At 64.3% G+C, this 115,343-nt stretch carries 99 protein-coding genes (1 of these 99 running past the window's edge); 39 read left to right on the top strand and 60 right to left on the bottom strand.

Features of this window, described 5'->3' with window-relative positions; translation table 11 throughout:
- Positions 1 to 25: 25 nt before the first annotated feature.
- From hpnI to CJU94_RS14325, 3 genes are all read right to left on the bottom strand, one after another.
- Entirely contained in the window at positions 26 to 1,186 is a 1,161-nt protein-coding gene (gene hpnI / locus CJU94_RS14335) for a bacteriohopanetetrol glucosamine biosynthesis glycosyltransferase HpnI (protein ID WP_095419242.1), read from the bottom strand.
- The gene (gene hpnJ / locus CJU94_RS14330; RefSeq protein WP_095419241.1) at positions 1,183 to 2,604 is read right to left on the bottom strand and encodes a hopanoid biosynthesis associated radical SAM protein HpnJ; all 1,422 of its coding nucleotides are present in this window, start codon (positions 2,602 to 2,604) and stop codon (positions 1,183 to 1,185) included. Before hpnJ ends, hpnI begins: the two co-directional genes overlap by 4 nt.
- Positions 2,605 to 2,778: 174 nt before the next feature.
- Complete coding sequence (locus CJU94_RS14325) at positions 2,779 to 2,982, bottom strand: cold-shock protein (RefSeq protein ID WP_007181784.1); 204 nt, start codon at positions 2,980 to 2,982, stop codon at positions 2,779 to 2,781.
- Between the two features lie 429 nt (positions 2,983 to 3,411).
- Between CJU94_RS14325 and CJU94_RS14320 the strand changes: the two genes are divergently transcribed.
- Positions 3,412 to 4,857, top strand: coding sequence for an NAD-dependent succinate-semialdehyde dehydrogenase (locus CJU94_RS14320; protein ID WP_095419240.1), 1,446 nt, complete (start codon positions 3,412 to 3,414; stop codon positions 4,855 to 4,857).
- Between the two features lie 93 nt (positions 4,858 to 4,950).
- Positions 4,951 to 5,550 carry a GNAT family N-acetyltransferase gene (locus tag CJU94_RS14315; protein ID WP_095420363.1) on the top strand — a complete coding sequence of 200 codons (600 nt, stop codon included), beginning with the start codon at positions 4,951 to 4,953 and terminating at the stop codon, positions 5,548 to 5,550.
- 121 nt (positions 5,551 to 5,671) lie between these two features.
- On the opposite strand, the gene kdgT is transcribed toward CJU94_RS14315, so the two are convergent.
- Complete coding sequence (gene kdgT, locus CJU94_RS14310; protein ID WP_095419239.1) at positions 5,672 to 6,688, bottom strand: 2-keto-3-deoxygluconate transporter; 1,017 nt, start codon at positions 6,686 to 6,688, stop codon at positions 5,672 to 5,674.
- Between the two features lie 302 nt (positions 6,689 to 6,990).
- Between kdgT and kduI the strand changes: the two genes are divergently transcribed.
- From kduI to kdgR, 3 genes are all read left to right on the top strand, one after another.
- On the top strand, positions 6,991 to 7,827 hold the full coding sequence (gene kduI / locus CJU94_RS14305) for a 5-dehydro-4-deoxy-D-glucuronate isomerase (protein ID WP_095419238.1): 837 nt from the start codon (positions 6,991 to 6,993) through the stop codon (positions 7,825 to 7,827).
- A 76-nt stretch (positions 7,828 to 7,903) separates the two neighbouring features.
- Positions 7,904 to 8,674: a 2-dehydro-3-deoxy-D-gluconate 5-dehydrogenase KduD gene (gene kduD / locus CJU94_RS14300; RefSeq protein ID WP_095419237.1), complete on the top strand. Its 771-nt coding sequence runs from the start codon at positions 7,904 to 7,906 to the stop codon at positions 8,672 to 8,674.
- 91 nt (positions 8,675 to 8,765) lie between these two features.
- Positions 8,766 to 9,653 (top strand): DNA-binding transcriptional regulator KdgR, encoded by an 888-nt coding sequence (gene kdgR / locus CJU94_RS14295; RefSeq protein WP_095419236.1) that lies wholly within the window; start codon positions 8,766 to 8,768, stop codon positions 9,651 to 9,653.
- 56 nt (positions 9,654 to 9,709) lie between these two features.
- On the opposite strand, the gene CJU94_RS14290 is transcribed toward kdgR, so the two are convergent.
- Positions 9,710 to 10,642 carry a TauD/TfdA dioxygenase family protein gene (locus tag CJU94_RS14290; protein ID WP_095419235.1) on the bottom strand — a complete coding sequence of 311 codons (933 nt, stop codon included), beginning with the start codon at positions 10,640 to 10,642 and terminating at the stop codon, positions 9,710 to 9,712.
- A 129-nt stretch (positions 10,643 to 10,771) separates the two neighbouring features.
- A complete protein-coding gene (locus CJU94_RS14285) occupies positions 10,772 to 11,584 on the bottom strand; it encodes a Crp/Fnr family transcriptional regulator (protein ID WP_095419234.1) in 813 nt (270 codons plus the stop codon).
- Positions 11,585 to 12,264: 680 nt separating this feature from the next.
- Here CJU94_RS14285 and CJU94_RS14280 point away from each other — a divergent pair.
- Positions 12,265 to 12,648, top strand: coding sequence for a hypothetical protein (locus CJU94_RS14280; RefSeq protein ID WP_095419233.1), 384 nt, complete (start codon positions 12,265 to 12,267; stop codon positions 12,646 to 12,648).
- A 78-nt stretch (positions 12,649 to 12,726) separates the two neighbouring features.
- Entirely contained in the window at positions 12,727 to 12,987 is a 261-nt protein-coding gene (locus tag CJU94_RS14275; RefSeq protein ID WP_095419232.1) for a hypothetical protein, read from the top strand.
- A gap of 41 nt (positions 12,988 to 13,028) precedes the next feature.
- Here the strand turns inward: CJU94_RS14275 and CJU94_RS14270 are convergent, their stop codons facing one another.
- Positions 13,029 to 13,280, bottom strand: a complete 252-nt coding sequence (locus CJU94_RS14270; RefSeq protein ID WP_095419231.1) for a hypothetical protein — start codon at positions 13,278 to 13,280, stop codon at positions 13,029 to 13,031.
- Positions 13,281 to 13,746: 466 nt separating this feature from the next.
- Here CJU94_RS14270 and CJU94_RS14265 point away from each other — a divergent pair, with 466 nt between their 5' ends.
- Positions 13,747 to 14,649, top strand: coding sequence for an aspartyl/asparaginyl beta-hydroxylase domain-containing protein (locus tag CJU94_RS14265; protein WP_095420362.1), 903 nt, complete (start codon positions 13,747 to 13,749; stop codon positions 14,647 to 14,649).
- Positions 14,650 to 14,686: 37 nt separating this feature from the next.
- Here CJU94_RS14265 and CJU94_RS14260 read toward each other — a convergent pair whose 3' ends face one another.
- From CJU94_RS14260 to mprF, 9 genes are all read right to left on the bottom strand, one after another.
- The gene (locus tag CJU94_RS14260; protein ID WP_095419230.1) at positions 14,687 to 15,328 is read right to left on the bottom strand and encodes a glutathione S-transferase family protein; all 642 of its coding nucleotides are present in this window, start codon (positions 15,326 to 15,328) and stop codon (positions 14,687 to 14,689) included.
- An 82-nt stretch (positions 15,329 to 15,410) separates the two neighbouring features.
- Entirely contained in the window at positions 15,411 to 16,175 is a 765-nt protein-coding gene (locus tag CJU94_RS14255) for a ParA family protein (protein WP_095419229.1), read from the bottom strand.
- A gap of 281 nt (positions 16,176 to 16,456) precedes the next feature.
- On the bottom strand, positions 16,457 to 17,635 hold the full coding sequence (locus CJU94_RS14250; protein WP_095419228.1) for a 4-hydroxybenzoate 3-monooxygenase: 1,179 nt from the start codon (positions 17,633 to 17,635) through the stop codon (positions 16,457 to 16,459).
- Between the two features lie 241 nt (positions 17,636 to 17,876).
- Positions 17,877 to 19,451: a threonine ammonia-lyase, biosynthetic gene (gene ilvA, locus CJU94_RS14245; protein ID WP_095419227.1), complete on the bottom strand. Its 1,575-nt coding sequence runs from the start codon at positions 19,449 to 19,451 to the stop codon at positions 17,877 to 17,879.
- Positions 19,452 to 19,809: 358 nt separating this feature from the next.
- Complete coding sequence (locus tag CJU94_RS14240; RefSeq protein WP_095420361.1) at positions 19,810 to 21,600, bottom strand: serine aminopeptidase domain-containing protein; 1,791 nt, start codon at positions 21,598 to 21,600, stop codon at positions 19,810 to 19,812.
- 40 nt (positions 21,601 to 21,640) lie between these two features.
- Positions 21,641 to 21,901, bottom strand: coding sequence for an acyl carrier protein (locus CJU94_RS14235; RefSeq protein WP_095419226.1), 261 nt, complete (start codon positions 21,899 to 21,901; stop codon positions 21,641 to 21,643).
- Positions 21,902 to 21,981: 80 nt separating this feature from the next.
- Positions 21,982 to 23,607 carry an amino acid adenylation domain-containing protein gene (locus CJU94_RS14230; RefSeq protein WP_095419225.1) on the bottom strand — a complete coding sequence of 542 codons (1,626 nt, stop codon included), beginning with the start codon at positions 23,605 to 23,607 and terminating at the stop codon, positions 21,982 to 21,984.
- A 335-nt stretch (positions 23,608 to 23,942) separates the two neighbouring features.
- Complete coding sequence (locus CJU94_RS14225) at positions 23,943 to 25,208, bottom strand: virulence factor family protein (protein WP_095419224.1); 1,266 nt, start codon at positions 25,206 to 25,208, stop codon at positions 23,943 to 23,945.
- Positions 25,205 to 27,757, bottom strand: coding sequence for a bifunctional lysylphosphatidylglycerol flippase/synthetase MprF (gene mprF, locus CJU94_RS14220; protein ID WP_244220964.1), 2,553 nt, complete (start codon positions 27,755 to 27,757; stop codon positions 25,205 to 25,207). The genes CJU94_RS14225 and mprF overlap by 4 nt, the downstream gene beginning before the upstream one ends.
- A gap of 321 nt (positions 27,758 to 28,078) precedes the next feature.
- Here mprF and CJU94_RS14215 point away from each other — a divergent pair, with 321 nt between their 5' ends.
- Positions 28,079 to 28,273: a hypothetical protein gene (locus CJU94_RS14215; protein ID WP_095419222.1), complete on the top strand. Its 195-nt coding sequence runs from the start codon at positions 28,079 to 28,081 to the stop codon at positions 28,271 to 28,273.
- 234 nt (positions 28,274 to 28,507) lie between these two features.
- Here CJU94_RS14215 and CJU94_RS41410 read toward each other — a convergent pair whose 3' ends face one another.
- Positions 28,508 to 28,657 carry a hypothetical protein gene (locus CJU94_RS41410; RefSeq protein ID WP_167397535.1) on the bottom strand — a complete coding sequence of 50 codons (150 nt, stop codon included), beginning with the start codon at positions 28,655 to 28,657 and terminating at the stop codon, positions 28,508 to 28,510.
- A gap of 228 nt (positions 28,658 to 28,885) precedes the next feature.
- Here CJU94_RS41410 and CJU94_RS14210 point away from each other — a divergent pair, with 228 nt between their 5' ends.
- A complete protein-coding gene (locus CJU94_RS14210; protein ID WP_095419221.1) occupies positions 28,886 to 30,283 on the top strand; it encodes an MFS transporter in 1,398 nt (465 codons plus the stop codon).
- A gap of 73 nt (positions 30,284 to 30,356) precedes the next feature.
- On the opposite strand, the gene CJU94_RS14205 is transcribed toward CJU94_RS14210, so the two are convergent.
- The 5 genes from CJU94_RS14205 to CJU94_RS14185 form a co-directional block, all read right to left on the bottom strand.
- The gene (locus CJU94_RS14205; RefSeq protein WP_095419220.1) at positions 30,357 to 30,851 is read right to left on the bottom strand and encodes a DUF421 domain-containing protein; all 495 of its coding nucleotides are present in this window, start codon (positions 30,849 to 30,851) and stop codon (positions 30,357 to 30,359) included.
- Between the two features lie 155 nt (positions 30,852 to 31,006).
- Positions 31,007 to 31,660 carry a glycosyltransferase family 2 protein gene (locus CJU94_RS14200; RefSeq protein WP_095419219.1) on the bottom strand — a complete coding sequence of 218 codons (654 nt, stop codon included), beginning with the start codon at positions 31,658 to 31,660 and terminating at the stop codon, positions 31,007 to 31,009.
- Positions 31,657 to 32,262: an SAM-dependent methyltransferase gene (locus CJU94_RS14195; protein ID WP_095419218.1), complete on the bottom strand. Its 606-nt coding sequence runs from the start codon at positions 32,260 to 32,262 to the stop codon at positions 31,657 to 31,659. The genes CJU94_RS14200 and CJU94_RS14195 overlap by 4 nt, the downstream gene beginning before the upstream one ends.
- 24 nt (positions 32,263 to 32,286) lie before the next feature.
- A complete protein-coding gene (locus tag CJU94_RS14190; protein WP_095419217.1) occupies positions 32,287 to 33,465 on the bottom strand; it encodes an acyl-CoA dehydrogenase in 1,179 nt (392 codons plus the stop codon).
- 189 nt (positions 33,466 to 33,654) lie between these two features.
- Complete coding sequence (locus tag CJU94_RS14185; protein ID WP_095419216.1) at positions 33,655 to 35,628, bottom strand: PAS domain-containing hybrid sensor histidine kinase/response regulator; 1,974 nt, start codon at positions 35,626 to 35,628, stop codon at positions 33,655 to 33,657.
- A gap of 191 nt (positions 35,629 to 35,819) precedes the next feature.
- On the opposite strand from CJU94_RS14185, the gene CJU94_RS14180 reads away from it, so the two are divergent.
- Positions 35,820 to 36,056 carry a hypothetical protein gene (locus CJU94_RS14180; RefSeq protein WP_095419215.1) on the top strand — a complete coding sequence of 79 codons (237 nt, stop codon included), beginning with the start codon at positions 35,820 to 35,822 and terminating at the stop codon, positions 36,054 to 36,056.
- 80 nt (positions 36,057 to 36,136) lie between these two features.
- On the opposite strand, the gene CJU94_RS14175 is transcribed toward CJU94_RS14180, so the two are convergent.
- Both CJU94_RS14175 and CJU94_RS14170 read right to left on the bottom strand, forming a co-directional pair.
- Positions 36,137 to 37,186: an NAD(P)/FAD-dependent oxidoreductase gene (locus CJU94_RS14175; protein ID WP_095419214.1), complete on the bottom strand. Its 1,050-nt coding sequence runs from the start codon at positions 37,184 to 37,186 to the stop codon at positions 36,137 to 36,139.
- 234 nt (positions 37,187 to 37,420) lie between these two features.
- A complete protein-coding gene (locus tag CJU94_RS14170; protein WP_095419213.1) occupies positions 37,421 to 38,995 on the bottom strand; it encodes a methyl-accepting chemotaxis protein in 1,575 nt (524 codons plus the stop codon).
- Between the two features lie 343 nt (positions 38,996 to 39,338).
- Between CJU94_RS14170 and CJU94_RS14165 the strand changes: the two genes are divergently transcribed.
- Both CJU94_RS14165 and CJU94_RS14160 read left to right on the top strand, forming a co-directional pair.
- On the top strand, positions 39,339 to 40,448 hold the full coding sequence (locus CJU94_RS14165; RefSeq protein WP_095419212.1) for a porin: 1,110 nt from the start codon (positions 39,339 to 39,341) through the stop codon (positions 40,446 to 40,448).
- Between the two features lie 2 nt (positions 40,449 to 40,450).
- Positions 40,451 to 41,575: a nucleoside hydrolase gene (locus CJU94_RS14160; RefSeq protein WP_244220834.1), complete on the top strand. Its 1,125-nt coding sequence runs from the start codon at positions 40,451 to 40,453 to the stop codon at positions 41,573 to 41,575.
- 56 nt (positions 41,576 to 41,631) lie between these two features.
- On the opposite strand, the gene CJU94_RS14155 is transcribed toward CJU94_RS14160, so the two are convergent.
- Positions 41,632 to 42,555: a LysR family transcriptional regulator gene (locus tag CJU94_RS14155; RefSeq protein WP_095419211.1), complete on the bottom strand. Its 924-nt coding sequence runs from the start codon at positions 42,553 to 42,555 to the stop codon at positions 41,632 to 41,634.
- A 53-nt stretch (positions 42,556 to 42,608) separates the two neighbouring features.
- On the opposite strand from CJU94_RS14155, the gene CJU94_RS14150 reads away from it, so the two are divergent.
- Positions 42,609 to 43,985 carry an NCS2 family permease gene (locus tag CJU94_RS14150; RefSeq protein WP_095420359.1) on the top strand — a complete coding sequence of 459 codons (1,377 nt, stop codon included), beginning with the start codon at positions 42,609 to 42,611 and terminating at the stop codon, positions 43,983 to 43,985.
- A gap of 79 nt (positions 43,986 to 44,064) precedes the next feature.
- Entirely contained in the window at positions 44,065 to 45,162 is a 1,098-nt protein-coding gene (gene add, locus CJU94_RS14145; protein WP_095420358.1) for an adenosine deaminase, read from the top strand.
- A 64-nt stretch (positions 45,163 to 45,226) separates the two neighbouring features.
- On the opposite strand, the gene CJU94_RS14140 is transcribed toward add, so the two are convergent.
- A complete protein-coding gene (locus CJU94_RS14140; RefSeq protein ID WP_095419210.1) occupies positions 45,227 to 46,087 on the bottom strand; it encodes a LysR family transcriptional regulator in 861 nt (286 codons plus the stop codon).
- 160 nt (positions 46,088 to 46,247) lie between these two features.
- On the opposite strand from CJU94_RS14140, the gene CJU94_RS14135 reads away from it, so the two are divergent.
- Positions 46,248 to 47,648 carry a DHA2 family efflux MFS transporter permease subunit gene (locus CJU94_RS14135; RefSeq protein WP_095420357.1) on the top strand — a complete coding sequence of 467 codons (1,401 nt, stop codon included), beginning with the start codon at positions 46,248 to 46,250 and terminating at the stop codon, positions 47,646 to 47,648.
- Between the two features lie 293 nt (positions 47,649 to 47,941).
- Positions 47,942 to 48,871 (top strand): LysR family transcriptional regulator, encoded by a 930-nt coding sequence (locus CJU94_RS14130; protein ID WP_091793789.1) that lies wholly within the window; start codon positions 47,942 to 47,944, stop codon positions 48,869 to 48,871.
- 40 nt (positions 48,872 to 48,911) lie between these two features.
- On the opposite strand, the gene CJU94_RS14125 is transcribed toward CJU94_RS14130, so the two are convergent.
- Positions 48,912 to 49,163 carry a DUF1488 family protein gene (locus tag CJU94_RS14125; RefSeq protein WP_091800441.1) on the bottom strand — a complete coding sequence of 84 codons (252 nt, stop codon included), beginning with the start codon at positions 49,161 to 49,163 and terminating at the stop codon, positions 48,912 to 48,914.
- A 587-nt stretch (positions 49,164 to 49,750) separates the two neighbouring features.
- Between CJU94_RS14125 and CJU94_RS14120 the strand changes: the two genes are divergently transcribed.
- Complete coding sequence (locus CJU94_RS14120; protein WP_244220833.1) at positions 49,751 to 51,748, top strand: GumC domain-containing protein; 1,998 nt, start codon at positions 49,751 to 49,753, stop codon at positions 51,746 to 51,748.
- Positions 51,749 to 51,834: 86 nt separating this feature from the next.
- Here the strand turns inward: CJU94_RS14120 and CJU94_RS14115 are convergent, their stop codons facing one another.
- From CJU94_RS14115 to CJU94_RS14095, 5 genes are all read right to left on the bottom strand, one after another.
- Positions 51,835 to 53,292 (bottom strand): isoxanthopterin deaminase, encoded by a 1,458-nt coding sequence (locus CJU94_RS14115; protein WP_095419208.1) that lies wholly within the window; start codon positions 53,290 to 53,292, stop codon positions 51,835 to 51,837.
- 43 nt (positions 53,293 to 53,335) lie between these two features.
- Positions 53,336 to 54,094: an ABC transporter permease gene (locus CJU94_RS14110; protein ID WP_095420356.1), complete on the bottom strand. Its 759-nt coding sequence runs from the start codon at positions 54,092 to 54,094 to the stop codon at positions 53,336 to 53,338.
- Between the two features lie 164 nt (positions 54,095 to 54,258).
- A complete protein-coding gene (locus CJU94_RS14105; protein ID WP_095419207.1) occupies positions 54,259 to 55,092 on the bottom strand; it encodes an ABC transporter ATP-binding protein in 834 nt (277 codons plus the stop codon).
- A 2-nt stretch (positions 55,093 to 55,094) separates the two neighbouring features.
- Positions 55,095 to 56,141, bottom strand: coding sequence for an aromatic ring-hydroxylating oxygenase subunit alpha (locus tag CJU94_RS14100; RefSeq protein ID WP_095419206.1), 1,047 nt, complete (start codon positions 56,139 to 56,141; stop codon positions 55,095 to 55,097).
- 67 nt (positions 56,142 to 56,208) lie between these two features.
- Positions 56,209 to 57,240 carry an ABC transporter substrate-binding protein gene (locus CJU94_RS14095; protein WP_095419205.1) on the bottom strand — a complete coding sequence of 344 codons (1,032 nt, stop codon included), beginning with the start codon at positions 57,238 to 57,240 and terminating at the stop codon, positions 56,209 to 56,211.
- A 604-nt stretch (positions 57,241 to 57,844) separates the two neighbouring features.
- On the opposite strand from CJU94_RS14095, the gene CJU94_RS14090 reads away from it, so the two are divergent.
- The 3 genes from CJU94_RS14090 (at position 57,845) to CJU94_RS14080 (ending at position 59,697) form a co-directional block, all read left to right on the top strand.
- Positions 57,845 to 58,024 carry a hypothetical protein gene (locus tag CJU94_RS14090; protein WP_177204973.1) on the top strand — a complete coding sequence of 60 codons (180 nt, stop codon included), beginning with the start codon at positions 57,845 to 57,847 and terminating at the stop codon, positions 58,022 to 58,024.
- 212 nt (positions 58,025 to 58,236) lie between these two features.
- Positions 58,237 to 59,319 (top strand): glycosyltransferase family 2 protein, encoded by a 1,083-nt coding sequence (locus CJU94_RS14085; RefSeq protein ID WP_095419204.1) that lies wholly within the window; start codon positions 58,237 to 58,239, stop codon positions 59,317 to 59,319.
- Positions 59,320 to 59,475: 156 nt separating this feature from the next.
- A complete protein-coding gene (locus CJU94_RS14080) occupies positions 59,476 to 59,697 on the top strand; it encodes a hypothetical protein (protein WP_095419203.1) in 222 nt (73 codons plus the stop codon).
- Between the two features lie 124 nt (positions 59,698 to 59,821).
- On the opposite strand, the gene CJU94_RS14075 is transcribed toward CJU94_RS14080, so the two are convergent.
- The 7 genes from CJU94_RS14075 to CJU94_RS14040 form a co-directional block, all read right to left on the bottom strand.
- On the bottom strand, positions 59,822 to 61,126 hold the full coding sequence (locus tag CJU94_RS14075) for an MFS family transporter (RefSeq protein WP_095419202.1): 1,305 nt from the start codon (positions 61,124 to 61,126) through the stop codon (positions 59,822 to 59,824).
- Positions 61,127 to 61,361: 235 nt separating this feature from the next.
- Positions 61,362 to 63,092, bottom strand: coding sequence for a SpoVR family protein (locus tag CJU94_RS14070; RefSeq protein WP_095419201.1), 1,731 nt, complete (start codon positions 63,090 to 63,092; stop codon positions 61,362 to 61,364).
- Complete coding sequence (locus tag CJU94_RS14065; protein ID WP_091793773.1) at positions 63,089 to 64,360, bottom strand: YeaH/YhbH family protein; 1,272 nt, start codon at positions 64,358 to 64,360, stop codon at positions 63,089 to 63,091. Before CJU94_RS14065 ends, CJU94_RS14070 begins: the two co-directional genes overlap by 4 nt.
- A 140-nt stretch (positions 64,361 to 64,500) precedes the next feature.
- On the bottom strand, positions 64,501 to 66,423 hold the full coding sequence (locus CJU94_RS14060; RefSeq protein ID WP_007181736.1) for a PrkA family serine protein kinase: 1,923 nt from the start codon (positions 66,421 to 66,423) through the stop codon (positions 64,501 to 64,503).
- Between the two features lie 856 nt (positions 66,424 to 67,279).
- Entirely contained in the window at positions 67,280 to 68,041 is a 762-nt protein-coding gene (locus CJU94_RS41405; protein ID WP_095419199.1) for a 2-keto-4-pentenoate hydratase, read from the bottom strand.
- Between the two features lie 421 nt (positions 68,042 to 68,462).
- Complete coding sequence (locus tag CJU94_RS14045; protein ID WP_095419198.1) at positions 68,463 to 70,238, bottom strand: methyl-accepting chemotaxis protein; 1,776 nt, start codon at positions 70,236 to 70,238, stop codon at positions 68,463 to 68,465.
- A 454-nt stretch (positions 70,239 to 70,692) separates the two neighbouring features.
- Positions 70,693 to 71,733, bottom strand: a complete 1,041-nt coding sequence (locus CJU94_RS14040) for a LacI family DNA-binding transcriptional regulator (protein WP_095419197.1) — start codon at positions 71,731 to 71,733, stop codon at positions 70,693 to 70,695.
- Between the two features lie 87 nt (positions 71,734 to 71,820).
- Between CJU94_RS14040 and CJU94_RS40870 the strand changes: the two genes are divergently transcribed.
- Positions 71,821 to 71,973 (top strand): hypothetical protein, encoded by a 153-nt coding sequence (locus CJU94_RS40870; protein WP_157763750.1) that lies wholly within the window; start codon positions 71,821 to 71,823, stop codon positions 71,971 to 71,973.
- 95 nt (positions 71,974 to 72,068) lie between these two features.
- Here the strand turns inward: CJU94_RS40870 and CJU94_RS14035 are convergent, their stop codons facing one another.
- The 5 genes from CJU94_RS14035 to CJU94_RS14015 all read right to left on the bottom strand — a co-directional run bounded on the left by CJU94_RS14035 (position 72,069) and on the right by CJU94_RS14015 (position 77,969).
- Positions 72,069 to 73,157, bottom strand: a complete 1,089-nt coding sequence (locus tag CJU94_RS14035; RefSeq protein ID WP_095419196.1) for an ABC transporter permease — start codon at positions 73,155 to 73,157, stop codon at positions 72,069 to 72,071.
- Entirely contained in the window at positions 73,154 to 74,752 is a 1,599-nt protein-coding gene (locus CJU94_RS14030; protein ID WP_095419195.1) for a sugar ABC transporter ATP-binding protein, read from the bottom strand. Before CJU94_RS14030 ends, CJU94_RS14035 begins: the two co-directional genes overlap by 4 nt.
- A gap of 298 nt (positions 74,753 to 75,050) precedes the next feature.
- Complete coding sequence (locus CJU94_RS14025; RefSeq protein ID WP_095419194.1) at positions 75,051 to 76,013, bottom strand: sugar ABC transporter substrate-binding protein; 963 nt, start codon at positions 76,011 to 76,013, stop codon at positions 75,051 to 75,053.
- 329 nt (positions 76,014 to 76,342) lie between these two features.
- On the bottom strand, positions 76,343 to 77,320 hold the full coding sequence (corA, locus tag CJU94_RS14020) for a magnesium/cobalt transporter CorA (RefSeq protein ID WP_095420355.1): 978 nt from the start codon (positions 77,318 to 77,320) through the stop codon (positions 76,343 to 76,345).
- A 181-nt stretch (positions 77,321 to 77,501) separates the two neighbouring features.
- Positions 77,502 to 77,969 (bottom strand): hypothetical protein, encoded by a 468-nt coding sequence (locus CJU94_RS14015; RefSeq protein WP_095419193.1) that lies wholly within the window; start codon positions 77,967 to 77,969, stop codon positions 77,502 to 77,504.
- Positions 77,970 to 78,301: 332 nt separating this feature from the next.
- Between CJU94_RS14015 and cydX the strand changes: the two genes are divergently transcribed.
- Complete coding sequence (gene cydX / locus CJU94_RS14010) at positions 78,302 to 78,451, top strand: cytochrome bd-I oxidase subunit CydX (RefSeq protein WP_095419192.1); 150 nt, start codon at positions 78,302 to 78,304, stop codon at positions 78,449 to 78,451.
- The gene (locus tag CJU94_RS14005; protein ID WP_095419191.1) at positions 78,448 to 79,065 is read left to right on the top strand and encodes a P-loop nucleotide/nucleoside kinase family protein; all 618 of its coding nucleotides are present in this window, start codon (positions 78,448 to 78,450) and stop codon (positions 79,063 to 79,065) included. The genes cydX and CJU94_RS14005 overlap by 4 nt, the downstream gene beginning before the upstream one ends.
- Positions 79,066 to 79,199: 134 nt before the next feature.
- Here CJU94_RS14005 and CJU94_RS14000 read toward each other — a convergent pair whose 3' ends face one another.
- The 3 genes from CJU94_RS14000 to CJU94_RS13990 all read right to left on the bottom strand — a co-directional run bounded on the left by CJU94_RS14000 (position 79,200) and on the right by CJU94_RS13990 (position 82,215).
- Positions 79,200 to 80,297 carry a saccharopine dehydrogenase family protein gene (locus CJU94_RS14000; protein WP_095419190.1) on the bottom strand — a complete coding sequence of 366 codons (1,098 nt, stop codon included), beginning with the start codon at positions 80,295 to 80,297 and terminating at the stop codon, positions 79,200 to 79,202.
- Positions 80,298 to 80,713: 416 nt separating this feature from the next.
- Positions 80,714 to 81,172: an Lrp/AsnC family transcriptional regulator gene (locus CJU94_RS13995; protein WP_095419189.1), complete on the bottom strand. Its 459-nt coding sequence runs from the start codon at positions 81,170 to 81,172 to the stop codon at positions 80,714 to 80,716.
- A 158-nt stretch (positions 81,173 to 81,330) separates the two neighbouring features.
- Positions 81,331 to 82,215: a LysR family transcriptional regulator gene (locus CJU94_RS13990; protein ID WP_095419188.1), complete on the bottom strand. Its 885-nt coding sequence runs from the start codon at positions 82,213 to 82,215 to the stop codon at positions 81,331 to 81,333.
- A 187-nt stretch (positions 82,216 to 82,402) separates the two neighbouring features.
- On the opposite strand from CJU94_RS13990, the gene CJU94_RS13985 reads away from it, so the two are divergent.
- On the top strand, positions 82,403 to 82,924 hold the full coding sequence (locus tag CJU94_RS13985) for a Spy/CpxP family protein refolding chaperone (RefSeq protein WP_095419187.1): 522 nt from the start codon (positions 82,403 to 82,405) through the stop codon (positions 82,922 to 82,924).
- A 313-nt stretch (positions 82,925 to 83,237) separates the two neighbouring features.
- Complete coding sequence (locus CJU94_RS13980) at positions 83,238 to 83,675, top strand: PGDYG domain-containing protein (RefSeq protein WP_095419186.1); 438 nt, start codon at positions 83,238 to 83,240, stop codon at positions 83,673 to 83,675.
- A gap of 88 nt (positions 83,676 to 83,763) precedes the next feature.
- Here the strand turns inward: CJU94_RS13980 and CJU94_RS13975 are convergent, their stop codons facing one another.
- Positions 83,764 to 85,068, bottom strand: coding sequence for an MFS family transporter (locus CJU94_RS13975; RefSeq protein WP_095419185.1), 1,305 nt, complete (start codon positions 85,066 to 85,068; stop codon positions 83,764 to 83,766).
- A 284-nt stretch (positions 85,069 to 85,352) separates the two neighbouring features.
- Here CJU94_RS13975 and CJU94_RS13970 point away from each other — a divergent pair, with 284 nt between their 5' ends.
- Complete coding sequence (locus CJU94_RS13970) at positions 85,353 to 87,335, top strand: hypothetical protein (RefSeq protein ID WP_095419184.1); 1,983 nt, start codon at positions 85,353 to 85,355, stop codon at positions 87,333 to 87,335.
- A gap of 135 nt (positions 87,336 to 87,470) precedes the next feature.
- Here the strand turns inward: CJU94_RS13970 and CJU94_RS13965 are convergent, their stop codons facing one another.
- From CJU94_RS13965 to CJU94_RS13930, 8 genes are all read right to left on the bottom strand, one after another.
- Positions 87,471 to 87,836 carry a DUF3022 domain-containing protein gene (locus CJU94_RS13965; protein ID WP_095419183.1) on the bottom strand — a complete coding sequence of 122 codons (366 nt, stop codon included), beginning with the start codon at positions 87,834 to 87,836 and terminating at the stop codon, positions 87,471 to 87,473.
- Positions 87,837 to 87,999: 163 nt separating this feature from the next.
- Positions 88,000 to 88,830 (bottom strand): YhfC family intramembrane metalloprotease, encoded by an 831-nt coding sequence (locus CJU94_RS13960; protein WP_095419182.1) that lies wholly within the window; start codon positions 88,828 to 88,830, stop codon positions 88,000 to 88,002.
- A gap of 71 nt (positions 88,831 to 88,901) precedes the next feature.
- A complete protein-coding gene (locus CJU94_RS13955) occupies positions 88,902 to 90,002 on the bottom strand; it encodes a LacI family DNA-binding transcriptional regulator (RefSeq protein ID WP_095419181.1) in 1,101 nt (366 codons plus the stop codon).
- Positions 90,003 to 90,033: 31 nt separating this feature from the next.
- A complete protein-coding gene (locus CJU94_RS13950; RefSeq protein ID WP_095419180.1) occupies positions 90,034 to 91,005 on the bottom strand; it encodes a 2-hydroxyacid dehydrogenase in 972 nt (323 codons plus the stop codon).
- A 4-nt stretch (positions 91,006 to 91,009) separates the two neighbouring features.
- A complete protein-coding gene (locus tag CJU94_RS13945; RefSeq protein ID WP_095419179.1) occupies positions 91,010 to 92,299 on the bottom strand; it encodes an MFS transporter in 1,290 nt (429 codons plus the stop codon).
- A gap of 118 nt (positions 92,300 to 92,417) precedes the next feature.
- The gene (locus CJU94_RS13940; RefSeq protein WP_095419178.1) at positions 92,418 to 93,401 is read right to left on the bottom strand and encodes a sugar kinase; all 984 of its coding nucleotides are present in this window, start codon (positions 93,399 to 93,401) and stop codon (positions 92,418 to 92,420) included.
- A gap of 154 nt (positions 93,402 to 93,555) precedes the next feature.
- On the bottom strand, positions 93,556 to 94,329 hold the full coding sequence (locus tag CJU94_RS13935) for a TIM barrel protein (protein ID WP_095420354.1): 774 nt from the start codon (positions 94,327 to 94,329) through the stop codon (positions 93,556 to 93,558).
- A 171-nt stretch (positions 94,330 to 94,500) separates the two neighbouring features.
- Complete coding sequence (locus tag CJU94_RS13930; protein WP_095419177.1) at positions 94,501 to 95,391, bottom strand: LysR family transcriptional regulator; 891 nt, start codon at positions 95,389 to 95,391, stop codon at positions 94,501 to 94,503.
- A 120-nt stretch (positions 95,392 to 95,511) separates the two neighbouring features.
- Here CJU94_RS13930 and CJU94_RS13925 point away from each other — a divergent pair, with 120 nt between their 5' ends.
- From CJU94_RS13925 to CJU94_RS13890, 8 genes are all read left to right on the top strand, one after another.
- A complete protein-coding gene (locus tag CJU94_RS13925; RefSeq protein ID WP_095419176.1) occupies positions 95,512 to 96,603 on the top strand; it encodes a YeiH family protein in 1,092 nt (363 codons plus the stop codon).
- Between the two features lie 157 nt (positions 96,604 to 96,760).
- Positions 96,761 to 97,498 (top strand): glutathione S-transferase, encoded by a 738-nt coding sequence (locus CJU94_RS13920; RefSeq protein ID WP_095419175.1) that lies wholly within the window; start codon positions 96,761 to 96,763, stop codon positions 97,496 to 97,498.
- Between the two features lie 112 nt (positions 97,499 to 97,610).
- Entirely contained in the window at positions 97,611 to 99,344 is a 1,734-nt protein-coding gene (locus CJU94_RS13915) for a ClcB-like voltage-gated chloride channel protein (RefSeq protein WP_095420353.1), read from the top strand.
- Between the two features lie 163 nt (positions 99,345 to 99,507).
- Complete coding sequence (locus CJU94_RS13910; protein ID WP_095419174.1) at positions 99,508 to 100,845, top strand: C45 family autoproteolytic acyltransferase/hydrolase; 1,338 nt, start codon at positions 99,508 to 99,510, stop codon at positions 100,843 to 100,845.
- Positions 100,846 to 101,102: 257 nt separating this feature from the next.
- Complete coding sequence (locus CJU94_RS13905) at positions 101,103 to 101,357, top strand: hypothetical protein (RefSeq protein WP_095419173.1); 255 nt, start codon at positions 101,103 to 101,105, stop codon at positions 101,355 to 101,357.
- Positions 101,358 to 101,553: 196 nt separating this feature from the next.
- Entirely contained in the window at positions 101,554 to 101,784 is a 231-nt protein-coding gene (locus CJU94_RS13900; protein WP_095419172.1) for a DUF2795 domain-containing protein, read from the top strand.
- Positions 101,781 to 102,686, top strand: coding sequence for an AraC family transcriptional regulator (locus tag CJU94_RS13895; protein ID WP_095419171.1), 906 nt, complete (start codon positions 101,781 to 101,783; stop codon positions 102,684 to 102,686). Before CJU94_RS13900 ends, CJU94_RS13895 begins: the two co-directional genes overlap by 4 nt.
- A 248-nt stretch (positions 102,687 to 102,934) precedes the next feature.
- Positions 102,935 to 103,324: a cupin domain-containing protein gene (locus CJU94_RS13890; RefSeq protein ID WP_095419170.1), complete on the top strand. Its 390-nt coding sequence runs from the start codon at positions 102,935 to 102,937 to the stop codon at positions 103,322 to 103,324.
- A gap of 172 nt (positions 103,325 to 103,496) precedes the next feature.
- Here CJU94_RS13890 and CJU94_RS13885 read toward each other — a convergent pair whose 3' ends face one another.
- The gene (locus CJU94_RS13885) at positions 103,497 to 104,561 is read right to left on the bottom strand and encodes a LysR family transcriptional regulator (RefSeq protein WP_095419169.1); all 1,065 of its coding nucleotides are present in this window, start codon (positions 104,559 to 104,561) and stop codon (positions 103,497 to 103,499) included.
- 288 nt (positions 104,562 to 104,849) lie between these two features.
- Here CJU94_RS13885 and CJU94_RS13880 point away from each other — a divergent pair, with 288 nt between their 5' ends.
- A complete protein-coding gene (locus tag CJU94_RS13880) occupies positions 104,850 to 105,062 on the top strand; it encodes a hypothetical protein (protein WP_095419168.1) in 213 nt (70 codons plus the stop codon).
- A 30-nt stretch (positions 105,063 to 105,092) separates the two neighbouring features.
- Here CJU94_RS13880 and CJU94_RS13875 read toward each other — a convergent pair whose 3' ends face one another.
- Entirely contained in the window at positions 105,093 to 105,710 is a 618-nt protein-coding gene (locus CJU94_RS13875) for a TetR/AcrR family transcriptional regulator (RefSeq protein ID WP_095419167.1), read from the bottom strand.
- Between the two features lie 217 nt (positions 105,711 to 105,927).
- Between CJU94_RS13875 and CJU94_RS13870 the strand changes: the two genes are divergently transcribed.
- The 3 genes from CJU94_RS13870 to CJU94_RS13860 are packed head-to-tail and all read left to right on the top strand — an operon-like array spanning position 105,928 to position 111,712.
- A complete protein-coding gene (locus CJU94_RS13870; protein WP_095419166.1) occupies positions 105,928 to 107,079 on the top strand; it encodes an efflux RND transporter periplasmic adaptor subunit in 1,152 nt (383 codons plus the stop codon).
- Positions 107,076 to 110,213 (top strand): efflux RND transporter permease subunit, encoded by a 3,138-nt coding sequence (locus CJU94_RS13865; protein WP_095419165.1) that lies wholly within the window; start codon positions 107,076 to 107,078, stop codon positions 110,211 to 110,213. The genes CJU94_RS13870 and CJU94_RS13865 overlap by 4 nt, the downstream gene beginning before the upstream one ends.
- Positions 110,214 to 110,215: 2 nt before the next feature.
- Positions 110,216 to 111,712 (top strand): efflux transporter outer membrane subunit, encoded by a 1,497-nt coding sequence (locus CJU94_RS13860; protein ID WP_095419164.1) that lies wholly within the window; start codon positions 110,216 to 110,218, stop codon positions 111,710 to 111,712.
- Between the two features lie 198 nt (positions 111,713 to 111,910).
- Here CJU94_RS13860 and CJU94_RS13855 read toward each other — a convergent pair whose 3' ends face one another.
- Together CJU94_RS13855 and CJU94_RS13850 are read right to left on the bottom strand one after the other, a co-directional pair.
- Entirely contained in the window at positions 111,911 to 112,762 is an 852-nt protein-coding gene (locus tag CJU94_RS13855; protein WP_244220832.1) for a lipid A biosynthesis lauroyl acyltransferase, read from the bottom strand.
- A 430-nt stretch (positions 112,763 to 113,192) separates the two neighbouring features.
- A protein-coding gene (locus CJU94_RS13850; protein WP_095419162.1) for a penicillin-binding protein 1A crosses the window boundary here: on the bottom strand, positions 113,193 to 115,343 show its 3' portion. 351 nt of this gene lie beyond the right edge of the window; 2,151 of the gene's 2,502 nt are visible here — the last part of the coding sequence; its start codon lies beyond the right edge, outside the window; it ends in the stop codon at positions 113,193 to 113,195.

Raw genomic sequence — 115,343 nt, 5'->3', positions numbered from 1 at the left:
GCCGATCCTGGCTGCCCTTCATCCGTCATTCGTCCTGCGCCGCCGTCAACAGGCCGTCGCCGTCCACCTTGAAGCTGAAGCCTCGCCAGATCACCCGCGACGACCAGAAGCTCGCGACGAAAATCGAAAACGATACGATATCCCATAATGGCAGCAGCCACAGGTCGCGATACGCCTGCTTCAACGCGCGATCGGACAACAGCTTCAGGGCGAACCGCGCGCACATGGCGGCCAGCGCGAGCCCCCACGCCCACCCGCTGCCCGCCGAAAAGATCACCGCGAGCAGCGCGAACGCGAACGGATGAACCAGCGCCGAGCCGACATGGCCGAGCGGATCGATGCGGCGGATCGTGCGGCTCCAGCGCAGTTCATGCTCGATCAATTGCGCCGCGCTCGATTCGACGCAGGCATGCGAAATGGTAAACGGCGGGATCACCACCTTCTCGCCACTCAGGCGCACCGCTTCACCGATGGCGTGATCTTCCGCCAGATGCCGCACGAACGGCGTCAAGCCGCCGATGTTCTCGAGCGTATCGCGCCGCATCGCGATGGTCTGGCCGAAACACGGGCGTGCGAGCCCGAGCGCGAGGCCGGTGACGACGCCCGGCAGAAACTGGTAGTTGGTCGCCTTGGCCGACAGGCGCGGCCAGAAACCGGGATCGGGCTGTCCGCGATACGCGCAGGTGACGAGCCCCACACCGGGCTTCTGCAATTCGCCGATCACATTGCGCAGATAGTCCGGACCGACGCTCACGTCGCTGTCGGCGAAGACGAGCACGTCGTGACGCGCCTGCGGCAGCATATTGAGGATGTTGCTGATCTTGCGGTTCGGCCCATAGAGACGCGTATCGGCCACCATGGTGATGTGCGCTTCGGGATGGAGACGCCGCAACTCTTCGACGGTTTGCAGCGCGGGATCGGCCGGGTCGTGCACGCCGAACAGAAACTGCACCGGACCCGGATAGTCCTGCCGGCAGAAGCTGGAGAGATTGTCGAGCAGCGCCCACTCAGTGCCGTGCAGCGGTTTGACGATCGTGACCGGCACGAAGTCGCTCGGCTCGGACACCGCCCGGGCGAAGAACCGCCCGATCAGTGCGCCGGCGAGCGCGGTATAGCCGATGCCGAGAACCGCGGCCGCCGCACACGCGCAGGCCAGCGTGACGGCGACCAGATGCACGGCGCTCACGCCTCGCGGGCGCGCAGGAACCGGAAGAATTCGACGCCTTCACGCAGGCGCCGCTTCATCATGTCCCAGCTCGTGAGCATCTCGCGCAGGATTTCCCAGATCTTCGAGGGCCGGAAATAGAAACGCTTGTAGAAATTTTCGAGCTGATGGTAGATCTCGTCGCGCGACAGATGCGGATAGCCGATCGCCGCGAGCTGCACCCCCGACTTGCTGACCAGGTTGATCACCTTGTTCTCTTCGAGCCAGCCGTTTTCGACCGCCTGGTTGTACAGCGTCGTGCCCGGATACGGCGCGGCGAGCGACACCTGAATGGTGTGCGGGTTGATCTCCTTGGCGTACTCGATCGTCTTCTGGATCGTGTCCTGCGTCTCGCCCGGCAGACCGAGAATGAAGGTGCCGTGAATCTTGATGCCGAGTTTGCGGCAATCGTCGCTGAAGCGGCGCGCGATGTCCGTGCGCAAACCCTTCTTGATGTTCAGCAGGATCTGGTCGTCGCCCGACTCGTAGCCGACCAGCAGCAGGCGCAGGCCGTTTTCCTTCATGATCTTCAGCGTCGAGTACGGCACGTTCGCCTTCGCGTTGCACGACCACGTCACGCCCAGCTGCCCAAGACCGCGGGCGATTTCCTCGACGCGCGGCTTGAAGTCGGTGAAGGTGTCGTCGTCGAACATGATCTCCTTGACTTCAGGCATGTTGTCGCGAATCCACTTCACTTCGGCCAGCACGTTCTCCACCGAGCGCGTGCGGTAACGATGGCCGCCCACGGTCTGCGGCCACAGGCAGAAGGTGCATTTGGAGCGGCAGCCGCGGCCCGTGTAGATGGACACGTACGGGTGCTTCAGGTAGCCGATGAAGTAGTTCTCGATCTTCAGGTCGCGCTTGTAGACGGGCGCCACGAACGGCAGTTCGTCCATGTTCTCGAGGATCGGACGCGCCTCGTTGTGCTCGATCGAGCCGTCCGCGGCGCGATAGCTGAGGCCCTTGATCTGCGCCAATGGCTTGCCTTCGGCGACTTCCTGACACGTAATGTCGAACTCTTCGCGGCACACGAAATCGATCGCTTCAGTGGCCGTCAGCGAATTGTGGGGATCGACGGCGACCTTCGCGCCCACCATGCCGATCAATATCGACGGTTTGCGCTTCTTCAGGTCTTCGGCGAACAGCGCGTCGGTGGGAAAGGACGGCGTGCTGGTGTGGATCACTACCAGATCGTATTGCTGCGCAATGTGCAGCGATGCTTCGACGGACAGGCCGTCCGCGGGCGCGTCGAGTACGCGGCTGTCCGGCACCAGCGCGGCGGGTTGCGCAAGCCACGTCGGATACCAGAATGAGCGGACTTCGCGTTTGGCCTGATAGCGCGAACCCGCGCCACCATCGAAGCCGTCGTACGACGGCGCCTGCAAGAACAGGGTTTTCATGGATGCTCCGGCAAGCCTTGTATCGGCGCTTTCAGTTCTTTATCAACAAACTATCGGAACTATTTCCCGCCGGGCGGCGGGCAATCGCGCAGATACTACGGAGCAAAGCTGAAGGAAACCTTAAGGAAACACGGGCCGGCTGCACGCGAGCCGCGCGCGAACCGGCCCATGACTTCAGACCGGCTTGATATCCGCCGCCTGTTTGCCCTTCGGCCCCTGCTTGATTTCAAAGCTGACCTTCTGGTTTTCCTGCAAGGACTTGAAACCCTCGGAGCGGATCTCCGAGAAGTGCGCGAACAGGTCTTCACCGCCGTCGTCGGGGGTAATGAAGCCAAAGCCTTTCGCGTCGTTGAACCACTTCACTGTACCGGTTGGCATGTCGATTCCTCGTGTGCATCTGGGTTGATTGAGCTGCATTCGCCGGGCTTCGCTCGCCGCTGCGAACGTCGCCTTACGCGCTGCTTCGCGTACCACCTTTGCGTACTGCCTGAACACCGCCTTTGCGTACTGCCTGCGCCTCATTGCGCCTGCCTCGAGCAACATCCACGGCTGCGGGTGCGCGCCGGTTCCTGCCACTGCTGTTCGACTCTACGCTTCTTTGCGCAGCGCCGCATTGGGCACTTTCCCGCCTGCGCATCGGGCCCGCCGCTAGACGCATGCCGCGCGCCGCGGTCTGGCCGGCCGTCGGTACGATTTCGCACAATCAGATAAGATGATTGGTATCGGCAGTCCACCCCCGGCCGCGCGGATCCAATCCAATGATTCACGATCGCGCAGCCTGTCGTTTCCCATATACAGGAACCCAGCATGGCCATCTCGAGCTATACCGATACCCGACTTCTGATCAACGGCGAGTGGTGCGACGCCGCCAGCGGCAAAACCCTCGACGTCCTCAACCCGGCCACCGGCCAGGTCATCGGCAAAGTGGCGCACGCCGGCATTGCCGATCTGGACCGGGCGCTGGCCGCCGCGCAGCGCGGCTTCGAAGCCTGGCGCAAGGTGCCGGCCAACGACCGCGCCAACACCATGCGCCGCGCCGCCGCGCTGGTGCGCGAGCGCGCCTCGGACATCGGCCGCCTGATGACGCAGGAACAGGGCAAGCCGTTTGCCGAAGCGCGCATCGAAGTGCTGTCGGCCGCGGACATCATCGAATGGTTTGCCGACGAAGGCCGCCGCGTCTATGGCCGCGTCGTGCCCTCGCGCAACCTCGCTGCGCAGCAGCTGGTGTTGAAGGAACCGATCGGCCCGGTGGCCGCTTTCACGCCGTGGAATTTCCCGGTCAACCAGGTCGTGCGCAAGCTGAGCGCGGCGCTCGCATCCGGCTGCTCGTTCCTCGTCAAGGCGCCGGAAGAAACCCCGGCATCGCCGGCAGCGCTGCTGCAGGCCTTCGTCGAAGCCGGCGTGCCGGCGGGCACGGTCGGCCTGGTGTTCGGCGACCCGGCGGAAATCTCCAGCTACCTGATTCCGCATCCGGTGATCCGCAAGGTCACGTTCACCGGCTCGACACCGGTCGGCAAGCAACTGGCGGCACTGGCCGGCGCGCACATGAAGCGCGCAACCATGGAGCTGGGCGGTCATGCGCCCGTCATCGTGGCTGAAGACGCCGACGTGGCGCTCGCCGTGAAGGCCGCGGGCGGCGCGAAGTTCCGCAACGCCGGCCAGGTCTGCATCTCGCCCACGCGCTTTCTCGTGCACAACAGCATCCGCGAAGAGTTCGCCGCGGCGCTCGTCAAGCACGCTGAAAGCCTCAAGCTGGGCGACGGGCTTGCCGAAGGCACGACCCTCGGGCCGCTCGCCAACGCGCGCCGTCTGACGGCAATGAGCAAGGTGCTCGACGACGCGCGTAAGACCGGCGCCAAGGTCGAAACGGGCGGCGAACGCGTCGGTTCGGAGGGTAACTTCTTTGCGCCGACCGTGCTGACCAACGTGTCGCTCGAAGCCGACGTGTTCAACAACGAGCCGTTCGGCCCGATCGCCGCGATTCGCGGCTTCGACAAGCTGGAAGAAGCGATCGCCGAAGCCAACCGTCTGCCGTACGGTCTCGCCGGTTACGCGTTCACCAAGTCGTTCGCCAACGTGCATCAGCTGTCGCAGGAACTGGAAGTCGGCATGCTGTGGATCAACCAGCCGGCCACGCCGACGGCGGAAATGCCGTTTGGCGGCGTGAAGGATTCGGGCTACGGTTCGGAAGGCGGGCCGGAAGCCATGGAAGGCTATCTGGTCACCAAGTCGGTCACGGTGATGGCGGTATAAGGTTCGCGCAGGCGGCGCTTTCGCCGCCTCCCACGAACTTCCTTGTCTCTGCCCCGGGTCCGCGAGCCGCCGCTCGCGGACTTTTTTATTGTCATGAACGACACCAGCCTGCCACTCCTGCAACCCACGCTGACCGGCAAGACCGTGGAACTTCGGCCGCTTCGGCGCGAACACGCGCAAGGCTTGCTCGACGCCGCCGCCGACGGGCAGTTGTGGACCATGAAGCTGACCGTGGTGCCGGGGCCCGGCACCATCGAAGGCTATGTCGCGACCGCGCTCGAGGGCCGCGCGGCCGGCACCGTGATGCCGTTCGTGATCGTCCGGCGCGAAACCGGTGCGATTCTCGGCAGCACGCGTTTCTGGAAAATCGACCGGGTCAACCGCAAGCTCGAAATCGGCCATACGTGGTTGAGCGAATCGGTGCAGCGCTCGGCGGTCAACACCGAGGCGAAATACCTGTTGCTGAGCCACGCGATCGACGTGATGCAATGCGTGCGCGTGCAGTTCACCACCGACGAACTCAACGACAAGTCGCGCGCGGCGATCCTGCGCATCGGCGCCAGACAGGAAGGCGTGGTCCGGCACGAACGCATCATGCCGGACGGACGCAGGCGCAACTCGGTGCGCTTTAGCATCATCGACGACGAATGGGCCGACGTGAAAGCGATGCTCGAGGCGAAGCTGGCGCGGTAAAGGCAGGCGCGAGTCAAAGCCTGTCAGCGCCGGAAAGCGCTGCAAAACACGGCCAATCGCGTAAACACCAGCGGCCCGCTTGCGCCACTAGAGAACGCAAACGAGCCGCCTTCACCCCGCCCTACACATGCACGTCCCGCTCGTTGAGCGGCGGCGCGCTCGCCGCCGCGAACTCCTCGCGCAACGCGTCGCGCGCATGATGCCGGCGCACCCAGAGCGCCGTGAGGATCGGCACCAGAATCGCCGTGACGAGACAGGCGGTGGCCACCATCGCGGTCGCGGCCGGCACCAGCGGCTTGAAACTCGGAATCATCTCGCCGATGATCGCCGGATTCGCCACCGCGGCCCCCGCCGTCGACGAAGCCGCCAGCCCCGCCGCGCCATTGCCGCCCGCAATCCAGCGGTCCGCGAGAATCAGCGGAATGCCCGTCACCACGATCACGCCGAGGCCCAGCACGATCCCCGGCAAGCCGCTTTTCGCGATCACGCCGAGGTCGATGCCGTTACCGAGCGCGAAGCCGAAGAACGGAATCAGCGGATGCACGCAACGGCCGAAGAATTCGCGCAGGTCGCCGTCCAGATTACCCAGCACGAAGCCGATCAGAAACGGCAGCACCGCGCCGACGAACAGACGCGGCTCGAAGAACGCCACGCCGGTCGCGCCGAGAATGATCATGCTGACGAGCGGCCCCGATTCGATCGACATCAGCACGAACGCCCCCGCCTCTTCCCGCGTCCCGTATTGCTGCATCACGGCCGCATAGAGACCGCCGTTGGTCATGTCCATCGAGGTCGTGATCGCCAGCACCGAGAGGCCGGCAAAGAGCCCCGCCTTGACGCCGTCGATCGGAATGAAGTGCGACGCCACGATCGTCGCGATCCACGCCACGACCATCTTCGTGACCAGCAGGGTGCCCGATTTGCGCAGCACGGTGCCGGTCGCGCGAAGATCGATGGTCGCGCCCATGCAGAAGAACCACACCGCCAGAATCGGCACGGTCCCGGTAATCAACCCGTTGCTGAACGACCCGAAGTACTTGCCCGCGCCCGGAGCGAACGTGTGAACGCAAGCGCCGAGCAGCAACGGCACCAGCATCAGGCCGCCAGGAATGCGGTCGATGGTCTTCTTGAGCTTCATGCCTCCTCCATGGACTTTGCGTCCCGTTATCGGGTGGATCACCCGGGGTAATGTCCCGTTCTCGCGCCGGGCTGCTCCCTTTCGGCGCAATATAGCATCGCGATAGGAACACCGTTCCGTTTCTGGCGTAATTTGCGTTCATCGTTTACCCGTGTGCGTCATGAAACCCTTGCCAGTCATGATGCGGCCTCACAATGTTTCCGGACCACTGTTCCGAAAACCTGTTTCTGCGCTACAGTCGAGCCCAGAACGGCGCCGCGCGCAAATACGGCCGGGCGCCCCAACCGAGCGGAGACAGAGCAATGGAAGTGAGACAGGCCATCAACAGCGAATACGCGAAGACCCTCGATACCGCTGGGCTGCGCCAGGCATTTCTGGTGGATCGGGTATTCGAGCGCGATGCGTTGAAGCTCACCTATAGCCATATCGACCGGATCATCGTCGGCGGCGTGTTGCCGGTGGCGCGCGCGCTCGAGGTGCCCGGCTCGCTCGGCAAGGCGATCGGCGTGAGCCATCTGCTGGAGCGGCGCGAACTCGGCGCGATCAACATCGGCGGCGACGGCTGGGTGGAGGTGGACGGCACACGGCATCCGGTGCGCAACGAAGAGGCGATCTACATCGGCAAAGGTGCGCAGGCCATCGCCTTCGGCAGCGACGAGGCCGCGCGGCCCGCCCGCTTCTACCTGAACTGCGCCCCCGCTCACACCTCGTATCCGACCCGCACGATAACGCTCGCGCAAGCCTCGCCGCAAACGCTCGGCGACGCCGCCACGAGCAACCGCCGCACCATCTACAAGTTCATCGTTCCCGAAGTGCTGCCCACCTGCCAGCTTTCCATGGGCATGACGAAACTCGAACCGGGCAGCCTGTGGAACACCATGCCGTGCCATACGCACGAACGCCGCATGGAGGTGTATTTCTATTTCAACCTCGCCGACGACGCCGCCGTCTTTCACATGATGGGCGAGCCGAACGAAACGCGGCACATTCTCGTGCACAACGAGCAGGCGGTGATTTCGCCGAGCTGGTCGATTCACTCGGGCGTGGGCACGCGGGCGTATACGTTCATCTGGGGCATGGTCGGCGAAAACCAGGTGTTCAGCGACATGGATCACATCGCCGTGGGGGACTTGCGTTGACGGGGTGGTTATTTCACTGCTTCTTTCACTGCTTCTTCCACTGCTTCTTTCGCATCAGGAACGCCGGGCGCACGACATGGGCTTGAACACCGTGAACACTTTCGACCTCACCGGCCGCGTCGCCATCGTCACCGGCAGCAACACGGGCCTCGGCGCCGGCATGGCGCTCGCGCTGGCCAAAGCGGGCTGCGACATCGTCGGCGTGAGCCGGGCCGACGCCGGCGACACGCCCGCGCGCGTCGCCGCCGCCGGCCGGCGCTTCGCGGACGTGCGTGCCGATCTCGGCTCGATCGCGCCGGTCGAGGACATCGTGCGCGCCGCTGTCGAAGCCTTCGGCCGAATCGACGTGCTGGTGAACAACGCGGGCATCATCCGCCGCGAGAACGCGCTCGACTTCACCGAAGCCGACTGGGACGCGGTGATGGACATCAATCTGAAGAGCCTGTTCTTTCTGTCGCAGGCCGCGGCGCGGCAGTTCGTCAAGCAGCGAAGCGGCGGCAAGATCATCAATGTCGCGTCGATGCTGTCGTTTCAGGGCGGCATACGGGTCGCGTCCTATACGGCATCGAAAAGCGGCGTGCTCGGCCTCACGCGGCTGCTCGCAAACGAATGGGCGGCGCAACGCATCAACGTGAATGCGATCGCGCCGGGCTACATGGCCACCGCCAACACGGCGGCCTTGCGCGAGGACGCCCAGCGCAACGACGAAATTCTCGGCCGCATTCCGGCCGCCCGCTGGGGCACGCCGGACGATCTCGCGGGGCCGGTCGTGTTTCTGGCGTCATCGGCTTCGGACTATGTGCATGGGCATACACTGGCGGTGGACGGCGGCTGGCTTGCGCGCTGACTCGGCAGCGGACGCGGGACGCGGTATGCTCTCGGCGCGTCGCCGGCGTGCGCGTCGGCCGCGCGGGAACGCATAGACAGGGAAGACGCAGATGGCAGCAGCAGGCAAACAGCGCAAGGACGACGCCCTCGCACATGCGCGCGACGCGGAGAGCGCGGACTTGGGCGGCATGGGTGGGATGGTTTGCGAGAAGGGCGAATCGGCCTCGTCGATCGGCCGCGTATTCGCCATTCTTGGCGCGATCGGCGACAGCGGACAGACTGGCATCAGCGAATTGTCGCAACGGCTCGGCATGTCGAAGACCACCGTGCATCGCGTGATCCAGACCTTGAAGGCGCTCGGCTACGTGACGCAGGAAGTGGAAACCGAGCGCTACCGGCTCACCATCCGGCTATTCGAGCTCGGCGCGAAGGCGCTGGAAAGCGTCGACCTGGTGCGCGAGGCCGACGTCGAGATGCGCCGCATCGGCGCGGCGACTCGCGAGGCGGTGCACCTGGGCGCCTTCGACGAAGACGCCATCATCTACATTCACAAGATCGACGCCGATTACGGCTTGCGCATGCAGTCGCGTATCGGCCGGCGCAATCCGCTGCACAGCACGGCAATCGGCAAGGTCTTGCTCGCCTGGATGGACCCGGCCGACGCGCGCGACGTGCTCTCCCACGTCGAATTCCGCAAGTCGACGCAAAAGACGCTAGCGTCCGCCGAAGCGGTGCTCAGCATCCTGCCGCGCGTGCGCGAGCAAGGCTATGGCGAGGACAACGAGGAACAGGAAGAAGGCCTGCAGTGTCTCGCCGTGCCGGTGTTCGACCGCTTCGGCCGGGTGATCGCCGGCTTGTCGATTTCATTTCCGACCATGCGTTGCGGCGCCGACACGAAGTCGCATTACGTCGCGCTGCTCAGAAAGGCGGGCCTCGCGATCTCGACGCGGCTCGGCTATCGGGAAACCACGGCGCCCGAGCAGTTCGCCACCGAATAGCGCCGGGAAGCGGCGATCCCAACGCCGCTCGCGAGCCATCGCGGTGACGGCGACGCTCAGGCCGCCTTCGCGGCCGGCTTCGGTTCGACGCTGCGCGTAAAGCTGCGGCGGCCGTCGACGCTCACCGGCACATCGCCCTTGAGCGTTACGCGCCGCACCACACGATGGGCGTCGCCGTAGTCGTTGACCGCATAGTGCTGGGTCGCGCGGTTGTCCCAGATCGCGACGTCGCCGGTCTGCCAGCGCCAGCGCACGATGTTCTCCAGACGCGTCACGTAGCCTTGCAGCAGTTCGAGCACATGTGCCGACGCGCTCGGCGTGAGACCCACGAAACTTTTCACGAAGTGCCCGAGAATCAAGGTCTTTTCGCCCGACTCCGGGTGCACGCGCACGACCGGATGCTCGGTCTCGTAACGCGTGGACACGAACGCCTCGCGGTAACGCTTGAACGCCTCGGTATCGCGCCCGCGGGCGCCGACGTTCGCGTGATTCGCATAGTCGTATTCGTTGCTGTGCACGGCCCACAGTTGTTCGGCGAGCGCCTTGAGCGGTGGCGGCAGATCGTCGTAGGCGGTGGCCGTGTTGGCCCAGACCGTGTCGCCGCCCACTTCCGGAATCGTCACGCCGCGCAGGATCGACGCCTGCGGATAGGCATCGACGAAGGTCACGTCCGTGTGCCATGAATTGGCGCGCCCGCCGCGATGCGAGTCGAGTTCGAGCAGATAGTCCGTGCCGTCCACCACCGGCACCGTGGGGTGCGAAACCGGCTCGCCGAGCAGTCTGGCGAACGCTTCCTGATCGGCGTCCTGCAAGTGCGTCTGGCCGCGGAAAAAGATCACCTTGTGACGCACCAGCGCCGCACGAATCGCTTCGACGATGGCCGGCTCGATCTGGCCGGACAGCCGTAGGCCGCGAACTTCCGCGCCGATGCGGCCGGTGACGGGATGAATGTCCAGTGCGTTGGACGTCGCGAGACTGAGGTTCGACATGTTATGCAGCTCCCGGTTTGAGGACGAGACAGGTCTGAATCGACGAGTCATTATCGACAGAGCGGGCGCGGCGAATCTATCGCGCTTTGGACACTTGATAGAAGCGCTTTTCATATCGTTATCAGTTTTTCACGCCGCCTCGCTCAGCTCGCGCAGCGCCTTCATGTCGAGCACGGTCAAGCGGCTATAACGCACGTCGACGATCCCGTTACGCACCAGCCAGCGCAGTTCCTTGTTGACGCTCTGCCGCGACGCGGCCAGCAGCGCCGCGAGATCCTCCTGCGAAAGCCGGATCGTCAGCTCGACGCCCCGCTGCGTCGGCCTGCCGTGCCATTCGGCGAGCGCGAGCAACTGGTCCGCCATGCGCGCGCGAAAGCCCGCGAGCGCGGCCCGGCCCATGCGGCCATGCAGCGCGCGGCTGCGCACGCAGATCAGGTCGAGCACGTTGCGCAACAGCGCGGGCTCGCGGGCGAACAGATCGAACAAGGCCGCGCCGGGGATGTGAAACAGCGTGGTCGAACCGTGCGCGCGCTGATCGTGCATCGAGCCGCGCCGATCCAGCACCGGAATGAAGTTGATGACCTCGTTCGGCCACATATACACCGCCACCGCGCGTACGCCGGCCGAATTGCTCCAGCTCATTTCGATCGCGCCTGACAACACCACCTGAATCTCGTCGCAGGGCTCGTCGCGCGCGAAAATCAGCTCGCCGTTGGTCCACGTGCGGAGCTGGCCGGCGTCGCACAGCGAGTCGATCGCATGGACGGGCCAGCTCTGCAGGCACGGGTTGGCGGTGAAGGCCGCGTGGATCGCGTCGCGCCCAGCGGCGTCGAGCATGCGCCCATCGCGCCGCGACCATTCCGATGTCGCCGCACGCTCCGGCGTCCGGCGCGCGGCGAGTGTGGCGGCGTCCGGGTTGAACGCTTCGGTAATTGTGCTCATGGCTGACCGGCAAGCAAGGCGGTTGAACAGGATCGGCTGACGCAGCGTCGACCCTGCGATCTAACCAGTCCTGGCGGCGCACGTAAAAGACTTGTTTTTTATGTGCTTATCACGCGTCACGTCTTGAGGATCGCGCGGGGATGTCATGGTGTCGATATCGACGTGATCCTGTCATGCGCGCCCTACTCTGCAACTGAATGTATCCGTGCGGCATAGATGCGCTGATAAGGTCCGCGACCGGCCTGAGCGCGGTTCATCCGTGCCCGATTCGACTCGCAGCACCCTGCGAGACTTGCGGCCGCCGGCTCTTTTTCACAGTGTGTTCAATGGCTTGCGCGCCGCGTGCCGCACCGCCCGCCCTCTTGGCATCACGCTCCCGCATGCGCGATTCACGCGGTATGCGCGCTGCCGCCGCGCGTGGCGATCGACACGTCCTGTTACACACGAACACACCGGTAATGCGGCCGGTCAGTAGAGTTCGGGTCACAAGGAAACAGGAGCAATGTCATGAAAAGAATTTTCGCGCTGGCCATTCTCGCCGTCACGCTCGGCGGTGCATTGAGCGGCTGCATCGTCGTTCCTGACGGCGGCTACCACGACCACTACCGCTATCACGATCGCTATTGAGCATGAGCGGCACAAGACTTTCCACTCCACAACGTAGAAGGCGGAAATAACACATGAACAAATCAACAAACCGCTGGCTGTCCATGGCGATCGTTGCGGGTCTCGGAATCGGCGCATCGTCAGTCGCGCTGGCGCACGTCGATGTGGGTGTGAACATCGGCATTCCAGGCGTCGCCTATGCGCCCGAACCCGTGTATGCGCCGCCACCGCCGCCGATCTACGCGCCGGCGCCGCCGGTGGTCGTGGTGAGTCCGGGCTGGTACGGCGAGCGCTATTACGACGGTCACCGCTACTGGGAACGCCGCGAGTGGGAGGAGCGCCATCGCGACGGCCGCGACTGGCGCGAGGCGCGCGGTCCGCACGGCGACTGGCGCGATCACGATAACGGCTGGCATGGCCATGGCGACGACCGTGGCCACGGTCACGGCGATCATTGATGCATACGCCCCGGCCGCGCCGATGATGCGGCCGGGGCGCGCACGCATTCGCGCCACCCCTTCTGCAGGAGCGACGATTTGCTACGCAACGATCCACGACGAGTCACCGCGCAAATCAACGACACGCTGATCTGCGCCGAATACAGCGAGCAGACCGGCCAATTGTGTTTGCGTCAGGACGGCACACTGTTGCGCGAATGGTTTCCACCTCATTCGTGGATCGCGATTGCGTCAGTGGCGGGCGCGCGGCATTGGGGCACGCGGCCTAGTGATGATGATCTGCTGGCGCTGCTGCGCAACGAGATGGCACTGTTGCGCGCGCCCTGGAAAACAGCCTGATTGCGCGCGGCGATGCATTCGCCGCGCGCTTCGTCGTTTGCTTAACGTACGTTGTAGATCGGCGGCGAATACGTGCTCACCGTCGTGTCGTTACCGTGACCGGCTTGCCACGTGCCACGGCTGCCTGAACCATAACCGCCGTTGTCCGCCTGAGCCGATTGCTGCTGGCCCGAAGGCTGCGCTTGCACGGCTTGCGTGCCTTGCGACGCGGTGTCATTGGACGATTGAGCAAACGACGCTATCGGCGCGGCAAGAACAACGGCGATAGCAACAGCTTGAATGAGCGACTTCATGAAACCACCTCCAAAGATTGTCTTTCTACGCGCTGCGGATGGGGCTGTCGTTGCAGCGGTAAAGACAGTGTAGGTGTCAGGCGAGGTGGAATAAATCCGTCAATCCTGAATTCACTGTTGCTGCCGCCACTACAATGAAAAACGGTCGAGCGGCGAGCAGTTTGCACAGTCATTTGCTCGAAAAATGCGGTCTCCCCGGATGCATCGTGAAGACTGTTCTACATGGCGCGCACAGTGCCGCTCCTGTTTTGCAGCGCAGCAGCGCTGAGGCGCGACCCGCCAGAAGGATTTGCGCGTTTCACCAGGTTCGGCGGCCGAGTCCGCGAGCATTCCTGCGTCCGACATTGCGCGCATGGCGATGAACGGCATGTCAGCGAAAATGCAGAGAAATTATCTTTTTTATAAGATGTGCTCCTTTCTCAATCCGCAGCGCAATTACGCTGCCACCTGCGCTTCAGGAGCAAGCATGCGGTGGTTTATTCTCATCTGGTTTACGGCAAGTGCGATATATGTTTCAAAGCGCGGCACAGTTCGATTTGGATTCTGGCGACAGTTATCAGACCATTCGACATTCATGGCCCCCATCAATTGCATCTGGTACATGCTGTCGACACTGAAGTCCAGCGCCTTCATCGATAAAAAGCTTTTTCCGGAACTGGCGACATTACAGGCCAATTGGCAAACAATCCGCGACGAGGCGCTCGCCGTGGATGCCGCGCAAAAGATATCCGCGTCGACTAACTACGACGATATTGGCTTCAATTCGTTCTTCAAGACCGGTTGGCGGCGCTTTTATCTGAAATGGTACGACGCGCCTCACCCATCGGCCGAAGCCCTGTGCCCCGTCACCACGCAGTTGCTGCAAGGAATCCCGGCCGTCAAGGCCGCCATGTTCGCGCAATTGCCGCCGGGCGCGAGCCTCGTTCGCCACCGTGATCCGTATGCGGGCTCGATTCGCTATCACCTCGGACTCGTCACCCCGGACGACCCCAAATGCTTTATCGACGTGGATGGCCAGCATTATTACTGGCGCGACGGCGAGGTCGTGCTGTTCGACGAAACCTATATTCACTACGCGAAGAATGAAACGGATAAGTCGCGCATCGTGCTGTTCTGCGACATCGAGCGCCCTATGTATTTTCGTTGGGCGGCCGCGCTCAATCGACTGTTTTCCGCCATTCTGCTTCGCGCGGCAGCTTCGCCGAACCAGGCCGGAGATCGCGTCGGGTTTCTGAATCGCATATTCAAATACCTGTACGCCGTGCGGCGGCTCGGAAAGCGTATCAAGGCGTGGCACCGGCCCACGTACTACATCATCAAATGGATTCTGTTCGGCGCGATTATGGCCGGGATATTCGCCGCGCTGTGATCCGGTGAGGCGCGTAGCTAACGCGCCTCTTATCCGCTCAAGGGGCGAGCGCCACGGAAAAAGCCGGCCGGCTTTTAATCGTCTGAAGCCAGCGGTCCAGCGAAGCCAACGGCCGCGGCGCATCCAGCGCGTCGGGAAACCGTTGCGCCAGTTGCACCCAGCGGTGCGCCGCGAGGCCGACGCCGATATCGGCCACGGTAAAACGGTCCTGCGCGAGATAGTCGTGTTTCGAGAGCACCTCGTCGGCAATGCCCAAGAGCCGCGTTCCTTCGCGATATGAGCGCCTGATGGCGTCATGGTCGCGTTGCGCCTGCGGCACACGCGTCAGCCCGAGGAACGCAACGCGCAACGTTGCCCAGAGTGCGCCGAGTTGCCAGTCCATCCAGCGCTCGACGTCGGCACGCGCAGCGGGTTCGGCCGGCAATAAGGCCTGCGCGTGATATTTCGCGGCCAGATAACGCACAATCGTATTGGACTCCCACAGCACGCACTCGCCATCCACGAGCGTGGGCACCAGTGCGTTCGGATTGAGCGCGCGATACTGTGGCGTGTCGATCACGCCGAACTCGAGCCCCGCATCGATCCGCGAAAATTCCCGCCCTTCCGTGAAGCCCAATTCCGCGAGACACCACAGCACTTTCTGTACGTTGATCGAACTGCGCCGGCCATAGACCTGCATTGCCATACCTCGTTAGCGAATGTGTTTATCGACCTCGGCGCTGACGCACTAAGCGCGTTCGGTCAGCGCCCCATGCGTGCCTCTATCCAATCAGTTCCCGATGCAACGCCATGAATTCATGCGCAAGCTTGTGCCGCGGATCGAAGTGAATCATCGGCTTGGCGTATTGATGCGACTCGCGAATTTTCACGGACGTCGACAAACGCGACTCCAGCACAGGCAGACCTTCGCTGATCAACTCCTCGACCAGTTGAAGCGGCAGGCTTGCGCGTGGCTGAAACTGGTTGATTACGATGCCCTCGACCTCCAACCCGGCGTTGTGGTCCTGTTGAATCTCCTTCACGTTGTCGAGCAGCGTGTACAACGCGCGACGCGAAAAGTCGTCGCAGTCGAAAGGGATCAGGCAGCGCTCCACCGCAATCAACGCCGAACGCGTATAGAAATTCAACGCCGGCGGCGTGTCGATGTAAATCGCGTCGTACTCATCCAGCTCGTTCAACGCATCACGCAGCTTGTAGATCTTGTAGCGCGACTCGAGCTTGCCGTGAAGCGTATCGAGATCCGGATGAGAGGGCATCACATCGAGGTTCTCGAACGGCGTGCGGTGAATGAAAGTCGAGACGGGCGTCGGCCTGAAGCTGAAGCTCAAGGCCGTTTCGAAGAAGTCCGCGACGTTGGGCTTGAGGTCGGTCGCCTCTTTGCCAAGCAGATACTGGCTGGAGTTGCCTTGCGGGTCGAGATCGATGACAAGCGTACGCAGGTTCTCGCTGGCGTTGATGGCCGCCAGGTTGCATACGATAGTCGATTTGCCCACCCCGCCCTTCTGGTTGAATATGACACGCCGCATTTGCCTCTGCCCCTTTTTTCGAAAATCGCGCTAAAGGGAGAGCATACCCCGGCAAAATCACAGCGCGAACTTAGGCGGCGCGCGTTGCCTCCCGCCGCATCCGCGCGAGAAGCTTCCATCCATGTCGAAGCGTTCGCCGGCCGGGCGCGTTTCGCGGCCCGGCCGCGGCATCTCCGCCCTTTATGAGCGCCGCGCGAGTGCGCGCCGCGCGGGTTCTCCTGGCGTAACCCGGGACCGGCCGACGCATGTCGCCCGCACACGGCACACAGCGCGCCGCTCGCTTACATCTGCGCGCCGGCGACGCCGACATAATTTTCCGCCATGGCGGTGGCCGCCGCGCGCGAGGTCGTCACGTACTCGAGTTCGGCAACCTGAAGCTGCTGTTCGAACGGCGACGCGCCCTCGATACGGTGCATCATGCTCGTCATCCAGTACGAAAAGTGTTCGGCGCGCCAGATGCGTTTGAGCGCGGTGGCGCTGTAGCTGTCGAGCAGATCCGTGCGGTTTTCAACGTAAAACGCTTTGAGCGCCTGGGTCAGCACGCGCACGTCGGCCACCGCCAGATTCATGCCCTTCGCGCCGGTGGGCGGCACGATATGCGCCGCGTCGCCCGCGAGAAAAAGCCGGCCGTGCTGCATGGTGTTCGACACGAAACTGCGCATGCCGACAATATTCTTCTGAAAGATCTTGCCGTCGACTAATGTCTGGCCATCGTGCGAATCGACGCGTGCATGCAGCTCCGCCCAGATCCGGTCGTCGGACCAATTGTCCACCGAGTCTTTCGGATCGCACTGGAAGTACATGCGCTGCACATTCGGCGAGCGCGTGCTGATCAGCGCGAAGCCGCGCTCGTGACGCGCGTAGATCAGTTCGTCCGACGACGGCGGCGCTTCGCACAGGATACCGAACCAACCGAACGGATACACACGTTCGAAGTCCCTGCGCAATGCCTGCGGAATCGATGCGCGCGAGACGCCCTGCGAACCGTCGCAGCCGATCACGAAGTCGCATTGCAGTTCATACGCTTCGCCCTCGTGGCGATACCGGATCGACGGCTTGTCGGTATCGACGCCGTGAATGGACGTGTCCGACACGCTGAAAAACAGCTTGCCGCCGTCGGCCATGCGTGCGGCGACGATGTCCTTGATCACTTCGTGCTGCGCGTAGACCGTAATCGAATGCCCAGTGAGTGCGGTCAGATCGATACGGCGCCGCTTGCCTTCGAAAGCCAGTTCGAAGCCGTGATGCAGCGCGCCTTCGGCCTTCATGCGGGCGCCGAGGCCCGCTTCGGTCAACAGGTCCATCGTGCCCTGCTCCAGCACGCCGGCGCGGATGGTGGATTCGATCTGATCGCGAGCGCGCGACTCGAGCACGACCGAATCGATGCCACGCTGATGAAGAAGATGGGAAAGCAGCAGGCCCGCGGGCCCGGCACCGATGATGCCAACTTGAGTGCGCATGAGTCGTCTCCTGAATGCGGCGTTAGATTTGCATTCAGTGTGACGACCACGCGCTATATCGCGCAACGCGATATAGCGGATAGGCCGCATCTCAATTTGAGATAGTACGTCTGGTTGCGCCCGCACGGCGGTTAGCCAAAACCGGGCGCTAACGCCGTCCGGACGGGGCTTGTGCCTGATTCGCCAGGCGACTCATCCCGCGCGCGGCGTCGCGCTGCGTCAAGGTAAACCCCGAGCGGCCCTACGACGCCAGAAACAGCCGATACACCGGGTTCTGCGTCTCTTCCCAGTTCGGATAGCCGAGGGTGGCGAGAAAACGCTCGAACGCCTCGTTCTCGCTTTCGGGCACCTGGATGCCGACCAGGATCGAGCTGTAGTCCGCGCCCTGATTGCGGTAGTGGAACAGGCTGATATTCCAGTTCGGCGCCATCGACGAGAGGAACTTCATCAGTGCGCCCGGACGTTCCGGAAACTCGAAGCGGAACAGCCGTTCGTCGTGCGCCAATGGCGAGCGGCCGCCCACCATGTAGCGGATGTGCTGCTTCGAGAGTTCGTCGAAAGTCAGATCGACGGTGGCAAAGCCGTGTGCCTCGAACGCGCCCGCGATCTGCGCGGATTCGCTGCGATTCCTGATCTGCACGCCCACGAAGATATGGGCGGAATGCGCGTCCGCAATGCGGTAGTTGAACTCGGTGACGCTGCGCGTGCCCACCAGTTCGCAGAAGCGCCGGAAACTGCCGCGCTCTTCGGGGATCGTCACGGCGAACACCGCTTCGCGCGCTTCGCCGACTTCGGCGCGCTCGGCCACGAAGCGCATGCGGTCGAAGTTCATGTTCGCACCGGACGTGATCGCGATCAGCGTCTGGTTCTCGATGCCTTCACGCTCCGCGTACTGTTTCGCGCCCGCCACCGCGAGCGAGCCGGCGGGCTCCAGCACGCTGCGGGTATCCTGGAACACGTCCTTGATCGCCGCGCAGAGTGCGTCGGTATTCACGAGCAGCACGTCGTCGAGATATTCGCTGCACAGGCGGAAGGTCTCTTCACCCACCAGCTTCACCGCCGTGCCGTCCGAGAACAGACCCACTTCGTTTAACGTGACCCGCTCGCCGGCTTTCAGCGAGGCGGCCATCGCGCACGAATCATCGGTCTGCACGCCGATCACCTTGATCTCGGGGCGCACCGATTTCACATAGGCGGCCACGCCCGCCGCGAGTCCGCCGCCGCCGATCGGCACGAAGATCGCGTGAATCGGGCCTTGATGCTGGCTGAGAATTTCCATGGCGACGGTGCCCTGGCCGGCGATCACGTAGGGATCGTCGAACGGATGCACGAAGGTCAGGCCGCGCTCTTCCTGCAGCTTCACCGCGTGCCCATACGCGTCGCTATACGATTCGCCGAACTGCACGACTTCCACGGTCGGGCCGCCATGCGCGCGCACCGCATCGACCTTGACCTGCGGCGTGGTCACCGGCACCACGATGATCGCCTTCACGCCCATGCGCGCCGCCGACAGCGCGACGCCCTGCGCGTGATTGCCCGCCGACGCGGTAATCACCCCGCGCTCCAGCGCCTCGGCCGGAATGTGCGCCATCTTGTTGTACGCGCCGCGCACCTTGAACGAGAACACCGGCTGGTTGTCCTCGCGCTTCAGGTAGACCGGATTGCGCAGACGTGCCGACAGGTTCGGCGCGCGTTCGAGTTCGGTCTCGCGGGCCACGTCGTAGACGCGCGCGGTCAGGGTTTTCTTCAGGTAGTCGTGACGAAGCGCGACGCTATCGGCGGCTTCGGCCGCCTGTTTGAGTTCGTGTAACGGCAAGGCAAGCTCCTGTGCGGCAAGGACGAATCAGCAGAGGGTTCACAGGAGGCAGGTTGCGAGCGGACATAAAAAAACCCGCCTCGTGTGGCGGGTTATGTGTCACTGCTATCAGACGCGCGCTAACCCACCATTCGATGAATGATGCTAATAATCAGCGCAATACGGATGTCGAGGCAGTTCATGCGTTCGATCTTCGTTGACTTGACGCGCTTTGTCAATCCCTGTCGATTGCAATGCACGCCGCCGCGTGCCGGCCGGATAACGGCGATGCGTACCCGCGGCGGTGCCACGGGCAGGTAGCGGCCACGTAGCGGGCAGCATGAAAGACGGCCTCATTATCGGTCGATCTCAACGCCGGCTAGGCCCGCGCGACGCGTAGCTCACGCTGTGGCGCAGCGGCCGAACGCCGCGCCTTCAACATACGCTCGCGCAAAAACTGCTCGAACTGCGCCATCACCGCATGGCGCGCGGACTGTGAGAAAAGCGCGTGGTCGACCTTGCCGACCAGTTTCACGTCGATGTGCTTCAGCTTGCTCAGGCGATTACCACGGGGTCCGAAATGAATTTCCAGCGCGTCCAGTCCTTCATCGAGCGAACCATAAATCAATGTAGTCTGTACGCCTTTGCGCTCCAGTTCGCGCATGAGGGCGCGCACCATACCGCCCGGCGTGCGCTGGCCGAGCAGCCACTCGAACGCTCTGCCGGCGCGCGCGGCCATGCGCGTGCCCAGACGGCGTGCGAGTTCGGTCGCGATCATCCGGCCGTTCGCCTCGCCGCTCAACAGACGCAGCCATTTGCGTGGATTGCGCATGGCGCGGCGGTAGACGACGCTCGCCGCCACATGCCGCGCTCCGGGCCGCGTTCGCGCGCCATCCCAGCTGAAAAACGGCAGATTGACGGCCGCGCAGCCGACCACTGCCGGGTGCGCCCGCGCCGTATGCAGGCTGACGTAGGCACCCGTGCACACGCCGAACATCACGATTTCCGGATATCCCGCCGCCACGAGCCAATCGACGCCCGCTTGCGCGTCGGCGACGGCGTACTGCTCATAGACCTTATCGAGCGACAGCGCTGCGTCACGACGCTGACTATCGCCGAGGCCGCTCAGGTCCATGCGCAACGAGGCAATCCCTTGAGCCGCCAGATAGCGCGCCATCAGCACCGTGAAGCGCCCGTCGCCCACCCGATGCACCCCGCCCGTGTTGACGAACAACACGGCCGGCGCGGTTTCCAGTGCCTGCCGCGGCTGACAGAACACGCCGGCATAGCCGCCGCCCTCGAACACCACCGGCGTCTCGCGTCCGTGCGCGAAGACGATCTGCGCACTGGTTGCGCCTGCAAGCACCGCGACGGCCGGCTCGCGCTCCGTGAGCGCGTCGGCACCCAACCAGGCGAGCACGCTTGCGAACGCATGCGCCGGCATTTCGCTGTGAGTGGGATTGACGAGGAACTTGTCGTATTCGCCGAAAAATCGCAGATCCGTTTGCGCACCGAGCGCCTGATAATGCGCTGCCATGCGCTTCAAACGCGCGCTCTCGTTCAGATCGTGCAGCAACACTCGCCGTGCGGGAGAATGCGTAGTCCGTTCGAGATCGACCTTCGCGAGCGGCTCGAGCGTATCCGCATATAGCCGGAAGCCGTGCGCGCCGACCGTGTTGTCGGCCTCGGCATCGAGGCTGAGTCCTAGCGCCTGCTGCGCACTCCGCCAACTGTGATGCTGAAGCGCCAGTTCGCGGATGTAGCCCTTGCCCGATGTCACCGGCATGAGCAGCACAAGATCGTCGACGCCGCCCATCTGTTCGGCGGCCAATGCCGCCAGCGTCGCGCCGAAACGCAGTCCGCACAGGCCGAGGCGCGTCACAGCGGTTTCCTGGCGCAGCCAGAGCGCAGCCGCCTCGATACTGTCGAGCCACGCGCGCATGCGCTGCGGATCGTCTTCGTTGCCGCTCGAATCGCCGGTGCCGGGATAGTCGAAGCGCAGCACCGCGATACCGCGAGCGGCAAGCCTGTCGGCGAACTCACGCCAGCCTCGGTAGGTGCACAGCGCTTCATAGCCGAACGGGTTGCACAGCACGACGCCCGTTTCGGCGTGCGTGCCTGCCGGACGGTGCAGCCAGCCGAAACAGCCGCCGAACGTAACGGGTGTCATGGTGAGCCGAGCCGGCATGAGCGGGCGACGCGGCGCCACGTCAGATTCGCGTAGCAATCGACTCCTCCCGCACGATGAGCGCGATCACGCTTGCGAGGGAATCGATGCTTTCAAACATCTCGTGCGTGATCAGCGCGCCCGGAATTTCAATGCCGCATTCGTCTTCGATCGCCATCATCACGCGGACCGCACCGAGCGACGACAGGCCGGCAGCGTAGAGATCGTCGCCATCGCCGAGTGTATCGACCGGCACGGCGAGACAGGCGGTCCCGTGAAGCATACGGCGCACATGTGTCTTCATTCTAATTTCCCCGCTACTTTAATTTTTCAACGCGGCATCGATCCATCGAGAACGCACAAGGAGACGCTAGCGCACCGCGATCAGCTGAGCATGCCGCCGGTCACACAGTGTTCGGCGAGCGCCCTTCTGTCGACCTTGCCATTGACGTTCAGCGGCAGCGTGTCCAGCATCACGACCCGTTGCGGCACGGCATACGCCGGCAAGCGCTGACGGCATGCGTGAAGAATCCGTGCGGCGCCGCCTTGCGCATGCGTGACGAAAGCGATCAGGCCAGCCGCATGGCCCGATTCGTCGACAGGCCAGGCGATGACCGCGCACAGCGCCGCCTGACTGGATGATCGAACCACATGCTCGACTTCTTCGAGCTCGATACGGTTGCCGCGAATCTTGATCTGCGTATCCAGCCGGCCTTGAAACACGATTCCATGACCGGCCACCTCGCGCGCGGCGTCCGCGCTTCGATACCAGCGCGACGGGCTGCAGCCCGGATAGCGCTTCGAAATGAAACGGCGATTGCCCGGGTCGTCCGCCGACAGGTAGCCCGCCGCGACCTGCGGACCGCCGATCAGCAATTCGCCGCACTCGCCGGGCGCAACCGGTTCGAGCGCGGCGTCGACGATCAGCAACGCCATGCCGGGCAACGCGCGGCCAAGCGGCATGACGGCATGGCCCGGCCCGGCGAGAAACTTCGCTGTGACTTCGAATGCCGCGCATGCAACGGTCGCTTCGGTCGGCCCGTACATGTTCAGAACCCGGCTGTTCGGCGCGGCGCGCTGCCACGCTTGCACCAGCAAACGCGGCAGCGGTTCACCGCCGAACAGCGTGACGCGCAGGCTGGGAAATTCGTCTGGCTGCAGTTTGCGGAACTGCTGCATGAAGGCCGCGACCGAAGGCACGCTGCTCCAATGCGTGATCGCGTGCTCCTTGATGAAGGCCGCGTTGTAGATCGGCTCCACGGTCTTCGGTACGTACAGGCATGCGCCGTTGGCCCAGCACACGAACATGTCGTGCACCGAAGGATCGAAGGAAAGCTCGCATAACTGCACGTAGCGTGCGCCGGGGAGGCTTCCGATCAGACCCAATTGCCCCGCCACATAGGCGCAAGCATTCTCGTGCGAGATCGGCACGCCCTTGGGCGCGCCGGTGGAGCCCGATGTGAACAGGATATAGGCCTGATCGTGCGGCGCGCGAGGGTTGGCCGCTCCGGTCTCGCCTGGCTCGTCAGGCAGCCGCCTCAGGCCACCACTGGCCCATGCCTCGCAGCCCGGCAGGGCGTTCCCGGAACCAGGAGAGAGTTTTTTGACTTCTATGCCTGCGTCATCAAGCAGGAAAATCTTCGGCGACTCGTCCAGCCGCGATACCACTTCGTCGAGCAAGGCGGCGCAGCGCCGGTCCACCAGCATGACAGGCGCGCCCGACTTCCCGATTACAGCGGCAATCCGCGCGGCGGGCATGTTGGGATTGAGCGGCACGTAAGCGCAGCCGGCCTTAAGGATTCCTAGCAACCCGGCGTAGGCGGCCACGCTGCGATGCGCGAACAACAGGCAGCGCCGTGCCCGGCCGGCCGGCAACACCGACGATAAGGCGGTAGCGATCCCACACGCACGCGAGGCAACCTCGCCGTACGAGTACGCGCGCTCGTCGACCCACAGCGCGGGACCATCCGGATCGCGCGCGGCAGTATCGAAGAAGAATGAATCCAGCATTCACGGCCTCGATGCATGGGGCACAGTGCCAGCGTTGCCGGCCGGTCGCACGAGCGCGCCGGAGAGGCTGCCAGCCATGCCAGCAGCCCACGGCCGGGCGGCTCTGCTACCCGGCGGCGCGCTGCATTATCGTAGGAGAATTCACAAGACAAAGACGCGGACGACAACCTGCCACGCAGGCTCGTCACGCGCTATTGCTTGACGAGCCTGACGGTCAGGTCTTTGTAAGGATCATAGATGCCGGTGAGAGCGGCCTATGTGCGATAGCGCTCTCAACAGACGAATGAGTATTCGAGGGCGCGCCGTCGGCGGCGCGCACGCGCCAAGCGGCAATCTCAGTTGCGCACGCCGCTTTGCTTCCTGAAAGCGCTGAGAATGCGCTGTTCCAGCGCGTTGTAATCGCGACCGAAGTGGTGATCGCCCGAGGTGCGGATCACCTCGACCCCCGTCTTCGTCAGCGACGGACACAGGGTGTCTTTTTCATTCTCGCCGTAGAAGCACTGCACGATCGCGGGTGGCACACGGGTCAACTCCGGCTGGACTTTCAACGCCTTGTCGCTCGCCGGCATGCCGAGCCAGCCGCCCACGCGGATCTGAAAATCGGCGTCGGGCGCGAAGCCGAGCAGCGCGATCAACGATACCTTCGCGCGCAACGCCGCCGGCAGACGGTTATAGGCGAACGGCATCACGTCCGCGCCGAATGAATAGCCGACCAGTGCGATGTGCTGCGCGTTCCAGCGCGCGCCGTAGGTCTGCATCACCCGCGCGAGATCGCGGCTCGTCTGGGCGGGCGGCTTTTCGCTCCAGAAATAGCGCAGGCTGTCCCAGCCGATCACGGAGACGCCGTCTTTTTGCAATGCCTGGGCGATCGTCTTGTCGAGATCGCGCCAACCGCCGTCGCCGGAAATCACGATCGCCATCAGGCCGTTCGGATGCGCCGCCGGCAATTCGATCAGCGGCAGGTCGGAGACGTCGTCGTCGCTCGTCGAGACCGCCTGCAGATGCGGCGAGACCAGCGCGACGAGGCGCGTGCGATCCGCGCTGCCCGTAGCCGCCTTTTCGACGAAGCCCGGCACCTTGTCGCGGATGATGGTCGGATCGGGCGGACAGGGTTGGAAGCGCGGATCGAGCGTGCGCTCGGCATCCACCGCGACCGCGCCCGCAACCGTATTCGACGGCGCCTGTTCGAGCACGTGCATGGCGAGCGTCGCGCCCTGCCCGGTACCCGCGACGATCGGCGCGAAATAGTGGCTCGATTGCGATTGCCGCTCGAGTTGGTGGCTCAAGGCTTCGGCATCGCCCACCAACTGGTGGCAGGCTTCCTTCTTCGCGACCAGATTGGCGGCGTAGCGAGCGGTATCCACGCCGACGGTCAACGCGCCGGCCTTCGCAAGCGCATCGGCGCTCTGCTGATCCGCTGCGCTCCAGCCGCCTGCCTGCGAATACAGCACCACGAAGCCGCGCAGCGGGCCTTCCGGCTGGGTGACCCTGACGTCGCCATAACGGCCGCCGGGGACGGTTGTAGTCGCGGCGTGCGCGAGCGCGCCGCCGGTCACGAGCCCCGCCGCCACGGCGAGCCTGAAAAGCGAATGCAGTGTCATGAACGCCGGCCTCCCGCCAGCAATGACAGGTCCGCGAGCGTGAAAAACACGCCCACCGAACCCGACGCCGCAAGATAACGCGGCTCCCAGCGCGGCTGGAATTTACTCTTGAAAGCGCGCAGTCCGCGGAAGTTATAGAACCGGCCGCCGAAACGCCACACGATGCCGGCGAAGCGGTGCCAGCGCGAGGCCAGCGGCGTGGGCTGCATGCCGGACAGCGGCGCGATGCCGAGGCTCAGCGAGCGGAAACCCGCCTGCTTCAGATGCAGCGCGAGTTGCGTGAACAGATATTCCATTGCATACGGCGACGCGCTTTCCACGTGACGCATCACGCCGACCGTCGCCTCGGTGTTCATATCGGTCGTCATGAAGGTGACGAACGCGGCCGGCTCGCCGTTCTGGCGCACCAGCATCACCGACTGCGCAGCGAGGTACTCGTCGGTGAATGCGGCGACCGAGAAGCTCTTTTCGCGCGCGTCGCGGCTGTCGAGCCAGCCATCGGAAATCTCGCGCAGCGTGTCGAGCGACGCCGGCACGTTCGCCTGGTCGATCACTTCGACGGCGAAGCCGTCACGTTCGCCGCGTTTGAGCGCATAGCGAAGATGCGCGCGATGCGAGCCCTTCAGGTCGAAGTCGTCGAGCACGACGTGCGCTTCTTCACCGAGCTTCATCAGCGTGAGACCGGCGTCGAGATAAAGCGGCAACGCGTTGGCGCGCACCTGATAGAACGCCGCGCGCCCGCCGTGCGCATGCGCGAGCGCGACGAACTTGCTGATCAGGCCGGCCCACTCTTCGCGCGGACCCACCGGATCGTGCAAAGCGGCCCACGTGCGGCCGTATTTGGCATACATCAGAAACGCTTCGCGCGACTCGGAGAACAGAAAGCTCTTGTCGCCCATCAGCGCGAGGCCGGCGTCGCTGCGCTCCTGCGCACGTACGATGCGCGCCGCGTCTTGCAGATCTTCCCGCGCCGGCTTGACGAAGTGGCCCGGCGCCGGACGCAACAATTGCCAGAACGAAAAGGTCGCGGCAAAGAGGCTTGCGGCCAGCGTCGCGCGCAGCGCACGCGGGGCGCGTTCGTCGAAGGCGAATTGCCACCACAGGTCGCGCGTGTACGGCACGTCGCGGAAAGCGAACAGCATGACCCACGTGGCGAGCATCAGCACCATCGCCACCGACACCAGCCAGCCCGCCGTGAAGCGCTCGGCGAACAGCGAGGAATGACGGTTGAAGCGCTGACGCGTGGACAGCAACAGCACGATCAGCATGCCGAGCACGCCGGCTTCGACGAACGCCAGACCTTTGGTCAATGACAACGCGAGACTCAGCACCGCCAGCAGGAGCGTCATCCACCACGCGGCGTCCAGCCGCCGCAGCAAACCACGCGCGACGAACAGGAGCAGCACGCCGAGCACGCTGCAGAGCATCTGCGAGCTTTCGAGCACCCACAGCGGCAGCACGTCGCGCAGAATGCGGATGCGTTGCCAGAACGCGGGCGTCGCGCTGGAAATCACCAGCATGCCACCCACCACGAATGTGACGAGACTCAGGAACAGCGGCGCAAGCTTCGACGCGGCGGCCGCATGTTGCAGCGGCAGACGGCTTTTCAGCGCGCGGCCTTCGAAGCCGGCGAGCAGCGCGGCCGAGACGATCAACGGGACACCGAAGTAAATCGCGCGATACGCGAGCAACGCGGCCACCATCTGATGCGTCTGCACGCTGCCGTTCAGCGTGAACACCATCGCCGCCTCGAACACGCCGACGCCGCCGGGCGTATGGCCGATCATGCCGAGCAGCATGGCCGCGGCGTAGACCGTGATGAAGGTCACGAAGCTCACGTCCGCGTGCGGCAGCAACGCCCATAAGGCAAGGCCCGCGGCCACCACGTCGAGAACCGCGAGCGCCACTTGGGCGAGCAGATCGCGGCGCGCGGGAATGTCGAACGAGAGCCACTGCCAGCGCGTGCGGACCGGGCGCGTTTCGCTGCGGCACGCGGTGGCGGCCAGCACGAGTGCGATGAGCAGCGCCGCGCCGCTCCAGCGCAGCGCGACGGGTTCGAGATGCAGCATCGGCGCGAGCGTACCGGCCACGCCGAGCATGCCGAGCGCGGTCATCAGCACCAGCGCGAGCGCGAGCGAGACGCTCGTGAACACGGTCATGCGCCCGATCTGCGCGGGCGTCACGCCCGCCACGCCGTAGACGCGCGCGCGCACGGCGCCGCCCGTGAGCGCGCCGAAACCGGTGGCATTGCCGAGTGCGGAGCCCGCGGTCGCGCCGATCCACAGCGCCACACGCGGCACGACGGCACCCAGATAGCGCAAACCAACCGCGTCGCGCCCGACCAGCGCCACGTAGCTGAGCGCGGTGGCGCCGAGCGCGGCGGCCCACTCGCCGGCCGTCAACTCACGCAACTGACGCATCACCGAGCGATAGTCGACCGCTTGCGAGAGATGTTGCAAGACGACCAGCAGCAGCACGCCAATCACCAGCGCGAGCAAGGGCGAGAGAAGCCCCCGGTTGCCGAGCGCTGTCGATGTACGGTCGAACATCGCGCCTAGCCGGTCGAATTTATTGTTATATCGATGGAACATGGTCAATGCAGGGCCTTGCGTGGAGCTGTCACGACGACGATTCGTCCGCCGCGGCGTCGCCGGTTATGGGCGATTACAAATGGATAACGGCACAGGGGTGAAAAGGTTGACAGTGTCAGGCCCGCAGCGGGGTTTAACCTGGGGGCAGCCGCGTCGCCATGGGGCCTGCCGCGCGACACGTATGAATGAAACGGTCGATATTGCCGATCGGATCGGATTGCAAGGACGCGCAGCCGCTTCGACAGGGGCTGAAGTTTAAACGCTATTTGCGCGCTGCGAATGAAGAATCGACGCCGTGTGGTGACGGCGAGTCACGATCGGGCGATCGTGAGCGCGGATCTGGCGGCAAGCGTGCCGATGTGGCTGCCGATGGCGCTTCCAACCAGCGCGCTGGCGGCCCGAGCGACGAGTGTGCGCAAAGCAACGCCAACGCTCCTGAGCGGAACCGCGTTGAACGCATGCGAGGGCATGTGAATACATGCCGGATGAACGGCCAAACAGGAACGCCGTCACTCACGACATGACGGGCGTAACGCGTGAATCGCGCATGGACGACCCGGGCCATGGCGTTCGCGCGACATACGGGTATGAATGACCGAACCACGGCCCACGAAGACGAGGCGCCTACGCGCCGCGCAGCGGGAGCGACGCGTAGGCGCGCCCATTTCTGTCGATCAGCGCGCGCGTGCCGCGCAACGTCCTTTCCTGTTACTGCGGACGACGATGCGCTTCAGCGATCACAGCGCAATTTTGCAGGTGCAGGTTGAGTGCCTGCAGCGCCAGGGCGCGCAGCTTGCCGAAGAACGTGGTTTGAGCGGAGACGGTGGCGCGAGCAGCAGCGTTGGAAGCGGTGTTCATGAAAGACTCCTGTATAGGGTTTATACCTAGGCAATAACCCGATTATAAACACCTTCTGCCGCACCGCAACAAATATCAATAAAGTTCGATGCCTCCGGGGCGCACGGTCGCGCCGCGATCAGGGCAATCTTAAAAAGGGTGACATCGCAACGTTGTCTTTTAACAACCCGCACCGTACAGGTGCAATAATGCCCCTTTGCCCGCGAACGCCCGAGGCAGCCCGCCTTCATGACCGTCGTCCAGAAAGCCCTGATTGCGCCACTGATCGTCGCGTGCGCGATGTTCATGGAAAGCGTCGACGCGAATGTGATCGTCACGGCGTTGCCGGCCATGGCGCGCGACTTCGGGCGCGATCCGGTCACGCTGAAAATCGCGGTGACGAGCTATGTGCTGGGACTCGGCGTGTTCATTCCGGTGTGCGGATGGCTCGCCGACCGGTTCGGGGCACGCACGATCTTCCGCACGGCGATCGGCATCTTCGTGACGGGCTCGCTGCTGTGCGCCGCGTCGAACTCGCTTGCCACCTTCACGCTCGCGCGCTTCGTGCAAGGGGTGGGCGGCGCGATGATGGTGCCGGTCGGGCGGATCATCATTTTCCGTGTGGTGCACAAGTCCGACTTCATCCGCGCGATGAACTATCTGAGCGTCCCCGCGATGCTCGGCCCCGCCGCCGGGCCGCTGCTCGGCGGATTCATCACCACGTATCTGCACTGGCGCCTGATTTTCTTCATTAACGTGCCGATCGGCATTCTCGGCATCTATCTGACCAACAAGCACATCGCCAACACCCGCGAGCCGGACCCCGGTCCGCTCGACTGGATCGGCTTTTTTCTCTCGGCGGCGGGCGCCGTGCTGCTTCTGCTCGGGCTGTCGCTGGTCGGCGGCGAACTGATTTCGAATCGCGACGCGCTCGGCATGTGCGCGTGCGGCGCCGTACTGCTCGCCGCCTATGTCGCTTACGCGCAGCGCGTCCCGCTGCCGCTGCTGGATCTGCGCTTTTTCAAGGTGCCGACGTTCCAGGCGAGCGTGCTCGGCGGTTCGATGTTTCGTATCGGACTCGGCGCGTTGCCGTTTCTACTGCCGCTGATGCTGCAGGAGGGCCACGGCATGAGCGCGTTCAAATCCGGCCTGATTACCTGCGCGTCCGCGTTCGGCGGCATGTTCATGCGCACGATCGCTTCGAGCGTGCTGCATCGCTTCGGCTTTCGCTCGGTGCTGGTGGTCAACGCCGCGTTGTCGGGGCTCGCGATCGCGGCCTGCGGACTGTTTTTCCCCGGCACGCCGACCTGGATCATCTGGGTGGTGGTGCTGCTCGGCGGATTCTTCCCGGCGTTGCAGTTCACGAGTCTGAACTCGCTGACTTACGCGGAAATCGCCAGCCGCGACGTGGGCCGCGCCACGAGTCTGGGCAGCGTGGTGCAGCAGATGTCGCTCGGCCTGGGCGTGACGATCGGCGGCATCGTGCTGCAGATTTCGCGGGTGCTGCACGGCCATCCCGGCATCATGTGGTCGGATTTCTGGCCAGCGTTTCTGGTGGTCGGCCTGTGCTCGTTTGCTTCGATTCCGGTCACGCTGCGCATGCCGCATCGGGCGGGCGAGGAAATCTCGCGCGGCGGCCGCGGTTGACCGGCTGATCGAACGGTTGGGCGTGCTGGACGTCTGTTCTGCTGAACGGCTGACCGCCCGCTACCGGCAGGCTTCAAACCTTCTTCCGGATCACGCTCACTTCGCCGTTGCGTTCGAGAATCGCCGCGGCTACGTCATCCATTGAACGTGAGCCGGTCTTCTGGCGCACGCTTTCATGAACATCGGTCGGCGTGATGAGCGCGGCGTCCATTTCGCGGGCGTTGAACGCGCCATTGCTGAACACCTCTCGCTCGACGCCGCCCACCAGCCGTTCGAGCACGGGCGAGCGCATGCAAGCCCATGCCAGCAAGCGATGGCAGACGACGATCGCGAACGACGCCGCCACCGTGGCGATAAACGGCGACGCACCGACGATCGCCCGGCTGAGCGTCGCGCCGAGCAGGATCACCACCACCGAATCGAATGGCGAGCGCTGGCCGAACGAGCGCCGGCCCGAGACCCGGATCAGCACCAGCGCGATCAGAAACACGACGATCGAGCGCAAGCCCATCTGTAGCGGGTCGAGTGTTCTGCCTTGACCGAACAGCAGGTAAATGGCATCCATCATGACGCCCTCCTCGCGGTTCGCTGCCGTCTTGAGCGAGCGCCGTCGAATCGCGTTTGCGGCATTGGGCGGTCGCTACGCGGTTTATACGGCTGCTTTGCTCAACCCCTTCAGCCAACCCTTCTGCCAACCCTTCTGCCAACCCTTCTGCCAACCCTTCAACCAACCGCCCACCCCGTCAGCGTATCGCCGAACCCACCACGCGCGCGGGCCGCCGCGCGCGCACTCGTAATGACGCGCGGCGCCGCGCTCCATGCGATACGGGCGCCGATCGCAATCAGCCGGTCCACCAGCGCGACATCCTCACTGCACGTCAGCGGCGGAAAGCCGCCCGCGCGCCGGTACGCGTCCGCCGACACGCCGAGATTCGCGCCGTGAACGTGACGATGGCCATCGGCGTCCACGTAGGTCTTGCGAAAATATTCACGCACGCTGTGCGGATGCGGGGTCCAGTCGTCGACGGCAATCGAGCCGCACACCGCGTCCGCCTCCAGCGAAAGCTGCGCGACCAGCCAGCCTGGCGACACGCGGCTGTCGGCATCGGTAAACGCGAGCCAGCGCGCGCCGTCCGCCAGCAGAAAGTCCGCGCCGCTCGCCCGCGCAATGCCGACATTGCGCGCCTTCAGCGTCAGCGTCTCGACGCCGTAAGCTCGCGCGATAGCGCCGGTAAAGTCGTCGCAGGCGTCGAGCACCACCACGATGCGCACCGTTTCGCCCGCCAGCTCCTCGTGGCGTGAAGCTTCGATCAAAGCCGCGAGGCAAGGCGCCAGCAGCGCCTCTTCGTTATGTGCCGGAACGATCACGCCGATCATAGGAGCCCCTCGCGTTGCGCGACCGAACGGGCGTCGCGCGACCAGACGTCGATCAGCAGATCGGCTTCATCGTGATGCGCGAGACGCGACAAGCCGCAGCGCGCATCGAACAGCGCATGCGCGGCGTCGGCGGATTCGAGCGCTTCGGCGAAGGGCCGGCGCCAATGACAGGCGAGCAGCGTACCGTCGGTCGTGAGTGAAGCGGCGACTCGCGAAGCCAGCGTTTCGAGCTCAGCTGCGTCGAGGTAGTAGGCGAATTCGCTAATGACGATCAGATCGAATGGGCCGGCCTCGGTCGGCCACTCGCCCGGCACCGTGCGCTGTTCGACACGAACCTGCGGCGCGTCGGCGACGCGCTCGCGTGTGAGCTCGACGGCGCGCGCGTGCAGATCCGCGGCGAGCAGCATATCGCAGCGCCTCGCCAGCTCGGCGGTCAGCTCGCCGTTGGCGCAGCCGGGTTCGAACGCGTTGCGGTAGCGCGGGCGCGGCAGCAGCGCGAGCGTGAGCGAACGCTTGCGGCATTCGTACCAGCCCTCGCGCAGCCTCCACGGGTCGTCGCTCTGTTGATAGAGTTCATCGAAGTAGGTTGCCGGCGAGCTCATGTCAGCGGCCCTCCGTGCATGTTGTCAGAGCAGCCACGGATCACCTCCGGCACCAGCCTCGTCGCGGCCCTCGCCTGCTCCAGCCGCCGCGCTCAATTCGCCGAGGGCCTCAAGATCGCGCTCTGCGTGGCTCTGCCGCAGGAACACCGGCAGGTCCGCGAGCGCGCGAGCAAAGCGGGCATTGCGGCACAACGGGCCGGCGCCGAGCGTGCGGGTAGCGTGATGCATCACGGCGCTCGCGGCTTGCTCCACCACGAGGCGGGCACGCATGGCCTCGCGTTGCGAGTCGGCGAGCGGATTCGCGTCGATGTGCGCGGCGGTTTCGCGCAATACCGCGGCGGCGCCCGCGAGGGCGACCTCGATCGCACCGAGATGCGCGAGCCGATGCGAATCCGCGCGCTGGGTGGACGCCTCGCGCAGCGTCCGCCCGATCTGCGCGGCGGCGCCGTACCAGCACGCGGCGATACCGGCGCCGCCATGCCAGAAGCCCGGGCGGCGCACATAGTCATGCGCGGCTCCCACCAGCGTCGCGGACGTCTGGGCGAACGTCACGTCGGCGCTCGCCGTGGCCTGCATGCCCACAGCCTGCCATTTCGACGTATCGATCGAGATCGACGGCTGATTCATCGCTACGGCCGCGAGTACCGGTTCGCCCTCCAGCCACGCGGTCACGAGCGCATGCGTGACGACACCGGCGCCCGAACACCAGGCTTTCGTGCCGGCGAGACGAAGGCCCTCGCCATCGCTTCGGAATCCTACTTTGAGCGCCTGCACGCGCGCGTCGGGCGGCTCCGCTGCCCATACCCCCCAGCGGCTTCCCGCCGGCGGCTCGGGAGCCTGCAATTCCGCGAGAATGGCAAGCGCGTCGGTGTGGCCTTCGAAGAGTTTGACAAGGCCGAGATCGCACGCCGCCACTGCGGCGAGAGCGCGCCAGCGCGCGAGCGTATCGCCGTGGCCCGGCAGGGGCACGGCCGGCGCACGGTCATAACCGCGTTCGACCAGCGCGCGCAGCACCGTGCCCAAGGCGGCGGGGTCGCTCGCATCGAAACGCGTGTCATGCAAATAGTCTTCGAGCGGCCCGTCAACTTTCACGGCGCGGCGCATGCGCCGCGCCGCGGCCCGCGCGCCACCGGATGCGCCGAGGCCAGGGCTTTGCAGCGGCCGGGCATTGACGCCGGCCGCACGATCACGCGTATCGAGCATCGTGCCTCCCTGAAGCTGTTCGATCCATGGGCAGCGGATCCTCGAGGGACCGCTGCGCCTACGAGGCGGACAGCAAGCGGCGTGCCTCAGCCGGCGAAAGCCGGGCGAGGCCACGATTTCTTCAGGAATGGAAAGGCGCGCTGCGCCTTGAACGCTCTGGTATGAAGGAAGCGCGGCGTGTTTCGACCGCTAGCCGGGCGCGCGCCCGCTGCGCCGTGCTTCGACTTCAGCGAGCAACGTATCGAACAGGGCGAGTTCGACCGGCTTCACGAGGTGCGTATGGAATCCGGCCTCGCGGGTACGCTCGCGATCGGTTGCATGGCCGAAGCCGGTCATGGCGGCATACGTCGTATCGGCAAGCTTGGGCATTTCGCGCAGCGCGGCGATGGTCGCGTAGCCATCCATCTTCGGCATGGCAATGTCGATCACCGCGAGGTGGGGCACGAAGCGTGGCGCGACCTCCAGCGCCTGCTCACCCTCGTAGGCGATGCGCACATCGTGGCCTTTGAGTTCGAGCAGCATCGCGAGGCTGTCGGCCGAATCGCGATTGTCGTCGACCAGCAGGATGCGCAGTGGCGCGACCTGCCCGCCTGCCGCGTTCGCCTCGTCACCGGCCGCCTCGGGGGGCGCGGCGGCCAACGGCAGGCTCAGCGTGAACGTGCTGCCGGTGCCCGGCCCTGCGCTGCTCGCGACAATGCTGCCGCCGTGCATCTCGACGAGCGATTTGCACAACGTGAGACCGATGCCCAGACCGCCCTCTCCCGCACTCTGCGCATCTTTTTCCTGGGCGAACAGTTCGAAGATCTTGTCGAGCGAGCGCAGAGCAATCCCGCAGCCCGCGTCGCGCACTTCGAGCACGGCCATATGGAAATCGATACGGGACACGATGTCCACAACACTGCCCACGGGCGAGAATTTAGATGCGTTGTGCAACAGGTTTTGCAGCACCTGCACGAGACGCGTCATGTCGCCACGAACGAAGATCGGCTCGGCCGGCATGTGCGGCACGACGCGCTGCTCGTGCGCGTCTGTAAATGGCCGGGCCGCCTCGATCCCGCGCGCCACCACCTCGGCCAGATCGATCCGGCCAAGGCGCAGCTCGACCTTGTTCGACATGATCCGGCCGACGTCGAGCAGGTCGTCGACCAGCCGAGTGAGGTGGGTGATCTGGCGGTCGATCAGGTCGCGTGAACGCGCGAGCGTAGGGCTCATGCCGGTTTCGAGCTGCATCACGCCGATCGCATTGCGCACCGGCGCGAGCGGGTTGCGCAATTCATGCGCAAGGGTCGCGAGAAACTGACGCATGCGTTCGCCCGAACGCTCCAGTTCTTCGCGCTGACGCCGCTCGGTCAGATCGCGCGTGACCTTGGCGAAACCACGCAGCCGCCTCGATTCGTCGTACACGGCGGTGATATTGACGTTGGCCCAGAACGTCGTGCCGTCCTTGCGCACCCGCCAGCCTTCGTCCTCGACGTGGCCGACCTGCTGCGCAATCGCCAGTTCGCGGGCGGGCTTGCCCGCCGCCGCTTCTTCCGGCACATAGAAGACCGAGAAATGCTGGCCGACGATTTCCTCGCGCGTGTAGCCTTTGATGCGCGCGGCGCCCTCATTCCAGCTCACCACGTAGCCCTGCGGGTCGAGCATGAATATCGCGTAGTCCTTGACACTGTCGACCAGCAAACGGAAACGCTCTTCGCTTTGCCGGAGCGCCTCCACGTATTCGCGTCGCGCGGTCAGATCGCGCGTGATCTTGGCGAAGCCGGTGAGAATGCCGGCGTCGTTGCGGATCGCCGTGATGACGACATTCGACCAGAAGGTCGTGCCGTCCTTGCGAACCCGCCAGCCTTCGTCCTCGAAGCGGCCGATCAGCGACGCCTGTTGCAGTTCATAGGCGGGCCACCCGCGCGCCACGGCTTCCTCGGTGTAGAAGCGTGAAAAGTGCTGACCGATGATTTCCGTGTCCCTGTAACCCACCACCTTCAACGCCCCGGCGTTGCAACTGACGATCCGCCCGGTCGCATCGAGCAGGAAGATCGCATAGTCTTCGATCGCCTGCATCAGCGCCCAGTAATCGACATCGGCAGCGGGGTTCATGCGGGCCGGTGCCGGGACCTTGGCAGGCTCGCCGTTTTCACCGGCGGAGGGGACATCGAGGTGTTTCATGGTCTCAAAGGTTCAAGGCTATGTGCAAAAGCATACACCGCCGCGCCGCGGTTGCTTCGCTCAGGTTTCACCTGATTTCCACCTGAAGGGCGCGGTGCGGCCACGCGCATGGAAAAACGTAGTCCGGATCGTCAGGCCTCGCAATTGCTACTCCCCAAGCGCAGCATTCATCATGACAACAGGAGTCGCAATTGAAACGAGCATTCACCACCTTCGCTTTTGCCGCTGCACTGGCAATCACTCACACCGCGGCGCACGCCGAAGGCTGTACTAAAGGCGCGGTCGTGGGCGGCGTGGCCGGCCATGTCGCCGGTGATCACGGCGTAGCGGGTGCGGCCGCCGGCTGCGCGATCGGCCATCACGAAGCCAAAAAGAAGGATAAGGCAGCGAGCGCGGCTGCGGCGGCCAGCCAGCCGGCCGGGAAATAAGCCCCTTGTAAAAAGAGCCGGTAGTGACCTCTCTCGATCAGTACCGGCTCGATCAGTGAAGACTGGTTCCGACAGAACCGTCATCCGGCCGCACTGACCTTTTCCGCCAGCTTCGCGTCGTAACTCGAATGGACGTGCACCCGCTTTTTCTCCGGATAGGCGTACGAGTATGCCTTGCGCAGCGCTAGCGACGCCTCATGAAAACCGGACAGAATCAGCTTCTGCTTGTTCGGATAGTTGGCAATGTCGCCGACCGCGAAGATGCCGGGGCGCGAGCTCTCGTAGCTGGATGTATCGACATCGACACGGCCCGCGTGAATCGACAGGCCCCATTGCGCGATCGGCCCGAGATCGGCGACCAGTCCATACAACGCGACGACATGCTCGGCCGCGAGTCGAGTCTCGCCGTCGATCTGCCGCAACGTGATCGACTTCAATGCATCGCCCTCGACATCCAGCCCGGCAATCGCGCCGACAACGAAGTCCATCTCGCCCGCCTCGACTGCGCGTCGCATCGACTCGACACTCGAATTCGCCGCACTGAAGCCGCTGCGCCGATGCACCAGCGTCACCCGGCGCGCGACCTTGCGCAGCGCGAGCGCCCAATCGAGCGCGGAGTCGCCGCCGCCCGCCACGACCACGGTCTTGCCGGCAAAGTCGGCAAGGCGCCGCACGCTGTAATGCACATGGCGCGACTCCAGCGGCACGGCTTCCGGCAGCGTTAGTTTTTGCGGCACGAACGCGCCGTTGCCGGCCGCCAGCAGGATCGCGGCGACATCGAATACGAGACCGCGCTGGGTGCGTACGGTCCAGCGCCCGTCGGCGCCCTGCTCGACCGACTCGACCCGTTGTTCGAGATGAATCGGCGGGTTGAACGGCTTGCATTGCGCCAGCAGGCGCTCGACCAGTTCACGCGCCGTGCAGGACACAATGGCGGGGATATCGTAGATCGGCTTGTCAGGATAGAGCTCGATGCATTGGCCGCCGATTTTGTCGAGCCCGTCGACGATCTGGCAGGACAGGCCGATCACGCCCGCCTCGAAAGCGGCAAAGAGCCCCACGGGGCCCGCGCCCACGATCAGGACGTCGGTGCGGATCGGCGACGGTGGCGGGGTGGCGGCGGAAGTCATGCGCGATCTCTTCGGATGGGTAGATGGCCCACCATACCGAATCGCCCGATGCCCGGCAACGATGCCATTACCATCGGTAAGGACGCTCGGTTCGCGCCACCCGGCTGTCGTTGCGCGAGCGGCCTGTATGAAGGGCGTTGCCTGAAGGTAGTCGTGAAAGCGGCTTGCCCGAACTCCGATCGCCGTAAGCGGCCTAAACAGCGGCCCGCGCGAGCGCCATTGCTCAAAGATGGCCTAGAAAGCGGCCTCGCGCCGCGCAGCATCGCTTGCAACCTTGAACGCCGCGGTCAATTCGCTCAACTGGCGCGCCTGATCCGCGAGCGAGTTCGCGCTCGCCGCGCTTTCTTCAACCAGCGCCGCATTGTGCTGCGTGACCTCGTCCATCTGCGTGACGGCGAGGCTCACCTGCTTGATGCCTTCGCTCTGCTCCCGTGACGCCGCCGCGATTTCGCCGACGAGACGCGCCACGCGTCCGACCGCGGCTTCGATGTCCTGCATCGTGTCGCCCGCCTGGTTGACGAGCCCGGCGCCGCTCTCCACACGCGAGGTCGACTCCGCGATCAGCGCGCCGATTTCCTTCGCGGCAGCCGCCGAACGCTGCGCGAGACTGCGCACCTCGCCCGCCACCACCGCGAAGCCGCGCCCTTCCTCACCCGCGCGCGCCGCCTCGACGGCCGCGTTCAGCGCGAGGATATTGGTCTGAAACGCAATGCCTTCGATCGCGGTGATGATGCCGGTCATCTTCGACGACCCAGCGTGAATCACGCGCATGGTCTCGACCATGCTGCCGACCGACTGGCGCCCGCGCGCGGCCATCTCCGAGGCGCTCAACGCGAGATCGCTCGCGTGCCGCGCGTTCTCGGCATTCAGTTGCACAGTCGACGTGAGCTGCTCCATCGCCGCCGCGGTTTGTTCGAGCGAAGCCGCCTGTTCCTCGGTGCGTTGCGACAGATCGAGATTACCCGCGGCGATCTGCTGCGTCGACGACGCGATCGAATGCGAACCGGCACGCACCGTGGTGACGGTCGCGCCGAGCTTGTCCTGCATCGACGCGACACCGCGCAACAGCATCGCCATTTCGTCATTCGAACGAATCGGCACGTGGGTCGTCAATTCGCCGGCGGCGATCGCATCGAACTGACGCAGCGCGTCGTTCAGCGGCGCCATGATCGCGCGGCGCAACGTGCGCCAGCTGATGAACGCCACCGTCAGCCCCACCAGGATGCTGCCGATGCACGCGTACAACAGCACATGAAAGAGCGTGGCGGAGCGCTCGTTCGCGTCGCTCGCCTGCTGGTTCAGATAATTCTCCAGCGCCCCCTGGCTCGCGTTCATGGCCGTATAGAGGCCGATCAGATGATTCGCGCGGCTTTCGTCCATCCAGCTCGCGTCGCCGCTGCGAATCGCCTCGATCAGCTTGTCGATGCCGTCGCGGCGCACAGCCGTGCGCTTCGCGTCGAGGTCGTCGGTGAGGCTTTGCAGTTCAGGCGTTTTCGGCAGCTCGCGAAAGCTGTTCCACCACTTGTCCGACTCGCCGAGCAGCATGCGGGCGCGCTCGAGTTGCGCGGCCAGTTGCGGCGAGTGCGGATTGCTCATGGCCCAGTCGAGTCCGAAGCGGGCCCGCGACATTGCCGTACCCGACTTGCCGAGCGCGACGACCGAGGCGAAATGGACCGCGTAGGCGTCGTGCTGCGCCTCGTTGCTCCGGCTCATGCCGAGAATGCCGAGCGAACCGGTGGCGATCAGCAGCACGCCGAGAAACGCAATGGTGATCGCGATCCGTAGATTGATGGTCAGGTTCCTGGTCATGGTGGTTTTAGTTGCTCTGGCTGGTTTTTGACGCTCTGGCTCATGACGTGCGGCCCCGCGCACGTGAACGGTTAATTGTTCCTTATTTGGAACAATTAACCGTATATGGAAAGTATAGCGACTCAGCTCTTTGGCGAAAAATAATCTTTGGCGGGCGCGGTAAACGCGCAACAGGCCGTCGGTCCACGTTCCGCCCGTGGGCGAAGCCATCGCGATTGAATAGATTCAATTTATGGAACTATAAAAAAACAACATTATTTTTATAGCGGCTCACTTCGTATAGTCGAGCCCAATTCAAATACGCCTCACGCCAGGCACCCTCCTCTCCCGCTACTGGACCACGATGAAACTAATCAAGTTCGCCCCTCTCGCGATTGCCGGCGCGCTCTCCAGCGCCGCGCATGCGCAAAGCAGCGTGACGCTGTACGGCCTGATTTCGGCGGGCGTCGGCTATGCGACGAACCAGGGCGGCAAAAACGCATGGCAGGCACTGTCGGGCACCAACCAGAATCCGCGCTGGGGTTTGAAGGGCGTCGAAGATCTGGGCGGCGGTATGAGCGCGATCTTCCAGTTGGAAAACGGCTTTAACGTGATGACCGGCACCGCATCGCAGAACGGCCGCGAATTCGGCCGCCAGGCATTCGTCGGGCTCGCCAGCAAGAAGTACGGCACGCTGACCTTCGGCCGTCAGTACGACACGGTGCACGATTACGTCGGCCCCGTGATCATCGCGAGTAACGGCGTGAACATTGGCGACAACGACAACGGCTACAACGACATTCGCGTGCAGAACGCCGTGAAGTACGTCACGCCCGACTATCGCGGCCTGAAGGCCACCGCCGAATACGGTTTCAGCAACGCAACCGGTTTCGCCAACAACAATGCGTACAGCTTCGGCGCGGGCTACGACCACGGCCCGCTGAAGTGGAGCGTGGTGTACGCGCAGTACAACAATCCGTACAGCGCGACCAACCCCGACGGCGCGATTTCGAACGACTACGCCTCGTCGCTGCTGATCTTCTCGAAGAGCGCGCTGCATCCCGCCGCGTACGCGAGCAAACAGCGCATCTTCGGCACCGGTGGTTTCTATACGGTCGGCGCCGCGCAATTCGCGGCGCTCTTCACGGATGTCCGCTACGATTACCTCGATCATTCGCATCTGCATTTGCAGAACTACAACCTGAACCTGAACTATCACGTCACGCCCGCCTTCATTCTCGGCTCCGCGTATGCCTTCACCGACGGCAAGTACGACGTGATCAACACGAGGCCCAAATGGCATCAGGTGAATCTGCAGGCCGACTACTTCCTGTCGAAGCGCACCGACGTGGCGCTCACGGTGATCGCGCAGCAGGCGGCCGGCGAAGCGCAGCACGCGCAGATTTTCGCCTATGCCCAATCCGCCAGCACCCGTCAGATGATCGCGACGGTCGGCATGCGCCACGCGTTCTGACCATGATGAACGTCTTCGAGACGAAACAGGACCGCCGCGCGTTTCTGCGCACGGCGATGGGCCTCGCGGCCGGCGCGTCGGCCTGGCCGATGCTGGCGGGCGCGGCGGCTTCCGCGACCGCATCCGGCGCGGCGGATACATCGAACGGCGTGTCGTCCAGCGCGACTGCATCGCAAGCCGGCGCGCGCCGCAGCGTGATCATCGATTGCGATCCGGGTCAGGACGACGCGATTGCGATTCTCTTCGCGCTCGGCGCGAGCGAGCGTCTCGACGTGCGCGCGCTCACGAGCGTGGCGGGCAATGTGCCGCTGGATCTCACCGAACGCAATGCGCGCATCGTGCGCGACTGGGCCGGGCGCACGCATTCGCTGCCGGTTTACGCAGGCTGCCCGCGGCCGCTCGCGCGCGATCTGATCACCGCCGCCAACGTGCACGGCAAGACCGGGCTCGAAGGCGTGCCGCTGCATGAGCCGCTTGCCCCGCTCGCGCCGCAACACGCGGTCGCGTTTCTGATCGACACGCTGCGCACCGCGCCGCCGCGCGGCGTGACGCTCTGCGCGCTCGGACCGCTGACCAATCTCGCTACCGCGCTCACCGAGGCGCCGGAGATTCGCAACGGCATCCGCGAAATCGTGCTGATGGGCGGCGCGTTCTTCGAGCGCGGCAACATTACGCCCGCGGCCGAGTTCAACATCTATGTCGATCCGCAGGCCGCGCAGATCGTGTTCGCGAGCGGCGTGCCGATCGTGGTGCTGCCGCGCGACGTGGCCGTGAAAGCACCGATCACGCCCGCGCGCATCGCGCCGATCCGCGCGCTCGGCAATTGCTGCGGCGCCATGGCCGCCGACATCATGGCCGCCGAAGTGGCTTACCAGAAAGGACGCCGCGGTATCGAGTCCGCGCCGATGTACGACCCGTGCGCAACCGGTTACCTGATCGAACCGTCCTTGTTCAAGGGCCGCGAAGTCAACGTGATGATCGAAACGGTGGGCGAATGGACGCTCGGCGAAACCGTGGTGGACTGGAGCGGCCACAGCGGCCGCAAACCGAACGCGACGTGGATCACCGAGGTCGACGCGGACGGCTTCTACGCGGCGCTGCGGGCGCGGCTCGCCACGCTGCCGTGAACGTGAGCGTGAGCGAAGGCGTCGGGACAAACGTGCGGCAAACCGTGCGCGCCGTGTCAGATATGCGCGGCGATCCACTCGCGGCACGCGCGAACATGCGGGCCGCGATCGTCGCCGGCAAGCGAGATCAGCGCGATCGAACGGCTCACGCGCGGCTTGTCGAGCCGCAATGCCACCAGTTCCGCGTCGTGCAGATGCATCGTGTAGAGGCTCGGCAGCACGGCGATGGCGAGGCGGTTGCGCACCAGTTCGTACAACGGTTCGGTGTACTCCACGCGATAGGCGACGTTCAGTTGCAAACCTTCCGCGCCGCCGGTGCGCTGCAACGCGTCGCTCACGCTGCCGCGCACGAACGCGGCAAGATCGCGGCCGACCAGCTTCGACCAGGCGAGGCTCTTCTTCTGCGCGAGCGGATCGTCGCGCCGCACCACCACGACGATCTGATCCTCGAACAGATCCTGGTAGCGCAGCGCGGCGTCGCCGTCATCGGCAGCGGACGCATCGGGCTCATGCACGCCGACGCCGAAATCCGCCGCGCCCTGGCGCACGGCGTCCAGCAACGCGGTGTTCGGCATATCGTTCAACGTGAAGCGCAGCGACGGCTGCTGCGCGCGCAACGCGCCGAGCGCGGGCAACAGACGCGCCGCGGCCGACGGAATCAGTCCGATGCGCACCGTCTGCACGCGTTCGGCGAAGGTGCTGGCCATGTCGTCGAAGGTGCCGCGCGCCTGGTTGAGCAGGCGTTCGGCGAGCGGCAACACGCTCGCGCCCGCGTGAGTCAGCGTCAACCGATGCGCGGAGCGCGCGAACAATGGGCCGCCGAGCAGGAATTCGATCTGGCGGATCGCCGCGGTCAGCGCGGGCTGCGTCAACGCGAGGGACTGCGCGGCCTGAGTGAAGCTGCGCGCATGGGCGAGCGTGACGAAGTACTGGATTTGCCGCAGCGTAAGCGCGGGCAACAGGGAAGAACGGTCGGTCATGGAAAGCAATGCATCGACACAATGCGCAGCAGTATAAATGGCATGGTTACAGGATGAATCAATTGATCAATAACGAATCTTCCATCGCCGAAGCAAAGCACGGCGCGACGTCTGCGGGCGGCGGCTGGCTCGAACGGCGTTTCGCGCTCGGCGCGCGCAAGACCAGCGTGCGGGTCGAGACGATCGCGGGCATCACCTCGTTTCTCGCGGCCGCGTATTTGCTGGTGGTGATTCCGTCACTGCTCGCCGCGGGCGGCATGGATCGCGGCGCGGCCACCACCGCGACGATCCTCGTGTTCGTGCTGAGCACGGTGCTGATGGCGCTGTATGCGAACCTGCCGTTTCTGGTCGGCCCGGGTATCGGCGGCTCGGTGATTCTCGGCGTGACGCTCGCGGGCGAACACGTTGCGTGGCAAACGGGGCTTGGCATCGCTTTCGTGTCCGGCGTGCTGTTTCTGATCCTGACGCTGGTGGGCGCGCGCAGTCTGGTGGTGCGCCTGATTCCCGCCCAGATCAAACTGGGGCTCGGCGCGTCGATCGGCTTGTTCATCGCGGTGCTCGGCTTTCGCAACGCGGGCATGGTGATCGCCAACGCGAAGACCAACGCGCTCGCGCTCGGCGACTTCTCACGGCCGGGAACGCTCATCGCGCTGGTCGGACTCGGCGCGGCAGTCGTCCTGCAAGGACGCCGCGTGCCCGGCGCGATCCTGTGGGCAATCCTGATCGCGGCCGCGGTGGGCCTGCCGCTCGGCGTCACGCATAGCCCGGCGTCGTTTCTATCGTGGCCTCACGGCATCGCGCCGATCGCGTTCAAACTCGATATCGGCAGCGCGCTGAGCGTCGCTTCCGTTCCGTATCTGTTCGTGTTCTTCGCGGCCGAATTTTTCTCGACGCTCGGCACCACGCTCGCGGTCGGCGCCAAAGCGGATCTGCTCGACGAAAACGCCAATCTGCCCAACATCAACCGGCCGTTTCTGGTCGATTCGATTGCCGCGACGCTCGGCCCGGTGTTCGGCATTCCGGCGCTCACCGCCTTGGTGGAATCGGCGGCGGGCGTGGAAGCGGGAGGCCGCTCCGGCCTGTCGTCGCTCGCCGCGGCCGCCATGTTCGCGCTGATGCTGCTGTTCGTGCCGCTCGCGCTGGCGATTCCGAAGGAAGCAACCGCGCCGGCGTTGATCCTGATCGGCCTGTCGATGTTCAGCACGATCCGCCACACCCATTTCGACGACTTCACCGACTCGCTGCCGGTGCTCTCGATGGTATTGCTCACGCTGATGTCGAACAGCTTCGGCACCGGCATTGCGGGCGGCCTGCTCTGCTACGTGCTCGTGAAGCTGCTCGCGGGACGATTCCGCGAAGTGCCCTGGGGTTTGTACGTGCTGGCCGTGCCGCTCGGCTACTACTTCTATACCGTGGTCAAGCCGCATTGAGGCCCGCCACTTCGCACCACGATTTCACCTTGCATTCGCACTACGCTGAGTTTTGCGCACTACCGACAACCATACCGACATGAATGAGACCTTGGGCAACGTGCCCGCATCGCGTCTGAACATCGAGCTGACGGACGCGCATCGCGCCTTCTTCCAGGCGCTGCCGAAAGCCGAATTGCATTGCCACCTGCTGGGCGCGGTGCGTCACGAGACTTTTATCGCGCTGGCCGAAAAGAGCCGCGCGCCGATCAGCCGCGAGGAAATCGATTCGTTCTACACGCGTGGCGAGAAACCGGTCGGCGTGCTGCGTGTGCTGCGCGCGCTCGACCAACATCTGCTCACGCAAGCGGACGATCTGCACCGTATCGCCTACGAATATCTCGCCGATGCCGCCGCGCATCGGGTGCGCCATAGCGAATTCTTCTGGAATCCTACCGGAACGGTGCGCGTCTCGCACATTCCCTATGCCGATGCGCAAGCGGCAATCGTCACCGCCATTCGCGACGCGGCGCGCGACTTCGGCATCAGCGCGCGGCTGATCCCGAGCATCGACCGCGAAGCCGATCCCGATGAAGCCGTCGCGCTAGTCGAATGGATGTGCGCGAACCGCGCGCCGGAAGTGGCGGGCCTCGGCATCGACTATCGCGAGAACGACCGGCCGCCGGAATTGTTCTGGAAAGCGTATCGCCACGCCCGCAACGCCGGCTTCAAAACCACCGCGCACGCGGGTGAATTCGGCATGCCGTGGCGCAATGTCGAGACCGCGGTCGATCTGCTTCAGTGCGACCGTATCGATCACGGCTATACGATCGTCGACAACCCGCGGCTGGCCGCGCAATACGCCGAGCGCGGCATCGTCTTCACCGTGGTGCCGACCAACTCTTATTACCTGCGCACGCTGGCGCCGCACGTGTGGGCGCAACACCATCCGCTGCGGCGCATGCCGGGCCTCGGCCTGAAGATCCATCCGAATACCGACGACCCCACGCTGCACAAGGTGACCCCGAGCGAAGCATGGCAGCTGATGTTCAGCCACTTTGGTTTCAGCGTCGCGGAGCTGCGCCAGTTCATGCTGAACGGCATCGACGCCGCATGGGTCGACGAAGCCACGCGCAGCGCGTGGCGCGCGGCGTGGACAACGGAGTTCGACATACTCGCCTCGACGCTTCCCGCCTGAGCGGAACGCACGAGGGCAGCACGAGGGCAACAAGCGGCATCGCGCGCGTGTCGCCCGCGCATCGTCATTCCCCGATCCACGACCCGCGCAGATCGCTGTCATGCAGCAGTTGCAGCAGCGTGCCCGCCGGGCGGCTGAGCCGCTTTGCCGCCAGGGCGATGAATTCCACCGACGGCAGCGTCGGCAGACTGGCCGTGTTCAGCGGCGGCGCGAGGCCCCGCGCGGCCAGATACTGCGGACGAACCGTAATGCCGAGCCCGCCGCGCGCCGCCGCGATACACCCCGCGTGACTGCTGCTCGTGCACACCAGTTGCCAGCTGAACCCGGCCTCGGCGAGCGCGTCGAGCACGACGGCTCGCGTCACGCTCGGCTCGGCGACCAGAATCAGCGGCAACGGCTGGCTCAGGTCGACCAGCGTGCCGGTCCGGGCCAGCCACTCGAGCCGCCCGGTGAAGAGCGGCACGCCGCGCCGGTCGCCGAGCCGCCGCTTGCCGACCAGCAGATCGATCGACCCCGCGTCGAGCAGCTCGTACAGCTTGCCGGTCATGCCGATGGTGATTTCCAGTTCGACATCCGGATGCGCGTTGCGAAACGCGGCTAGCACCGTCGGCAACGGGCCGAGCGCGACGTCGTCCGAGGAACCGAGGCGCACGCGGCCTTTCAGGCGCGGCGCGCGAAACTGCGACTCCGCCCGCGCCAGCGCCTGCAGAATCACGCTGGCGTGCGCGAGCATGGCTTCGCCGTCCGGCGTCATCGCGAGCGAATGGGTGTCGCGCACGAACAGGCGCCGGCCGACGCTCTCTTCGAGCCGCCGGATATGTTCGCTGACGCTCGATTGCGTGAGGTCGAGCCGCCGCCCCGCCTCGGTGAAGCTGTGGCAAGCGGCGACGGTCGAAAAGGTCTTGAGCCAGATGGGATTGAGCATGAGCCATTGTCGCCTCGCTTATCGACAAAGTCGATAACAGTCAGCGCCCCTAGTGGGGTTCCCGATTGACGAGGATGTCAATATCATGACGGAATCGCCCCACCGAATGCTCCGGTCCCGGCGGCCGCCGCTCATGCCGCCGCCCCGCCGCCCGTTAAAGATGACCAAGGATTCTTCCCAGACCGCACTGCTGTGGATCGTCGCCGCTGGCTTTTTCATGCAGTCGCTCGACACGACGATCGTCAATACGGCGTTGCCGTCGATTGCAAACAGCCTGCACGTCGCGCCACTCGCCATGCAGCCGATCGTGGTCGCGTACACCTTGACCATGGCGATGCTCACGCCGGCCTCCGGCTGGCTCGCCGACCGCTTCGGCACGCGGCGCGTCTATTTCGTGGCGATCCTGCTGTTCGTGATCGGCTCGATCTGCTGCGCGAGCGCGCATACACTCGGCCAGTTGGTGCTGGCGCGCGTGCTGCAAGGTGTGGGCGGCTCGATGCTGCTGCCGATCGGACGGCTCGCGGTCTTACGCAGCGTGACGGGCGAGCAGTACGTGGCGGCACTCGCGTTCATTTCGGTCGCGGGACAACTGGGGCCGATCGCCGGGCCGACGCTCGGCGGCTGGTTCGTTCAGGCGATCACGTGGCACTGGATTTTCCTGATCAACGTGCCGATCGGCGCGGTGGGCCTGTACGCGGTGCAACGCTTCCTGCCGGCGCATGGCGCAACCCAGGCGCCGCCGTTCGACTTCATTGGCTGCGCGCTGCTGTCGCTGTGCATGATCGCGTTTTCGCTCGCTGTCGACGCGCCCATGCCGACGCATCGGCTGGCCTGGTCGGCGGCGCTCTTCGTGCTCGCCGCCGTGAGCGCGCTCGCCTACATTCCGTACGCGAAACGCCGCGCCAATCCGCTCTTCAAGCTTGCGCTCTTTCGCGAGCCGAATTTCAGCGTCGGTCTGATCGGCAACCTGGTGTGCCGCATCGGTTCGAGTGCCGTACCGTTCCTCGTGCCCTTGCTGCTGCAATTGCAACTGGGCTATTCGCCGCTGCATTCGGGGTTGATGATGCTGCCCGCGGCGCTGGCCGGCACCGTCGCCAAACGCTGGATCGCGCCGCTCGTGCGCCGTTATGGCTATGACACGTTCCTGCTCGTCAATACCGTGATCGTCGGCTCGTCGATCGTGGCCTTTGCACTGATCACGCGCGACACGCCGCTCGTGGTCGGGATCGCGATTCTGGCGGTGTTCGGGGCGTCCAACTCCATGCAATTCGCGGCGATGAACAGCGTCACGCTCAAAGACCTTTCGCATGCCGATGCCGGCAGCGGCAACAGCCTCTTTTCCATGGTGCAGATGCTCGCGATCGGGTTGGGCGTCTCGATCGGCGGCGGCCTCGTGAATCTCTTTTCCGCGCAAGTGGGATCGGCCGCGCTCGGGTTTCGGCTCGCCTTCGTGTGTGTCGGCGTGATCACGCTGGTGTCAGCCTGGGTGTTTCGTCACCTCGACGAAACGCCTGCCTCGCGCACCGTGCGCGCGCAAGCGACCCAAGGCACGGGCCCCTAACGAGACCATCGGCGGCGCCGCGCAATAAAAATACGCGCGATGCCGAGTTGTCCGCTATTCCATCCAAGTATGCCCAATGCATGACGAGAGCCGCATGTTCCTGTTGCATCGGACGAGCTCATGCAGATTGACGCCCGCCGCGTGATTGACGCGGTAGCGCGGCTATCATTCCACTCATGACATGACATCATTCGTCCGCCTTACCAGGCGGCGTTTCCCCGTTTTGGCGCGTGAATTCAAACGGACTTTCGCGTTAGCATGTCACGCATTAATGCATAACAAAGGACTCTCACATGCCATTTGACGAGCGCATGCTGAACGGCATGGGCGTCTTGACGGCGATCGTCGATTGCGGCAGTTTTGCGGCCGCTGGCGAAGCGCTCGACATGTCGCAATCCGGGGTCAGCCGTTCGGTCGCACGGCTCGAAGCGCGGCTCGGCATCCGGCTTTTCGATCGCACCACGCGTTCGGTCGCGTTGACCGACGAGGGCCGGCGCTTCTACGAACAGATCGTGCCGCTTCTGGGCGGACTCGAAGAAGCCGCGGCATCCGCCGCGCAGGGCGCGACCGCTGTTCGCGGACGTTTGCGCGTGAACATGGATCCGTTCTTTTCGCGGCTCGTACTTGGGCCGAGGCTGGGCGGGTTTGTCGACCGGCACCCCGACCTGCAGCTCGAACTGATCACCCGCGACCAACTGGGCGATATGGTCGCCGACGGTTTCGATCTCGCGATCCGTTTCGGCGATCCGCCAGTATCGACGCTGATTGCCCGCAAGCTGCTGGACACGCGAATTCTCACCGTGGCCGCGCCGTCGTATCTGAAGAAGCATGGGCATCCGGTGAATCCGGCCGAACTCGAAAGCGGCAAGCATGTGTGCATCAAATTCCGCGATCCGCTGACGGGCTACCCGTTCAGCTGGGAATTTCATCGCGGCCGCAAAAAGACCGTGATTACGCCGCAAGGCCGTTTGACCGTCAACGACGTGGGCACCTTGCATAGTGCCTGCGCAGCCGGCCAGGGCGTCGCGCAGATTCTCGCGCTCGGCGCCGAATCGCTCATGGCGAGCGGCAAACTGGTCGAGCTCTTTCCGGATTGGGGCGACGAGCTTTATCCGCTGTATGCGCTCTATCCTTCACGGCATCATCCGCCCGCGAAGGTCCGTGCGTTTTTCGAATTTGTCGTTTCGCTCACGGGCGGCGCGCCGCGCGAACCGGCGGCCTGAGTCTCGCTTCGGCGACGTTTGCACGGCACGCCGCGCCGCGTCAGGAAATCGTGTAGCGGTTTTGCGGGCCGCCGAGATACAGCCCGCGAGCGAGCGTCAGGATTTGCTCGCGATGCCGGTCGAACGCCGCGAGCACGGCCGGTTCGTCGGCGCCCACACTGGGGCTCAGATTCGAAATCACCGAACGGGTGACGACGAAAGCGATTTCGCGCGCATTGTCATAGCCCCAGAAATTGACGCAGTGGTGCGAGGCGTCATAGCTGCGGCTTGGGTTCGGGAAGTTGAGGGACATTTCGTACTCCCGCGAGAAAGGGTTCTCGTCCACGGTGCGCTGAATGACGGGCATGGTCAAGCGCTTGTTTGTAAGTAAGGAGGTCAGCCTGTTCTGGAGTCGGGCTTGCGGCAGCAATGCTTGCGCGTCTTCGCTCGACGGCAGTCACCGGAGATGCGTGTCGCGCTCGCATGGTCATCCTCCGGTAACACACGGCGCCCTGTCCGAGGTGTTTTCATCGTTATGGCAATCCGCCTCAATGGGTTGCAACGCAGCGTCCCTTCAACATAACGAAATGCCCTATGACAAACTCCGTCTCCGATTTTCGCATTCCGTCCGGGAACGCACCCGGCACGCTGCCGAGCCAGCACAACGCTGTCGCGCCGAAGCCCGCAGTCGTGGCGTCGAAAGACACGACCACGCCGGCCGAATTCGCCCAAACCATGCTGAACAAGTATGACGGTGGCAACCAATCGATCAACTACGCAAACGACACGAAAGTAACGCAAGCTCAGGAATCGACGACGAACCTGCTGATGACCGGCTACCCGCGAGGCTTCGCTAACGCGCGGATGCGTCTGGAGGGTCTCGCGGCCGCTACGGCGCAGATGGACGAGGAAACCCGTGAGGGCTTCGCCGCGCGGGCGAAAGCCGTGATCGGCGAACCGGACGCCCAACGTGACGCCGATATCCAGCAACTTAAAGCAGACGTGATTTCCCAGCTGAAGCAGACTCGCGCCGATCCGCTCAAACGCATGAATGCCGTGTTCAATATGCCGACTGGCGCCGGGCTGCTCGGCGACGCCGGCACTCAACGCTTGCAGCAATTGCGCGGCCAGTACAGCGCATTCAGCGCACCGGCCGCGACAGCGCAGCAACGCGAGGCCAGCTTCGCGCAGGCCGTCAAGATCAAGACTGACATGCAGCGCGATATCCTCAACAAGGCTGGCGACATCTACGCGGCGACTCAGAAATCATGGAACGAATCGGCCGCCCGCGTGAACGACATTCTCGACGCGGCGCAACAGTACAAGCCTGACAAAATCCAACTGCCGAAAACCTCAGACGATCCCGACTGGGATGACAATACGCGCAAGCCCGCCTATGCGAAGACCTTCCCGTACCAGTCGGTAATGGAGAAGCTGCTTTCCGACGACGGCTATTCGAGCCAGGAGCGCGCCTCATCATCGGTGCGTCAGCGCCCGCCTGAGCAGGTCGCGCAAGATCTGCTGACGTTCCAGCAGGGCATGACGGATCCAGACTCGTCGATACATCGTCGCATGCAGGCCTTGCAGGACCAGGCGCTGACGACCATGGACAAGCCCGGAGAGGGCCTGAGCCACGTTGGCAGGCCGCAGACCTACGAGGACGCCGCGAAAAATCCACCTGCACCCGACAAGGACTACGTCAACAATCTCGCGAAGAACTACGGCGGCGCGCTCAAGGACATCGACCAGAAAAACCGCGAGATGCTGCGCGAGGATGTTCCCGGCCTTGCTGACAAGATTCTCTACGGCATTGGCCGCGTGTTCGCCGACCTGTCGCCGATCCCGGGCGCGGACTGGCTGGCCACCAGGTTGCTCGATGCCGAATTTCCCGATCATGGCGGATTGAGCCGTGGACAGGTGGGTCTGATCGACGCCGGAACGGCAATCGGCGGCCTGTTGCTCGGCGGTCTGGGACCCGAAGGGGAACACCTCGCCGGCGTCGGCGAGCACCCTTCGTCGTCGCTGCCCGCCGGTTCGGTGGACATGTTCGAGCGCAATTTCGCGGGCAGCGGCAGCGAGGCGAAAGACCCGAGCCCCACCGGATCCGACCATCAACACACGCCGGATACGCCCGTGCTGCCATCGCGCTACGCGGCACAGCCTTCAGGCACGTTGCAGTCTGACCCGGCGCAGGCCGGCGTCCTGATCGATGCAACGGGGCAGAGGTACATCCAGGATCACGGCCAGAGCTATCCGGTGCGCTACGACACGGCCAACCAGACGTGGCGCGTCGTGCAACGGGACAAACCGGCCGAGCCGGGCGTTCCGGTCGAGCGTCAGCCGGACGGCAGCTGGAAGCCGCATGACGCTGTCGGCCTGCGAGGCGGCGGAAACGAGTTCAGAGAACGAACCACTGCCGTGGGCGACGAGCAGAAGGCCTACCAGATCCAGCAGGCACAACAGACAATGGATCACTTGCGAACGCAACTGCACACCGTCACGCAGGATCTGGTGTCGACCGGGCGAAGGCTTGAGGAGATACGGGGGCTTCAAACAACGACGGAACAACGGAAGGCGAATCTGTTGCAGCGGAAAACTCAGACAGAGCAGGAGAGCGCCAACCTGAGCGCCCAGCTTCAACAACTCGAAAGCACAGGGCAGCCTCGCGACGCGCAAACGGAGATGCGCATCCGCGACCTCATTGATCGAAGGGAATCCATTAAAGCGGAGGTCATCCGCTTCAACGACGATATGGCGAGACTGAGAAGGGAGTTGAAGACTCTACTCCCCCAAATCCGGCAACTTAACGACCAGCGGCGGCAATACCAGGAAATGGAAAGACAACTTCAGATGCGAATAGGGGTAGCGCAGTTTGAATTGAGCCAGTTGCTGCACTAGTCAGCGGCAGCCGATGCGGCAGCACTGGCCGCATCGGCTGCCCCGCCGACAGGCCCGCGTTTCACCGCGCTGTCGGCGGTGTTGCCTCACACCACCTCCTCCAGCAACTCCCGCACAGCCGCCCTCGCCTCGCGCGCCAGTTCCTTGAGATCGACACCGTCGATCCGGTCATCGGCCACCACGCGCTTTCCAGCAGAAAACAGCGCCGCGAGCGATGGCCTGCCGCCCGACGCCACCGGCCCGATCGCCGGATCGTGCAAGCCGAAATAGCGCGGGTCGTCGAGCCGATATACCGCGAGATCCGCGGCGAAACCCACCGCAATCCTGCCGACTTCGTCGAGGCCCATGATCCGCGCGCCACCCGCCGTGCCCCAGTGAATCACATCGGCCACACTCGCGGCGTTCGCGCCGCCTTCGAAATTCCCGCCGCGAAACGTGGGTTGCGCGAGCATGCCGCGGCGCGCGCGTTGCGCGAGCCATGTCATGTGCACTTCGGAGATCATGTCGGCCGCTTCGTTCGACGCCGCGCCGTCGACGCCGATCGACACCGGCACGCCCGCATCGGCCATTTCGCGCACCGGACAAATGCCGCTGCCGAGGCGCCCGTTGCTCTGCGGACAATGGGCGACGCCCGTGCCGGTTTGCGCCAGCAGCGCGATCTCGTCGGCATCGACCTTGACGAGATGCGCGTACCAGACGTCGCTGCCTAGCCAGTTGTGCTCGCCGCAAAATGCAACCGGCGATTGCCGGTACATTGCATGCGCGCTGTCCTGGTAGCCCACCGTCTCCGAGAGATGGCTATGCAGACGCAGACCGAGGCGGCGCGCCACCGCCGCCGTCGCGCGCATTTCGGCAGGCGAGATCGAATACAGCACGGTGGTCGGCGCCATCACGACACGCTGCATCGCGCGCGGCGACGCGTCGTGGAAACGGGCGGCGAGCCGTTCGATATCGGCAATGTAGGCGTCGAGTGTTTCAGGGCGCAACGCGGTCGGCAGTTCGGCCTCGAGCTGGCGCGTTTGCGTCGCGCCGCCGCGCAGCAACACGAAACGCAAGCCGAGCTTCCCGGCCTCTTCGAAGAGAATCGCCGAACTGTCGAACGGCATGTTCGGGTAGTACACGTAGTTGTGGTCGGCCACCGTCGCGCAGCCCGAGCGCGCCAGTTCGATCAGGCCGATGCGCGCCGCGAGCCGGAAGCGCCGCTCGTCGAAGAGCGCCCGGAAGCGATACGGCGTCGCGGCGAGCCACGGCGTGAGCGTGGCGTCCAGTCCCGCCGTGTCGCCCTTGAGCAGCGACTGGAACAGGTGATGATGCGTGTTGACCCATGCCGGATAGACGACGCAATCGGTGGCGTCGACGATCGTCTCGCCCGGCCGCGGGGTGAGCGCGCCGATCGCGTCGATCGTGTCGCCGACAATGCGAATGTCAGGACCGCTCACGCGCGCGGGATCGTCGGCCGATCCGCGGCCGCCGGTCATGATCGCCGCCGCGTTGCGGATCAGCGTGCCAGGTGTCGTGTGGTGTGTCGTATCGTGTGTCGTCATGAGTTCGAGCGAGAGTGTGAAGCTGAGTTCGAGACCGCGTCGTTCAAAGCTGGCTGTCGTGCCAGCCGCGCAAACCCGCGCGCGACACCCACGCCGTGATGGCGAACAGCACCACGCCCGTCACGGTGATCAGCAGTAGCGCCGCGAACAGACGCGGAATATTCAGCTGAAAACCCGCCTGCAAGATCTGATAGGCGAGCCCCGCGCCGCTGCCGCCCGTACCGGCGACGAACTCCGCCACCACCGCGCCGATCAGCGACAACCCGCTCGAAATGCGCAGGCCGCCGAAGAAATACGGCAACGCGCTCGGAATCCGCAAACGCACCAACGTCTGCCAGCGGGTCGCCCGATTGATCCTGAAGAGGTTGATCAAGCCGGGGTTCACGCTGCGCAAGCCGAGCACCGTGTTCGAGATGATCGGGAACAACGCCACCAGCGTCGCGCACAAGACCAGCGCGACGTTCATGTCCTTGACCCAGATGATGATCAACGGCGCGATCGCCACGACCGGCGTGACCTGCAACAGGATCGCGTAGGGAAAGAGGCTCGCCTCGATCAGTGGACTCTGCACGAACAGCAACGCGATGACGACGCCCAGCACCGTGGCCAGCGCGAACGCCAACAGCGTGATCTTCAGGGTCGCAAGCAGGCTGCCGAACAGCAGCGGCGCGTCCTGCACCAGCTCGCTCACGATCGCCGCCGGCGACGGCACCAGATACGCCGGCACCTTCATCACCACGCACCAGGCTTGCCAGCACGCCAGCACCACGACGCCGACCATCCACGGCGCGAGCGCCTTCATCACGCCGGGGCGTTGCAACCATGGCTGCCGCTGGGAACTGATAGCCGGCCTCGCGGCGGATTTCGCACGCTGCCCTGCGCCCTGCGCTGCAGCCGCCGCTGTCGACGACGCGGCAGCCGCCCCGCGTCCCGACTTGCCCGAATGACCCGCAAGCACTTCGCCCGTCATGATTGCACTCCTGTTTCTTCGTTCGCCAACGACGCGCGATGCGCATCGGCAATCAACTCCGAGAGCGTCTTGCAATGCTGCATGAACGGCTCGCTGACGCGATAGGCGTCGTCGCGTTCGAGCGGACCTTCGATCGGCACTTCGGCGATGATGCGGCCCGGCCGCGCCTGCATCACGACCACGCGGCTCGACAGATACACCGCCTCGTAAATGCTGTGCGTGACGAACACCACCGTCATGCCGCGCCGCTGCCACAACGCGCGCAAATCGCTGTCGAGGCAGTTGCGGGTGAATTCGTCGAGCGCGCCGAACGGCTCGTCGAGCAGCAGCAGATCCGGCTCGGTCACGAGCGCGCGCGCCAGCGACGCGCGCATCTGCATGCCGCCCGACAATTCACGCGGCAGCACGTGGCCGAATTTCGCGAGCCCCACGCCGTCGAGCGCGGCGGCCACGCGCGCGTCGGCTTCGCGGCGCGGCACATGCGCGAGATCGAGCGGCAAGCGCACGTTGTCGGCGACCGTGGCCCACGGCATCAGCGTCGCCTCCTGAAACACCATCGACATGCGCCGCCCCGGCGAGCCGACCGTCTCGAACGCTTGCCCCCACCAGCGCAGATGGCCGTGCGTGGGCGTTTCGATGCCGGCAAACATTTTCAGCAGCGTGCTTTTGCCGCAACCCGACGGGCCGAGCAGCGAAACGAACTCGCCGGGTTCGATGGCGAGGCGCACGTCCTGCAGTGCGATCGTGCCGTTCGCATAGCGCTTGTCGACGCGCTGCACCGAGAGCGACGGCGCGGCCACGTCAGCGATAAGGGCTTGAGTCGCCGCCATGATCATTCCTCCACGTGAATGGGCAATACTTCGCGAAATACTTCGGACTCGCCATGATCGTTCAGCAGCTTGAGCAGCATGCGGCGCATCAGCAAGCCGGGCTGATCCGATTCCATATGGCACTCCTGCTGACGCCGCACGTCGATGCACGCGTCGTAGTCGGTGGCTTCGAGAATGTCGCGGTCTTCGTCGGTGATCGGGCGATCCCAGTCGATCAGTTCCTGCGTCGAACACGCGTCTTCGGTGTCGTTGCGATAGAGCCATTGCGACAGCATCAGCGTGCGGTCGTCGATCGGCGTCGCGCAGTTGTAGATAATGTGATGGATGCCGCTCACCGGATACACGCAGCCAAAGCGCCGCGCGAACGGCATGAACCAGCGGTTGATCAGATGCCGCTCGGTGACTTCCTCGGTCGTGCCGGTGATGCGGTAGCTCGCCGGCGGATTGCGCACGGGCACATGCGTCTCGGCTTCGAAGCCCCAATCGTGCGGACGGAATTCGTACTTCGACGGTTTCGGATTGTCGAACAGGCCGAAGTTGCCTTTATGCACAAAGCTGAAATGCGAGTTGTCGAACGAGTTTTCCATCATGCGCAGCGGACTCGTTTCCCAACGCTCGTAAAACTGCAGGATGCGGCGATAGCCGGGCGCACCGTCTTCGGGAAACTCGGGGATGGGCTGCAACGGGTCCTCTAGCGCGACCCACGCGTAGCCGTAGCGTTCTTCGCAGCGATATGACGGCACCACGGCGCGCGACGGAATCGCGCCGCCGCCGTTCTGCGGAATTTTCACGCATTGGCCCGAGCAGTCGTAGGTCCAGCCGTGATAGCCGCAGGCGATATTGCCGTCGCTATCGACGAATCCCTTCGACAGTTTCGCCGTGCGATGGCAGCAACGATCGCGCAACGCGTGCGGCTTGCCGCCCGCGCCTTTCCATAACACGATCGGCTCGCCGAGCAAGGTGAAGGGCTGCGGTCCGGCGTCGAGTTGCGCCATCGGCATGATGGCGTACCAGAAGCGGCGCAGGACGTTTTGACGGGTGACCAGCATGTGATGCTCCTTCTTTCAGGCGTTCAGGCGTCGGGGCGAGGTGCGATGTCTGCGTGGAGGGCGGGCCTCAAGGCATCACCTTCGCGTTCTGAATGAATTGCAGCGTGTAGGCCGCGTGATAGTCGGTAGCGGGCTTGAGCAGTTTCGCGTCGACCATGTAATCGAAGGTCTTTTTCCAGCGCGCGTCGCTCATCGTGCCGATGCCTTGCGCGGCCGCATCGCCGCCGGTTACGAGCTTGAGTTTCTTCAGTTGCGCCACGCCGTAGGCGAGTTGGGCGTCGCTCATCTGCGGGTTGTCTTTCTTGATCAACGCATTGCCTGGTGCGGGATCGTTCAGATAGCTCTTCCACCCTTCCATCGACGCCTTCACGAAACGCGCCACGACGTCCGGCTTGTTTTTCATCGTGTCGCGCATCGTGACGATGGTCGAGTTGTACGGCGGATAGCCGTCATCGGCGAACAGGAAGAAGTGCGCGTTCGCATGAGCCTGCTCCGCCTGGAACGTTTCCGACGACGGATACGCCTGCATCGCCACGTTCGGATCGGCAAAGAACGGTTGCAGGTTGAAGGTGTACGGACGCGCTTGAGCCTCGGTGTAGCCGTACTTCGCCTTCAGCCACGGCCACCACGTCGTGCGGCCCGAACCGGCGACGAGGATCGTCTTGTTCTTCAGGCCGGCGAGACTGGTCACGTCGGCGTGGGTCATCATGCCTTGCGGGTCGTACTGGAACGCGGCGGCCACGGTGGTGACAGGAATGCCGGCTTCCACGCTGGAGAGCACCTGGAAGTCGTAGCCGAGCAGAAAGTCCGCCTGCCCGCCGGCCAGCAATTGCATGCCGTTGACCTGCGGACCGCCCATTTTGATCGTGACGTCGAGCCCGTATTTCTTGTAGATGCCGGTCGCGACGGCCTGATAGAAACCGCCGTGCTCGGCTTGCGCATACCAGCTCGTCAGCAGGCTGACGTGGTCGTCGGCGTGAGCCGGCGGCGCAACGAATACGCCAAGCGCAGCGCCGGCCAGGACGGCGGCGCTAGCGGCACGGGCCGCGATTGAACGAGCGGACACTGCAATGCGGGAGAGAAGATGCAACACGCGCATGACTGAACTCCGTGTGAATGTGGGAAGAGTTGGGATCGTGAGAAGGCAAGGCCGGATGCCGTAGAAGGAACGGGCGATGTGACTGCCACGCTGCGCGCATGCTCGATCGATACGACGCGTGGGTATGGATGAACGCAAAAGCGAACGCACAAGCGAACGCAACTCGCCGCGTGTGATTGCGGTGATGCACGACAATCGGGTGAACATTTGGGGCAACTGCATCGCACGCTCCTTGTTGGCGGAACCGGACAGTTCCGTTCAAACGCCGAATTGCTTCGACGTGGGCGCACGATGCGCCCCAAGAGCAATGCCCCACGGTGACCGGCATGGACATGCCGGCTCGCTAGCCGCTTCTACTCTGATTTTCCTTTAAGCGAATGTTGTGCCAGCTGCTGCGAAGCAGCATGCCACGCGTGCAGTGGGCGTTCAGGCGCAATGCGTCAGCGGCCTCCGCGTCGCACTGGCGTACGACTGCACTCGGGCAATGCGCGCCGGCACTGTCCAGGTGCAGATACGGCGCGAATGCTTCGCTAATGACGCGCCGGATCGCGAGCCGGGCCTGCCGCTTGCTGCATGGAACATGTCATCCAATCAGGAGAGAAACATGAGCGAAACGAAAGTGCGTGGCGATCAGAAACCGGCTGACATGGAACATCCGCAGCCGGTCGTACACAGCGACAACGAGAAAAGCAAGCTGCCCGAACGCGACGACGAGGGCCGCAATCAGTCGCCCGCAGACCGTCCGGGCAAAAAACCCGGCGAGGGAGAACCCTCGGTTAGTTGAAATCGTGCGTGTTGGAGGGCGAGCGGCTTTGCTGCTTTTTTTCAGCGAAGCCGCATAAATATTCCCCTTCAGCGCGCTTTCATACGGCAAACATTTCTTCCTTATTTTTACCGATTATTTTTTTGGTGTGATGGACTATTTTTCTGCTTGCAGCGACGTGTGCGTCAAGCGGACCAGCTGCCGCCCCTCAACAGATAACAAAGGCGACGCTTATGTCCATCACTTCGACCCCCTCCACCCACCCCAAGGTTTCCATCTGTCTGCCCACTTGCGACCGCCCTGATCTGCTCGTGACGTGCATCGACTCGTGCCTGACGCAAAGCTACGGCAATCTGGAAATCCTGATCGGCGACGACTCGGCGGACAGGCGCACGGAGCGGTTGATCACAACGCGTTATGCACGCGAGCCACGCGTGCGCTATATGAGGAATCAGCCTTCACTCGGCCAGGCGCGCAATGTCGCGAACCTGTTCAGGCGCGCGAGCGGCGACAAGATTCTGCTGATCCACGACGACGACCTGCTCACCACGGACGGCGTCGAAAAACTCGTGTCGTTATGGACGCTGCATCCGCGACTCGAAGTGGCATTCGGCGATCAGTATGAAGCCGACCATGGCGGCGCCATCGATTTCGCGGCGAGCGCGAAGCTGAACGCCGCGTTTCGACGCTCGAAGGATGCCGAGGGCCTGCAATCCCTGCCGGGTAGAACCGGGCTCATTCAGATGTTCCCGAACAACGGCTGGATGGCCAACGCCGAACTCGTGAAGCGGATCGGCTACAAAGACACGTACGGCGTGTGCTGCGACTTCGTGTTCGGCACCGAGCTGTGTCTCGCGGCGCGCGAGGTCTTCTACCTGCACGACTACGTGTCCGTGTATCGCAAGACGGCAAGCTCGATCTCGCACAGCACGCGCGGCACGACGGCCGCGGCGACGCTCTGCGCGTATGCGTACGTCAAGGCATTGAAGCTGCCGGCGCAACTCGAGCCGTCACGCAGATTGGCGTTGCGCCGTCTCGCGCCGATCGTGGTGTCGGCTCACGCGAAGAACCGTCAGGCGCTCGCCGGACTCAAGGTCGCCTTCGCCCATCTGTTCGCGTACCGCTATGGGCTGAACGCGCGGCTTTACTACCATCTTCTGATGCTCGCGCGTGGCGCGTTGAGCGCGCGCCAGCAGGCCGTGGCGGCGGCCGCGGTCGCTGCGGTGGCTACGGCGCCTGCGGTGGGCGTGGATCCGGCCGCCGTCGTCAAGGAGTTGGTCCCGGAGTTCGCGAGCGATCATTCGGAGCCGGTGTAACGCGGCGCCGGCGCTGAACGCCGGTCAGCGCGAGGGCAATAAGCGGGTTTTCTGCTAAGCATCCGCTGCTAAGCAAACGCGTATTTGTTGCTTGGTCTCACGCAACACGCTGACTAGGATAGGTGTGATCCATCACCAGACCTGAGGCGATACGCCATGTCCGACAGTGCCTGTTTCAAGCCGCGTGTGATCGAACCGGTCGTTGTCAACCAGCCTGAAGGATTGGGGCTCGCAGTGGAGTTGTGGCTCGCGCAACCCGTCGACGGAATCACCGGGCGGGCGCTGCAGATTCACTTGCGCAGCGGCGCGAAAATGGCGCAGGCCGAAGCGCTGCGCGATCTGCTGCACGCGTTGGGCACCGAGATCATCGTGGCGTGAGCGTGTGCCGTGCGGTCGATACGCCTTCCGCTCAAAGCGTTAAGGCCGCGAAAACGGCGCTCCGGGCCTCCCTGGAGCGCCGCTCGCGAACCGCTGCGGTCGTGCGTAATGGTGCCTTGAAGCCTCAAGGCTCGTGACGCAAATACCCTTCTTTCGACGGATCGCGCATACGCAGCGAGACGATGCCGGCAATCGCGCAGAGCGCAGTGACGTACCAGTAGAACGCGGACTCGCTGCCGACCGACTTCAACCACAGCGCGACATACTCCGCCGAGCCGCCGAAGATCGCATTGGCCACCGCATACGACAACCCCACGCCCAGCGCGCGCACTTCCGGTGGGAACATTTCCGCCTTGATCAGACCGCTGATCGACGTGTAGAAGCTCACAATGGCGAGCGCCAGCACCACCAGGCCAAATGCCGCATACGGGCTCGTCACGTCTTTCAGCGCATGCAGCAACGGCACCGTGCCGATGGTCGCGAAAAAGCCGAAGAACAGCATCGAACGGCGGCGGCCGATGCGGTCCGACAATGCACCGAACGCCGGCTGCATTACCATATACACGAACAGCGCCGCGGTCATCACGTTGCTGGCCGTCTTGGCATGCATGCCTGCCGTGTTGACCAGGTACTTCTGCATGTACGTCGTGAACGTGTAGAAAATCAGCGAGCCGCCGGCCGTGAAGCCGAGCACGGTCATGAACGCGCCTTTATGCACCCACAGACCGCGCAACGTGCCCGCTTCCTTGCGATGACGCGTCTCGGCCGTGGTGGTTTCGTCGAGCGATTTACGCAGATACAGCGCGATCAAGGCCGCCAGCGCGCCGATCACGAACGGCACGCGCCAGCCCCACGCCTTCAGCTCTTCGGTGGAGAGCGTTTGTTGCAGCACCACCAGCACGAGCAGTGCGCACAACTGGCCGCCGATCAGCGTGACATACTGGAACGACGCAAAAAAGCCGCGCCGCCCCTTGAGCGCGACTTCACTCATATAGGTCGCGCTGGTGCCGTATTCGCCACCCACCGACAACCCCTGGAACAGCCGCGCAACCAGCAGCAGCGCCGGCGCGAGCGCGCCGATCTGCGCGTAGGTGGGCAAGAGCGCGATCACCAGCGAGCCGCCGCACATCATGAACACCGACACCATCATCGCCCTGCGGCGGCCGTGCTTGTCGGCGAGACGGCCGAAGAACCAGCCGCCGATCGGACGCATCAGGAAGCCGGCCGCGAACACGCCGGCGGTGTTGAGCAACTGCGTGGTCGGATTGCCGCTCGGGAAGAACGCCGGCGCGAAGTACAGCGCGCAGAACGAATACACGTAAAAGTCGAACCACTCGACGAGATTGCCCGATGAAGCGCCAACGATCGCGAAGATGCGGCGCCGTGTGTCGTGAGCCGAAGCCACGGTTTGGTCGGTTAGGTCGGTCATGCTTGTTCTCTTTCCTTGTCTTTGAACGGAGGTAACGGTCGTGGCGCCGTCTTCACAACGCGCGAGCCGAGATGCCGTGGCGGCATGCTTCGCACGTGCGCGAATTTTACAGAAGTGCAAGGGAAAGATGGTGGTTTGTCAGGCCGCGATAAAAAAGCCCCTGCCAGTCGCACGATTGGCAGGGGCTTCTCACAGATCACGCTAATGTCCAAACGACCGCAGCTTCAGGACGGCGTCACACCCTCACCGCCGGCGGTACATAGCGGCACTCGTAACGCTTGCGAACCGTGCCGTTCTCATCGACGCTTTCCAGGTAGACGTCGAATTGCCACAGGCGCGCCATATGCTTGAGCACTTCGTCACTGTCACCGGAAAGATGCCGGTTGTCGCTCATGAAATGCCGTAGCGTCAAACTCCGGTCGCCGCGCGTATTTACCGCCCACACCTGAATGTTCGGCTCGCGATGATGCATGTCGTACTGCCGCGACAACGCCTGGCGCACGTACTGATAACCGCTGTCGTCGTGAATCGCCGAGACTTCGAGCGCGTCGCGCATGTCGTCGTCGAGCACCGAGAAGAGGCGCATTTCGCGGATCAGATGCGGCGACAGATACTGCGCGACAAAACTCTCGTCCTTGAAGTTGCGCATCGCGTAGTGCATGGCCGGTAGCCACGGGCTGCCCGCGAGTTCCGGGAACCACTTGCGGTCCTCTTCCGTGGGCGCTTCGCAGATCCGGCGAATGTCGCTCATCATCGAAAAGCCGAGCGCGTACGGATTGATGCCGCTGTAGTATGGCTTGGTGACCGGCGGCTGGTAGACCACATTGCTGTGCGAATGGAGAAACTCCATCATGAAGCCGTCTTCCAGCTTGCCCTGGTTGTACATGGTGTTGAGCAACGTGTAGTGCCAGAACGTCGCCCACCCCTCGTTCATCACCTGGGTTTGCCGTTGCGGATAGAAATACTGCCCGACCTTGCGCACGATGCGGATCACTTCCCGCTCCCACGGCTCCAGCAACGGCGCGTTCTTCTCCGCGAAATACAGCAGATTTTCCTGCGGCTCGGGCGGATAGCGCTCCTCGATTTCCTCCGGCAGCGGCGTATGCCGGGTCGGCAGGGTACGCCACAGTTCGTTGACCTGCGACTGCAGATAAGCCTCGCGTTCGCGGCGCGCCGCGAACTCCTTTTCCAGCGAGAGCTTTTGCGGACGTTTGTAGCGATCCACGCCGTAGTTCATCAACGCGTGGCACGAATCGAGCAGTTCTTCGACCCGGTCGAGCCCGAAGCGCTCCTCGCACTCCGCGATGTAGTTCTTCGCGTAGACGAGGTAGTCGATGATCGCGTGCGCATCCGTCCACAGCCGGAATAGATAGTTGCCCTTGAAAAACGAGTTGTGCCCATAGGCCGCGTGGGCGATGACGAGCGCCTGCATCGTCATCGTGTTCTCTTCCATCAGATACGCGATGCAGGGGTTCGAATTGATGACGATCTCGTACGCGAGGCCCATCTGCCCGCGACGGTAGCTCTTTTCGGTAGAGAGAAAGTGTTTGCCGAACGACCAGTGACGGTAGTTCACCGGCATGCCGACGGACGCGTACGCATCCATCATCTGTTCGGCGCTGATGAGTTCGAGCTGGATCGGATACACGTCGAGTTCATATTGCTCTGCAACACGGGCAATATGCGAGTCGTACTCTTCGATCAATTCGAAGGTCCAGTCGGACGGGCACGGCAGAGGCCGTCTATCGGCTACGTTCATACGGACTTCCCTTTGCCCCTCGGTGGGCGTTCCGGTGTGTCCCCGTGCTGCAGCAGTGTCGACTGCTCCGGCCGTGGCGGCTCCCGTATCGTCCGCCTTCGCCTCGGCATGCCCCGACTGTTGCTGCTGCGGCACGCCTTTCCCGCGCTCCGGCGCGCCGTTCTCTGGCTCGCCGCGCGCTTCGTTGTGCGGGGGCTTGTTCGTCATGAATTAGCCGCCTGCTTTTCAAACAATTCACGAAACACCGGATAAATGTCAGCCGCGGTCTCGACCTTCTTCATCGCCATGTGCGGCTGGCTCAGGGCTAATTGCGCATATTCCAGCCACAAGTTCTGCTCTTCCGGCGTCACCTGAATATACGCAAAATAGCGCACCTTCTCCAGGATGTCATCAGAGAGAATCTTGCGGCACTTTGGCGAGTCGTCGGTCCAGTTGTCGCCGTCCGAAGCCTGAGCGCCGTAAATATTCCATTCAGTCGGCGAATAGCGCTCGTCCATTACCTTCTGCATCAGCTCCAGCGCGCTCGACACGACCGTGCCGCCGCTTTCGGTCGAGTGGAAGAAGGTGTCTTCGTCGACTTCCTCGGCGCGCGTATGGTGGCGAATGAACACCACTTCGATCTTCTCGTAGTTACGCTTGAGAAACAGATACAGCAGAATGAAGAAGCGCTTGGCGAGATCCTTGCGCTGCTCGTCCATGGAACCGGACACATCCATCAGACAAAACATCACCGCCTGGCTGGACGGCGTGGGCTGCTTCACGCGGTTCACATAGCGCAAATCGAACGGATCGATAAACGGAATCCGCCAGATGCGCCCACGCAAATGGTGAATTTCCTCTTCGAGCAATTTGATCTCGTCGCGACGATCGTCGGGATCGGCTTTCATCACCTCCAGTTGCCGTTCCATCTCGTGCAACTGGTTGACGAGCGGCGCACCGAGCGCAATGCGGCGGCCAAGTGCGCTGCGCAGCGAACGAACCACGTCGATGTTGTTCGGCGTGCCTTCGGCGGCCCAGCCCGCGCGGATGCTCTTCCACGTGGGCACGGCCATCAGATGGGTTTTGACGAGACGCGGCAGTTCGAGATCGTCGAAGAAATACTGCATGAATTCTTCGCGGCTCAGCTCGAACACGAAGTCGTCCTGACCCTCGCCTTCATTGCTGGCCTGGTTGCCCCCGCCTCCACCACCGCCGCCTTGCGGGCGCTGGATCTTGTCGCCACGAATGTAGTCGGCATTGCCCGGATGCACCATTTCCCGCTTGCCGCCGGGGCCATGCCGGAACGACGGTTCCGCGATGTCCTTGCGCGGAATGGTGATGCTCTGGGTGTTCTGAATATCCTTGATGCTGCGATCGCGCACGGCTTCCGAAACGGCGCGACGAATATAGTTCTTAACGCGACGCAAAAAGCGTTCGCGATTCGCAATGCTCTTGTTCTTGCCTGCCAACCTGCGGTCGATGATTTGATGAAGCACGCCCGGTCTCCGATCCCATGCAGCTGCACTCATTTCGGGTGCGCGAGACGCACGCTGCCTGAAGCAACGCTATGTCCATGCAATTCGCGCCTCGCACGGTGCCCGCACGGAAGGACCGCGCGGGCGGCACGCAATGCGCATCATGACGACTTGCGCACGCGCAAATACCAGTCACACAGCAAGCGCACCTGCTTCGGCGTATAGCCCTTCGTCACCATGCGATTGACGAAGTCTTCGTGCTTGCGTTGCTCTTCCGCCGAGCCCTTGGCGTTGAACGAGATCACCGGCAACAACTCTTCCGTGTTCGAGAACATCTTCTTTTCGATCACGACGCGCAGCTTCTCATAGCTGACCCATGCCGGATTCTTCCCGCCATTGGCAGCACGCGCACGCAGCACGAAGTTCACGATCTCGTTGCGGAAGTCCTTCGGGTTGCTGATGCCCGCGGGTTTCTCGATCTTCTCCAGTTCAGCGTTCAGCGCCGCGCGGTCGAAACTCTCGCCGGTGTCGTGGTCGCGGAACTCCTGATCCTGAATCCAGAAGTCCGCATACGTCACGTAGCGATCGAAAATGTTCTGACCGTACTCGGAATACGACTCCAGATACGCGGTCTGAATCTCCTTGCCGATAAACTCCGCATAGCGCGAGGCGAGCACGTCCTTGATGAACGACAGATACTTCTGCTCGGTTTCCGGTGGGAACTGCTCACGTTCGATCTGCTGTTCGAGCACGTACATGAGGTGCACCGGATTGGCCGCGACCTCCGTCGAATCGAAGTTGAACACGCGCGAGAGGATCTTGAACGCGAACCGGGTCGACACGCCGGTCATCCCTTCGTCCACGCCCGCGAAATCGCGGTACTCCTGATAAGACTTGGCCTTCGGATCGGTGTCCTTCAGGTTCTCACCGTCGTACACCTGCATCTTCGAGAACAGGCTCGAATTCTCCGGCTCCTGCAAACGCGTGAGCACGGACATCTGCGCCATCATCTTCAACGTGCCCGGCGCGCACACCGCATTCGCCAGCGACGAATTACGCAGCAGCTTCTCGTAGATCTTGATCTCTTCACCGTAGCGCAGGCAGTACGGCACCTTCACCACGAAGATCCGGTCGAGCAGTGCTTCGTTGTTACGGTTGTTGCGGAACGCCTTCCATTCGGACTCGTTCGAGTGAGCCAGAATCACGCCGTCGAACGGGATCGCGCCAAACCCTTCCGTGCCCTTGAAGTTGCCTTCCTGGGTTGCAGTCAGCAGCGGGTGCAGGACCTTGATCGGCGCCTTGAACATTTCGACGAACTCGAGCAGGCCCTGATTGGCAAGACACAGACCACCGGAGTAGCTGTAAGCGTCCGCGTCGTCCTGTGCGTACTGTTCGAGCTTGCGGATGTCGACCTTACCGACCAGCGACGAAATGTCCTGATTGTTTTCGTCACCCGGCTCGGTCTTGGCGATACCGATCTGGCGAAGGATCGACGGATAGCGGCGCACCACGCGGAACTTGCGGATGTCGCCGTTGTATTCGTGCAGGCGCTTGACCGCCCACGGGCTGAGGATACTTTTCAGGTAACGGCGCGGAATGCCGTACTGTTCTTCGAGAATCGGGCCGTCTTCCTCGTAGTCGAACAGACCGAGTGGCGACTCGTTCACGGGCGAGCCCTTGATCGCGTAGAACGGCACGCGCTCCATGAGCTGCTTGAGACGTTCCGCGATCGACGATTTACCGCCGCCGACCGGGCCCAACAGATACAGAATCTGCTTCTTTTCTTCAAGCCCCTGGGCCGAGTGCCGGAAGTAGGCGACCACCTGCTCGATCACCTCTTCCATTCCGTAGAACTCACGGAATGCGGGGTATACCTTGATGACCTTGTTCGCGAAGATGCGCGACATGCGCGGATCGTTACGCGTGTCGATCTGTTCCGGCTCCCCGATTGCCGTCAACATGCGTTCGCCAGCCGTGGCGTACGCGGCGGGATTGTCTTTGCAGAGCGCGAGATACTCCTCGAGCGAGAGCTCATCTTCTCGCGTTTTCTCGAAGCGGGTCGCGAAACTGCTGTAGATATCCATGCTACCTCCTCGCCGAAGTCTAGACCGATGTCGTGCGCGGCGCGCTATTCGGAAACGACATCGCTCGAATTCATCCTAAACCCTTTTAAATTTTTTTTCACGAACTACGTTGCGAAAATCGCGCCGCATTCGCCTCCCGACATTCCTCACTTGGAAACAAAGTTTCGACCACCTACAATCTTGCACTCGTATCGCAGCAATTGCACTTACACGTCACTGCCTTTCCCTCGCGCCTTGCCGCCGTATCAGCACTCTGAAGCAGTGCTGCTCATTGCTTCTGCTTCAGTGTCGTGCCTCAGTGTCCTGCCTCAGTATCCTGCAATACTGCCCTGCGCGATCCGCTACGTTCATCGAACAATCCCACTGCTGTATCGGACAGCGTGTCTGCACACACGCACTTTGTTGCTGAAAGCGCGGACGCCTGCCCGCTTTATGTGTCCGGCCACTTTTTTCCTCAACGCGCGACACAAGCGTTCGGTCTACACAAACAGTGGCCTGTTACATGTTCGTGGACCGGTCATGCGGCATGTCAATGCCGGCATGTATTCCGGCCGCGCTGTTTCAAGCGTTCGTCAATGCGCGAGCGGTTTTGTTCCGCGCCCTTTCACGAGGCGTGTCATCCACTTCAGCGAGAGCGGAGCATGCTTCGTACCTCCTACGTCGCTCGACATTAACCGCGCCGGCGGCAGGGTTAGCCGCATGCACTCCTGTTCAACTGGATGACGGCCCGAGCCCGCCTCGTTCCAATAGGTGTATACGGCACGGTCGCCGACACAGATGCGATAAATGCAAAACGGCCGCCCGCAGGCAGCCGTTTGAAAGGAGCTTCGTAATGCGCTGTTACAAGCGCGGCCTTTCAGGTCAGTTCAATCTCCACTTCACCAAGGCCGTCGATATGCCCACGCACGATGCCCGCTTTGTCCAGTCTGTGTGCGCCGACGTACGAACCGGTGGTGAGCGTCCATTCCGGCTCGATGGTGATGCCCATGGCGGCGCAATGGTTGACGAACCACACCAGTAGTTCGCGCGGGTCGCCGGCCGGATTGCCGGTAGCCTCCGGGATCAGCGAATCACCATCGAAGCTTAGCTCCAGTTCGGGTGAAACGAAGTCGAAGCCACGCGCGAGCCCCGCATACGCGACGGGATGACCCGTGATCAACGCGCCGTTGTTCTGGGCGTCGGCCAGTTGCGCAAGCGGTGCGACATTGGGCCACTCGGCGAAGCGGCTGTCGACGATCTCGATGGCCGGCAGCACGACGCCGACCTTCGCCAGCACCTCGTCGCGCGCATAGGCCCGGCCGCGCGGCTCGATCGCCTCCGCGAAGCGGAAGGCGATTTCCAGCTCCACCAGCACCCGGAAAAAGCCGGCATGCGCGACGCGCGCCGGCGACGGCAGCACCAGCGAGGCCGGAATCGGCGCGCCGGAGGCGGCGCCGCCCGGCACTTTGGCGCCGATCTTCCAGCCACCGGTCGATTCGCCGAGACCGGCGATGACCGCCTGCTGGATCGCGTACGCGGTTGCCGCATCGGGCGGCAGGCTGTCGGGTGCGGGGACATCGATCGGGCGATGCTGCCGGCGTGCTTCGACGAGGCGGTGCGCGAGGTCGTGAGGCGTCATGTCGGTCCTTTGTGGCTGGCGCATTGAGCGGTTGAGTGTGGCGTGGCGGGGTGGCCAGAGATGGCAGCGCTCGACAGCGCGTCACGGGCCTCGTCGAATGGACGAGCCGCGTCAGCGATTGGCGCTACATGCCTGGCTGCGTCCCCAATGGGTGCTTTCTTCGGGGCGCCCCAAGGAGACATCGCCGGGGCCGCCCCCAAGGCGAATTTCTCAGGGCGTCCGTCAATGTACCGGATCATGGCGCTTGCCAGGGGACGGACTGCCAGCGCAAACGTTACTTAGTGCGCACACCATGAAAAAGACCGCGAATGCGCGCGCAATCACGGTCTCTTTTCGAGCGGCGCGGTGCGCTGCGCCTGAGCCGACCCATTTAGTGGGCACTACTGCCATTTCGGGAACGGATGTTGCAACTGCCGTCCGTTCAGAACGTTTCCCAATCCTGATCGCCGCCAGCACCAGCGCTGACCGCAGCGCGGGCGGGCGCGCGTGCCGTTGCGGCAACGGCCGGCGTCGCGGCGGCCGGCGCGTTCGGCACGGCTGCGGGTTGCGGCGCGGGCTTGACGGCGGGAGCGCGCGAAACCTTGCGTGCGACCACCGAGCGCAGCGGTGCCGGCGCGCGCTGGGGCGCCGCGCTCACAACAGGGCTGGACCCGCCGTCTTGCAGCTGAAAGACGGCGACTGCCTGACGCAGCTTGCCGGCCTGATCTTCGAGCGAAGAGGCTGCGGCCGCCGCCTCTTCGACCAGTGCAGCGTTTTGCTGCGTGACTTCGTCCATTTGCGTGACGGCGCGTGCCACCTGATCGATGCCGCCGCTCTGCTCTTCCGAAGCCGCGGCGATTTCGCCCATGATGTCGGTCACGCGCTGCACCGCGCCGATGATGTCGGTCATGGTGCGGCCGGCTTCGTCGACCAGCGCCGAGCCCGACTGCACGCGCTCGACCGAGGTATCGATCAGCTCCTTGATTTCCTTCGCCGCCGCCGACGAACGCTGTGCGAGGCTGCGCACTTCGCCCGCCACGACCGCGAAACCGCGGCCTTCTTCGCCGGCGCGCGCCGCTTCGACGGCCGCGTTCAAGGCCAGGATATTGGTCTGGAACGCAATTCCCTCGATGATCGAAATAATGTCGGCGATTTTCGCGGAGCTCTGATTGATGTCGCCCATCGTGCCGACCACCTTGTCGACCACGGCGCTGCCCTTGTTGGCGATCTCCGACGCGTTGGCCGCCAGCGAGCTCGCCTGACGGGCGTTGTCGGCGTTCTGCTTGACCGTGCCGGTCAGCTCTTCCATGCTCGACGCGGTTTGCTGCAGCGCCGAAGCCTGCTCTTCGGTGCGCGAGGACAGATCGATATTGCCGGCTGCGATCTGGCGGGTGGCCGTCGCAATCGATTCGCTGCCGCTGCGCACCGTGCGCACCGTTTCGGTGAGGCTGCGCTGCATTTTGGCGATACCTTCGAGCAGTTGCCCCATCTCGTCGCGCGAAGTCACGACCACCGGGCGGCGCAGATCGCCCGCCGAGATCGCCTCGAAATGATCGAGCGCCGCGTCGAGCGGCCGGGCGATCGCGCGGCTGAGCGTCAGATACGAGATCGCCGCGGCCAGCACGCCGATCAGCAACGCGCCCGCGCTGACGAGGCGAAACAGTTCGAAGCTGCTCTGCGCCGCGTCGTAGCCGTCTTTGGCCGACGTGAACTGGTACTTGCGCAGGGCGTCGTCGGCATTGGCGAGCTCGTTGTAGGCGGCTTGCAGGCGCTTGGCGCCGTCGACCAGCTTGCTTTGGTCGTTCGCGGTGATGATCGCCGCAAAGGCATCCAGTTGCTGATGCAGCCCTTCACGTTTGGCGACGACCTCCTGTGCGAGGCGCTCTTCATCCGCGTCGCGCGGCAGGTCCATATACTTTTTCCACCACATGTCGGAGGTGGCGCGCATGCCGCGCGCGCGCTCGAGCGTCGACGCCACTTCCGGCGAGCCGATCATGAACGCCGCCCGGTCGAGCGCGAGCCGCTCGCGCGCCGCGTAAAGCTCGGCGTTACCGATATCGACCGCGCTCGGCATGGCGTTCGTGAAGGTGTCCCTGTAAGCGTCGTTCGAACGGCTCATGCCGAACAAACCGAAGACGCCGATCGCCACCAGCAACGCGGAGAGAAAAGCCATCGTGAGGCCTATGCGCGCCTTGATCGTAATGCCCTTGTTCAACATGTCTGGTTCCTGTGCTTGAAAATGAGAGTGGCAGACGCAGCGGGTGGCGTGTGGCGGCTGCGTGTCGGCGCTCATTCGAAGGGGCGCTCTAATATCCCCTGTTTACGGCACAGCGATTCGTTCCTTGAAGCATTTATATGGTATGAGGAAAGGTGCCGAACAAGACGGGAAGAAATTACAAATTGCTGACGGCAAAGGGCGTCGCGGGCGCGGGACGCGCACAAACACGCACGGAAGAGAGTCCGAGGGAACGTGCGGTGGCTGTGGCATTCGGCGCAGGCACCGCGCTGAAGGCAAGCGCTACGCAAGCATCGCGAACTCGGTGCCCGTGCTCTTGACAGCGGTTACGCACGAATGCGTCGCGCGAGCGAGCGTCGCTGCGCAAAGGCGCGCCTGAAATGCGCGCGCGGTTATCGGCTCAGGCCGCCCTAGGTTACCGGCTCACGCCGCCGGGTCAGGCCGCCAGATCGCGTTTGGCCGCGCCGCCCCAGGTCGCGGTGGACTCGCGCACGATCAGGCGCGGCGTCACGACGCGGCGGCGGCCGAGCGGACGCGCACTGTCGGACGAGCCGCCGGCAATGCGCTCGATCAATGTCTGCGCGGCCATGTCGCCGAGCGCGCGCACCGATTGTCCGACGGTCGAGAGCGCCGGATAGGTGAAGCGCCCCAGTTCGATATCGTCGAAACCGATGATCGAGCAATCGCGCGGCACGCTGATATTGCGTTCCGCCGCGGCGCGCAGCGCGCCGATGCCCATCATGTCGTTGCAGGCGAAAATCGCCGACGGCTTGATCGTGTCGAACAACTGGCCGGCCGCGCGGTAGCCGCCGGTGCCCGTATAGTCGCTTTCCACGATCGCGTCGGGCGGAATCTCGATGCCGCGCTCCGTCATCGCGCGGATAAAGCCGTGCACGCGCATCGCGCTGACCGCCGTCTGAACCGGGCCGGTAATGCAGCCGATCCGTACGTGGCCCAGTTCGAGCAAATGCCGGGTGGCCAGATACGCGCCCTTATCGTGGTCGATCTGCACGAGATCCGCATTCAGCCCTTCGATGTTGCGGTCCAGAATCACCAGCGGCTCGCGCGAGTCGGCGAGCGTCTGCGCGAGCACGGCGTCGTCGCCGGCGGACGCGACGATCAGACCGTCGATCCGCTTCTCCTGCAGCACGCGCAGGTAGTTACGCTGTTTGGCCGGATCGTCGTCGGAATTGCAGAAGAACACGCAGTAGCCGTTGCGCGAGCACCCGTCCTCGATCCCGCGCGCCAGTTCCGCGAAATACGGGTTCGTGGTGTTCGGCACGACGAGCCCGATCGTCGCCGTTGCCCGTGCTTTCAGCGAGCGGGCCACCGCAGACGGAACATAGTGAAGCTGACGGATCGCGTGTTCGACCTTCGCGCGCACGTCAGCCGACACCGGCCGCGAGTTGTTCACCACGTGCGATACCGTCGTGAACGACACGCCCGCCGCGGCCGCTACATCCTTGATCGTCGCCATAACCTGTTGCTCTCCTGCCTCTTTTTACCCGCCGGCCGCGCCACCTGGCGACCGAGCGGCCGTTCTCTTCGAAGACCGACTAAACCCGTGAAAACCGACGCTTTGATGCTCGCTTCGCTGCGAATGTTGCCTGTGCTGCTCCTGTTGCCTGTGCTGCTTGCGCTGCTTGTGCTGCCTGTACTGTGTGTGCTGCCTGTACCGCCCGTGTTCTCCGCCACTTTCCGCGCTGCTTATCCCTGAGCTGCCCGTACCGCCCTTGCCGGGCCTGCTGCCCTTGCCGCGGCTACCGCGACAGCCGGCCGCGCCACCGCGTGCCGGCTTGCGCCGGCACCCGATCAGGCGCGCTTGCGGCGGCTGCGATACGTATCCAGCACCACCGCCACCACGATCACCGCGCCAGTGATCATGCGCTTGGTCGGCTCGTTCGCGCCGATCTGCGCAAGGCCGGCCGCCAGCACCGAAATGATCAAGACCCCGAAAAAGGTGCTGATCACCGAGCCGCGCCCGCCCATCAGGCTGGTGCCGCCGATCACCACGGCCGCGATCACCTGCAGTTCCACGCCCTGGCCCGCATTCGGATCCGCCGCTTCCAGACGCGAAATCTGGAACAGCGCGGCCAGTCCGGCGAGCGCGCCCATCAGCGCGAACACGATGACCTTGTACGGCCGCGGGTTCACGCCCGCGAGGCGCACGGCCTCCTCGTTGGTGCCGATGCCGACCAGGTAGCGGCCGAACACCGTGCGCGTGAGCACCAGTTGCGCGATCACCATCACCGCCACCGCGATCAGGAACGCGGGCGAGATGCCCAGCGCGATCGGGTTCGACAGAAAGTCGAACGCGTCGCCGATATAGGCGGTGCGCGAATTCGTCATCTGATACGCCATGCCGCGCGCGGCTTCCAGCACGCCGAGCGAGACGATGAACGACGGAATCCGCCAGCCCACCGTCACCGCGCCGGTGACGGTGCCGGTCAGCGCCGCCGCGGCGACGCCGAGCAACGCCGACGGCAGCGGCCCCCAGCCCCACTTCAGCGCGGCCACGCTCACCACCGACGCGCCCAGCGCCAGCACCGACCCCACCGACAGGTCGATCCCGGCGATGATCAGCACGAAGGTCATGCCCACCGACATCACCACCAGATCGGGAATCTGATTTGCGATCGTGCTGAACGTGTCGTACGTCAGAAAATGCGAACTCAGCAGCGAGAACAGCACGATCATCGCCAGCAACGCGCCGGCGAGCCCAAGGTAATTCGAAAAGCCAAGCCGCGTGCCGGCGGGCTTGCCGCTCGCGAGCGGCGCCGACGGGTCGGCGGGCGGCGCGACGCCACCCACGCCACCCACGCCACCCGCGCCACCCGCGGCACCCGCGGCATTCGCGCCCGGCTGGTCGCCCGACGCTTCAGGCAACGATTGGTCGTTCATGACAGACTCCCTGCTTCGCTGGTGTCGGGGGCGGGGTGCAGCAACGCTTCGCGGCTGCGGTAGCCGGCGAAAGCCGCGGCCAGCAACGCGTCCTGCGACCAGTTGCCGCGCTCGAACACCCCCGTCATGCGGCCCGCGGACATCACGCCGATCCGGTCGCAGATCAGCATCAGCTCACGCAGGTCGCTCGACACCACCACGAGCGCCCGCCCTTCGCGGGCCAGCGCACCCATCAAGCCATAAATATCGAACTTCGCGCCGACGTCGATGCCGCGCGTCGGTTCGTCGAATAACAGCACGCGGCAGTCGCGCGCCAGCCAGCGGCCGATCACGACTTTCTGCTGGTTGCCGCCCGACAGTTCGCCGACAATCTGCCCCGGCCCGGACGTGCGGATCCGCATCGCGGCGATTTGCGTCTGCGCCAGCGCGTTCTCCCGCTTCGCATCGACGATGCCGTGCCGCGCCACGCTGCCGATATTGCCGAGCGACACGTTGGCCGCGATCGGTTGCGGCAGCAGCAGCCCCTCGCCTTTGCGGTCTTCGGTGATCAGCGCGATGCCCGCGCGCACCGCGTCCGAGGGCGAAGCGATCTGCACCAGCGTGGGCGGCGCGCCCGGCGTTCGGGCCAGCGCGACGCTGCCGCTATCCTTTTGATCGGCGCCGTAGATCAGCCGCATCAACTCCGTACGGCCCGCGCCGATCAGGCCGCTGATGCCGAAAATCTCGCCCGCGCGCACGTCGAACGACACGTCGCGCACCACCTTGCCGCGCGTAAGCCGCTCCACTTTCAGAAGCGGCGCGCCGATGTTGCGCACGCCCAGATCGATCCGCTCGCCGAGTTCGCGGCCGACCATCCAGGTGACGATTTCGTCGCTGGTCAGGTTGGCCATGGCGTCGACATGCACCAGCCGTCCATCGCGCAAGACCGCGATCTGCTCCGCCACCCGCGCCAGTTCCTCGAGCCGGTGCGAGATATAGACGAGCGCCACGCCGCGCGCCTTGAGCCGGTCGATCTGTTCGAACAGCAGATCGACCTCGCGCGCGGTCAGCATCGCGGTCGGCTCATCGAGGATCAGCACGCGGCAATCGTCGATCAGATTGCGCGCGATTTCCACCATCTGCTGATGGCCGATACCGAGTTCGCCGACCAGCGTGTCCGGATCGATCGCGTCGAGGCCGACCTGCGCCATGGCCTGCCGCGCGTCTTCACGCAGCTTGCGCCGGTCGATCCAGCCGAAGCTGAACGCGCCGACCCGCGGCAGGCGGTTCAGGAACAGGTTTTCGGCCACCGACAAAGTGGGCAGCAGATTCAGCTCCTGCATGACCATGCGCACGCCGAGCGCCTCGGCTTCGGTACGGCTTGCCGGCGCGTAAGGCTCGCCGCCCAGGCGCATCGTGCCGGCGGTCGGTTCGACCAGCCCACCGATGATTTTGGACAGCGTACTCTTGCCCGCGCCGTTCTCGCCTGTCAACGCCAATACCTCGCCGGCGCGCAGCGACAACGAGATGTCGGCGAGCACCGGCTCGGCGTAGGTCTTGCCGATGCCGCTGACGGACAGCACGGCAGGCACGGCGTCGTGGTCGGTTGAATCCATCGCAATCCTGGTTCCAAGGCGGCGGCGCCGGCCTCGCGCGATCCGCTCGCAGGAAGCCGCCGCCGGCGGTCTCGTGTCATGCGGCCCAATGCGCGGAATGCGCCGGCGCCAGCCGCCACGCCCCTCCCGTCGCGCGGCGCCGTCATGACGCTTACCTCTGGAATTAACGGCGGCGCGGCAGGTTTCTTGAGCGCTTATTGAATAGCCGCGGGTTCGCGAGCGCACAACATGCAACGAGCATGAAACGGCGTTGCTGCGAACCTGCGTTCCGACTATCCCGGCAGTCACCGGGCCATGCTTACTTCGTGACCAGATCGCACGGCGTTTCCACCACGCCGGACAGATCCGACTGCTTCTTGTGCTCGCTGAGCGCCTTCAGCGCGGTGTCGATACCGAACACGGCCTGCTTGGCGGCGTATTGATCCGCGGTGGCGAGCACGCGGCCGTCCTTGAGCATCGGCCTGATCGCGTTGATGTTGTCATAGCCGACCACCAGCACCTTACCCTGCTTGCCCGCCGCGCGCACGGCCGAGACCGCGCCGATCGCCATGTTGTCGTTGCCGGCGAGGAGCGCCTTCAGGTTCGGGTATTCGTTGAGCATGGCCGAGGCCACCGCGTTGCCCTTGTCGATTTCCCAGTCGCCCGATTGCACCGAGACGACCTTCGCGCCGACCTTCTGCATGGCGTCCTTGAAGCCGGCGGTGCGCTGCTGTGCGTTGGTGGTGGTCGACACGCCTTCGATAATGCCGACCTCGTCGCCCGCCTTGAGCTTCTTGCCCAGATAATCGCCGACCTTCTGCGCGCCCTTGCGGTTATCCGGGCCGACGAACGGCACGTTCAGATCCTTCGACTTGAGCACGTCCGGGTCGAGCCGGTTGTCGATATTCACGACGATGATGCCCGCATCCACCGCTTTCTTGACGACCGGCACCAGCGCCTTCGAATCGGCCGGGGCCAGCACGATCGCATCGACCTTCGACACGATCATCTGCTCGACGATGCGGATCTGGTTGGCCGTATCGGTTTCGTCCTTGATGCCGTTGGTGATCAGGTCGAACTGGGAGGGATTGTGCTTCTGATAGTCCTTCGCGCCGTTCTCCATGGTCAGGAAGAACTCGTTGGCGAGCGACTTCATCACCAGCGCGACCTTCGGCTTGTGAGCGGGCGCGGTCTGCGCGTATGCGGAGGAAAACGGCAAAGCAGCGCTAGCGGTGGCAAGGACCGCAGCCGTCAGGATGCGGCGGCGAATGCGTTGATTCATGCATATCTCCAGAATCTGTCCGGCTCCCGGGAGAGCCTTGTTCTTAATAGTGCGCAAACGTTTGCGTGGCCCATTCTCAGCGCAGTCCAATCGGCTTGTCAACGCCGCGCGATAGTGCGGCGCACCCGATCGATTCGAACTGGCGCGCCGGTTCAGCGCGCCGGCAGATAACGTGTGGCAAAGGGTCCCTCGCTTGGTCCGTGCATGGCGGATTTGCCGCGGCCTGCAAGATCACGGGCCGACGGGCCGCCTATGCTGGACTTTTATTGCGCGCGATGCAAGCGGCGACAACGCGGGACAGCGCCACCGGGTGCCGCCCTGCCAGACGGTCAGAGCCAGCCGGCTTTACGGAACCGCCAGTACAGCACGATGTCGACGGTCAGCATGACCGCCAGACAGATTGGATAGCCGTACTTGTAGTGCAGCTCGGGGATAGTCTGGAAGTTCATCCCATAGATGCCGGCGATCATGGTGGGCACCGCGAACAGCGCCGCGAACGAGCCGAGCCGTTTGGTCACCTCGCTCTCGGCGAGCGAAATCATGCCGAGATTCACCTGCACGGCAGTCACGACCATTTCACGCCGGCCGTCGATGATTCTGACGATCCGCTCGAGGTGGTCGTAGACGTCGCGGAAGTAGGCCTGCATGCCCTCGCAGATACTCGGAATGCGGCCGCCCGTCAGTTTGCTGATGGCCTCCTGCAGCGGTGCGATATGGTGCTGCAGGATCACGAGGCGGCGTTTGAGCGAGTACAGATCCTGGATGATCGCGCGCGAGGCCGCCGAGTTGTTGCGATCGAAGATGCGGTCTTCGAGCGCTTCGATCTCGCTGTTCATCGTCTCGATAATCGGGAAATAGCGGTCGACGATGTCGTCGGCGAGCGCATACAGCACGAACGCGGAGCCTTCCTTAAGCAATTGCGGCTCGCGTTCGCAGCGCGCGCGCACGTTCTGAAAGCCCATGCGCGTACCGCGCCGCACCGAAAGCACATAGTTGCGCCCCACGAACACATCGACTTCGCCGATCAGCAGTTCACCGTCTTCGTCCATTTCCACCGTGTGCATCACGGCGAACAGCGACTCGCCGTACTCCTCGATCTTGGGGCGCTGGTGGCCATTCTGCGCATCTTCGATTGCGAGGTCGTGCAAGCCGAACTCGTGTTTCATCACGGCCAGTTCGCCCGGGCCCGGGTCCTTCAGCGCTACCCAGACAAAACATTCGGGCCGCGCCACGTAGTCGCTGATGCTATCGATGTCGATATCTGCCAGCTTCCGGCCGTCCTGATAGGCGGCGCAATTGATCAGCATGTTTGGATTACCTTGAAAACGGTACAGACCGGCCGAACACTTACGGCGCGTAAGCCAGGCGCCCGGTCTGCATGAACGGATCAGCATGAGCCGCCATGTTAACGGCACTGCGGGGACGTCATGTATCGAATTGTTAAGCCGCGCGGGCCCGTTGATCTGAAGGCCCGCGCGACAGAAAACGCTATTGGGCGACCCGCTGCAGCGCGATGCGGTGATCTTCGCCGAACGTGACCGACGCGCGGTTGGTGTAGCGCGTATCCGCCGTCACCGTGAAACGCATTTCGACGACCGGATCGAACTGCGTCGACACGGCGATGCGGTGCACACCCGGGCTCAGATAAAAGACGACATGCTCGCCGTTCATCAGGTCGGTGACCTGCTCGCCGTCGACGTAGACCAGCGCATCGCGAAACCGGACGATCACGTCGCGCGAGCGCTCACGCCGGACGTCCACGGCGACGAGCCCCGCCCCCGGCTCCGTGTAGCCGGGCTGGACGATGCGCCCGGCCGGCACCGCCTTGAACGGAACAGGCTCGGCGGGAGTCGAGGCGCAGCCGGCGAGCACCCCGAAGCTCAACGCGGCAAGCGTACCTAGCCGGGCCATGGCGACCAGCGCGGCTTTGCGGTGGCAATCCAGACGCATCGGCATGCGGGTTCTCCCGTGTTGTTGATTGTGGTCCCGCTTCTCTGTTTCTTCTGACAGGCGTGCCGCACGTGCCTTGCCGGTGAGACCGCTACCGCCCATTGCCGCGGCATGTTGCCAGCGCGCGTTGCTGCCGCTCGTTGCAGCGGTTCATCGCCGCGGCTTACTGCCGCGGCTTGCTTGTTCCGCTCACCCACTGGCATGCATGATAGCAACGCGCGCCCGTTCTGCCAGCCTGGCCGAATGGACGACCCCAACGCCCCCTTGCGTGGCGCCGCGTTCTTCTTCATGATCGCTGCAAAGGGCAGTTCCGTCAGCTGCCGACCAAGGAGACCGCAATGTGGTATTTCACCTGGATTCTCGGCATCGGCGTGGCCTTGGGCTTCGGCATCATCAACGTGATGTGGCTGGAGGCCGGCGGCAAGTTCGCGCGTGACCCGCAGAGCGCCGGCGCCGTACCGGCCACGCCCGAGGACGCGCCTTCGTGACCCATCTGGTTTTCTTTTGCGGCCACGCAGGCACGGGCAAGACCACGCTGGCAAAGAAACTGCATGCCCCGCTGACGAAAGCGCTCGGCACGCCCTTCTGCCTGCTCGATAAAGATACGCTCTACGGCGGCTACAGCGCGGCCGCCATGGCCATGCTGACCGGTGACCCGAACGACCGCGACAGCCCGCTGTTTCTGCAGCATCTGCGCGATCCCGAGTACCGCGGCCTGCTCGATACCGCCCGCGACAATCTCGAACTCGGCGTGAGCGCACTGGTGGTCGGGCCGCTTTCGCGCGAAGTGCGCGAGCGGCGCCTGTTCGATCGCGCGTGGCTGGGCGTCGGCGCGGACGTGGCGCTTCGGGTCGTGTGGGTTTATACGTCGGAAGAGACCGCGCATCGGCGGATCGTGGAGCGCGCGAATCCGAACGACGCCTATAAACTCGCGCACTGGGACGAGTATCGGCAGCGCCGCTTCGTGCCCAGCGGCGATATCCGCGACGACCTGCTGATGTTCGACAATACCGCGCCTGCTACGGCGGACTACGAAGCGCTGCTCGCACGCATCGTCGGCGAGCCGCGGGCGGCGTTGATCATGCCGCCGGTGCCGGTGTAGCCTGCAGTCGCATCCAATCAAGAAATACGCCCCGCGTCGCGGGGCGTATTAGAAGCTCTCTGCGGAGCCTTCGTTTCCGTTTGCAGCAGGCTATGCCTGCTGCCACGTTGTCGCACAGCCCTCGGAGTGGGTCGTCAGACGGTAGCCATCGCCTCCAGCGACTGCCCCTCGTACAACTGCCCGAAACGGTTCGCGAGGAAGTCGCGCAGCGACACCTGCTCCTGGCGCACGAAGCCCTTTTGCGGCAGCTTCTGTTCGCGGAACAGATCGAGCACCGCGCACATCGCGCCGGCCGTGGTGATCTGGATCGCGCTCATCGGCACGCCGCACACCGTCTTCGCGAAGATCTTGCGGGTGAAGACTTCCTGCACCAGTTGACCGTCGCGCATGCCGCTCACCGTGATGAACACCAGCACCACGTCTTGCGCGGTGGACGGCACCGAGCGGCGCATGATGTTCTTGAGGGTGTCGCGGTCGCTGGCAAGACGCAGGTCTTCCAGCAGGAACTGCATCAGGTTGCGGTGGCCCGGGTAGCGCACCGACTTGTAGTCGAGCGACTCCACCCGGCCCGACAAGGTCTCGCACAGCGTGCCCAGGCCGCCGGAGGTATTGAAGGCTTCATATTCGGTGCCGTCGAGCGAGAAATGTTCGAGGCCTTCGAGCGGCTGCACCCATTGCGTGCGGCTGTCGCGAATCGCTTCGCACGGCTGGCAGTATTCGTTGATCAGACCGTCGACGCTCCACGTCAGGTTGTACTTCAGCGCATTGGTCGGGAATTCCGGCAGCGCGCCCACGCGCATCTTGACGTCGCGGATTTCCGTGAAGCGGTTCGCCAGCTCGTGCGCGGCGATACCGATGAAGCCCGGCGCGAGACCGCACTGCGGCATGAAAGCGTGATCGGCGTCGTCGGCGATCGCGCGGATCGCATGCGTGGCGCGCACGTCTTCCGTCAGATCGAAGTAATGCACGCCCGCGCCCTTGGCTGCCGAAGCCACGTTCACCGCGAGGTAGTAAGGCAGCGCGTTGACGAGCGCGTCGAAACCTTGCACGGCGGCGCGCAGCGCGGCGGCATCGGCGGAATCCACGCGGCGGGTCGGTATGCCCTGGGCGGCGAGCTTGTCGAGCGCGTGCTGGTCGCGGTCGAACGCGACGACCTCATAGTCGCCGGTCTCGCGCAACATATGGGCGATGGTGTGACCGATCAGACCTGCGCCAACAATAGCTACTTTCATACGCTTCTCCTTAGTCGGCCGGAGTTGGCGCTTTGGCTGACGATGCAAAGCACTGACCCCGGTCCCATGCAAGATGATTGCTGTTATCTGTGTTCTGGCTCCAGCCGGGGAAGTGCGCCGCGCTTGCGGCGCGGCGCCCGTCGGGCTGAACCCATACGTCACAGTTTAGGGAGAAGCAAAAACACTTCATACGCGCAAAATGCTGCGCTATGACCACGAAGTTCGACGTTATGACGAAGCTGTCAGTCGATATGTCGAAAAGCTGTCAAAACGGCGTAAACGGATTCCACTCCGCGGATTCCACTGCGCGGATTGCACTGCGCGGATTGCACTGTGCAGATCGCTCTGCAGATCGCACTGTGCGGTTTGGACAGCACGTTTGGACAGCGCGGAGCGAACGGCGCAGGCTAAGCAGCTCACACCATGCCGCGGTCGATCTTGCGCGCGAGAATGATCGAAGTCGTGGTCCGCTCCACGCCTTCCAGACCGCCAATCTGGTCGAGCAGATCGTTCAGACGATCGGGCGAATCGGCGCGCAGCCACGCGACATAGTCGAACTCGCCGCTCACCGCGCACAGCAGTTGCACTTCCGGCATCTTGCCGAGGCGTTTCTGCACCGCCGGCCCGTGTTTGGGCGCAATGATGATGCCGACGTAGGCCATGATGCTCGAGTCGAGCACGTCCTGGCCGAGCCGCACGCTGTAGCCGGCGATCACGTTGCTGCGCTCGAGCCGCGCGATTCGCGCGATCACCGTGGTACGCGCCACGTCCAGTTGGCGCGCGAGATTGGCGACGCTCTCCCGGGCATTGGCTTGCAGCAGCGCAACCAGGTTGCGGTCGAGTTCGTCGAGTTGGTCGAGGCGCGGAGGTCTCATCGAAGGCAAAGGAAGTGGTTCGGGTGAGGCGGATTATCGCGCGTCTGCGGCGGCACATGGAGAAGTCTCCGGGCCGATCGTCATGAAGCGCCATGCACGTCGCGGCCGCGATGGCAGGCGCCCGGGCCTGTCACGGATGGTCAGGGCCGCCGCCTCGCCTACGCCCCGAACCGCTCGATCACGAAGTCGATGAAGCTCGTGAGCTTGGCCGTGGCGCGGCGATCGCGTGGATACACCAGATGGACCGGCGCGCCCTCGGGCAAATAGTCCTCCAGCACCGACACCAGTTCGCCGCTGGCAATTTCCCTTGCAAGCAGCGCCTCGGGCTGCAACACCAGCCCGAAACCGTGCAACGCGGCGACCTTGAGCGCCTGGCCATTGTTCGCGCGAAAGCGTCCGGCGCGCAGCTGGTTTTCGTCCGCGCTCTCGCCGCCCAGACGCCACAAACCTTCGCGGCCCCAGTGCAGAAACCCCAAACATTCATGCTGCCCGAGATCTTCCGGCGTGCGCGGCGTGCCGGCGCGCGCCAGATACGCCGGCGAAGCGCACGCGCGCATCCGGTAGGGCTTCAACGGCCGCGCGACCAGACCTGAATCCGGCAGCTGGCCGATCCGCACCGATGCGTCGAAGCCCTCTTCCACCAGGTCGATCACGCGATTCGAAAGATCGAGTTCGAGCGTGATGTCCGGCCATGCGGTGAGGTACTCGGTCATCGCCGGGGCAAAGACCTCGACGCCGTAGGTGAGCGGCACTGTCACCTTGAGCACGCCGCGCGGCGCTGCGGCCATCGCTTCGGCGAGCGACTCGGCCGCCTTGACGTCGGCCAGAATGCGCCGGCATTGTTCGTAATACTGCCGGCCGATTTCCGTCAGGCTTTGCCGACGCGTCGTACGCGTCAAGAGCCGCGTGGCGAGCCGGGTTTCGAGCGAACGGATATGCTTGCCCACCATCGCCGACGAAATGTCGAAGCGCTCGGCAGCCGCCGTCAGACTGCCCGCCTCGACCACGGCGACGAAGATTTCCATGCTGACGAATTTATCCACCCGCTATTTCCTGTTCGTTTCGGTTGTAAGCGTTTGTCGCACAAGAGCCGCATTGTAGGGATATCGTGATACTAATAGCGGCGACGGCAAAGTGGGCAGCCGGCCGCCATACGTCTCAATGACTGGCGCATGACGGGCCGCTCGCTCGCGAGCCTTGTCCCAATTCGAACAGACATCAGGAGTTTCGATGAAAAAAGCACTGGTAATGCTGGCCACCGCAGTCGCCATGAGCGGCGCGTTCGCACAAACTTCCGCGCCGGCGTCGGCACCGGTGAGCGCCGCTTCGGCACCCGCCGCCAAGGCCGGCCACGAGCGCAATGTCGAAGACCGCATCGCCTACCTGCATTCGCAACTGAAGATCACGTCGGCGCAGGAATCGCAGTGGAATGCATTCGCCGACGTCATGCGCAGCAATGGCCAGACGATGGGCGAGCTATTCAAGCAACGCCGGGCCGCGACCAACGTATCGGCGCTCGACGACATGCAGCAATATGCAACGATCGCGCAAGCGCATGCGGACGGCATGAAGAAATTGGTCGACGCATTCAGTCCGCTGTACAACAGCTTCTCGCCGGAACAGAAGAAGCTGGCTGACGTGACCTTCCACCAGCCTGGCGGCGTGGAAGGCCATGGTCATCATGGCAAGGGCAAGGGTAAAGGTGGGAAATCCGCCGCAGACCCGGCAAGCGATGCCACTGTCAAGCCGTAACGAGAACCGCGACAAAAAGCCGTCACTCGAGCCGTAACGAACCAACGGTGCGCCGCGCGGATTTGCCGCGGCGCACACCCGGCTTTGCCCGGGGCGCGGCACGTGTCGCCCCGCCTCCCGCCCCTCGAATCTTCCTCGACTGCGCGCGCCCGTCCGGCGACTTTCCGTCCTTGCTATGACCCACCATGGACGGACGATCCGTGGTGTGCTCGCTCGCAAAAGAAGCCGTTCGTTGGATGCATCTGGCATGATGCGAGTCGTATGCGGCCTGAAGTCCTGCGCCGCCGCCCTACTCCTCATACCCGCTCGCTCTATGACCGAACTCAAAAATGTCGATCTGAACCAAGACGCTAACGCCTGCCGTGTCGTAAAAGACGAAACGGTGAGCGTGGAATTCGCCGTCGCCGAAGGTGAATTGATGAGCCTCGAAGGCCTGAACCGCTATGTGCGCGGCGACGCGCTGATCACCGGATCGACGGGCGACCGCTGGGTCGTCTCATGCGAGCGCTTCGACGCCAAATACCTTCCCGCCGACGCAGCCGTCTCGCACGGCCAGGCGGGTGCGTACCGCAACCGCCCCGCCGTCGTGCTGGCCAAACAGATGCATGAAGCGTTCACGCTCGCACGCTCGGCGAACGGCGGCGACGTGCTGCACGGCGCCGCCGGCGACTGGGTCATGCAGTACGCGCCGGGCGACTACGGTGTCGTGCAGGCCGCACGATTCGCGAAAGTGTATCGCGCGGCGAGTTAGGTACGTTCAGCGACGCTGACCGCGCAAGCCTGGGCCGTAACGGCGAAGCTTGCGCGACAAGCGCATGTTCCCAGGCTCTGCATAGGGCTCACGGTTCGTGCCGCAGATAGCCCTCTTTCGACGGATCGCGCATACGCAGCGAGACGACGCCCGCAATCGCGCACATTGCCGTCACATACCAGTAGAACGTGGATTCGCTGCCGACCGACTTCAGCCACAGCGCCACATATTCCGCCGAGCCGCCGAAGATCGCGTTTGCCACCGCATACGACAGCCCCACGCCCAGCGCGCGCACTTCCGGCGGGAACATTTCCGCCTTGATCAGACCGCTGATCGACGTGTAGAAGCTCACAATGGCGAGCGCCAACACCACCAGGCCAAATGCCGCATACGGGCTCGTCACGTCTTTCAGCGCATGCAGCAACGGCACCGTGCCGATGGTCGCGAAAAAGCCGAAGAACAGCATCGAACGGCGGCGGCCGATGCGGTCCGACAGCGCGCCGAACGCCGGCTGCATCACCATATACACGAACAGCGCCGCGGTCATCACGTTGCTGGCCGTCTTGGCGTGCATGCCCGCCGTGTTGACCAGGTACTTCTGCATGTACGTCGTGAACGTGTAGAAAATCAGCGAGCCCCCGGCCGTGAAGCCGAGCACGGTCATGAACGCGCCCTTGTGCAGCCACAGGCCGCGCAGCGTGCCCGCTTCCTTGCGGCGCCGCGTTTCGGCCGTGGTGGTTTCGTCGAGCGATTTACGCAGATACAGCGCGATCAAGGCGGCCAGCGCGCCGATCACGAACGGCACGCGCCAGCCCCACGCCTTCAGCTCTTCGGTGGACAGCGTTTGTTGCAGCACCACCAGCACCAGCAGCGCGCACAACTGGCCGCCGATCAGCGTGACATACTGGAACGACGCAAAAAAACCGCGCCGCCCCTTGAGCGCGACTTCACTCATATAGGTCGCGCTGGTGCCGTATTCGCCACCCACCGACAACCCCTGGAACAGCCGCGCAACCAGCAGCAGCGCCGGCGCGAGCGCGCCGATCTGCGCGTAGGTGGGCAGCACGGCGATCACCAGCGAGCCGCCGCACATCATGAACACCGACACCATCATCGCCCTGCGGCGGCCGTGCTTGTCGGCGAGACGGCCGAAGAACCAGCCGCCGATCGGGCGCATCAGGAAGCCTGCCGCGAACACGCCGGCGGTGTTCAGCAACTGCGTGGTGGGGTTGCCGCTCGGGAAGAACGCCGGCGCGAAATACAGCGCGCAGAACGAATACACGTAAAAGTCGAACCACTCGACGAGATTGCCCGATGAAGCGCCAACGATCGCAAAGATGCGGCGCCGCGTGTCGTCTGTGGAAATTGCCACCGGTATATTGAGATTTGTCATCGGTCTTTGTACTCCTGATGTCCCCTGTTGATTGTATTGATAGTGCACGGTTCTGCCGCGCTTATGCGTCTCTTGGTTCGGCATTCTAAATGAATATTATGTATTCGTGACCACGATTCTGCATATCTAATTAATCGCCGATTGCGTCGAGCGGCGAGTTTTTGTCACAAAATGTTTGTTCACTTCTGCTGGGCCAAACGGCGGCGCGAATATGAGACTCCGTTCAACGGGCGCCGTCGACATGATGATGCGACTGAACGAGGCGCCTTCCAGCAGGAGTTTCAATGAAAGTCAATGCAACCTCTCATCCGTTCTGGGCAGGCCGTGCGTCGGATAATCAGGACAACGCACGCAACTCACCGAGCCGCGCGGCTGCGGCGCGTGAGCGCAACCCAGGCACAAACGCCGCCGACGAAGTCGATGACGAAGCCAGCACGATTGCGACGCAGGCGGTGTTAGGCAACGAGATCGCGGCCGATATGGAAACCTTCAACGCATCGCTGGCCGCAGTCGATCAAGATATCGACCAGGGCCGTGATACGACCGACCACATGATCGCAGCCGCGTCGGCCTACAAGCAGATGTGCCTCGTGAACGCATCGGACAAACCGGCGCCCGAACTGCAGTCGAAGATCGACCGGCTCAAGACCGCCCTGCGCGACGCCCAAGCCGGCGAATCGCTGGATGCCACCGCGCAGAAAGCGCACGTCGACCTGTCCGCGCTGACGCATCCCGCGGGCGCCGCTTCAACCTACGGCAAATATGGCAAGGCGGCGAGCACCTATACACGCGCGTTCATCTTCGACGAAGCGCGCTTCAACAACTCCGCGCTACTGAAGAACACGCCGCTCGCGGCGTGGCAGCGACCGAATCAAAGCGTGCTCGACCCGCTTGGGCCGAACGGGCGACTAGGTATTTTGACAGGCACCCGTCTGAATGCCGTCGCGAGTTATTTCACAAAAGGCGCGCAGTCTTTTCTGTCCGGAATGGAGAAATTGCGCAACGGCCAGGATCCAACGAAGGACTTCGTCCTCGCGGGCGCGACCACGGCACAAGGTATCAACGAACTCACCGTCGGCATCGGTACCGATGTGGGCAATCACCTGGTGAAGCTGCGACAGGCGAAAGCCGCGTCGCCATTGGTCGGCAGGCCTAGCCCCGCGACTGGCGGATCGCCGCGACAGCCGGCTGCAGGCCAGAGCGGCGCGACGCAAGGCCCGGCGGAACCGGTCGCCGGCCCCAGCCGCGGCGCGGAGTTCGCCGAATTCGATCCGCACGGCAAGCTCGATGCCGATATCGACGATCTCGAAACCAAAACCGCTGGACACATCGACGACCAGCTCACGCAACAACAAAAAAGCTTGCGCGACAACGTCATTGAAAAGCTTGCGAACACGAAGCCCGACGTACGGCAACTCGAATTGCAGGACGCGACGAACGATATCGCCCCCCAGTATTTCGAGATGCAAGACATGGCGAAGCAATTCAAGAGTTCGGCGGCCGATGCCGCGAACGACGCCCACCACAACATCAAGACCATCGACGCAAAAGCTCAGGACGTCATCGCCCGGCTCAAACGCCAGGGGTTCGATACAGCGGACGCCGCACGCCAGTCGGGCAAGCCGGAGGCGATCGAACTCGGCAAGCAGCTCGATCAGCTGGCGGCCCTGAAGCAGGCGGCCTACGACCAGTTCAACAGCGCGATGCAGGAGCGGGAAAACGCGCTCGGCGACGCCCGCATCGCTTTCGGCGACCTCGGCAAGCTGCTGAAGGACACGCCCGCGAGCGAGCGTCCATCGAAATTGAAGGCGTGGTCCGACAAATACACGGATTTCTTCGCGCGGCGTCAAGCCAACTTCCTCTCGAAAACGGACAACTGGCCGGACTGGATGAAGATATCGAAGCCGCTGCGCATGCAAATGGTGCCGGCCGCGATCAATACCGTTCTGGGCGGCGTAACGTTTGGCGTCGCGCTGGACACCTATCTGGGCAAGCAGAAGGCGGGCACGCTGACGCCTAAGGACCGGCTCGAGTTCGGTTCATCGGTCGTCAATCTGGCGAGCGGCATGATTGGATTCGTGCCGGTCGTCGGGCCTGCCCTGTCGTTCGCGCTTGCGACCATCGGCTTCGTCCTCGGCGGCATGGCGGATCAGTACGACGCCCGCACGCGCGAAACCGATACGTACAACCTGAAGGAAAAGATGCGCGAGGAATACAACGCGAAGCACCCCGGCAGTCAGATCGCCGAGCCGTTCGACGGAGATTGAGCCGCGCCGACGCGCGGAACGGCGCCGTTCGCGCGTCGGGCTATCCCATGCTCGCCCGAACGGGAAACGACCTCGCATCGCTCCGCCCTGGCGGCATCGCGAGGAGCGATCTTCGCGTGATTCGCGAGAGCGCCGTTACGCAAACTCGTCGCCGAGATCGATCGTGACTTCGCGCGGTACCGCCTCGCCGTTCGCATACTGTTCCTCCAGCGAACCCAGCGAGGCCTCGACATACGCGCGCAGCACCGCGAAACTGCGCCCGCGCAGCCGCGCCGGCATCGCGCGATAACGCGCGAGCGCCGCCGGCGCAATCACCACGCTCATCACGATTCGGCGCGCCGTCGCGCCGAAGCGCATCGCCACCCAGTGAATCGCCAGCGTGGGCGTGCCGTCTTCCGCGGCGCGCTGGATGAACTGCGTCTGCTCGGGAAACAGATCGCTGATGACGCGCGCCAGTTCCTCGAACTCGGGATTGGCGCAGTCGTATTGGTAAGCTTCCATGGGGTGTGCCGAAAGGATGGGCGTGAAGGGAGGCCGATTGTAGAGAACGATAGGGAGCGGTAGAGAGCGGCCAACGGTTCAACGAGGAACGCGCATCACGCAGCCGCCACACGCGCGGCATGCCACGCTCATGCGGCGCTCATGCGACGATCCGGCGCGGCCATCAGGCGGCCAGCGCCGGACGCCTGAACGCGCGAACCAGCAGCCCCGCGACGATCACCGCCCCGAGCGCATACACGGCGTCCACGGCGGCGAGCGGTACGAGTTGTGCCTGGAACAACGCGGCGGGCACGTCCACCAGTGCATGCAATGCAATCGCGAGCGGCAGGATGCCGCGCCAGCCGGCCCGCAAGCCACGCCACATCAGCACCGACAGGCCGATCTGGAACACCAGCGCGGCGACCCGTTCGAGCGCGAAAATGCCGGCCGTCTGTGGCGTCAGGCTGGCGAGAATCAGGTGGATGCGCATCAGCGAATCGGTCGGCAGATTGCTCAGATAGCCGTCCAGTTCGCCGCGGTTTTCGAAGACCGCGAACAGGATCCATTGAATCTGCACCAGCACGCCGACGAGCCAGGCTTCAGCACCGCCGTGGCCAAGGCCGTAGGTCAGCGCGGTGCCGTTCGCGCCGGGATCGGCGTTGCCTGCCATCAGCGCCGCGGAGCCGGCCTTCGCCGCCGCGCGTTTGAGCAGCAGCCGCATGCCGATGAACCGCCCCACTTCCTCGCAGATACCCGCGGCCAGCGCACCATACACCACGAAAGCAACCGGATTCGACAGAAACGCCGCCGTCGCTTCGTTCCGATGTAGCACGTAGTCGTTCAGCGCGCGCTCGATCACCATCGCGAACAGCGCGAACACGGCGACGCCGGTGATCGCGTCGCGCGGCTTGAGCGCGAGCGGCCGGCGCAGACGGCGGTAGATCAGGAAGGGTAAAGCGGCGACGAGCAGCGTCGCGAGGGCGAGGCTCGAGAGCGTAAGCGGTGCAACAACCATGAGTTTCCTTGCGATGTCCGGCGCGCACCCACTGCGCGCCGCAGCCCGAATGATCGCAGATCGGCGCGAATTCAGCGCAAAGTGGAGGCGCGGACGATCAGCTCGCCCGGCAGCAGGCAGTCGCGCGCGGTGGTCTGAACGCCTTCGATGCGCTCATGCAGGAACTCGACCGCCCGGTAGCCGATCTCGTAGGTCGGCTGGCGGATCGTCGTCACGCCGGTCAATTCGGCCCAGTCGGGGTCGTCGATGGACAGCAGCGCGGCGCGGGCCTGCCAGTCGGCGCCGTAGCGCGCCTTCAGATGCAAGGCGAGGCGCAGCGCGACAGGCGCGTTGGCCGCGAACAGCGCGACGCGCGCGGCCTTGCCCGTGGCGCCGGCGGCTTCGCGCGCGTGGGCGGCCGCATCGATCGCACGGTCCAGTTCGGCGAGGCTGCGTTCCACCTCGCCGGCATCCGCGAGGTTCAGCACGAGCGTGTGACCGCGCGCGGCGGCCTTCTCACCGCGCGTTCCCGCTCTGCCGGCATGAGCGCGCATGGCCTCGCGAAACGCCGCTTCGCGCAGCTGCCGGGAGCTGACCTGCTCGAACGGCTGGACCACGAACCAGATATCGTCGAAACCGTTGTCCAGCAGATGCCGCGTGCCGAGCTCGGCCGCCGCCCGGTTGTCGAGACCGACCATATCCGCGACGAGCCCGTCCACCAGGCGGTCGACCAGGACCGCCGGAATCCCGCCTCCGCCCACCGGCCGCAAGGTTTCCTCGCGCACGCCGAGGGCGTTGACGATCACGCCTTCCACCCGGTACGTGGTGAGCAGTTGCAGGTAGCGCCGCTCCATCTCCACTTCGTTCGCCGCATGGCAAATCAGCGGCATCAGGCCGAGCGCGTGACACGCCGCTTCCACGCCTTGCAGCACTTCGACGGTGTAGGGATTGGTCAGGTCGGCCAGCAGCATGCCGATCAGGCGGTTGCGGCCGCGCTTGAGACCGCGCGCCATCTGGTTCGGCTGATAGTCGAGGCGCGCGATCGCGGCCTCGATGCGCGCGCGCAGTTCCGGCGACAGCACGCTCATCTCGCCGTTCAGATAGCGCGAGATGCTGGTCTTGCCGGTGCCGGCTTCGCGCGCGACGTCGGTGATCGTCGCGCGGCGCGGCGTGGCCTGCGGGGTCGTGCTCATGGGTGTCTCGCAGCTCGGTGCGTGGTTTCGCTCACCGTGATCCGGCGAGAACCTCGCGATTGACGATGTTGTCGGCCAGCGTGCCCTCGAGCGCGGCGACGAGGTTTTCCGCCGCGTTGCGCGCCATCGCGTGACGGGTTTCGTGAGTCGCCGAACCGATATGCGGCAGCGCCACCACGTTCGCGAGCTTCAGGAGCGGCGAGTCGGCCGGCAGCGGTTCGGTCTCGAACACGTCGAGACCGGCGCCGTGGATCGTGCCGTTCTGCAGCGCCTCGATCAGCGCCGTTTCGTCGACGGTCGCGCCGCGCGAGGCGTTGATCAGGATCGCGCTCTTCTTCATCGACTTGAGTTCGGCCGCGCCGATCAGATGCTTCGTCTGTGCCGTGAGCGGCACTTGCAGGCAGACGAAGTCCGAGGTCGCGAGCAGTTCCGCCAGCTCGACGCGCCGGGCGCCGTATGCCGCCTCGGCTTGCGGATTGGCGGAGCGGTTGGTGTACAGCACCTTCATGTTGAAGCCGAGCGCCGCGCGCCGCGCCACCGCGCCGCCGATCCGCCCGAGCCCGACGATGCCGAGCGTCTTGCCCTGCACATCCACGCCGAACTGGGCCGGGCCGATGCTGTGCTGCCAGTGCCCTGCCTTCACCCACCCGGCGAGTTCCACCACCCGCCGCGCCGACGCGAGGATCAGCGAGAACACCGTGTCCGCGGTGGACTCGGTCAACACGTCCGGCGTGTGCGCGAGCACGATGCCGCGGCGCGTGAGATCGGCCACGTCGAACTGGTCGAAGCCCACCGAGATGGTCGAGAGCGCCTTCAGGCGCGTCGCGCCTCCGAGCATTGCCGGCGTGATCTTCACGCTCGAACCGATGCCGCCGTCCGCGTCGTTCAGCGCGGCCACGAACGTGTCGTGCTGCGCGGCGTCGACCTGCACGACTTGCGCGTGCTGTTGCAGATACGCGAGCACATCTTCGGGCAACGACTTCCAGGCGACGATCTTCTTCATCAGCTTATTTTCCTTGCAACGGTGTGGCGAGCGGCGGCGCCGCGTTCAGCGCCTGCTGCTGCGGCTTGACGATCAGCGTCAGAATCACGGCGGCGATCAGCGCCACGCTCATGAATGCGTACGACGCGGCGGGCGAACCGGTGGCGCCGTTCAGATAGCCGACCACATACGAGCCGACGAACGAACCGAGCGCGCCCATGCTATTGATCAGCGCCATCGCGCCGCCCGCGACGTTCTTCGGCAGCAGTTCCGGCACGATCGCGAAGAACGGGCCATACGGCGCGTACATCGCGGCGCCGGCGATCACCAGCAGCGCATACGAGAGCCAGAAGTGCGTGGAGCCGAGCGCGTACGACGCCGCGAACGCCACCGCGCCGACCAGCAGGAACGGCCACACGAATACCTTGCGGCGGTTGAGTTTATCCGAAGCCCACGAAGCTGCAAGCATCGCGATGGTCGCGGCCAGGTACGGCAGCGCCGAGAGCCAGCCGGTTTCGACCATGCCGAGCGTCGAACCGTTCTTCAGGATGGACGGCAGCCACAGCACGAAGCCATACACGCCGATGCTCCAGCAGAAATATTGCGCGCACAACTTGATCACCGCGGGCGTGCGGAACGCCTCGCTGTAGTTGCGCATCGGCTTGATCGCGGCCTGTTCGGCGCGCAGCGTGTCGGCCAGGTCGTCCTTCTGCTGCTGCGTGAGCCACGCGACCTGCTGCGGCTTGTCCTGCACGATGAACCACCAGCACACGGCCCACAGGATCGCGGGCGCGCCTTCGGCGATGAACATGTTGCGCCAGCCGAACGAATGCACCAGATAGCCCGACAGCACCGACATCCACAGCACCGTCACCGGATTGCCGAGAATCAGGAAGGTGTTGGCGCGCGAGCGCTCGCTTTTGGTGAACCAGTTGCTGATGAAGATCAGCATGGCCGGCATCACGGCGGCTTCGACCACGCCGAGCACGAAGCGGATCACCATCAGCGACGGGATATTGCTGACCATGCCGGTCAGCGCCGCGCAACCGCCCCACAGAACCAGACTCCAGAACACCAGCTTCTTGACGCTGCGGCGTTCCGCGTAGATCGCGCCGGGAATCTGGAAGAAGAAATAACCGAGGAAGAACAGCGCGCCGATCAGCGACGACAGTCCCTTGCTGATACCGAGATCCTGATTGATGCCGGCGGCGGCCGCGAAACCGAAGTTCGCGCGATCCAGATAAGCGAGGCTATACGTGATGAATACGATCGGCATGATCGTCCACCAGCGGCGAATCGCAAGCGATGAGGTCATGGGTGTCTCCTTTGACAGCTTCCCTAAACAATGATGGACGGTCGCGGGGCGCTGTTCGAGCGCTCTTGCTGTTATTGAATGAACGTGGCTGGGCGCGGCGCGCGGACCTCTCGGCCCTTCAAGCCGCCGCGGCGATGGACGGCGTGTCGGCCAATTCCAGCGCGTCGAGTTCGGCGCGCTGCGGCAGCCCTTCCGAATCGCCGATCACCTGGACCGCCAGCGCGCCGATGCGGTTGCCCCGCGCCACGGCTTGCCGCAGCGGCTTGCCTTCGAGCAGCGCGCTGACCACGCCGACCGCGAAACCATCGCCCGCGCCGACCGTGTCCACGACTTTCGCGACCGGCTGGCCGGCAATGACGGCGGCATCGCCGGCGGTGCGGAAATACGCGCCCTGCGCGCCGAGCTTGATGATCACACCGCGCGCGCCCTGGTCGAGATAAAACGCGGCGATATCTTCGGGCCGCGTATAGCCGGTCAGAATCTCGCCCTCGCCGATGCCGGGCAGCACCCAGTCGGCCAGTGCGGCGAGCGCGTTCAGGCCTTCGACCATCGCGGCGCGCGAGCGCCACAGCGTCGGACGCAGGTTCGGGTCGAACGAAATCGTCTTGCCGGCGGCACGCATTTCACGCGCCAGATGGAACGCGAGTTCGCGCGAGCTCGCCGAGATCGCGGGCGCGACGCCGGTCAGATGCAGATGACGCGCCGGCAGCACGTAATCCGCCGCATAGTCGTCCAGCGACAGATGGCTCGCCGCCGAGCCTCTGCGGAAATACTCGACCGCCGGGTCGCTGCCGTCGTCGTTTTTCGACTTCAGCTGGAAGCCGGTCGGATAGCGCTCGTCGGTGCTCACGCAGCGCTGGTCGATGCCCTCTTTCGTCAACGTGTCGCGCACGTATTGGCCGAACGAATCGTTGCCGACGCGGCTCATCCAGCCCACCTTGAAGCCGAGCCGCGTGAGGCCGATCGCCACGTTCAGGTCGGCGCCGGCGATGCGCTTCGTGAACTGGCCGACGCCCGCGAGCGGACCGCTCTCGGCGGCCACGAACATGGCCATCGCTTCACCGTAGGTAATGACATCGAGTGCTGCGCTTGTGTTGCTCATGCTTCGCTCCTGCGGGTTTCCTTTTGCTGCCGGTCTGGTGTGGGCATTCGCTAAGTGCCGTTCGCTACGTGCCGTTTGCTGCATGCCGTTCGCCGCGTGCTCGTTGCCGCGTGCTGTTTTCGGCTCTACTGCGCTCTCAGGTCCTACCCGCCGCTCACGCGGCGGCCAGCCATGCCACGTAATGCGCCGCGTCCGTTTCGATACGGCTCGCATCGAACGGGAACTCGATGCCGCGCGGCACATGGCGCGGCAGTGTGTCGAGCACCGCGCCGAACTGGGTGTCGTCGGCGGCCGGGGCGGCGGGAAAACGCCGCGCGCCGTCGCCCACCGCCGTCTTGCAATGGATGTATTCCACGTGCGCCGCCAGCGGCGCGGCAGCCTCGAGCGGCGCGACATCGCACCATGCCCAGTTGCCGATGTCGAAGGTCATGCCGAGTACCTCCGCGTGGCCTTCACGCGTCAGCGCGTCGAACAGGCCGGTGAACTGCGCGAGCGAGCCGCCTTGCGCCAGCTGCCCGTTTTCCACGACGAGCCGCAACTCCGCGCAGCGCATGTGATCGGCAATCACGGCGGCATTGGCGTAGGTGGCGAAGCCGCCCAGCTGCAACTTGACGAAGCGCGCGCCGAGCGCGAGTGCTTCCTCGATCGAAAGCCGCAGCGCGTCGGCGTCGAGCTTGCCGTGCGCCGTGTACAGCGAAGCCGGCGTGGAATATACGGACCACAAACCGAGTTCCGCAATCCGCTGGCCCAGCGCGCGCAGGTTGTGCGGCGCGGCGTCGGCTTCGTCGGCGAACAGTTCGCGGCGCACTTCGAAACCCGCCGCGCCGGCCTGCCTGCTCGCCCGCGCCCACTTCAGATGACCGTGCGTGCGGACCGCGTCCATCCCGAATGCGCTTGCGACGATCACCACGTCTACAGCATCGACCATGTCGAATTTACTCAATTCCGTCTCGTTGCCGGCATTTGGAACCGGTTCCAAACCCAGTTCGAAAAAAAGCGCCGAGGCGCTTGCGATGCCCGAATAGTGCGCCGAGGTCGGCGTTACGCACCATAGTGGAATTCCCCAGGCGCGTCTGGCATGGACGCCGGCGGTCTCGCGTCAGCGCCCTTGGTCCAGGCACAGCGCCAGAAACCGCTCCACCACCCGCGACGGCGCACTCGCATGGGGCACGAGAATTGACAGCCGCCGCGTGAGCGGCTCCGGACTGAGCGATAGCAGGCACAGCGCGCGGTCCTCGTGGCGCATCGACATGGCCGAGACGAAGCCGATCCCCATGCCCGCCCGCACCGCCTCCTTGACCCCTTCGACGCCCGCGATCTCGAGCGCCACGCGCATCGGCACGCCGGCCCGCGCGAAGGCCCGCTCGACGATCTGCCGCACGCCCGAGCCCGCCTCGCGCAACACCAATGGATGCTCGCCGAAAGCCGCAAGGTCGGCGGGCCCGCTGTCGCCCGAGTGCGCCAACGGATGCGAGCGCGGCATGATCGCGACAATTTCGTCCTCGCGCCACGCATGCACCGCGGTGTCCGGCGGCAGATCCTCGCCGACCGGCCCCTCGATCAGCGCGATATCCACCGAACCGAGCGCGGCGACGATCTCCGTGGTGTTGCCGTCGGCGGTATGCAGCGTGACGTCCGGGTAACGGCGATGGAAGTCGGCGATCAGATACGGCAGCAGGTAGCTCGCCGGCGTGGTGCTCGCGCCGATCCGCAAGGTGCCCTGCTCGAGACCGCGCAAGGCGTCGCGGTAAGCATGCGCCTGCCGCCAGGTGTCGCGCAGCCGCGTGGCGTAGCTGGCGAGCTGCTCGCCCGCGGGCGTGAGACGCACGCCGCGGCCGTCGCGCTGATACAGCGGCTCGCCGAACTCGTCCTGCAACTGCCGCAACTGGCCGGACACGGCCGGCTGCGACAGATGCAGCGCCACCGCCGCCCGGCTGATGTTGCGATGTTCGGCGACGGCAGCGAAAGTTATAAGTTGGTCTGCGGTCATGATGGTCCAAGTATCGGCTCAAGCGATACTTGACATTCTAAATCATGATTTTTCATATCGATATATCTAATTTAGGATTAGCCCCATCGAATCCAGTCAGTCACAGAAAAGGGCTGCGTCATGTCCACCGCTCATCTCACCGCTTCCAGTACAGCGCCCGCCGGGTTTTCCACCCGTGGCCAACTCAACGGGATCCTCTTTGTCGCGCTGTTCGCCGCCGCCGTCACGCGGATCGCCGCGATTCCCGCCATCGCCGGACTGGGCCTGAGCCCGCTGATCGTCGGCATCGTGGCCGGCGCCATTTACGGCAACGCGCTGCGCGACGGCATGCCCGCCAGTTGGGCGGCCGGCGTCAACTTTTCGGCGCGCAAGCTGTTGCGCATTGCCGTGGCGTTCTTCGGGCTGCGCGTGAGCCTGCAGGAAATCGCGCAGGTCGGCGTGCCCGGTCTCGCGGAATCCGTCCTGATCGTGGTGAGCACGCTCGTGATCGGCACGTGGGCCGGCATGAAGATCATGAAGCTCGACCGCGACACGGCCTTGCTGACCGCCGCGGGCAGCGCGATCTGCGGCGCGGCCGCCGTGCTCGCCTTCGAAACGACGCTGCAATCAAAGCCGCACAAGAGCGCAATGGCCGTGGGCAGCGTGGTGTTGTTCGGCACCCTCTCCATGTTCATGTACCCGGTTCTGTTCAAGGCAGGCTGGCTGCATCTGGACACGGTAGGCGCGGGGCTCTTCTTCGGCGGCACGATCCATGAAGTGGCGCAGGTGGTCGGCGCGGCCAGCAATGTGAGCCCGGAAGCGACGCACATTGCCACCATCGTCAAGATGACTCGCGTGATGTTGCTGGTGCCGGTGCTGCTCGTGGTCGGCATGTGGGTGAACCGCTCCGCGCGCCGCAGCGCCGCTTCGGCCGGCGCGGGAGACAGCGCCCACGCGCCCCGCAAACTGGCGATTCCCTGGTTCGCGCTCGGCTTTCTCGCCTTCGTCGTCATCAACTCGCTGCACGTGCTGCCGGAAACGGCGACCAGCACGCTGAACATGCTGGACACCTTCGCGCTAACCATGGCCATGACCGCGCTCGGCATCGAAACGCGCATCTCGCAGGTCCGTCAGGCCGGCCCCCGCGCGCTGACCACCGGCTTCATTCTGTATGTGTGGCTGATTGCCGGCGGACTGGGTATCACATGGACCGTCCAGCACCTGTTCGGCTAAGCCGCCCTCGCCTTCACGCCCACCCCGCCGCGCGCGGGGTTTTGCGCATTCTGCAGACCCATCCGCCCCGCTCGCGCGGCATACTGGTTGCTGAAGCCGTCAGCCCATGCAGTGCGCTCAGGCGCGCTGTCCATGCAACCGGAATGAGGATCGATCGATGAGCCTGGAACTCTATTACTGGGACGGCCTGCAGGGCCGCGGCGAATTCGTGCGGCTCGCCCTGGAGGAAGCCGGCGCCGACTATGTGGAAGTGGCGCGCGGCGAAGCGTCGGAAGGTCTCGGCACGAAGGCGATGATGGCGGTGATGAAGAGCAGGGACGAGCCCTATCCGCCGTTCGCACCGCCGTTTCTGAAAGACGGCGATCTGGTGATCGCGCAGACCGCCAACATCCTGTTCTATCTCGGCCCGCGGCTGAACCTCGCGCCCATGGTGGACAGCCTGCGCTACGTGGCCAACGGCCTGCAACTGACGATCGCCGACATGGTCACCGAAGCGCACGACACCCACCACCCGCTCGCCAGTTCGCTCTACTACGAAGACCAGAAGGACGCCGCCAGAGTGCGTGCGCACGACTTCATCGACAACCGCATTCCCAAGTTCATGTCGTACTTCGAGCGCGTGCTCAAACAGAATCCGGCCGGCGATCAGTTCATGGTGGGCGACACCCTCACCTACGTCGACCTGTCCATGTTCCAGTTGATCGACGGCTTGCTGTACGCGTTTCCGCGCGCGCTCAAGCGGTTCGGCGAACACTATCCGCGGCTTGCCGCGTTGCACGACGCGGTGATCGAGCGGCCGAACATCGCCGCGTATCTGCGGTCCGAGCGGCGCATCGAACACAACGAGGCCTGCATCTTCCGGCACTATCCGGAACTCGACAAGGCGGCCCCTTGACCCGCGCCGTTTTCCCTCGCTCACGCAGCGTAGCGCGCCCGCCGTCCGAAGCGGGCGCGCTGCTGTTGCCGTGCGCGCTTTTCAACCCACTCTCACGCCCCGTACCGTCGACGTGCTTTCATTCCTGCTGAAGCTGCGCACTCGCGCACAAGATCTGTTCCGCCTCTCCGAAGCCCACACCATGCTGGTCTGGTCGGTGGTGGTCGGCATTGCGGGGGCCTTTGCCACGATCGCCTTTCGTGAGGCCATTGCGCTGCTGCAATTCGCGGCGGTCGGCAAGGCCGGCAGCTTCGTCGAAATGGCGCGCGGCCTGCCGTGGACCGTGCGGATCTGGATGCCCGCCGCCGGCGGTCTGATCGCCGGCTTCTTTCTGCTGATCGCGCAGCGTCACGCGGACAAGTGCAACCACATCGACTACATGGAAGCGGTCGCGATCGGCGACGGCGTGGTGCCGGTGAAGCTGAGCTTCTGGCGCAGCGTGTCGTCGCTGTTTACGATCTCGAGCGGCGGCTCGATCGGCCGCGAAGGTCCGATGGTGCAACTGGCGGCGCTGGCCGCGTCGCTGATCGGACGCTGGGTGCATTTCGATCCGGCACGGCTGCGCCTGCTCGTGGCATGCGGCGCGGCGGCCGGGATCACCTCCGCGTACAGCGCGCCGATTGCGGGCGCGTTCTTCGTCACCGAAATCGTGCTCGGCTCGATTGCGATGGAAAGCTTCGGGCCCGTGGTGGTTTCGGCGGTGGTGGCCAACATCACGATGCGTGAATTCGCCGGCTACAAGCCGCCGTACGAAATGCCGGTGTTTCCGCCGGTGGCCGGAGTGGAGGTGCTGCTGTTCGTCGCGCTCGGCTTGTTGTGCGGCGCGACGGCTCCGCAGTTTCTGCGCCTGCTCGACGTGTCGAAGCGAAACTTCCGCAAGCTGCCGGTGCCGCTGCCCGTGAGGCTCGCGCTCGGCGGCCTGGTGGTCGGCGTGCTGTCGGTCTGGACGCCGGAGGTGTGGGGCAACGGCTATAGCGTCGTCAACTCGATACTGCATTCGCCGTGGACGTGGACCGCCCTCGTGCTCGTGCTGGGCTTCAAGATCGTCGCCACCGCGGCTACGTCGGGCTCCGGCGCGATCGGCGGGGTGTTTACGCCCACGCTCTTCGTCGGCGCGGTGGTCGGCTCGCTGTTCGGCCAGGGCATGCATGCGCTGTGGCCGCACGGCACGTCGGCGCCGTTCGCCTATGCGATGGTCGGCATGGGCGCGTTTCTGGCGGGCGCCACCCAGGCGCCGCTGATGGCGATCCTGATGATCTTCGAGATGACGCTCAGCTACCAGGTGGTGCTGCCGCTCATGCTCTCCTGCGTGGTCGCCTACTTCGTGTCGCGCGCGATCGGCAAGACGTCCATGTACGAAATCACCTTGCGGCGCAATCAGGAGGAACAGGAACGCTCGCGCCTGCGCGCCACGCAAATGCGCGAGCTGATCCGCCCCGCCGAAACCGTCGTGCTGCCCAACGCGACCGTGCAGGCCATGACGCGCGTGTTCCTCGAATATCCGGTGAAATATCTCTACGTTGCCGACGAGGCCGGCGCGTTTCTCGGCGTGGTCGCGCTCAAGGACATCACCTCCGACCTGCTCGACGGCCGCGACACCTCGGCGAAGACGGCGGCCGACTATCTGCAGCCGCATTTCGACGTGCTCACGCCGGACATGCCGCTCGGCGTGGCGTTGCAGCACTTCCTGGCGTTCCAGGGCGAGCGCCTCCCGGTAATCGAAAGCATCGCGCATCCCTTGCTGGCCGGCGTGGTTTATAAAACCTCGTTGCTCGATGCGTACTTCCGCATGAATCCGACGCGCTAGCCGCCGCGCTCCGTTCGCTTGCAGGCCGCGCCCGACGTCTCTTGCGTGCCGTGCAAAGCGCGGCAAATTCTCTACAATGGACAGACCGCTGCGGCGAACGCCGACAGCGCGCGTTACGCCAGAACGGGCGCACCGAGACGCCCGTCCTTCGATCGGAGCGAAGATGAGCGAACCGTCCCTCGATGCCGTGCGCCGCGATCAGGCGGGCTGGATTTTCCTGCATATCGAAGGCGAGCCCTACGACCGCGGCGAGCAGCACGGCCAGTTGCTCGCCACTGAAATCCGCAACGCGATCCACACGGCCCGCTACCTTGCGAAGTGGGACACCGGCGAAGACTTCGACACCTTTGTCAACGCCGCGGTCTCCCAGTTCGCCAACAAACTCGACACCGAATTCGCCGACGAAATCCAGGGTATCGCCGACGGCGCGAAGCTGCCGTTCGCCGAAGTGCTGGCTTGGAACGGCTACATGGATCTGCTGCAAAGCTGGTGGCCCTCGCACGCGGCGCAACAGCAGCCGAGCCTCGGCATGAAACCGTGGCGCGGACGGCGCGGGCACCACTGCAGTGCCTTCATCGCCACCGGCAACGCGACCCGCGATGGCCGCATCGTGATGGCGCACAACTCGTGGGACCGCTACGCGGCGGGCGACGCGTTCAACGTCGTGTTCGACATCGTGCCCGACCGGGGCAACCGCATCCTGATGCAAGGCTTGCCCGGCTGCATCTCCAGCCTCACGGATTTCTGGGTCACCGCCGCCGGACTGATGGTGACCGAAACCACCATCTCCAACTTCGCCGGCTACAACGCGGCGGGCGCACCCGAGTTCTACCGCTCGCGGCGCGCGTCGCAGTACGCGAACAGCATCGGCGAATGGTGCGAAATGTTCGCGATCGCCAACAACGGCGGCTATGCGAATAGCTGGCTGCTCGGCGACACCAAGACCGGCGAGATCGCGCGCTACGAACTGGGCCTGCACTTCTCCGGTTTCGAAAGCACCAGGGACGGTTTTTATAGCGGCTACAACACCGCGACCGATCTGAAGATCCGCAACCAGGAATGCCTCGGCGAAGGTGAAGACTTTACGGACGTGCGCAAGAACGGCGCGCGCCGTCTGCGCTTCATGCAGCTGGAAGAGTTGCATCGCGGCAAGATCGACGTGGAACTCGCCAAGGAGATGATCGCCGACCACCACGACGTCTATCTCGACCGTAACGACAACCCTTGCTCACGCACCATCTGCGGGCATCTGGAACTGGACGACGCGCGTTTTGGCGGTACCGATCACGGACCGTTCAATCCGTGGGGCGCCAACGACGGCAAAGTGGTCGACAGCGAAATGGCCCGCGAGATGGCATTCAGCGCCCGCTGGGGCCATCCGTGCGGGCGGCCGTTCGACGCTCAGGCGTTCATGAAGCGGCATCCGCAGTGGAACTGGCTGAACGGCTACATGCGCGACCGGCCTTCGTGGCCGTGGACGCGCTTCGAGGTATTGCGCTAGAAAGCGCGTCTGCCGCACCGCAACATGCCCGCCGCATGACCGTTCGCGACGGCGCTGCTGCGTTGTCGGCTGGTTTCTGCCATCATCTGGAATCGACAATGCCGTTTTGTCGGGAACGCGCGTGCGCCGCAAGATTGCCTTCCACGCGGGGGCAACAGGCGCGCAACGCCGCGTGTAGCGTGGGCCGTCCTTTCGACGCGGGGACGGCACAGCGCTTGCTCTACAGTCAGCGCCGCATGAGCTTAGGAGGTCGGGAGATGAAAACCTCGACGCTGTTGACCATGGTGACGCTGTCAGCCTCTTGTTTTGCCGCGCCGGTTCACACCGCGCCCGACAGCACGACCGCCAGTAGTCTTGCCGAACGCGCTGACGCCGCACCCGTCGCGCCCGCGGCGCCGGATGTCGCCGCCACGGACAGCAATCGTCCGCAACGATGGGAACATATCGCGCTGCCCAAATCGCGACATCTGGACCGAAGCTTTACCGGGCAGAACGAGCATCTGCAGACGTGAGACTACTTGTCGCGGACCGACATGCGTGCCGGGTTGCATGCTTGAGCTTTCTGGCGCATCAAGCCGCGCCGGGGGCGGAAGCAGGCGTGTGCTACTGGCGTGGTATTGTCCGACCGGTATCCCGGGCATTGCCCTGAGCCTGTCCGCCGGCCCGGCGGCAACCGTCACGTCCAACCGTATCACCAGGAGCGTTTGCATGACCGCATCGGCCATTCCCGGCGAGTCGATTGACCTTCAGATCGCCGATCTTCTGAGCGACGTCCAGTTTCCCACCAACAAAGACGCCCTGGTCGACGCCGCGCGCGAAGCCGGCGCGAGCAACGAGGTGCTGTCGATGCTCGACGGCATGCCGGAACAGGATTACGTCGACATCGCCTCCGTGACGCGCCTGATCAGCGGCAATTACAGTCCGGGCCTCGGCGCATGAGCGACGAGCCGGCTTCGTCGCCGCCTCGCTCCCGCGCGCCTTCTCCTTCGGTTTCCCTTGCGCTTTCGTCCGGCGAAAAGCACGGGTCCGACTGGATCTATCGCTCGCCGCAAACGGCAGGCGCGAACGGCATCGAACGGATCGAGGCTTTCTTTCATCATGCCGGCTACGCGATGCACCGGCACGATACTTATGCGATCGGCCGCACGCTGGCCGGCGTTCAGAGTTTTCGTTATCGCGGCAGTATGCGAAGCAGTCTGCCGGGCGGCACGATGGTGCTCCATCCCGACGAACCACACGACGGCCAGGCCGGCACCGGCTACGGTTTCCACTACCGCATGATCTATGTCGATCCGGCGCTGTTCCAGCAGGCGCTCGGCGGCAAGCCGCTGCCCTTCCTGGAAGGCGGGCTGTCGAACGATCCGCGCCTCTTCGCCGCCACCGAGGGCCTGTTGCGCGCAATGGAGAGCGCGATCGACCCGCTCGAACAGGACGGCGCGCTCCATGAACTGGCCGTCGCCCTCGACACGGTGGCGGGCGGCCGGGATACGCCGCGACCGGTCGATTATCGCGCGGCAAGGCTTGCGCGCGATTACCTGCTGGCGTCGCTCGATCGCGCCGTCACGCTCGACGAACTGGCTGCGGCATCGGGTCGCGACCGCTGGAGTCTGTCGCGGGATTTTCGCGCGCTGTTCGGCACCAGTCCGCACCGCTATCTGACCATGCGGCGTCTCGATCTCGTGCGGCAACTGGTGCTCAAAGGCGTGTCGCTTGCCGACGCCGCCGCGGCCAGCGGCTTTGCCGATCAGAGTCACATGACGCGGCATTTCAAGCACGCCTGGGGCGTTGCGCCCGCGCAGTGGCTGAAGATGCTTGGGTCGTCGGTGCACGGCGGGCGCTGAGCGAGGGCGGGCAGGCAGGTGTGCATTCGTGCATTCGTGCATGCGCGCTTTCGTACTCTCGTACCTCCGTACCTCCGTACCTCCGTGCTTCCGTGCTTCCGTGCCGGTGACTCGCCTGCCCGACCGCCCGCATTCCTGCCTGCCTGATCGCGCGGCGCGCAACGCCGCGCGCACAAACGTTCAAGACCCGTCTATACGTCGCGCCGTACGCTTCCCGCCTGACATAACCGCTCAGGAGGAGCACCGAGATGTCCAACGCCCAACTCACTCAACGGCCGTATCAGGCCGTCAATTTCGCGGAAAAACTGGGGCTCTTCAACGACCAGTGGCAAGCGCGCGTGGTCGCCGAAATGAACGACTATCAGTTCAAGCTGGTGCGGATCGAAGGGGACTTCATCTGGCACGAGCACGCCGACACCGACGAAACGTTCATCGTGCTCGACGGGCAACTTCGCATCGACATGCGCGACGGTTTCGTGCTGATTTCGCCTGGTGAAATGTTCGTGGTGCCGAAGGGCACCGAGCACAAGCCGTACGCCGAACGCGAAGTGAAGCTGCTACTGATCGAGCCGCGCGGCGTAAAGAATACCGGCGAGGAAGTCAGCGAACGGACGGCGGCAAACGACGTGTGGATTTAGGCCATCCGGCAGTTCGCCGCGGCTGCGGGCGACGAGCCCATCCCGCAGTTCGCCGCGGCTGCGGCCAACACGCGGCGCACCTACGATGATTCCTTTGCGCGTCTCGCTCGCGTCAAAGGCCGGGACCTTTGGCGCGCGCCGCGGCAAATGTCAGCGCGCCTCGCGCTCGGCATCAAAACGGCGACGACGCCACGATCCGCGAACGCGCCACCTTGTGCAACGCAGGCGCGCCATCGGCATCGACGGACAATTCCGGCTCGGGCGAGCGCTTCAGGCCCTTCATCACCTCCGCTGCCCCGCTCGCGGCACCCGCCTGGGTCCGCGCGCGCGGATCGCGCGTTTGCTGACCCTGCGGCTGAAAATGCTCGACCAGATGGTCGATGAAAGTCCGCACCTTCGCCGGCAAATGCAGCCGGCTCGGATAGGCGATCGTGATGTCGATCTGCGGCAAATGGTAGTTGCAAAGCAGCGGCACGAGCCGCCCGGAAGCCAGATCGCGGCCGATCAGATAGCTCGGCAGGATCGCCACGCCCATGCCCAGTAGCGCGAACTGCCTGAGCATCTCCGTATTGTTCGCGACGATCGCATTCGTGGGCCGCACCCGCACGTCGCCGTCCGGCCCGCTGAAGAGGCGTTCTTCGCCACCCTGCTCGGACGGCCGGCTCAGGCACGGATGCGCGAGCAGATGCTCGGGCCGCGTCGGCGTGCCGTGCTGGGCCAGATAAGCGGGCGTCGCGCAGACCGTCATATAGCCGGTGGTCAGCCGCCGCATGACGATACTCGCGCTGCGCATGGGCCGCGCAACGAGGATGCCGACGTCGAACCCTTCTTCCACCAGATCGACATGGCGATCGGCGAGCGTGACATCGGGCACGACCTCCGGATAGCGCGCGGCGTAAGACTGCACCACCGGCGCGAGGCTATGCAGCCCGAACACCACCGGCGCGACGATGCGCAAGGTGCCGACCGGCTCGTGATTGCGCGCCACCACCATCTGCTCCACGCCTTCCAGGTCATCGAGAATATGGCGCACGCGCTCCAGATAGGTCATGCCCGATTCGGTCAGCGACAGACGGCGCGTGGTGCGATTGAGCAGGCGCGTGCCGAGGCGCGCTTCCAGATCGGCGACGTGGCGCGTCACGACCGCGGTGGAAAGATCCAGCGCGCCGGCCGCGCGGACGAAACTGCCGAGGTCGGCCACTTTGACGAATACGCGCATCGACTGCAATTGGTTCATGGGACGACTCCTGCCACGGTAAAGCCGGGCCGGCGCACCTCGCGCGCCTGTGTCGACCCGGCGGCAAGGCGCGCGCGGGTTTGCCCAACGATCCGATTGTATCGACCCGATCATGTCCCAACCCTGACCTGAACATGACATTCCCGACAGGTTTGCCGAAGACGCCAGCGTGGCCGTCGCGAGATCTCTTGTGCGGTTTATGGCAAAAGCTATTGCGGATTTCGACTAGGTATAAACCCTAGGATGCTGGTATCATAGCGCCCGAATGGGAAATCAATTGCAATCGCTATGACACATCGTTTTCAGCTTTTCGAAAAAATCGCGTTCTCGCTGGTTTGCTGGTCCGCGGCGGCCTGCTCGGCTTTCATTGCGTACGAACGCTGCCCGGACATCAAGGTGGTGCTGCATGTGGGCGAAGAAGTCCTGCGCTACAGCGGCCAGTATTCGTTCGTGTGCGCAACGCCGGTTGCCGACGCCTGCGCGCAATTGGCGACCAACTGATCCAGCGCTTTACGCTTTACGCTTTACGCTTTACGCTTCGCGCCCGAACACCACGCGCGCGAAAAATCCCGCCAGCACCGTTTCAGCCATCTCCGCCGGCACGTTCTGCGGGTCGACCGTGTAGAAAAACTGCACGCCGTCGCACAACCCCATCAAGCCGATCGCCAGCGTCTCCGGCGGCATCAGCATCGGCGTGCCCACGCGTGCCGAAAACTCGCGGATATACGCGCTCAACTGCTCGAGTTTTTCGTGCATGAACGCGTTAAAGCGAAGCCGGAAACGGCCGTCGCGCACCGCCAGCAACTTCGCCTCCACCCACAGCAAGAAACACTTGTTCTCGCGATGCAGGTTGCTGTAGTAGCGCAGCACGCGCGCCTCCATTTCTTCACGCGATGCCGCATTCGCGAAGATAGCCTGCAACCCCGCCTGCATGACCTCGTGGTCGCGCCGCAGTAGTTCGAGGAACAACTCGCTCTTGCTGCGGAAGTTCGAATAGAACGCGCCGCGCGTATAACCCGCCGCCGCCGCGATGTCTTCGACACTCGCCGCGACAAAACCCTTCTTCATAAAAATGGCTTGCGCAGCGTCGAGCAGACGCTCGCGCGTCTGGTCTTTGCTCTGCTCGCGGGTGAGTCGTTGCCGTTTCATGGGCGCAAGTCTAGCACTGAAAAGAATCCCAATTCACCCCAACATTCAAATACAGGTGTGTATTAGAATGCAAAGCGTCATTCGAAGTCAGACGCGTATGCCAATTGCATATTGGCCGGCGCGTCTTCGCTGGCGGGCCACTGCGGCTTGCCGTGTTCGTTCGCTGTCTCCAGTTGGGGTAATTGTGAAGCGTCCCGGTCTCTGCGCATCGCCCGCGATGCGCCCGCAGTCCCATCCACATGGCCGTCCCGAGCGCCTGCGCCATGCAGCATTCGCCCTGGTTCTCGCGGGCGTCGTCACGCTCGCCGCGTGTTCGAAGAAAGAAGCCGCGGCACCCGAGCCGCGCCCGGTGGTCGCAGTCGCCGTGCATGCGGACGGCAGCGAGGCGCCGGCAGCCTCGTTGCCCGGCGAAGTGCAGGCGCGTTATTCGACGCCGCTGTCCTTTCGTGTCGGCGGCAAGATCGTCGAGCGGCGCGTGCGTCTCGGCGACGTGGTGAAGAACGGTCAGATCGTCGCCCGGCTCGATCCGGCCGACGCGCAAAAAAATGCCGCGAGCGCGCAGGCGCAGCTCGCCGCCGCCCAGCACAGCCTCGTCTATGCGAAGCAGCAGCTCGATCGGGATCAGGCGCAGGCCAAAGAAAACCTGATCGCCCCCGCGCAGCTCGAACAGACCACCAATGCGTACGCATCCGCCGTCGCGCAGCGCGATCAAGCCGCGCAGCAGGCCGCGCTGTCGAAAGACCAGCTGCACTACACCACGCTCGCCGCCGACCACGCCGGCGTGATCACCGCCGAACAGGCCGACACCGGCCAGAACGTGTCCGCGGGCCAGGCCGTCTACAACCTCGCCTGGAGCGGCGACATCGACGTGGTGTGCGACGTGCCGGAAAGCGCGCTCGCCGCGCTCTCGCTCGGCCAAACCGCCCACGTCACGCTCGCGGCGCTGCCTGGGCGCAAGTTCGCCGCGCGCGTGCGCGAACTCTCACCCGCCGCCGATCCGCAAAGCCGCACCTACCGCGCGAGACTCACGCTCGAGAATCCCGGCGCGGACGTGCGCCTCGGCATGACCGCGGATATCGAACTCGCCGCCTGGGCCAACACCGCGGCCCGACAGAACGCTTCATTCACCGTGCCCGCCACCGCACTGTTTCACGACGGCACCCATCCCGCCGTATGGATCGTGCGAGCCGCGGACAACGCGCTGGAACTGCGCCGCGTCACGGTCACGCGCTACAACGAGCGCACGGTCGTGATCGCTCAGGGCCTCAAGGACGGCGAACGCGTGGTGCTGCAAGGCGTGCATACGGTGAGCGCCGGCGAAAAAGTCCGCGCGATCGCGCCGCTGCATCCCGAGGACTTCGCTTCATGAGCACCACCCATGAAGAGGGCCGCTTCAACCTGTCCGCCTGGGCGCTGCGCCACCAGGCGCTGGTCGTCTTCCTGATCGCGCTCGCGACCGCCTTCGGCATTCTTGCCTATACGCGGCTCGCGCAATCCGAAGACCCACCCTTCACGTTCCGCGTGATGGTGATCCGCACCTTCTGGCCGGGCGCGACCGCGCGCCAGGTGCAGGAACAGGTGACGGACCGCATCGGCCGCAAATTGCAGGAAACGCCCGCCATCGATTTCGTGCGCAGCTATTCGCGCCCCGGCGAATCGCTGATGTTCTTCTCGATGAAAGACTCGGCGCCGGTCAAGGACGTGCCAGAAACCTGGTACCAGGTGCGCAAGAAAGTCGGCGACATCGCGGCCACACTGCCGCAAGGCGTTCAAGGCCCGTTCTTCAACGACGAATTCGGCGACGTCTACACCAACATCTACACGCTCGAAGGCGACGGCTTTTCGGCCGCGCAACTGCACGACTACGCGGACCAGTTGCGCACCGTGCTGCTGCGCGTGCCGGGCGTTGGCAAGGTCGATTACTTCGGCGATCCGGACCAGCACATTTACATCGAGATCGCCAACACGCAGCTCACGCGTCTGGGCATCTCGCCGCAGCAGCTCGGCCAGGCGATCAACTCGCAGAACAGCGTCGCTCAGGCCGGCACGCTGACCACCGCCGACGACCGCGTGTTCGTGCGTCCCACCGGCCAGTTCAAGGACGTCAACGCGCTCGCCGACACGCTGATCCGCATCAACAACCGCTCGTTCCGTCTCGGCGATATCGCCACGATCAAACGCGGCTACGACGACCCTGTCGTCACCCAGATGCGCGCCGGCGGCAAAGCCGTGCTCGGCATCGGCGTGACCATGCAGCCGGGCGGCGACGTGATCCGTCTCGGCAAGGCGCTCGATCAGCAGATGGTCCAGTTGCGCCGCGCGCTGCCCGCCGGCTTGCAACTGGTCGAAGTGTCGAGCATGCCGAACGCGGTCGCGCAGTCGGTCGACGACTTTCTCGAAGCCGTCGCCGAAGCCGTGGCGATCGTGCTGGTGGTGAGCCTCGTTTCGCTCGGCGTGCGCACCGGCATGGTGGTCGTGATCTCGATCCCGGTGGTGCTCGCCGTCACCGCGTTGTGCATGTACCTGTTCGACATCGGCTTGCACAAGGTGTCGCTCGGCACGCTGGTGCTCGCGTTGGGGCTGCTCGTCGACGACGCGATCATCGCCGTCGAGATGATGTCGGTGAAGCTGGAGCAAGGCTGGAACCGCACGCGCGCGGCGGCCTTTGCGTACACCAGCACCGCGTTTCCGATGCTGACCGGCACGCTCGTCACCGTCTCCGGTTTCCTGCCGATCGCGTTGGCGAAGTCCAGCACCGGCGAATACACGCGCTCCATCTTCGAAGTATCGGCCATCGCGCTGATCGCCTCGTGGCTTGCGGCGGTCGTGCTGATTCCGCTGCTCGGCTATCACCTGCTGCCGGAGCGCAAACGCGAGGCGCACGAGACGCATCTGCCCGACGATCACGAGCACGACATCTACGACACGCGTTTCTACCGCCGCCTGCGCGGCTGGATCGGCTGGTGCATCGAGCGGCGCTTCGTCGTGCTGGCGATCACGGTCGTGCTGTTCGTGCTGGCCATGGCCGGCTTCACGCTGGTGCCGCAACAGTTCTTCCCGAGTTCGGACCGCCCCGAGTTGCTGGTGGACGTGCGCCTGCCCGAAGGCGCGTCGTTCGAAGCCACGCTGCGTGAGGCCACGCGGCTCGAAAAAGCGCTGGCGGGCCGCCCGGAGATCGATCATACGGTGGACTTTGTCGGCACCGGCGCGCCACGTTTCTATCTGCCGCTCGATCAGCAGTTGCCGCAACCCAATTTCGCGCAATTCGTGATTACGGCGAAGTCGGTGAAGGATCGCGAAAAGCTCGCGCAATGGCTCGAACCGCAATTGCGCGATCACTTTCCAGCGATCCGCACGCGTCTGTCGCGTCTCGAGAATGGACCGCCCGTGGGCTATCCGGTGCAGTTCCGCGTGAGCGGCGACGATATCGCCACCGTGCGCTCGATCGCCGAGCGCGTCGCCGCCACCCTGCGTGCGGACCGCGGCACCCGCAACGTGCAGTTCGATTGGGACGAACCCGCCGAGCGCTCGGTGCGCTTCGAAGTCGATCAGAAAAAAGCGCGCGAACTGGGCGTGAGCTCCGAAGATATTTCGAGCTTCCTCGCGATGACGCTCTCCGGCTACACCGTCACGCAATACCGCGAACGGGACAAGCTGATCAGCGTCGATCTGCGCGCGCCCAAGACCGAACGCGTGGATCCCGCGCAACTCGTCACGCTGGCCATGCCCACGCCGAACGGCCCGGTGCCGCTCGGCACGCTCGGCCATCTGCGCAACGACCTCGAATACGGTGTGATCTGGGAGCGCGACCGTCAGCCGACCATCACCGTGCAGTCCGACGTCGCGCCCGGCGCGCAAGGCATCGACGTCACCCATGGCGTGGACAAGGCGTTGAGCCAGATTCGCGGCAGCTTGCCGGTCGGCTACCGGATCGAAATCGGCGGCTCGGTCGAGGAAAGCGGCAAAGGCCAGACGTCGATCAATGCGCAGATGCCGATCATGATCATCGCCGTGCTCACGTTGCTGATGATCCAGTTGCAAAGTTTCGCGCGCGTGTTGATGGTCGTGCTGACCGCCCCGCTCGGGCTGATCGGCGTGGTGCTCACACTGCTGCTGTTCGGCCAGCCGTTCGGCTTTGTCGCCATGCTCGGCGTGATCGCGATGTTCGGCATCATCATGCGCAACTCGGTGATTCTGGTCGATCAGATCGAGCAGGACATTGCCGCGGGGCATAAGCGTTTCGATGCGATCGTCGGCGCGACCGTGAGGCGTTTCCGGCCGATCACGCTGACTGCGGCGGCGGCCGTGCTCGCGCTGATTCCGCTGCTGCGCTCGAATTTCTTCGGCCCGATGGCGACCGCGCTGATGGGCGGCATTACGAGCGCCACCATCCTCACGCTGTTTTATTTGCCCGCGTTGTACGCCACGTCGTTCCGCGTGCGTGTCGATGAACGCGAGCCGCAGACGCCGTCCGCGTCCGGCACGAAGCATACGGGGAATTGAGCATGGTCACTCCCACCCTCTTGCGATACTCGCGCGTCGCCGCCCTCACCGGCATGGCATGCGCGCTCGCCGCCTGTTCGTTCGGACCGAGCGGCGAGCCGCCCGCGATGCCGCAGCCGGCGCACTACGGCGCCCAGGCGCAGCCGACGCAAACCGTGCCCGCGCAAGGCGTCACGCAGCAGTTCGTGGTCGGCGCGAAGCCGGTGCCCGAATGGTGGACGCTGTATCAGTCGGACGCGCTGAACGCGTTGGTCGACGAAGGCCTGCGCAACAGTCCGACGCTCGCCGCAACGGACCGGAGCCTTGCCGCCGCGCGCGAACAGTTGCGCGCGCAGATCGGCAGTTCGATGCTGCCGACCATCGACGCCGGCGGCCAGGCGACGCGCAATCGTGCGCTGGCGATCCCGGAGATCGGACCCAACACGTTTCTGTACAACGTCTTTGTCGGTCAATTGCAGGCGCACTACACATTCGACCTGTTCGGCGCCGCGCGCCTCGCCGATGCCGCGCTCGCCGCGCGCGTGAACGTTCAGGCCTATCAATTCGATGCCGCGCGCCGCGCGCTCGCCGCCAACATTGTGACCGCGGCAATCACGAGCGCCGCGCTGCATGCGCAGATCGAGACGACCGAACGGCTCGTGACGATCGCCAACGATCAGGCGCGCGACACGCAGCGGCGCTATGCGCTGGGCGCGGTCTCGCATGCCGATCAGTTGAGCGCGCAACAGAGTGCGGCCAGTTTGTCCGCGAGCTTGCCGGGGCTGAAGCAGCAATGGCTGAGCACGCGCCACGCGCTGGCGGTGCTGCTCGGCCGGACGCCCGACGCGGCGCCGGACGATCTCGCGCTCGCGCAATTGCATGTGCCTGAACAGGTGCCGGTGGTGGTGCCGTCGGAGCTGCTGCGCACCCGTCCCGACATTCAGGCCGCCGACGCCGCGTTGAAAGCCGCGGCCGCCGACGTGGGCGTCGCCACGGCGCAGATGTTTCCGAGCCTGTCGTTGAGCGCGTCGATGGGACAAGGCGGCTTTAGCTGGCCGGTGGCGCTCTCCGGCGCGGGCGCGATCTGGAGCATCGGTGCGTCGCTGTCGCAGCCGTTGTTTCATGGCGGCGCACTGTTTGCGCAACGGCGCGCGGCGGTCGATACCTACGACGCCACGGTCTCGCAGTACAAGCAAACGGTATTGGCCGCGTTCCAGAACGTCGCGGACACGCTCGCGGCGCTGGAGCACGACTCGCAAGCGCTGGACGCCGCGAACATTGCCGCGCGCTCCGCGCAAGGCATCTTCGATGAAACCTCCGGGCGCTACCGGCTGGGCGCGCTGCCTGTCGCGTCGGCGCGCTCGAGCGAACAGCAGTTCCGCAATGCGCAGCTCGATGAGATTCGCTATACGAGCGCGCGTCTGACGGACACGGCGGCGCTGTTCCAGGCGATGGGGAATCCGCCGGTTGAGACGGGGGTGGGTGGAGCTTCGACGGCGAGCGCGGGCACTGCCGAGTAGCTAAACCTGGGATTCCGTACCGACGGCCGGGAAGTTATCCCCACTTTTTGTTGACAGACCTGTTGATAACACCCGGAGATACCGGCTAAGTCCTTGGCCAGGCGGCACATTCTTCTGTAGACGCGTTTAGCGACGCGTCGCGCTCGATCTCGCGTCCGCAGCGGCCCGCGCATTGTCGTCCCTCGCCGCCGCGCAGCATCAATACACACTCGCCTCACCCGCCGGCCGATTCTTGAAACGTTTGTGCACCCAGTAATATTGATCAGGAATCCGTCTAACCTGCGTCTCGAGAAATGCGGTGATACGCCGCGCGTCGACCGTCACATCGTCGGATGGGAAATCACCCAGCGCTTCGAAGATGCTCAATTTGTAGCCGCGATAATCCGGCAGCACTTCCGTCACGAACGGCACCACGCGCGCATTCGCCGCACGCGCCAACCGCGAGACGGAAGTCAGCGTGCAGGCCGGCACGCCGAAAAACGGCACGAACACCGAGTCCCGCAAACCGAAATCCATATCCGCGGCCAGCATCACCGGCTTGCCGTCGCGCAGCGTGCGCAACGCCCGCCGCACGCTATCGCTGCGCGGGATCATCTCCGTGCCGAAACGGCCGCGCTGGCGCTTGGCCATCGCGTCAAAGAGCAGGTTCGACATCGGCGTGTAGAGCGAGGCGACCGGATGCCGCGTCGAATACATCATGCAGCCCGCCTCGATGCCGACGAAATGAAAGCCGACGAAAATAGTCGGTTGGCCTGTCATATCCGACAGATCGATCGCGCTCTCCACCTCGACGAGACGCGCGAGCGCCTGCGCATTGCCGAACCATTGTGGCCCGCGCTCGACGTAACTGCGGATCACGTGACAAAAGTGCGCGCGCGCCAGACGTTCGCGCGCCTCGTCGCTCATGTCAGGGAAGCACAGTTTCAGATTGGTATGCACGACGCCCCGGCGCGTGCTCGGAATGCGGTAGAGCAACGCGCCGATACCTGTGCCAATCCGCGCGACAACGCTGTACGGCAGAAAGGCAAACGCGCGCAGTAGACCCGTCATCAGACAGATCAGGATTCGACTTTTCACAAGGCGGGACCCGGTGGATGCTGGATGGCAAACACACCGCCCGCGGCAACCTCAACGGTGCCTGCGGACGAAGTGACAGACGCGCGCGCGTCATACCGGGTCTCGCGCGGCGCGGAGTTCGAGAATGGACGCCCCGCTCGCGGCGCGACGTAGTGGTGCTGGAGGCTGAAACCGTCTAGGAATCAGGCGTCCTTTAGGACCCTTGATAAATGCACCGCAGGCGTGATTAAAACACACTGCGTATGCCATGCACACAATCCGCCGGGTGGCCCACCCGGCAAGCGGCGCGAACGCCACGCCAGGCGGCGCGTCCGCTCTCTTTCAAAAACTTGCGTGTGCGAAGCGGGCGAGCTTCGCGGCCCGTACACGCCTAACAGCCCGCAAGAACTCCGCTTAGGGGCACTCAGGGCTTGTTCGACTCGAACAGATCCATGATCTGCTTCTTCTCGTTCGACGAAACGCTCGGCGGAGGCACGGTCGGCGGCGTCATGCCCGCGGGCCCCACGCCGCCAACCGCGTCGCTCACGCCCGCGGTCGGGTTCGCCGAATCGAGACCGATGCTCGCCACGAAGCCGTTGCCCGGCGTCATGTCCGTATAGAACAACTCGCCGTCGACGGCGGTGACGCCGTCCGGTTGCGCCGGTTCGCTTTGCGGCACACCGCGCAGCGCGCGCTGCATGTATTCCACCCAGATCGGCAAGGCCAGCTGCGCACCGAATTCGCGGCTGCCGAGCGTCTTCGGCTGGTCATAACCCATCCACGCCACCGCCACGAGCGATTGCTGGTAGCCGGCGAACCAGCCGTCCTTCGCGTCGTTGGTCGTACCCGTCTTGCCCTGCAGGTCCGAGCGATGCAGCGCATTGGTGCCCGCGCCCGTGCCGGCCGTCGCCACCGAATGCAGCAGGCTGTTCATGATGTACGCGTTACGCGGTTCGAGCGTGCGTGGCGCGTCGCGGCCGGCCGTGAGCGGCTGCGCTTTGGAGAGCGCCTCTCCGCGCGCATCCGTCACCTCGTTGATGAGATACGGATTGATCCGGTAGCCGCCGTTCGCGAACACCGAATACGCACCCGCCGACTGTAGCGGCGTGACGAGGCCCGCGCCGAGCGCCATCGGCAGATACGGCGGGGTCTTGTCGGCGTCGAAGCCGAAACGCTGCGTGACGAAGTCTTGCGCGTATTTGGTGCCGATGAACGACAGAATGCGGATCGACACGAGGTTCTTCGACTTCTGCAGCGCGAGACGCATCGGCATCGGACCGTCCGGCTGGTCGTCGTCCTTCGGCTCCCACGCGTCGCCGCCCGGCGTGCTCGACGGGAAGTACAGCGGCGCGTCGTTGATGATGGTGGCCGGTCCGAGACCCTTGTCGAGCGCGGCCGAATAGATGAACGGCTTGAAGCTCGAACCCGGCTGACGCCACGCCTGCGTGACGTGGTTGAACTTGTTCTTGTTGAAGTCGAAGCCGCCCACCAGCGCGCGGATCGCGCCGTCCTGCGGCGTGAGCGACACCAGCGCGCCTTCCACCTGCGGCAGTTGCGTGATCTGCCAGTTGCCTTTGTCGTCGGCGAGAACACGCACGATCGAGCCGACCTTGATCTTCGTGGCCGCCGCCGCGCGCGCGCTCAGCGCGCCCGCCGCGAAGCGCAGACCGTCGCCGCTGATCGCGAGCTGCGTGCCGTCCACCAGTTGCGCCTTCACCAGCTTCGGCGTTGCGTCCGTCACCACGGCGGCGATGATCTCGCCGTTGTCGGGGTGATCCGTGAGCGCGTCGTCGATAGTCTGATCGCGGTCGTCGCCCGGCGCGGGCAGCTGCACGAAACCTTCCGGCCCGCGATAACCGTGGCGCCGCTCGTAATCCATCACACCCTTGCGTACCGCGCGATAGGCGGCGTCCTGGTCGGCGGAGTCGATCGTGGTGATGACGTTCAGGCCGCGCGTATAGGTTTCGTCCTTGTACTGCGCGTACATCATCTGCCGGACCATTTCGGCGATGTACTCGGCATGCACGCTATATTCGTTGCCCGGATTCTTGGTGTGGATCTCTTCCTTCACCGCCTGGTCGTATTGTTCCTGACTGATGTACCTGAGCTCGAGCATGCGCCGCAGAATGTACTCCTGACGGATCTTCGCGCGCTTCGGATTGACCACCGGGTTATACGCGGACGGCGCCTTCGGCAAGCCGGCCAGCATCGCCGATTCCGCCAGCGTGATGTCTTTCAGATCCTTGCCGAAGTACACGCGCGCGGCCGCGGCAAAACCATAGGCGCGTTCGCCCAGATAAATCTGGTTCATGTACAGCTCGAGAATCTGATCCTTGGTGAGCGCGCGCTCGATCTTGTACGCGAGCAGCATTTCGTAGATCTTGCGCGTGTAGGTCTTCTCGCTGGAGAGGAAGAAGTTGCGCGCCACCTGCATGGTGATCGTGCTCGCGCCCTGCGAGGCGCCGCCGTGCGAAAGGTCGGACACGCCCGCGCGCAGAATGCCGATGAAGTCGACGCCGCCGTGCTCGTAGAAGCGATAGTCTTCGATCGCGAGCACCGCTTTCTTCATCTGATC

The organism is Paraburkholderia aromaticivorans, from assembly GCF_002278075.1.
Taxonomy (GTDB): Bacteria; Pseudomonadota; Gammaproteobacteria; order Burkholderiales; family Burkholderiaceae; genus Paraburkholderia; species Paraburkholderia aromaticivorans.
Note: the sequence above shows the minus strand (reverse complement) of the source record. Positions and strands in the feature narration are given on the sequence as shown.

Coding starts and splice junctions, on each gene's coding strand:
- CJU94_RS14255 (WP_095419229.1), bottom strand. CDS start 16,175: ATGCGGCGTGTCATATTCAACCAGAAGGGCGGGGTGGGCAAATCGACT.
- CJU94_RS14035 (WP_095419196.1), bottom strand. CDS start 73,157: ATGAACGACCAATCGTTGCCTGAAGCGTCGGGCGACCAGCCGGGCGCG.
- CJU94_RS14000 (WP_095419190.1), bottom strand. CDS start 80,297: ATGAAAGTAGCTATTGTTGGCGCAGGTCTGATCGGTCACACCATCGCC.
- CJU94_RS14155 (WP_095419211.1), bottom strand. CDS start 42,555: ATGACCGACCGTTCTTCCCTGTTGCCCGCGCTTACGCTGCGGCAAATC.
- CJU94_RS14150 (WP_095420359.1), top strand. CDS start 42,609: ATGAATCAATTGATCAATAACGAATCTTCCATCGCCGAAGCAAAGCAC.
- CJU94_RS13985 (WP_095419187.1), top strand. CDS start 82,403: ATGAAAAAAGCACTGGTAATGCTGGCCACCGCAGTCGCCATGAGCGGC.
- CJU94_RS13965 (WP_095419183.1), bottom strand. CDS start 87,836: ATGGAAGCTTACCAATACGACTGCGCCAATCCCGAGTTCGAGGAACTG.
- CJU94_RS14075 (WP_095419202.1), bottom strand. CDS start 61,126: ATGACCGACCTAACCGACCAAACCGTGGCTTCGGCTCACGACACACGG.
- CJU94_RS13970 (WP_095419184.1), top strand. CDS start 85,353: ATGAAAGTCAATGCAACCTCTCATCCGTTCTGGGCAGGCCGTGCGTCG.
- CJU94_RS13875 (WP_095419167.1), bottom strand. CDS start 105,710: ATGAAACGGCAACGACTCACCCGCGAGCAGAGCAAAGACCAGACGCGC.
- CJU94_RS14290 (WP_095419235.1), bottom strand. CDS start 10,642: ATGTCGAACCTCAGTCTCGCGACGTCCAACGCACTGGACATTCATCCC.
- kdgR (WP_095419236.1), top strand. CDS start 8,766: ATGGCAGCAGCAGGCAAACAGCGCAAGGACGACGCCCTCGCACATGCG.
- CJU94_RS14315 (WP_095420363.1), top strand. CDS start 4,951: ATGAACGACACCAGCCTGCCACTCCTGCAACCCACGCTGACCGGCAAG.
- CJU94_RS14070 (WP_095419201.1), bottom strand. CDS start 63,092: ATGACGAACAAGCCCCCGCACAACGAAGCGCGCGGCGAGCCAGAGAAC.
- CJU94_RS14105 (WP_095419207.1), bottom strand. CDS start 55,092: ATGGCGGCGACTCAAGCCCTTATCGCTGACGTGGCCGCGCCGTCGCTC.
- CJU94_RS13900 (WP_095419172.1), top strand. CDS start 101,554: ATGACCGCATCGGCCATTCCCGGCGAGTCGATTGACCTTCAGATCGCC.
- CJU94_RS14210 (WP_095419221.1), top strand. CDS start 28,886: ATGACCGTCGTCCAGAAAGCCCTGATTGCGCCACTGATCGTCGCGTGC.
- CJU94_RS14285 (WP_095419234.1), bottom strand. CDS start 11,584: ATGAGCACAATTACCGAAGCGTTCAACCCGGACGCCGCCACACTCGCC.
- CJU94_RS13935 (WP_095420354.1), bottom strand. CDS start 94,329: ATGGTCGATGCTGTAGACGTGGTGATCGTCGCAAGCGCATTCGGGATG.
- CJU94_RS14140 (WP_095419210.1), bottom strand. CDS start 46,087: ATGCTCAATCCCATCTGGCTCAAGACCTTTTCGACCGTCGCCGCTTGC.
- CJU94_RS41405 (WP_095419199.1), bottom strand. CDS start 68,041: ATGACGCCTCACGACCTCGCGCACCGCCTCGTCGAAGCACGCCGGCAG.
- CJU94_RS14160 (WP_244220834.1), top strand. CDS start 40,451: ATGATGAACGTCTTCGAGACGAAACAGGACCGCCGCGCGTTTCTGCGC.
- CJU94_RS14225 (WP_095419224.1), bottom strand. CDS start 25,208: ATGACACTGCATTCGCTTTTCAGGCTCGCCGTGGCGGCGGGGCTCGTG.
- CJU94_RS14185 (WP_095419216.1), bottom strand. CDS start 35,628: ATGAAACACCTCGATGTCCCCTCCGCCGGTGAAAACGGCGAGCCTGCC.
- CJU94_RS14165 (WP_095419212.1), top strand. CDS start 39,339: ATGAAACTAATCAAGTTCGCCCCTCTCGCGATTGCCGGCGCGCTCTCC.
- CJU94_RS13950 (WP_095419180.1), bottom strand. CDS start 91,005: ATGAAGAAGATCGTCGCCTGGAAGTCGTTGCCCGAAGATGTGCTCGCG.
- CJU94_RS14085 (WP_095419204.1), top strand. CDS start 58,237: ATGTCCATCACTTCGACCCCCTCCACCCACCCCAAGGTTTCCATCTGT.
- CJU94_RS13905 (WP_095419173.1), top strand. CDS start 101,103: ATGAAAACCTCGACGCTGTTGACCATGGTGACGCTGTCAGCCTCTTGT.
- CJU94_RS14280 (WP_095419233.1), top strand. CDS start 12,265: ATGAACAAATCAACAAACCGCTGGCTGTCCATGGCGATCGTTGCGGGT.
- CJU94_RS14175 (WP_095419214.1), bottom strand. CDS start 37,186: ATGACTTCCGCCGCCACCCCGCCACCGTCGCCGATCCGCACCGACGTC.
- kdgT (WP_095419239.1), bottom strand. CDS start 6,688: ATGAAGCTCAAGAAGACCATCGACCGCATTCCTGGCGGCCTGATGCTG.
- CJU94_RS14195 (WP_095419218.1), bottom strand. CDS start 32,262: ATGAGCTCGCCGGCAACCTACTTCGATGAACTCTATCAACAGAGCGAC.
- CJU94_RS13890 (WP_095419170.1), top strand. CDS start 102,935: ATGTCCAACGCCCAACTCACTCAACGGCCGTATCAGGCCGTCAATTTC.
- add (WP_095420358.1), top strand. CDS start 44,065: ATGAATGAGACCTTGGGCAACGTGCCCGCATCGCGTCTGAACATCGAG.
- CJU94_RS13870 (WP_095419166.1), top strand. CDS start 105,928: ATGCGCCCGCAGTCCCATCCACATGGCCGTCCCGAGCGCCTGCGCCAT.
- CJU94_RS14260 (WP_095419230.1), bottom strand. CDS start 15,328: ATGCAGGTCTATGGCCGGCGCAGTTCGATCAACGTACAGAAAGTGCTG.
- CJU94_RS13920 (WP_095419175.1), top strand. CDS start 96,761: ATGAGCCTGGAACTCTATTACTGGGACGGCCTGCAGGGCCGCGGCGAA.
- corA (WP_095420355.1), bottom strand. CDS start 77,320: ATGCTGATCAATTGCGCCGCCTATCAGGACGGCCGGAAGCTGGCAGAT.
- CJU94_RS14040 (WP_095419197.1), bottom strand. CDS start 71,733: ATGGCGACGATCAAGGATGTAGCGGCCGCGGCGGGCGTGTCGTTCACG.
- CJU94_RS14125 (WP_091800441.1), bottom strand. CDS start 49,163: ATGTCCCTCAACTTCCCGAACCCAAGCCGCAGCTATGACGCCTCGCAC.
- CJU94_RS14130 (WP_091793789.1), top strand. CDS start 47,942: ATGCCATTTGACGAGCGCATGCTGAACGGCATGGGCGTCTTGACGGCG.
- CJU94_RS14170 (WP_095419213.1), bottom strand. CDS start 38,995: ATGACCAGGAACCTGACCATCAATCTACGGATCGCGATCACCATTGCG.
- CJU94_RS14115 (WP_095419208.1), bottom strand. CDS start 53,292: ATGACGACACACGATACGACACACCACACGACACCTGGCACGCTGATC.
- CJU94_RS14060 (WP_007181736.1), bottom strand. CDS start 66,423: ATGGATATCTACAGCAGTTTCGCGACCCGCTTCGAGAAAACGCGAGAA.
- CJU94_RS14135 (WP_095420357.1), top strand. CDS start 46,248: ATGACCAAGGATTCTTCCCAGACCGCACTGCTGTGGATCGTCGCCGCT.
- CJU94_RS13880 (WP_095419168.1), top strand. CDS start 104,850: ATGACACATCGTTTTCAGCTTTTCGAAAAAATCGCGTTCTCGCTGGTT.
- CJU94_RS13975 (WP_095419185.1), bottom strand. CDS start 85,068: ATGACAAATCTCAATATACCGGTGGCAATTTCCACAGACGACACGCGG.
- CJU94_RS14090 (WP_177204973.1), top strand. CDS start 57,845: ATGAGCGAAACGAAAGTGCGTGGCGATCAGAAACCGGCTGACATGGAA.
- CJU94_RS14235 (WP_095419226.1), bottom strand. CDS start 21,901: ATGAAGACACATGTGCGCCGTATGCTTCACGGGACCGCCTGTCTCGCC.
- CJU94_RS13925 (WP_095419176.1), top strand. CDS start 95,512: ATGTCCACCGCTCATCTCACCGCTTCCAGTACAGCGCCCGCCGGGTTT.
- CJU94_RS14030 (WP_095419195.1), bottom strand. CDS start 74,752: ATGGATTCAACCGACCACGACGCCGTGCCTGCCGTGCTGTCCGTCAGC.
- CJU94_RS13865 (WP_095419165.1), top strand. CDS start 107,076: ATGAGCACCACCCATGAAGAGGGCCGCTTCAACCTGTCCGCCTGGGCG.
- CJU94_RS14240 (WP_095420361.1), bottom strand. CDS start 21,600: ATGACACCCGTTACGTTCGGCGGCTGTTTCGGCTGGCTGCACCGTCCG.
- CJU94_RS14100 (WP_095419206.1), bottom strand. CDS start 56,141: ATGCTGGTCACCCGTCAAAACGTCCTGCGCCGCTTCTGGTACGCCATC.
- CJU94_RS14095 (WP_095419205.1), bottom strand. CDS start 57,240: ATGCGCGTGTTGCATCTTCTCTCCCGCATTGCAGTGTCCGCTCGTTCA.
- CJU94_RS14215 (WP_095419222.1), top strand. CDS start 28,079: ATGAAGAATCGACGCCGTGTGGTGACGGCGAGTCACGATCGGGCGATC.
- CJU94_RS13910 (WP_095419174.1), top strand. CDS start 99,508: ATGAGCGAACCGTCCCTCGATGCCGTGCGCCGCGATCAGGCGGGCTGG.
- CJU94_RS13980 (WP_095419186.1), top strand. CDS start 83,238: ATGACCGAACTCAAAAATGTCGATCTGAACCAAGACGCTAACGCCTGC.
- cydX (WP_095419192.1), top strand. CDS start 78,302: ATGTGGTATTTCACCTGGATTCTCGGCATCGGCGTGGCCTTGGGCTTC.
- CJU94_RS13855 (WP_244220832.1), bottom strand. CDS start 112,762: ATGACGGGTCTACTGCGCGCGTTTGCCTTTCTGCCGTACAGCGTTGTC.
- CJU94_RS13955 (WP_095419181.1), bottom strand. CDS start 90,002: ATGAGCACGACCCCGCAGGCCACGCCGCGCCGCGCGACGATCACCGAC.
- CJU94_RS14015 (WP_095419193.1), bottom strand. CDS start 77,969: ATGCCGATGCGTCTGGATTGCCACCGCAAAGCCGCGCTGGTCGCCATG.
- CJU94_RS13895 (WP_095419171.1), top strand. CDS start 101,781: ATGAGCGACGAGCCGGCTTCGTCGCCGCCTCGCTCCCGCGCGCCTTCT.
- CJU94_RS14265 (WP_095420362.1), top strand. CDS start 13,747: ATGCGGTGGTTTATTCTCATCTGGTTTACGGCAAGTGCGATATATGTT.
- hpnJ (WP_095419241.1), bottom strand. CDS start 2,604: ATGAAAACCCTGTTCTTGCAGGCGCCGTCGTACGACGGCTTCGATGGT.
- CJU94_RS13860 (WP_095419164.1), top strand. CDS start 110,216: ATGGTCACTCCCACCCTCTTGCGATACTCGCGCGTCGCCGCCCTCACC.
- mprF (WP_244220964.1), bottom strand. CDS start 27,757: ATGTTCGACCGTACATCGACAGCGCTCGGCAACCGGGGGCTTCTCTCG.
- CJU94_RS13995 (WP_095419189.1), bottom strand. CDS start 81,172: ATGAGACCTCCGCGCCTCGACCAACTCGACGAACTCGACCGCAACCTG.
- CJU94_RS14190 (WP_095419217.1), bottom strand. CDS start 33,465: ATGCTCGATACGCGTGATCGTGCGGCCGGCGTCAATGCCCGGCCGCTG.
- kduI (WP_095419238.1), top strand. CDS start 6,991: ATGGAAGTGAGACAGGCCATCAACAGCGAATACGCGAAGACCCTCGAT.
- CJU94_RS41410 (WP_167397535.1), bottom strand. CDS start 28,657: ATGAACACCGCTTCCAACGCTGCTGCTCGCGCCACCGTCTCCGCTCAA.
- CJU94_RS13885 (WP_095419169.1), bottom strand. CDS start 104,561: ATGAACCAATTGCAGTCGATGCGCGTATTCGTCAAAGTGGCCGACCTC.
- CJU94_RS14325 (WP_007181784.1), bottom strand. CDS start 2,982: ATGCCAACCGGTACAGTGAAGTGGTTCAACGACGCGAAAGGCTTTGGC.
- CJU94_RS13940 (WP_095419178.1), bottom strand. CDS start 93,401: ATGAGCAACACAAGCGCAGCACTCGATGTCATTACCTACGGTGAAGCG.
- CJU94_RS14250 (WP_095419228.1), bottom strand. CDS start 17,635: ATGCGCACTCAAGTTGGCATCATCGGTGCCGGGCCCGCGGGCCTGCTG.
- CJU94_RS14120 (WP_244220833.1), top strand. CDS start 49,751: ATGGACGAGGAAACCCGTGAGGGCTTCGCCGCGCGGGCGAAAGCCGTG.
- CJU94_RS14205 (WP_095419220.1), bottom strand. CDS start 30,851: ATGATGGATGCCATTTACCTGCTGTTCGGTCAAGGCAGAACACTCGAC.
- CJU94_RS13960 (WP_095419182.1), bottom strand. CDS start 88,830: ATGGTTGTTGCACCGCTTACGCTCTCGAGCCTCGCCCTCGCGACGCTG.
- CJU94_RS13945 (WP_095419179.1), bottom strand. CDS start 92,299: ATGACCTCATCGCTTGCGATTCGCCGCTGGTGGACGATCATGCCGATC.
- kduD (WP_095419237.1), top strand. CDS start 7,904: ATGGGCTTGAACACCGTGAACACTTTCGACCTCACCGGCCGCGTCGCC.
- CJU94_RS14080 (WP_095419203.1), top strand. CDS start 59,476: ATGTCCGACAGTGCCTGTTTCAAGCCGCGTGTGATCGAACCGGTCGTT.
- CJU94_RS14270 (WP_095419231.1), bottom strand. CDS start 13,280: ATGAAGTCGCTCATTCAAGCTGTTGCTATCGCCGTTGTTCTTGCCGCG.
- CJU94_RS13930 (WP_095419177.1), bottom strand. CDS start 95,391: ATGACCGCAGACCAACTTATAACTTTCGCTGCCGTCGCCGAACATCGC.
- CJU94_RS14110 (WP_095420356.1), bottom strand. CDS start 54,094: ATGAAGGCGCTCGCGCCGTGGATGGTCGGCGTCGTGGTGCTGGCGTGC.
- CJU94_RS14230 (WP_095419225.1), bottom strand. CDS start 23,607: ATGCTGGATTCATTCTTCTTCGATACTGCCGCGCGCGATCCGGATGGT.
- CJU94_RS14320 (WP_095419240.1), top strand. CDS start 3,412: ATGGCCATCTCGAGCTATACCGATACCCGACTTCTGATCAACGGCGAG.
- CJU94_RS14045 (WP_095419198.1), bottom strand. CDS start 70,238: ATGTTGAACAAGGGCATTACGATCAAGGCGCGCATAGGCCTCACGATG.
- CJU94_RS14200 (WP_095419219.1), bottom strand. CDS start 31,660: ATGATCGGCGTGATCGTTCCGGCACATAACGAAGAGGCGCTGCTGGCG.
- CJU94_RS14025 (WP_095419194.1), bottom strand. CDS start 76,013: ATGAATCAACGCATTCGCCGCCGCATCCTGACGGCTGCGGTCCTTGCC.